This window comes from Pseudomonas sp. SMV71, from assembly GCF_052042015.1.
Taxonomy (GTDB): domain Bacteria; phylum Pseudomonadota; class Gammaproteobacteria; order Pseudomonadales; family Pseudomonadaceae; genus Aquipseudomonas.
On record NZ_JBKGGU010000014.1, the window covers coordinates 1 to 114,013 of the forward strand.

103 protein-coding genes, 2 tRNA genes and 1 pseudogene (1 of these 106 cut by a window edge) are annotated in these 114,013 nt (G+C 62.3%); 56 read left to right on the forward strand and 50 right to left on the reverse strand.

All coding sequences use genetic code 11. From position 1 onward, the window contains the following. Positions 1-379 precede the first annotated feature (379 nt). From ACLEJQ_RS15755 to ACLEJQ_RS15780, 6 genes are all read left to right on the forward strand, one after another. Positions 380-988, forward strand: coding sequence for a YqiA/YcfP family alpha/beta fold hydrolase (locus ACLEJQ_RS15755; protein WP_440796473.1), 609 nt, complete (start codon positions 380-382; stop codon positions 986-988). A gap of 42 nt (positions 989-1,030) precedes the next feature. Then, positions 1,031-2,935: a DNA topoisomerase IV subunit B gene (gene parE, locus ACLEJQ_RS15760; RefSeq protein ID WP_440796474.1), complete on the forward strand. Its 1,905-nt coding sequence runs from the start codon at positions 1,031-1,033 to the stop codon at positions 2,933-2,935. After that, entirely contained in the window at positions 2,935-3,921 is a 987-nt protein-coding gene (locus ACLEJQ_RS15765) for an esterase-like activity of phytase family protein (RefSeq protein ID WP_440796475.1), read from the forward strand. Before parE ends, ACLEJQ_RS15765 begins: the two co-directional genes overlap by 1 nt. Then, complete coding sequence (locus tag ACLEJQ_RS15770; protein ID WP_440796476.1) at positions 3,918-4,439, forward strand: retropepsin-like aspartic protease family protein; 522 nt, start codon at positions 3,918-3,920, stop codon at positions 4,437-4,439. The genes ACLEJQ_RS15765 and ACLEJQ_RS15770 overlap by 4 nt, the downstream gene beginning before the upstream one ends. A gap of 10 nt (positions 4,440-4,449) precedes the next feature. Continuing rightward, positions 4,450-6,714 (forward strand): DNA topoisomerase IV subunit A, encoded by a 2,265-nt coding sequence (gene parC / locus ACLEJQ_RS15775; RefSeq protein WP_440796477.1) that lies wholly within the window; start codon positions 4,450-4,452, stop codon positions 6,712-6,714. Positions 6,715-6,892: 178 nt separating this feature from the next. After that, positions 6,893-7,603, forward strand: coding sequence for a PqiC family protein (locus tag ACLEJQ_RS15780; RefSeq protein WP_440796478.1), 711 nt, complete (start codon positions 6,893-6,895; stop codon positions 7,601-7,603). Between the two features lie 234 nt (positions 7,604-7,837). Here ACLEJQ_RS15780 and ACLEJQ_RS15785 read toward each other — a convergent pair whose 3' ends face one another. Then, the gene (locus ACLEJQ_RS15785; RefSeq protein WP_440796479.1) at positions 7,838-9,355 is read right to left on the reverse strand and encodes an AhpA/YtjB family protein; all 1,518 of its coding nucleotides are present in this window, start codon (positions 9,353-9,355) and stop codon (positions 7,838-7,840) included. 133 nt (positions 9,356-9,488) lie between these two features. Here ACLEJQ_RS15785 and serB point away from each other — a divergent pair, with 133 nt between their 5' ends. Continuing rightward, the gene (gene serB, locus ACLEJQ_RS15790) at positions 9,489-10,703 is read left to right on the forward strand and encodes a phosphoserine phosphatase SerB (RefSeq protein WP_440796480.1); all 1,215 of its coding nucleotides are present in this window, start codon (positions 9,489-9,491) and stop codon (positions 10,701-10,703) included. Between the two features lie 173 nt (positions 10,704-10,876). Here the strand turns inward: serB and ACLEJQ_RS15795 are convergent, their stop codons facing one another. The 4 genes from ACLEJQ_RS15795 to ACLEJQ_RS15810 all read right to left on the reverse strand — a co-directional run bounded on the left by ACLEJQ_RS15795 (position 10,877) and on the right by ACLEJQ_RS15810 (position 16,115). Next, positions 10,877-12,631: a molecular chaperone gene (locus ACLEJQ_RS15795; protein WP_440796481.1), complete on the reverse strand. Its 1,755-nt coding sequence runs from the start codon at positions 12,629-12,631 to the stop codon at positions 10,877-10,879. Positions 12,632-12,838: 207 nt separating this feature from the next. Further along, a complete protein-coding gene (gene asd, locus ACLEJQ_RS15800) occupies positions 12,839-13,699 on the reverse strand; it encodes an archaetidylserine decarboxylase (RefSeq protein ID WP_440796482.1) in 861 nt (286 codons plus the stop codon). 19 nt (positions 13,700-13,718) lie between these two features. Then, entirely contained in the window at positions 13,719-14,534 is an 816-nt protein-coding gene (locus ACLEJQ_RS15805) for a rhodanese-like domain-containing protein (protein ID WP_440796483.1), read from the reverse strand. A 42-nt stretch (positions 14,535-14,576) separates the two neighbouring features. Next, a complete protein-coding gene (locus ACLEJQ_RS15810) occupies positions 14,577-16,115 on the reverse strand; it encodes an HDOD domain-containing protein (RefSeq protein ID WP_440796484.1) in 1,539 nt (512 codons plus the stop codon). Positions 16,116-16,280: 165 nt separating this feature from the next. Here ACLEJQ_RS15810 and motA point away from each other — a divergent pair, with 165 nt between their 5' ends. Both motA and motB read left to right on the forward strand, forming a co-directional pair. Next, positions 16,281-17,132, forward strand: coding sequence for a flagellar motor stator protein MotA (gene motA / locus ACLEJQ_RS15815; RefSeq protein WP_440796485.1), 852 nt, complete (start codon positions 16,281-16,283; stop codon positions 17,130-17,132). Between the two features lie 3 nt (positions 17,133-17,135). Beyond that, positions 17,136-18,170 (forward strand): flagellar motor protein MotB, encoded by a 1,035-nt coding sequence (gene motB, locus ACLEJQ_RS15820; protein WP_440796486.1) that lies wholly within the window; start codon positions 17,136-17,138, stop codon positions 18,168-18,170. A gap of 160 nt (positions 18,171-18,330) precedes the next feature. Here motB and rsgA read toward each other — a convergent pair whose 3' ends face one another. Then, a complete protein-coding gene (gene rsgA, locus ACLEJQ_RS15825) occupies positions 18,331-19,362 on the reverse strand; it encodes a small ribosomal subunit biogenesis GTPase RsgA (protein ID WP_440796487.1) in 1,032 nt (343 codons plus the stop codon). 109 nt (positions 19,363-19,471) lie between these two features. On the opposite strand from rsgA, the gene orn reads away from it, so the two are divergent. Further along, entirely contained in the window at positions 19,472-20,014 is a 543-nt protein-coding gene (orn, locus tag ACLEJQ_RS15830) for an oligoribonuclease (protein WP_440796488.1), read from the forward strand. A gap of 270 nt (positions 20,015-20,284) precedes the next feature. Then, positions 20,285-20,899: a trimeric intracellular cation channel family protein gene (locus tag ACLEJQ_RS15835; RefSeq protein WP_245143859.1), complete on the forward strand. Its 615-nt coding sequence runs from the start codon at positions 20,285-20,287 to the stop codon at positions 20,897-20,899. Here ACLEJQ_RS15835 and queG read toward each other — a convergent pair. Then, positions 20,881-21,960: a tRNA epoxyqueuosine(34) reductase QueG gene (gene queG, locus ACLEJQ_RS15840; RefSeq protein ID WP_440796489.1), complete on the reverse strand. Its 1,080-nt coding sequence runs from the start codon at positions 21,958-21,960 to the stop codon at positions 20,881-20,883. The genes ACLEJQ_RS15835 and queG overlap by 19 nt on opposite strands. 63 nt (positions 21,961-22,023) lie before the next feature. Between queG and ACLEJQ_RS15845 the strand changes: the two genes are divergently transcribed. The 13 genes and pseudogenes from ACLEJQ_RS15845 to ACLEJQ_RS15905 all read left to right on the forward strand — a co-directional run bounded on the left by ACLEJQ_RS15845 (position 22,024) and on the right by ACLEJQ_RS15905 (position 37,166). Continuing rightward, a complete protein-coding gene (locus ACLEJQ_RS15845) occupies positions 22,024-23,523 on the forward strand; it encodes an NAD(P)H-hydrate dehydratase (protein WP_440796490.1) in 1,500 nt (499 codons plus the stop codon). Next, entirely contained in the window at positions 23,511-23,978 is a 468-nt protein-coding gene (gene tsaE / locus ACLEJQ_RS15850) for a tRNA (adenosine(37)-N6)-threonylcarbamoyltransferase complex ATPase subunit type 1 TsaE (RefSeq protein ID WP_440796491.1), read from the forward strand. The genes ACLEJQ_RS15845 and tsaE overlap by 13 nt, the downstream gene beginning before the upstream one ends. Positions 23,979-23,981: 3 nt before the next feature. Further along, positions 23,982-25,412 (forward strand): N-acetylmuramoyl-L-alanine amidase, encoded by a 1,431-nt coding sequence (locus ACLEJQ_RS15855; protein ID WP_440796492.1) that lies wholly within the window; start codon positions 23,982-23,984, stop codon positions 25,410-25,412. Beyond that, positions 25,409-27,322 carry a DNA mismatch repair endonuclease MutL gene (gene mutL / locus ACLEJQ_RS15860; protein WP_440796493.1) on the forward strand — a complete coding sequence of 638 codons (1,914 nt, stop codon included), beginning with the start codon at positions 25,409-25,411 and terminating at the stop codon, positions 27,320-27,322. The genes ACLEJQ_RS15855 and mutL overlap by 4 nt, the downstream gene beginning before the upstream one ends. Next, on the forward strand, positions 27,322-28,293 hold the full coding sequence (gene miaA / locus ACLEJQ_RS15865; protein WP_440796494.1) for a tRNA (adenosine(37)-N6)-dimethylallyltransferase MiaA: 972 nt from the start codon (positions 27,322-27,324) through the stop codon (positions 28,291-28,293). Before mutL ends, miaA begins: the two co-directional genes overlap by 1 nt. A 91-nt stretch (positions 28,294-28,384) precedes the next feature. Beyond that, the gene (gene hfq, locus ACLEJQ_RS15870) at positions 28,385-28,645 is read left to right on the forward strand and encodes an RNA chaperone Hfq (RefSeq protein ID WP_003186419.1); all 261 of its coding nucleotides are present in this window, start codon (positions 28,385-28,387) and stop codon (positions 28,643-28,645) included. Between the two features lie 12 nt (positions 28,646-28,657). After that, entirely contained in the window at positions 28,658-29,959 is a 1,302-nt protein-coding gene (gene hflX / locus ACLEJQ_RS15875; RefSeq protein ID WP_440796495.1) for a ribosome rescue GTPase HflX, read from the forward strand. An 85-nt stretch (positions 29,960-30,044) separates the two neighbouring features. Next, on the forward strand, positions 30,045-31,217 hold the full coding sequence (hflK, locus tag ACLEJQ_RS15880; protein ID WP_440796496.1) for an FtsH protease activity modulator HflK: 1,173 nt from the start codon (positions 30,045-30,047) through the stop codon (positions 31,215-31,217). Then, positions 31,217-32,086 carry a protease modulator HflC gene (hflC, locus tag ACLEJQ_RS15885; protein ID WP_440796497.1) on the forward strand — a complete coding sequence of 290 codons (870 nt, stop codon included), beginning with the start codon at positions 31,217-31,219 and terminating at the stop codon, positions 32,084-32,086. The genes hflK and hflC overlap by 1 nt, the downstream gene beginning before the upstream one ends. A 460-nt stretch (positions 32,087-32,546) precedes the next feature. After that, positions 32,547-33,734: an ATP phosphoribosyltransferase regulatory subunit gene (locus ACLEJQ_RS15890; protein WP_440796498.1), complete on the forward strand. Its 1,188-nt coding sequence runs from the start codon at positions 32,547-32,549 to the stop codon at positions 33,732-33,734. A gap of 54 nt (positions 33,735-33,788) precedes the next feature. Continuing rightward, the gene (locus ACLEJQ_RS15895; RefSeq protein ID WP_440796499.1) at positions 33,789-35,081 is read left to right on the forward strand and encodes an adenylosuccinate synthase; all 1,293 of its coding nucleotides are present in this window, start codon (positions 33,789-33,791) and stop codon (positions 35,079-35,081) included. 1,125 nt (positions 35,082-36,206) lie between these two features. Beyond that, positions 36,207-36,260, forward strand: a pseudogene (locus ACLEJQ_RS15900) (hypothetical protein); the annotation flags it as partial. 201 nt (positions 36,261-36,461) lie between these two features. Next, positions 36,462-37,166, forward strand: a complete 705-nt coding sequence (locus ACLEJQ_RS15905; RefSeq protein WP_440796624.1) for a methyl-accepting chemotaxis protein — start codon at positions 36,462-36,464, stop codon at positions 37,164-37,166. A 103-nt stretch (positions 37,167-37,269) separates the two neighbouring features. Here the strand turns inward: ACLEJQ_RS15905 and ACLEJQ_RS15910 are convergent, their stop codons facing one another. The 4 genes from ACLEJQ_RS15910 to ACLEJQ_RS15925 all read right to left on the reverse strand — a co-directional run bounded on the left by ACLEJQ_RS15910 (position 37,270) and on the right by ACLEJQ_RS15925 (position 40,481). Beyond that, positions 37,270-38,835, reverse strand: a complete 1,566-nt coding sequence (locus ACLEJQ_RS15910; protein ID WP_440796500.1) for an ABC transporter permease — start codon at positions 38,833-38,835, stop codon at positions 37,270-37,272. After that, entirely contained in the window at positions 38,835-39,845 is a 1,011-nt protein-coding gene (locus ACLEJQ_RS15915) for an extracellular solute-binding protein (protein WP_440796501.1), read from the reverse strand. Before ACLEJQ_RS15915 ends, ACLEJQ_RS15910 begins: the two co-directional genes overlap by 1 nt. 285 nt (positions 39,846-40,130) lie before the next feature. Then, a tRNA-Leu gene (locus ACLEJQ_RS15920) sits at positions 40,131-40,217 on the reverse strand. 177 nt (positions 40,218-40,394) lie between these two features. After that, positions 40,395-40,481 (reverse strand) — tRNA-Leu (locus ACLEJQ_RS15925). 227 nt (positions 40,482-40,708) lie between these two features. On the opposite strand from ACLEJQ_RS15925, the gene rnr reads away from it, so the two are divergent. The 15 genes from rnr (at position 40,709) to ACLEJQ_RS16000 (ending at position 60,321) form a co-directional block, all read left to right on the forward strand. Then, positions 40,709-43,324 carry a ribonuclease R gene (gene rnr / locus ACLEJQ_RS15930; RefSeq protein ID WP_440796502.1) on the forward strand — a complete coding sequence of 872 codons (2,616 nt, stop codon included), beginning with the start codon at positions 40,709-40,711 and terminating at the stop codon, positions 43,322-43,324. Next, complete coding sequence (rlmB, locus tag ACLEJQ_RS15935) at positions 43,321-44,088, forward strand: 23S rRNA (guanosine(2251)-2'-O)-methyltransferase RlmB (protein WP_440796503.1); 768 nt, start codon at positions 43,321-43,323, stop codon at positions 44,086-44,088. Before rnr ends, rlmB begins: the two co-directional genes overlap by 4 nt. Positions 44,089-44,392: 304 nt before the next feature. After that, positions 44,393-44,821 carry a 30S ribosomal protein S6 gene (gene rpsF / locus ACLEJQ_RS15940; RefSeq protein ID WP_144928417.1) on the forward strand — a complete coding sequence of 143 codons (429 nt, stop codon included), beginning with the start codon at positions 44,393-44,395 and terminating at the stop codon, positions 44,819-44,821. A gap of 28 nt (positions 44,822-44,849) precedes the next feature. Then, entirely contained in the window at positions 44,850-45,080 is a 231-nt protein-coding gene (gene rpsR / locus ACLEJQ_RS15945; protein ID WP_002551829.1) for a 30S ribosomal protein S18, read from the forward strand. A 36-nt stretch (positions 45,081-45,116) separates the two neighbouring features. Continuing rightward, positions 45,117-46,007: a hypothetical protein gene (locus ACLEJQ_RS15950; protein ID WP_440796504.1), complete on the forward strand. Its 891-nt coding sequence runs from the start codon at positions 45,117-45,119 to the stop codon at positions 46,005-46,007. An 18-nt stretch (positions 46,008-46,025) separates the two neighbouring features. Next, complete coding sequence (gene rplI, locus ACLEJQ_RS15955) at positions 46,026-46,472, forward strand: 50S ribosomal protein L9 (protein WP_003186385.1); 447 nt, start codon at positions 46,026-46,028, stop codon at positions 46,470-46,472. A 121-nt stretch (positions 46,473-46,593) separates the two neighbouring features. After that, the gene (gene dnaB / locus ACLEJQ_RS15960; protein ID WP_440796505.1) at positions 46,594-47,991 is read left to right on the forward strand and encodes a replicative DNA helicase; all 1,398 of its coding nucleotides are present in this window, start codon (positions 46,594-46,596) and stop codon (positions 47,989-47,991) included. 209 nt (positions 47,992-48,200) lie between these two features. Continuing rightward, positions 48,201-50,498: a YgiQ family radical SAM protein gene (locus ACLEJQ_RS15965; protein ID WP_440796506.1), complete on the forward strand. Its 2,298-nt coding sequence runs from the start codon at positions 48,201-48,203 to the stop codon at positions 50,496-50,498. Positions 50,499-50,802: 304 nt separating this feature from the next. After that, positions 50,803-51,723 carry an NAD synthetase gene (locus tag ACLEJQ_RS15970; protein WP_440796507.1) on the forward strand — a complete coding sequence of 307 codons (921 nt, stop codon included), beginning with the start codon at positions 50,803-50,805 and terminating at the stop codon, positions 51,721-51,723. Beyond that, positions 51,720-52,181, forward strand: coding sequence for a hypothetical protein (locus tag ACLEJQ_RS15975; RefSeq protein ID WP_440796508.1), 462 nt, complete (start codon positions 51,720-51,722; stop codon positions 52,179-52,181). The genes ACLEJQ_RS15970 and ACLEJQ_RS15975 overlap by 4 nt, the downstream gene beginning before the upstream one ends. 62 nt (positions 52,182-52,243) lie before the next feature. Next, the gene (locus ACLEJQ_RS15980) at positions 52,244-52,705 is read left to right on the forward strand and encodes a hypothetical protein (protein ID WP_440796509.1); all 462 of its coding nucleotides are present in this window, start codon (positions 52,244-52,246) and stop codon (positions 52,703-52,705) included. A 176-nt stretch (positions 52,706-52,881) separates the two neighbouring features. Continuing rightward, a complete protein-coding gene (locus ACLEJQ_RS15985; protein ID WP_440796510.1) occupies positions 52,882-56,175 on the forward strand; it encodes a DUF2126 domain-containing protein in 3,294 nt (1,097 codons plus the stop codon). Between the two features lie 225 nt (positions 56,176-56,400). Further along, positions 56,401-58,887 carry a circularly permuted type 2 ATP-grasp protein gene (locus tag ACLEJQ_RS15990; RefSeq protein ID WP_440796511.1) on the forward strand — a complete coding sequence of 829 codons (2,487 nt, stop codon included), beginning with the start codon at positions 56,401-56,403 and terminating at the stop codon, positions 58,885-58,887. Next, positions 58,887-59,777, forward strand: a complete 891-nt coding sequence (locus tag ACLEJQ_RS15995; RefSeq protein ID WP_440796512.1) for a transglutaminase family protein — start codon at positions 58,887-58,889, stop codon at positions 59,775-59,777. Before ACLEJQ_RS15990 ends, ACLEJQ_RS15995 begins: the two co-directional genes overlap by 1 nt. Before the next feature lie 166 nt (positions 59,778-59,943). Beyond that, positions 59,944-60,321 (forward strand): NUDIX hydrolase, encoded by a 378-nt coding sequence (locus tag ACLEJQ_RS16000; protein WP_440796513.1) that lies wholly within the window; start codon positions 59,944-59,946, stop codon positions 60,319-60,321. A 34-nt stretch (positions 60,322-60,355) separates the two neighbouring features. Here the strand turns inward: ACLEJQ_RS16000 and ACLEJQ_RS16005 are convergent, their stop codons facing one another. After that, complete coding sequence (locus ACLEJQ_RS16005) at positions 60,356-60,541, reverse strand: hypothetical protein (protein ID WP_440796514.1); 186 nt, start codon at positions 60,539-60,541, stop codon at positions 60,356-60,358. Between the two features lie 68 nt (positions 60,542-60,609). Continuing rightward, a complete protein-coding gene (locus tag ACLEJQ_RS16010) occupies positions 60,610-61,197 on the reverse strand; it encodes a TIGR00730 family Rossman fold protein (RefSeq protein WP_440796515.1) in 588 nt (195 codons plus the stop codon). A gap of 342 nt (positions 61,198-61,539) precedes the next feature. Between ACLEJQ_RS16010 and azu the strand changes: the two genes are divergently transcribed. Continuing rightward, positions 61,540-61,986, forward strand: a complete 447-nt coding sequence (azu, locus tag ACLEJQ_RS16015; protein WP_440796516.1) for an azurin — start codon at positions 61,540-61,542, stop codon at positions 61,984-61,986. A gap of 223 nt (positions 61,987-62,209) precedes the next feature. Here azu and nadE read toward each other — a convergent pair whose 3' ends face one another. The 3 genes from nadE to ACLEJQ_RS16030 form a co-directional block, all read right to left on the reverse strand. Beyond that, entirely contained in the window at positions 62,210-63,037 is an 828-nt protein-coding gene (gene nadE / locus ACLEJQ_RS16020; protein WP_440796517.1) for an ammonia-dependent NAD(+) synthetase, read from the reverse strand. Between the two features lie 3 nt (positions 63,038-63,040). Beyond that, positions 63,041-64,267: a nicotinate phosphoribosyltransferase gene (gene pncB, locus ACLEJQ_RS16025; RefSeq protein WP_440796518.1), complete on the reverse strand. Its 1,227-nt coding sequence runs from the start codon at positions 64,265-64,267 to the stop codon at positions 63,041-63,043. 251 nt (positions 64,268-64,518) lie between these two features. Further along, on the reverse strand, positions 64,519-65,427 hold the full coding sequence (locus ACLEJQ_RS16030) for a LysR family transcriptional regulator (RefSeq protein WP_440796519.1): 909 nt from the start codon (positions 65,425-65,427) through the stop codon (positions 64,519-64,521). A 175-nt stretch (positions 65,428-65,602) separates the two neighbouring features. Between ACLEJQ_RS16030 and amaB the strand changes: the two genes are divergently transcribed. From amaB to ACLEJQ_RS16070, 8 genes are all read left to right on the forward strand, one after another. Then, entirely contained in the window at positions 65,603-67,093 is a 1,491-nt protein-coding gene (gene amaB, locus ACLEJQ_RS16035; protein WP_440796520.1) for an L-piperidine-6-carboxylate dehydrogenase, read from the forward strand. 92 nt (positions 67,094-67,185) lie between these two features. Beyond that, positions 67,186-68,469 carry an L-pipecolate oxidase gene (gene amaA / locus ACLEJQ_RS16040; RefSeq protein WP_440796521.1) on the forward strand — a complete coding sequence of 428 codons (1,284 nt, stop codon included), beginning with the start codon at positions 67,186-67,188 and terminating at the stop codon, positions 68,467-68,469. A gap of 368 nt (positions 68,470-68,837) precedes the next feature. Further along, entirely contained in the window at positions 68,838-69,974 is a 1,137-nt protein-coding gene (locus ACLEJQ_RS16045; protein ID WP_440796522.1) for an ABC transporter substrate-binding protein, read from the forward strand. A gap of 182 nt (positions 69,975-70,156) precedes the next feature. Further along, positions 70,157-71,071 carry an ABC transporter permease subunit gene (locus ACLEJQ_RS16050; protein ID WP_440796523.1) on the forward strand — a complete coding sequence of 305 codons (915 nt, stop codon included), beginning with the start codon at positions 70,157-70,159 and terminating at the stop codon, positions 71,069-71,071. Between the two features lie 2 nt (positions 71,072-71,073). Continuing rightward, entirely contained in the window at positions 71,074-72,354 is a 1,281-nt protein-coding gene (gene livM / locus ACLEJQ_RS16055; protein WP_440796524.1) for a high-affinity branched-chain amino acid ABC transporter permease LivM, read from the forward strand. Then, positions 72,351-73,223: an ABC transporter ATP-binding protein gene (locus ACLEJQ_RS16060; protein ID WP_440796525.1), complete on the forward strand. Its 873-nt coding sequence runs from the start codon at positions 72,351-72,353 to the stop codon at positions 73,221-73,223. Before livM ends, ACLEJQ_RS16060 begins: the two co-directional genes overlap by 4 nt. Continuing rightward, entirely contained in the window at positions 73,220-73,936 is a 717-nt protein-coding gene (locus tag ACLEJQ_RS16065; protein ID WP_440796526.1) for an ABC transporter ATP-binding protein, read from the forward strand. Before ACLEJQ_RS16060 ends, ACLEJQ_RS16065 begins: the two co-directional genes overlap by 4 nt. An 831-nt stretch (positions 73,937-74,767) precedes the next feature. Continuing rightward, positions 74,768-75,532 (forward strand): SDR family oxidoreductase, encoded by a 765-nt coding sequence (locus ACLEJQ_RS16070; protein ID WP_440796527.1) that lies wholly within the window; start codon positions 74,768-74,770, stop codon positions 75,530-75,532. 133 nt (positions 75,533-75,665) lie between these two features. Here ACLEJQ_RS16070 and ACLEJQ_RS16075 read toward each other — a convergent pair whose 3' ends face one another. The 7 genes from ACLEJQ_RS16075 to ACLEJQ_RS16105 all read right to left on the reverse strand — a co-directional run bounded on the left by ACLEJQ_RS16075 (position 75,666) and on the right by ACLEJQ_RS16105 (position 81,010). Then, the gene (locus ACLEJQ_RS16075; RefSeq protein WP_440796528.1) at positions 75,666-76,799 is read right to left on the reverse strand and encodes an AGE family epimerase/isomerase; all 1,134 of its coding nucleotides are present in this window, start codon (positions 76,797-76,799) and stop codon (positions 75,666-75,668) included. Between the two features lie 272 nt (positions 76,800-77,071). Then, a complete protein-coding gene (locus tag ACLEJQ_RS16080) occupies positions 77,072-77,644 on the reverse strand; it encodes a HupE/UreJ family protein (protein WP_440796529.1) in 573 nt (190 codons plus the stop codon). A gap of 43 nt (positions 77,645-77,687) precedes the next feature. After that, on the reverse strand, positions 77,688-78,302 hold the full coding sequence (gene ureG / locus ACLEJQ_RS16085; protein ID WP_440796530.1) for an urease accessory protein UreG: 615 nt from the start codon (positions 78,300-78,302) through the stop codon (positions 77,688-77,690). Between the two features lie 10 nt (positions 78,303-78,312). After that, entirely contained in the window at positions 78,313-78,987 is a 675-nt protein-coding gene (locus ACLEJQ_RS16090; RefSeq protein WP_440796531.1) for an urease accessory protein UreF, read from the reverse strand. Next, positions 78,984-79,484 carry an urease accessory protein UreE gene (ureE, locus tag ACLEJQ_RS16095; protein ID WP_440796532.1) on the reverse strand — a complete coding sequence of 167 codons (501 nt, stop codon included), beginning with the start codon at positions 79,482-79,484 and terminating at the stop codon, positions 78,984-78,986. The genes ACLEJQ_RS16090 and ureE overlap by 4 nt, the downstream gene beginning before the upstream one ends. 273 nt (positions 79,485-79,757) lie before the next feature. Further along, entirely contained in the window at positions 79,758-80,390 is a 633-nt protein-coding gene (locus tag ACLEJQ_RS16100; RefSeq protein ID WP_440796625.1) for a TetR family transcriptional regulator, read from the reverse strand. 152 nt (positions 80,391-80,542) lie between these two features. Further along, on the reverse strand, positions 80,543-81,010 hold the full coding sequence (locus ACLEJQ_RS16105; RefSeq protein WP_440796533.1) for a hypothetical protein: 468 nt from the start codon (positions 81,008-81,010) through the stop codon (positions 80,543-80,545). A gap of 387 nt (positions 81,011-81,397) precedes the next feature. Between ACLEJQ_RS16105 and ACLEJQ_RS16110 the strand changes: the two genes are divergently transcribed. Then, on the forward strand, positions 81,398-83,473 hold the full coding sequence (locus tag ACLEJQ_RS16110) for an AsmA family protein (protein WP_440796534.1): 2,076 nt from the start codon (positions 81,398-81,400) through the stop codon (positions 83,471-83,473). 123 nt (positions 83,474-83,596) lie between these two features. Here the strand turns inward: ACLEJQ_RS16110 and ACLEJQ_RS16115 are convergent, their stop codons facing one another. Together ACLEJQ_RS16115 and ACLEJQ_RS16120 are read right to left on the reverse strand one after the other, a co-directional pair. Next, positions 83,597-84,127, reverse strand: coding sequence for a ferritin-like domain-containing protein (locus ACLEJQ_RS16115; RefSeq protein WP_440796535.1), 531 nt, complete (start codon positions 84,125-84,127; stop codon positions 83,597-83,599). 128 nt (positions 84,128-84,255) lie between these two features. Next, positions 84,256-85,149, reverse strand: a complete 894-nt coding sequence (locus ACLEJQ_RS16120; protein ID WP_440796536.1) for a LysR substrate-binding domain-containing protein — start codon at positions 85,147-85,149, stop codon at positions 84,256-84,258. Positions 85,150-85,281: 132 nt separating this feature from the next. On the opposite strand from ACLEJQ_RS16120, the gene ACLEJQ_RS16125 reads away from it, so the two are divergent. From ACLEJQ_RS16125 to ACLEJQ_RS16145, 5 genes are all read left to right on the forward strand, one after another. Further along, on the forward strand, positions 85,282-85,920 hold the full coding sequence (locus tag ACLEJQ_RS16125; protein ID WP_440796537.1) for an FMN-dependent NADH-azoreductase: 639 nt from the start codon (positions 85,282-85,284) through the stop codon (positions 85,918-85,920). Continuing rightward, positions 85,920-86,225: a DMT family transporter gene (locus ACLEJQ_RS16130; protein WP_440796538.1), complete on the forward strand. Its 306-nt coding sequence runs from the start codon at positions 85,920-85,922 to the stop codon at positions 86,223-86,225. Before ACLEJQ_RS16125 ends, ACLEJQ_RS16130 begins: the two co-directional genes overlap by 1 nt. A gap of 68 nt (positions 86,226-86,293) precedes the next feature. Beyond that, positions 86,294-87,184 (forward strand): alpha/beta fold hydrolase, encoded by an 891-nt coding sequence (locus ACLEJQ_RS16135; RefSeq protein ID WP_440796539.1) that lies wholly within the window; start codon positions 86,294-86,296, stop codon positions 87,182-87,184. Between the two features lie 208 nt (positions 87,185-87,392). After that, a complete protein-coding gene (locus ACLEJQ_RS16140; RefSeq protein ID WP_440796540.1) occupies positions 87,393-87,689 on the forward strand; it encodes a PsiF family protein in 297 nt (98 codons plus the stop codon). Positions 87,690-87,909: 220 nt separating this feature from the next. Further along, positions 87,910-88,923, forward strand: a complete 1,014-nt coding sequence (locus tag ACLEJQ_RS16145; RefSeq protein WP_440796541.1) for an AI-2E family transporter — start codon at positions 87,910-87,912, stop codon at positions 88,921-88,923. 131 nt (positions 88,924-89,054) lie between these two features. Here ACLEJQ_RS16145 and ACLEJQ_RS16150 read toward each other — a convergent pair whose 3' ends face one another. After that, the gene (locus ACLEJQ_RS16150) at positions 89,055-90,320 is read right to left on the reverse strand and encodes an Hsp70 family protein (RefSeq protein ID WP_440796542.1); all 1,266 of its coding nucleotides are present in this window, start codon (positions 90,318-90,320) and stop codon (positions 89,055-89,057) included. A 294-nt stretch (positions 90,321-90,614) separates the two neighbouring features. Here ACLEJQ_RS16150 and ACLEJQ_RS16155 point away from each other — a divergent pair, with 294 nt between their 5' ends. Both ACLEJQ_RS16155 and ACLEJQ_RS16160 read left to right on the forward strand, forming a co-directional pair. After that, positions 90,615-91,553 (forward strand): DnaJ C-terminal domain-containing protein, encoded by a 939-nt coding sequence (locus ACLEJQ_RS16155; protein WP_440796543.1) that lies wholly within the window; start codon positions 90,615-90,617, stop codon positions 91,551-91,553. Positions 91,554-91,601: 48 nt separating this feature from the next. Further along, complete coding sequence (locus ACLEJQ_RS16160; RefSeq protein WP_245138702.1) at positions 91,602-91,901, forward strand: chaperone modulator CbpM; 300 nt, start codon at positions 91,602-91,604, stop codon at positions 91,899-91,901. A 144-nt stretch (positions 91,902-92,045) separates the two neighbouring features. On the opposite strand, the gene ureC is transcribed toward ACLEJQ_RS16160, so the two are convergent. The 24 genes from ureC to cbiE form a co-directional block, all read right to left on the reverse strand. Next, positions 92,046-93,746, reverse strand: coding sequence for an urease subunit alpha (ureC, locus tag ACLEJQ_RS16165; protein ID WP_440796544.1), 1,701 nt, complete (start codon positions 93,744-93,746; stop codon positions 92,046-92,048). 124 nt (positions 93,747-93,870) lie between these two features. Further along, on the reverse strand, positions 93,871-94,176 hold the full coding sequence (locus ACLEJQ_RS16170) for an urease subunit beta (protein WP_440796545.1): 306 nt from the start codon (positions 94,174-94,176) through the stop codon (positions 93,871-93,873). Further along, positions 94,173-94,706, reverse strand: coding sequence for a GNAT family N-acetyltransferase (locus ACLEJQ_RS16175; RefSeq protein WP_440796546.1), 534 nt, complete (start codon positions 94,704-94,706; stop codon positions 94,173-94,175). Before ACLEJQ_RS16175 ends, ACLEJQ_RS16170 begins: the two co-directional genes overlap by 4 nt. Before the next feature lie 6 nt (positions 94,707-94,712). Next, complete coding sequence (locus tag ACLEJQ_RS16180) at positions 94,713-95,246, reverse strand: N-acetyltransferase family protein (protein ID WP_440796547.1); 534 nt, start codon at positions 95,244-95,246, stop codon at positions 94,713-94,715. A gap of 9 nt (positions 95,247-95,255) precedes the next feature. Beyond that, positions 95,256-95,558, reverse strand: coding sequence for an urease subunit gamma (ureA, locus tag ACLEJQ_RS16185; RefSeq protein WP_047227360.1), 303 nt, complete (start codon positions 95,556-95,558; stop codon positions 95,256-95,258). 153 nt (positions 95,559-95,711) lie between these two features. Continuing rightward, a complete protein-coding gene (locus ACLEJQ_RS16190; protein ID WP_440796548.1) occupies positions 95,712-96,563 on the reverse strand; it encodes an urease accessory protein UreD in 852 nt (283 codons plus the stop codon). A 30-nt stretch (positions 96,564-96,593) separates the two neighbouring features. Next, positions 96,594-97,292 carry an urea ABC transporter ATP-binding subunit UrtE gene (gene urtE, locus ACLEJQ_RS16195; RefSeq protein WP_440796549.1) on the reverse strand — a complete coding sequence of 233 codons (699 nt, stop codon included), beginning with the start codon at positions 97,290-97,292 and terminating at the stop codon, positions 96,594-96,596. A 115-nt stretch (positions 97,293-97,407) separates the two neighbouring features. Beyond that, positions 97,408-98,268 carry an urea ABC transporter ATP-binding protein UrtD gene (urtD, locus tag ACLEJQ_RS16200; protein ID WP_440796550.1) on the reverse strand — a complete coding sequence of 287 codons (861 nt, stop codon included), beginning with the start codon at positions 98,266-98,268 and terminating at the stop codon, positions 97,408-97,410. Further along, the gene (urtC, locus tag ACLEJQ_RS16205; protein WP_440796551.1) at positions 98,265-99,344 is read right to left on the reverse strand and encodes an urea ABC transporter permease subunit UrtC; all 1,080 of its coding nucleotides are present in this window, start codon (positions 99,342-99,344) and stop codon (positions 98,265-98,267) included. The genes urtD and urtC overlap by 4 nt, the downstream gene beginning before the upstream one ends. Continuing rightward, positions 99,344-100,846 (reverse strand): urea ABC transporter permease subunit UrtB, encoded by a 1,503-nt coding sequence (urtB, locus tag ACLEJQ_RS16210; protein ID WP_440796552.1) that lies wholly within the window; start codon positions 100,844-100,846, stop codon positions 99,344-99,346. The genes urtC and urtB overlap by 1 nt, the downstream gene beginning before the upstream one ends. Before the next feature lie 162 nt (positions 100,847-101,008). Continuing rightward, positions 101,009-102,274 carry an urea ABC transporter substrate-binding protein gene (urtA, locus tag ACLEJQ_RS16215; RefSeq protein WP_440796553.1) on the reverse strand — a complete coding sequence of 422 codons (1,266 nt, stop codon included), beginning with the start codon at positions 102,272-102,274 and terminating at the stop codon, positions 101,009-101,011. Positions 102,275-102,657: 383 nt separating this feature from the next. Beyond that, positions 102,658-103,668 (reverse strand): FecCD family ABC transporter permease, encoded by a 1,011-nt coding sequence (locus ACLEJQ_RS16220; RefSeq protein ID WP_440796554.1) that lies wholly within the window; start codon positions 103,666-103,668, stop codon positions 102,658-102,660. After that, entirely contained in the window at positions 103,665-104,612 is a 948-nt protein-coding gene (locus ACLEJQ_RS16225; RefSeq protein WP_440796555.1) for an ABC transporter substrate-binding protein, read from the reverse strand. The genes ACLEJQ_RS16220 and ACLEJQ_RS16225 overlap by 4 nt, the downstream gene beginning before the upstream one ends. Continuing rightward, on the reverse strand, positions 104,609-105,397 hold the full coding sequence (locus tag ACLEJQ_RS16230) for an ABC transporter ATP-binding protein (RefSeq protein ID WP_440796556.1): 789 nt from the start codon (positions 105,395-105,397) through the stop codon (positions 104,609-104,611). Before ACLEJQ_RS16230 ends, ACLEJQ_RS16225 begins: the two co-directional genes overlap by 4 nt. A 200-nt stretch (positions 105,398-105,597) precedes the next feature. Further along, positions 105,598-106,977, reverse strand: coding sequence for a PepSY-associated TM helix domain-containing protein (locus ACLEJQ_RS16235; RefSeq protein ID WP_440796557.1), 1,380 nt, complete (start codon positions 106,975-106,977; stop codon positions 105,598-105,600). Positions 106,978-107,159: 182 nt separating this feature from the next. After that, on the reverse strand, positions 107,160-109,286 hold the full coding sequence (locus ACLEJQ_RS16240) for a TonB-dependent copper receptor (protein ID WP_440796558.1): 2,127 nt from the start codon (positions 109,284-109,286) through the stop codon (positions 107,160-107,162). An 84-nt stretch (positions 109,287-109,370) separates the two neighbouring features. Beyond that, complete coding sequence (locus ACLEJQ_RS16245) at positions 109,371-109,775, reverse strand: DUF2946 domain-containing protein (protein ID WP_440796559.1); 405 nt, start codon at positions 109,773-109,775, stop codon at positions 109,371-109,373. 57 nt (positions 109,776-109,832) lie between these two features. Beyond that, the gene (locus tag ACLEJQ_RS16250; RefSeq protein WP_440796560.1) at positions 109,833-110,312 is read right to left on the reverse strand and encodes a copper chaperone PCu(A)C; all 480 of its coding nucleotides are present in this window, start codon (positions 110,310-110,312) and stop codon (positions 109,833-109,835) included. A gap of 45 nt (positions 110,313-110,357) precedes the next feature. Then, complete coding sequence (locus ACLEJQ_RS16255) at positions 110,358-110,756, reverse strand: DUF2946 domain-containing protein (protein WP_440796561.1); 399 nt, start codon at positions 110,754-110,756, stop codon at positions 110,358-110,360. A gap of 162 nt (positions 110,757-110,918) precedes the next feature. Beyond that, positions 110,919-111,242, reverse strand: a complete 324-nt coding sequence (locus ACLEJQ_RS16260; protein WP_440796562.1) for a helix-turn-helix domain-containing transcriptional regulator — start codon at positions 111,240-111,242, stop codon at positions 110,919-110,921. A 4-nt stretch (positions 111,243-111,246) separates the two neighbouring features. Continuing rightward, positions 111,247-111,582, reverse strand: coding sequence for a type II toxin-antitoxin system RelE/ParE family toxin (locus tag ACLEJQ_RS16265; protein WP_440796563.1), 336 nt, complete (start codon positions 111,580-111,582; stop codon positions 111,247-111,249). A gap of 56 nt (positions 111,583-111,638) precedes the next feature. Then, positions 111,639-112,364, reverse strand: a complete 726-nt coding sequence (locus tag ACLEJQ_RS16270) for a cobalt-precorrin-6A reductase (RefSeq protein ID WP_440796564.1) — start codon at positions 112,362-112,364, stop codon at positions 111,639-111,641. After that, the gene (locus ACLEJQ_RS16275) at positions 112,361-113,458 is read right to left on the reverse strand and encodes a cobalt-precorrin-5B (C(1))-methyltransferase (protein WP_440796565.1); all 1,098 of its coding nucleotides are present in this window, start codon (positions 113,456-113,458) and stop codon (positions 112,361-112,363) included. Before ACLEJQ_RS16275 ends, ACLEJQ_RS16270 begins: the two co-directional genes overlap by 4 nt. After that, positions 113,451-114,013, reverse strand: partial view of a precorrin-6y C5,15-methyltransferase (decarboxylating) subunit CbiE gene (gene cbiE / locus ACLEJQ_RS16280; RefSeq protein WP_440796566.1) — the final stretch only. 649 nt of this gene lie beyond the right edge of the window; the window shows 563 of its 1,212 coding nt (coding positions 650-1,212); its start codon lies beyond the right edge, outside the window; the stop codon is at positions 113,451-113,453. Before cbiE ends, ACLEJQ_RS16275 begins: the two co-directional genes overlap by 8 nt.

The following is a 114,013-nucleotide window of genomic DNA, read 5'->3' on the forward strand; positions in this document are numbered from 1 at the left end:
GGAGTGAGGGAACACCGAGCGTAAGCGAGGTGCCCAGTGGTGGGGCGAGGCGCTTTTGGTTACTTTTGGCGCCCTTTCAAAAGTGACCCGCTGTAAAAGCGGAACCATAAGCCGCCGTTACCGCAGCAATGGATATGCACCCGGAAATCCAAGTCGACTGCCAGGCCGCCATCGCGAGCAGGCTCGCTCCCACAATAGATCGGAGTGCAACCGCAAAAACAGGTCGGCTGTCAGGCCGTCTCGCGAGCAAGCTTTGCTCCCACAGTCCAATCCCCCCAGGTATAACGAGCGCACAGCAGGGAAAGACCAGCCAAATCCCCCCAAACCGCCACAAACTCCCTGTAAACTCCGGCCTTTGCCCCCGACACAGGAAGTTGGCATGTCCGCCTCGATCCTTTACATCCACGGCTTCAACAGCGCCCCCGCCTCGACCAAGGCCCGCCAGCTCATCGCCGTGATGACCCGCCTGGGCCTGGCCGACCGACTGCAAGTGCCGGCCCTGCACCACCACCCCCGCGAAGCCATGGCCCAGCTGGAACAAGCGATTACACAACTGGGTTGCCCGCTGCTGGTCGGCAGCTCGCTCGGCGGCTACTATGCCACTCACCTGGCCGAGCGCCACGGCCTCAAGGCGTTGCTGATCAATCCGGCCGTCAGCCCCCATCGTATGTTCGATGGCTACCTGGGCCCCCAGAAGAATCTGTACACCGACGAAACCTGGGACCTGACCCTCGACCACGTCACAACCCTGGCCGAATTGGAAGTGCCGGCGCCCCAGGATCCGCAGCGGTTTCAGGTATGGTTGCAAACCGGTGACGAAACGCTGGATTATCGCCACGCCCAGCAGTATTACCGCGCCTGTGCCTTGCGCATCCAGGCTGGCGGCGACCACAGTTATCAGGGGTTTGCCCAGCAACTGCCAGCGCTGTTGAGCTTTGCCGGCATAGGCGCCGATTTGTATCAGGCGATCGATTTCACCTCGCTGTGAGCCATCGCCCTTTTTTCATTTGAACACTGACGACGAGACCCCATGGCCACTCCCAGCGCTAGCTCTTATAACGCAGACGCCATCGAAGTCCTCTCGGGCCTCGACCCGGTGCGCAAGCGCCCCGGCATGTATACCGACACCAGTCGGCCGAACCACCTCGCCCAGGAAGTCATCGACAACAGTGTCGACGAAGCCTTGGCCGGGCATGCCAAGTCGGTGCAGGTCATCCTGCACGCCGACCATTCGCTGGAAGTCAGCGATGACGGGCGCGGCATGCCGGTGGACATCCACCCCGAAGAGGGCGTGTCGGGCGTCGAGCTGATCCTGACCAAACTCCACGCGGGCGGTAAGTTTTCCAACAAGAACTACCAGTTCTCCGGCGGTCTGCACGGGGTGGGTATTTCCGTGGTCAACGCCTTGTCGACCCAGGTCCGGGTGCGGGTCAAGCGCGACGGCAACGAGTACCAGATGACCTTCGCCGATGGCTTCAAGGCTACCGAGCTGGAAGTGGTGGGTACCGTTGGCAAGCGCAATACCGGGACCAGCGTGTATTTCGCCCCGGATCCGAAATATTTCGATTCGCCGAAGTTTTCTGTCACTCGCCTCAAGCACGTTCTCAAGGCCAAGGCCGTGTTGTGTCCGGGGCTGCTGGTCAGCTTCGAAGACAAGGCCACCGGCGAGAAAGTCGAATGGCACTACGAAGATGGCCTGCGCTCGTATCTGGTGGACGCGGTCAGCGGCTTCGAACGCCTGCCCAACGAACCATTCTGCGGCAGCCTGGCCGGTAACAAGGAAGCCGTGGACTGGGCGCTGTTGTGGCTGCCCGAGGGCGGCGAAAGCGTCCAGGAAAGCTACGTCAACCTGATCCCCACGGCCCAGGGCGGCACTCACGTCAACGGCTTGCGCCAAGGCTTGCTCGATGCAATGCGTGAGTTCTGTGAGTTCCGCAACCTGCTGCCCCGCGGTGTGAAGCTGGCGCCGGAAGACGTCTGGGAACGCATCGCCTTTGTGTTGTCGATGAAGATGCAGGAACCGCAATTCTCCGGCCAGACCAAGGAGCGACTGTCGTCCCGCGAGGCGGCGGCGTTTGTTTCCGGGGTGGTCAAGGACGCCTTCAGCCTGTGGCTCAACGCCAATCCGGAAACCGGCCTGGCCCTGGCGGAGCTGGCGATCAGCAACGCCGGTCGCCGGCTCAAGGCCAGCAAGAAGGTTGAACGTAAACGCATCACCCAGGGCCCGGCATTGCCAGGCAAGCTCGCCGATTGCGCCGGGCAGGATCCGATGCGCTCCGAGCTGTTCCTGGTGGAAGGTGACTCCGCCGGCGGTTCGGCCAAGCAAGCGCGGGACAAAGAGTTCCAGGCGATCCTGCCGCTACGGGGCAAGATCCTCAACACCTGGGAAGTGGACGGCAGCGAAGTGCTGGCCAGCCAGGAAGTTCACAACATCGCCGTCGCCATCGGTGTCGATCCGGGCGCCGAGGACATGAGCCAGCTGCGTTACGGCAAGATCTGCATCCTGGCCGACGCCGACTCCGATGGCCTGCACATTGCAACGTTGCTGTGTGCCTTGTTCGTCCAGCATTTCCGTCCGCTGGTGGACGCCGGTCACGTGTACGTCGCGATGCCGCCGCTGTACCGCATCGACCTGGGCAAGGAGATCTACTACGCCCTGGACGAGGCCGAGCGCGACGGCATCCTTGACCGCCTGGTGGCCGAGAAGAAGCGCGGCAAGCCGCAGGTCACCCGATTCAAGGGCCTGGGCGAGATGAACCCGCCGCAGTTGCGTGAAACCACTATGGATCCGAACACTCGCCGCCTGGTGCAATTGACCCTGGAAGATTTCGAGGCGACCTCGGAAATGATGGACATGCTGCTGGCGAAGAAGCGTGCGGGCGATCGCAAATCCTGGCTCGAATCCAAAGGCGACCTGGCCGAGGTGCTGGCCTGATGCGCAATGGGTTCGCCCTGGTTGTGTTGTTGTGGGCGGGGTTTGCGGTGGCGGGGCCGGCGCCGGAACTGAAGTTGCTGTCCGAGCACGCCGTCGAGGGCATGCGCGGCGGCAACCTGTCCGGGTTGGCGAGGTGCGGCAACGAGTTGTGGACGGTGTCCGATCGCGATGATGATCGTATCTATCGTCTGGACACGTCCGATGCAAAGGTCTGGCAGGCCCAGGCGCTGATCATCGACGTGCCGCAGGTGCCTGACAACGGCTTGCCTTGGGGCCTGCGTTCACGGACCTGGGCGGCATCGTTCCTGCGCGGTGGGTCACTGGATTTCGAAGGCATCAGTTGCGACAGCGCCGGCAATCGCTATGTGGTCAGCGAGGCCTATGCAGCGGTGTTGCAAGTGCCGCCGACAGGCGAGGCGTCCTGGCTGAAAGTTGCCCCGGCACTGATTCGCCAGGCCCGGGCCAGCGGAATGCTGCTGCATTTCAATGCGCTGTTCGAAGGCTTGGCGGTAAACCCGGCTGGCGACCAACTCTGGCTGGCCGCCGAACGTGAACGTCGCGGCTTGCTGCTGATCAAGCGTCAGCAAACGGTGTGGGATTGCGACGGCAATTGCGTGCTGTTGAGCGAAGCGGGGCTGGAGATGCAGCCGGCGCAGTTCCCCAAGGCCAGACCGGTTTCTCGGGATTTCGCCGATATTTCGCTGTTCGACGGCAAGCTGTTTACCCTGGAGCGCAACGCCTTCCAGGTCTGCCGGCGTGACCCGCAAAGTGCCAAGGTGGAGCGTTGCTGGTCGTTTGCTGCCGAGGCGTTGCAGGAGAATCGCCGCTATAGGCAGAACTTCGGCCTGGCCGAAGCGTTGGTGGTGGATGCCGAGGGCGCCTGGATCGGCCTGGACAACAACGACGGGCGACGGGCCGACGGCGAAGAGCGACCGATTGTCTGGCGCTTTGCCGCGCCGGACGGCGGCTGGAGCGCTTCGCCGTGAGTCAGCAGCCACCGGGCAAGCGCGCCGGTCGTGTGCTGATGATCCTGGCCTGGTGTGCAGCGCTGTTCTTGGCTACGCGTTTTTTTGCACAGTTGGAGCAGCGCCAGCAGAACCCCAACACCCAGGTGTATTCGCAACGGGGTGAGGGATTTATAGAGGTGAAGTTGGTTGGCAATACCCAGGGGCATTTTGTTGCCAGCGGCCAGATCAACGGCGAGCCGGTGGATTTCATGCTCGACACCGGCGCCACCGACGTGGCGATTCCGGTGGAATTGGCCGAGCGCCTCGGGCTGGAAAAAGGTTCCGGCGTGACGTTGAGCACGGCCAACGGCTTGAGCGAGGGCTATCGCACCCGCATCGACCGGCTGCAACTGGGCGACATCGTCTTGCGTGATGTCCGGGCCCTGGTGGCGCCAGGCCTGGGTGGCACGCAGGTGCTGCTGGGCATGAGCGCCCTGAACAAACTTGAATTTACCCAGCGCGACGGCACCATGCTGCTGCGCCAGACAACGAACTGATGAGGCCCGCATGAGCGACATTCTTGCAGACAGCTTAGATGGCGTAGAGCGCCGATCGCTGGCTGACTTCACCGAAAATGCCTACCTCAACTACTCCATGTACGTGATCATGGACCGCGCCTTGCCGCACATCGGCGACGGCTTGAAGCCGGTCCAGCGACGGATCGTGTACGCCATGAGCGAACTGGGGCTGGACGCCGACTCCAAACACAAGAAGTCGGCGCGTACCGTCGGTGACGTGCTCGGCAAGTTCCACCCCCACGGCGATTCGGCCTGCTACGAAGCCATGGTGCTGATGGCGCAACCGTTCAGCTATCGCTACACGTTGGTAGACGGACAGGGCAACTGGGGTGCGCCGGACGATCCCAAGTCCTTCGCGGCCATGCGTTACACCGAGGCGCGGCTGTCGCGTTACTCCGAGGTGTTGCTCAGCGAACTGGGCCAGGGCACCGCGGATTGGGGGCCGAACTTTGACGGTACTCTCGACGAGCCCCTGGTGTTGCCGGCGCGTTTGCCGAATATCCTGCTCAACGGCACCACTGGCATCGCCGTGGGCATGGCCACCGACGTGCCGCCCCACAACCTGCGGGAAGTGGCGACCGCCTGCGTGCGCCTGCTGGATGAGCCAAAGGCCACGGTGGAGCAGCTCTGCGAGCACATCCAGGGCCCGGATTATCCGACCGAAGCGGAAATCATCACACCGCGCGCCGAGCTGCTGAAAATCTACGAGAACGGTCGCGGTTCGGTGCGCATGCGCGCGGTGTACCACGTCGAGGACGGCGACATCATTGTCACTGCGCTGCCGCATCAGGTCTCCGGCGCCAAGGTGTTGGAACAGATTGCCGCGATGATGCAGGCAAAACCGTCGAAAGCCCCGCAAGTGGCGGACTTGCGCGACGAGTCCGACCATGAAAACCCATGCCGTATCGTGATCATTCCGGTCAACAGCCGGGTCGACCATGAAGCCTTGATGCAGCACCTGTTCGCCAGCACTGATCTGGAGTCCAGCTACCGGGTCAACATCAACATCATTGGCCTGGACGGCAAGCCACAGCTGAAAAACCTGCGGGCACTGCTGGTGGAATGGCTGGAGTTCCGGGTCAAGACCGTACGCCGGCGTCTGCAATTCCGCCTGGACAAGGTCGAGCGCCGCCTGCACCTGTTGGACGGCTTGCTGATCGCCTACCTGAACCTGGACGAGGTGATCCACATCATCCGTACCGAGGATCACCCTAAGGCCAGGCTGATCGAGCGGTTTGCCCTGAGTGAGATCCAGGCCGACTACATCCTCGATACCCGCTTGCGCCAGTTGGCGCGGCTGGAAGAGATGAAGTTGCGGGCGGAACAGGATGAATTGCTCAAGGAGCAGGCCAAGTTGCTCGCACTGCTGGGCAGTGAAGCCAAGCTCAAGAAGCTGGTGCGCACCGAGTTGCTCAAGGATGCCGAAACCTACGGCGACGACCGTCGCTCGCCGATCGTCGAGCGCGCCGAAGCCAAGGCCTTGAGTGAACACGACCTGCTGCCGAATGAGAAAGTGACCGTTGTACTGTCGGAAAAAGGCTGGGTGCGCTCCGCCAAGGGGCACGATATTGACGCGGCCGGGCTTTCCTACAAGGCCGGGGACAGTTTCAAGGCATTGGCGCCGGGGCGCTCGAACCAGTTTGCGGTGTTCATTGACTCAACGGGGCGCAGCTATTCGGTGGCGGCCCATACCCTGCCGTCGGCTCGCGGCCAGGGTGAGCCGCTGACCGGTCGATTAACGCCGCCGCCGGGTGCAACTTTTGAATGCGTGCTGATGCCTGATGATGACGGGCTGTACGTTATTGCGTCGGACGCAGGTTACGGCTTCGTGGTCAAGGGTGAGGATCTGCAAGCCAAGAACAAGGCGGGCAAGGCATTGTTGAGCCTGCCGAACAACGCCAAGGTGATTGCGCCGCGCCCGGTTCACGACCGCGAGAACAACTGGCTGGCTTCGGTGACGACCGAGGGCAGGCTGCTGGTGTTCAAAATCAGCGACCTGCCGCAACTGGGCAAAGGCAAGGGTAACAAGATCATCGGTATTTCCGGCGAACGGGTGGCGAGCCGTGAGGAATTTGTCACGGATATTGCAGTATTACCGGAAGGCGCCACGCTTGTTCTACAGGCTGGAAAGCGGACGCTGTCGTTGAAAGCAGACGATCTTGAGCATTACAAAGGTGAACGCGGTCGGCGGGGCAACAAGCTTCCGAGGGGTTTTCAGCGGGTCGATGCGCTGCTCGTCGAAAACCTGAATTAAGCGTCCTAGAGGGTCCGGTCTGCAATTAAATGGTGCAGACCGACGCTTTCGCGCTGGAGTCGGGACGCATATTCACGGATGATAGGCCCTTTCAAGCGCCGGCGTGGCCGAGCGTTCTTTTTTATGACCAAGTATTTTTCACTGTGGTATGCCTTGTGGCCGCCACTTGGACGGGACGATGACTGCTCTGCGCCTTCCTATTTTGTGGCTCGCCGGCCTGCTTGGCCTGGCGGGTTGCGCCGTCAACCAGCCGGTGTCGCTGTACCAACTCGACAGCGGCAACCCGGCCCAGCCTGCGCAAAGCACAGGCATGGCGGTCCTGCTGGGGCCGGTGTTGATTGCCGATTACCTGCAACGCGAAACCTTGTTGCAACGCCAACCGGACGGCAGTTTGCAGGCTGCTACGGATGGCCGTTGGGCCGGTAGCCTATCCTCGGACATCGATCAGCTGCTGTTGCGTCAGGTCGCCGGACATCTGGACAGCCAGCGTGTCGTCCTGGCGCCAGCCACCCAGGGCTTCACGCCGGACGTCCAGGTGCTGCTGTCGATTACCCGCCTGGATTCGGGCAAATCCCAGCCGGCGGTGCTCGACGCCCAATGGCGCTTGATCGACCGTCGCGGCAAGGTGCGGGAGAACCGCATCGTGCATTTGCAAGAGCAACATGCCGGCACTACCGCCGCGCAGGTTCAGGCCCAGGGTATGTTGGTGCAGCGCCTGGCCGAGCAGCTCTCCACGGCGCTCAAGCCTCTGGCCAACCAGCCGCCGATCGTCGAAGCCCCGACCCGCAAATCCGCGCCGGCCCAGGCCAAGCCTACCGAACAGGAAAAGTCGCCGAAAATCCCGATGGCCTTGCCGATTCGTACGGATATGGAAGTGTTCAGGTTCTGATGGTTGGACAGGATGAAAGCAAAGCCCGCGTTGATGCGGGCTTTGTTGTTTCTGACGAGTGGATTTTGCGGCGTTTGCGCTGGCCTAATCGCGAGCAGGCTCGCTCCCACAAGGTTTCAGCGAGCCATCGCCCCCTGTGGGAGCGAGCCTGCTCGCGATTGACGGTGGCACAGACAACAAAAAGCCCGCAGACAATCACTCATCTGCGGGCTTCGTCGTATCAGCTACTGAACTTCAGGCCTGGCGCTCATGCATCCGCGCCAACTGCCGCTCCAGCATCGATGGATACGGCTCCATCAAGCGCTCCACGCAGCAGGCGCCTTCGGGGCTGGCGATAGGGCGGATGCGGGCGCGCTGGCGGATCAGTGCGTCGTCGTTGATCTTGCGCTCCACCAGCAGCAGGTTGCGGCTGTGTTGCGACAGGGCCAGAGCGTCCTGGGCGGTTTCGGTCAGCAGCAGGTCGATCTGGCTCAGGCCGAACAACCCGTCGCCCAAGGTCAGGCCCAATTGCAGTTGCAGGGTGATGCCGCTGTCGGCGACTTCGATCTGCAACTGGTGCCCCAGGGCGCGCAGCAGCTCACCGCAGCAGATGGCGTTGGTCAGGTAGTCATCGCCGCTGTCCTCGGTGTGGAACAGCATCAGCGTGCTGCCATCATTGAGGGTGTGCAGTTCGCCCTGATAAAGCGATGCGGCCTGGTCAAGGCAGTCGCGATAGCGCTCCAGCAGCTCCTTCAGGCGTGCCTGGGGCAGGCGGCGCAATTGATCCTGAGCACCCAGTTGCACCGCCAGCACGGCGCTGTGCTGGGGTTGGTTCGAGACCGAGGGGCGGGCAAGCGGTTTCGGCTCGCCGGCCACCGACTCGTCACGCAGGTCGGCGAAGGCGTCGTCGTCTTCATCATCCTCGGCGGTCCGCACCACGTGCCGCGGGGCGGGCCTGGCAGCTGGCATCGGCGGGCTTTCATCGAAGCCCGGATCACGCAGGTTGCGCACCTCAAAGCCTGGCTCGGCGTCGTCCTCGTCAACGAAGTCGAGTTCTTCCGGTTCCGGCACAGGCGCAGGTTCCGGCGCGAAACTGGCGTGCAGTTGCCGGGCCAGGTCGCCGATTTCGTCCTGGCGCTGGGTGGCCGGGGTGTGTTCGTCAATGTCCCGCAGCCACACGCGCAGTTGCAGCAATGGCGTGGAGATGTGCCGGCCCAGGCGCAGGCTCAAGGCCAGAGCGAGTGCCAGAAGAATCGCGCTGAGGATGCCCATGCTTTGCAGGCTGATGGTCATCGGTTGCTGGAACTGGTCCATGTCCAGGCTGATGCGCAGTTGCCCGGCGGTCACGTCCTGGAAGGTGATCTTGCTCTGGTACATGCCCCCGGACTCGCCCAGCAAGCCCGGCTTGGGACGCTGGCCGGCCTCGGCGAGGATGCGGTTGTCGACGCTGTAGATGGCGGCGTGGGCCACCAGCTTGTTCTTGGTCAGGTTATTGAGCAGCACGTTGAGGCTGAGGATGTCGTTGGACACCAGCAGCTCGGTGGCGGACGTGGCGGTCTGGGTGGTCAGGCTTTCACCCAGGGCATCGGCCTGCTCGTGCATGGCCTGCTTGAACTGCAGCCCCATCACGCAGGCATAGATGACCAGGGCCAGGGCGACCAGGATCACGTTATGGCTGGCGATGCGCAATGCGATCGGTACGCGCCGGTGGCGCAGTGCACGAAAGATCAGCAGGAAGAAATTATCGGTTTTGACTGGCGTGGGCCGGTTCACTGAGCTCGGCTCTTTGTCCGTGAAATTGACGCGCAGTATAGCGACAGCCCCATGACCGGCAAAGCACTGGCGGTGCCCGATGGTCACTGAATGTGGGTAGAATGCGCTTTTTTTCCACCTGCGGGGGTGCGCCTTGCGCGAAATCGTCCTGATAAACATCACTGGCAGCGACCGTCCTGGCCTGACTGCGGCCATTACCGGCGTCCTGGCCCAAGGTGGTGTGACTATTCTCGACATCGGTCAGGCGGTGATCCATGACACGCTGTCGTTCGGCATCCTGGTTGAGATCCCGGACGCCGAGCAGAGCAAATCGGTGCTCAAGGACATCCTGTTCACCGCCTACAAACTTGACCAGCAGGTGCGTTTCACCCCGGTTTCCGAGGCCGATTATCAGCATTGGGTGGACGGGCAGGGCAAGCAGCGCCACATCGTGACCCTCCTGACCCGCAAGGTAACCGCCGAGCAGTTGCAGCGCGTCAGCTCGATCACCGCTCAATACGGGCTGAACATCGACCATATCGACCGTCTCTCCGGGCGCATGCCCCTGGATACCCCGGCCGACAAGGGCAAGGGCTGCATCGAGTTTTCCGTGCGCGGCGAACCGGCCGATCCCCAGGCATTGCGCGCCGAATTCCTCAGCGTGGCCCAGGAACTGAACGTCGATATCGCCTTCCAGGAGGACTCGCTGTTCCGGCGTAACCGCCGCCTGGCGGTCTTCGACATGGATTCGACGCTGATCGAAGCCGAAGTCATCGATGAACTGGCGAAAGCGGCCGGGGTGGGTGACAAGGTCTCGGCCATTACCGAACGGGCGATGGCCGGCGAGCTGGATTTCCGCGCCAGCTTCAAGGAGCGCCTGGCGCTGCTGCAAGGCCTGGACGTCAGTGTGCTGGATTCCATCGGTGCCTCCCTGCGCCTGACCGAAGGCGCCGAAACGCTGTTCGCCGAACTCAAGCGCCTGGGCTACAAGACAGCGATCCTGTCCGGTGGCTTCACCTACTTCGCCAAGCAACTGCAAGCCAAACTCGGCATCGACTACGTGTTCGCCAACGAACTGGAAGTGGTGGACGGCAAGGTCACTGGCGTGGCCGTCGAGCCGATCGTCGATGCCCAGCGCAAGGCTGACCTATTGCGGGAGCTGGCTGAAAAGGAAGGCCTGCGACTGGAGCAGACCATCGCCGTGGGCGATGGCGCCAACGACTTGCCGATGCTGGCCATCGCCGGCCTGGGCGTGGCGTTCCGTGCCAAGCCGCTGGTCAAGCAGTCGGCCAGGCAGGCGATTTCCACCCTGGGGCTGGATGGGGTGCTGTACCTGCTGGGCCTGCGGGATCGGGACGGGCAGCTCTGAGCCAATACGCCGATCCGAGTGAGCGCTTTTGTGGCGAGGGAGTTTGCTCCCGCTGGCCTGCGCAGCAGGCCCGATGTGGTCAACCTGACACACGGGATGTCAGGTTTTCAGGGCCGCTTCGCGCCCTTGCGGGAGCAAGCTCCCCTCGCCACAGAGGATTGCGTGTTGGTTGTCTAGAGCGACTTCCACAGCGAATCGAAATCCCCCTCAGCTTCGGTTCCATCCCCGGCGGTGACCGAGTCCTCCTGGTGATAGGAAAACTGGTTGAAGCTGTGGGTGCTGGTCAGCCGTCGGTCCAGACCGGCCCGGCGTTCCTGGCCGTTGGTATTGATCAGGATCCGCTGGCCCTCCTGGAACGGCAGGCGCGGGGCGATCATGGTGGGGGGCAGGTCGATAGCGCTGATCTCCGGCAATAGCAGCCCGCGCAAGTATTGACCTTGCTCTTGCTTGTCCCGCACCAGTTGCAGTCCGCAGGGTTGTGCGTGGGGGGCGACCAGCTCAATGCCCATCTGCATGGTGCCGTTGCGCACCTGGCGGATCCACCGCACCACGGCCACGCTCCAGGCTTGGTCACTGGCATCGCGGATACCGATCACTTCTCCGGCTTGCAGCTGTTCCGGCACTTCCTTCGGCCAGGCAAGGCAGTAGCCGCCGGGGCTGTGGTTGACGATCGGCAGGTCGTAGGTCGGGAAGTGATGCTGTTTGTCGGAGTTGCTGCCGTCGTCATCGGCCGGGTTGACCGGGTACTCGATTTCTTCGTAGGGCAGCATGTCGCCATCGCCGCTGGGGGCGGCATCGAAGGCCTTCTTCCAGGTGTCGCTGCTTTTGGTCGGTGATGCCTCGAAGCGCGCCTTGCCAGTGGCAGGAGTCTTCAGGATATCGCTGAACGAGCGTTCGCCGCCGAGGAAGTAATGCAACGCGCTCATGCCCACGCACAGCGTCAACGTGCCACTGCCCTCGGTGCGCTGGAAGCTGCGCTCGGCAGCCTCGCCCCAGGCCGCTTGCAGATGGCGCAAGGTGTCGGCGCTCATGCCGCCAGGCACGGGCAGGTCAGAAGGTTTATCCAGGTGAGCTGCAATCGCGCTGACCAGGCGCTGTGGATCAAAACCCTGCAAGGTCGGCTGTTGTTCGGCCCTGAATTTGGAGCGATAGCGTGGTCCGACGTCCAGCTCCGGCGCGACGGCGAACAGACCGGTGGCGGTTGCGGCGGGGTCCAGTTTGACGTAGTGACTCCAGGGTTCCAGCACTTCGGCCAGCCGTGCGATCTGGCTCTGGCGCAGTTGATTGCTGCGTGACGCCCCCAGCAGCAAAGCGACGACGTAGGTCTGTTCGGCGTTCAACTGATGGACCTGGCTCGCCAGTTCATCGCTCACGCTCAGGTGCTGCAAGCGGTGCAGGCAGGCGATCCGGTACAGCTGGTGCAAATCCAGCCATAAGCCTTCAGGTACGGGGCTGTAGATCTGGCTGGCCCGCACCAGCAGGCTGTCGAGGGCATGCAAGGCCCGTTGCAGTGCGGTGCTCAGCAGGCGCGCCCGGTCCTTGGTGTATTTCGCCGCGATGCGCGCCGCGATCTGCTTGTAACCCATCGCCAGGTGGGTTTGCAGGGCCTGGCAGAGGTTGACGATCTTGCGCGAGCGGTCGTCCAGCACGACGGCCTGTTGGAGGAAGTGCCGCTCCAGATGCCTACAGACGTAATACACCTCGGGCCGCAGCAGCTCGAGCAATTGCAGGCGATTGTCGCTGGGGGTGAGAAACTGGTTGAGTTCGCCAAGGGCCTGGTACAACAGACGAGCCGTTTCGCCGATGTTGGCCTTGGGCAGGTTGGCGATCCAGCGTTTGAGGTCACGTGGCGTGCCATCGCAGAAGGACAGGCGTGACTGCGTCGGGGTCGAGACGCGCAACAACTGGAGAGGGCTGGTCTCATTCATGCCGTGGACGGACTCCGGCCAGAAAAATGAAAAGGATCTTCTCAACTCTAGCAGCTGTGGCTGAAAAGAAGTGCCCTATCTATTTCTGGACGGCTATAGCCACTGTGGGAGCGAGCTTGCTCGCGATGACGGTTTGTCTGCCAACATATTTGTCGACTGACGCGCCGCTATCGCGAGCAAGCTCGCTCCCACAGGGTGTTCAGTGCCTTAAATGGTTGGAAGCGCCAACCCCTGGCCCATCCGCACCGGCGAGCCGGCCACCAGTTCCTCGGCCCATTTCACCTGACCCGGCCCGAACAGCACGATGGCGGTAGAACCCAGCTTGAAGCGCCCGAGTTCGGCGCCTTTTTCCAGGTGGATCGGTGCACGGGCGGCTTCGTCGTAGCGGAAGGTTTTCAGCTCACGCTTGGGTGGCGTGACCAGCCCGGCCCAGACGGTTTCGATGGACGCCACGATCATCGCGCCCACCAGCACTACGGCCATCGGCCCACGCTCGGTGTCAAAGATGCAGGCTACGCGTTCATTACGGGCGAACAGCTCCGGAACGTTTTCCGCGGTGGTCTGGTTGACCGAGAAGATCCGGCCAGGGATGTAGACCATTTCCCGTAGGGTGCCGGCCAGCGGCATGTGGACACGGTGGTAGTCCTTGGGCGACAAGTAGATGGTGGCGAAATCGCCACCCATGAACGGTGCGGCGTTGGCCGTGTCACCGCCCAGCAGTTCCAGCACGCTGAAGCTGTGGCCCTTGGCCTGGAATACCCGGCCATGCTCGATTGGGCCGAGTTGGCTGACCGCACCATCGGCAGGGCTGAGGATCGCGCCCGGGGTCTGATCCAGCGGGCGGGCGCCGTCTTTCAAAGCGCGGGTGAAGAAGGCATTGAAGTGCTCGTAGGCAGTCAGGTCTTCCACCAGGGCCTGGGACATGTCCACTTGATAGCGCTTGGCGAACCACGCAGTGAACGCATTCTTGAACCAGCGCACGCGGCATTCGGCGATGCAGCCGGCCAGCCGCGACAGCAAGTGGTGAGGCAGCAGGTACTGAGAGAGGATGAACAAACGGTTTTTCATTAACTGTCCTTAAGCACTTTCAAAGCTCGATGGGGGTGTCGGGGTGGTTGCCCCATTCGCCCCAGGAACCGGCATAGCCTTTGACCCGCGGATAACCGAGCGCCTTGGCCACCAGATAGGTGAAGCCAGAGCGGTGGTGGGTCTGGCAGTGGGTGATGATTTCTTTGTCCGGCGTGATGCCCAATTGTTCGAGTATCTGCGGCATGTCCCGGCGAATGCGCAGGTTGCGCGCCTGATCCATGCCGGCGGTCCATTCGAAGTTGATGGCGCCGGGGATATGTCCGCCCCTGGCAGCGACGACTTTTTCGCCGGAAAACTCCAGCGGGCCGCGAGCGTCCCAGATCGCCAGGTCGGCAGCACCGAGGCGGCTTTGCAGGTACTCGCGCGTTGCGGTGGGGGCTTCATGCAGGGTCAGGCTCACCGGGCCTGCGACGGGCGCCGGGACTTCGATCGAAACCGGCAGGCCTTCGTCCAGCCAAGACAGCAGGCCGCCGTCGAGGTAGTGGTAACGGGTGTGGCCAATCACGTCCAGCAGCCAGATGAAGCGCCCGGCCCAACCGCCGCCTTCGTCGTCATAGAGCACGTAGACTGCCTCGGGGTTGTGCCCGAGTTCGCCGAACAGGGCCTCGAGATCGGCTTTGGCCGGCAACAGGCCCGGCGCCGGCGGCTGGCCCAGTTGCGTGCGCTTGGGGTCGACGAACCGTGCGCCAGGGATATGTCCGGTGCTGTAGCGGGCGGCGCTGGTCAGGTCCACCAGGATCAGCTCGCGGGCGTCGAGGCGCGCAAGCAGCTCGCTCGGTTCGATCACCAGCGGCAAGCCAGAGAAGTCAGGCATGTGAGGTCTCCAGGGGCGCAAAGGGAAAGGATTGTAGCAAGTTCAGCGACCGCGGTTGGTAAAGGTGTGCAGGGCCCGTTCGATGCACTGCACGGTTTTACCAAAGGCCTGCAAGGTCACGTCCGAGAACGGTCCGCCGCCCTGGTCCGCCACCACCAGCATGATCACTCGCCCGTTGCAGGTCAGCGAACGCAGGATCAGATGCTCGCCCTTGAATTGGCTGCGCAGGCCCGGCGGCAACAGCGCAGAAAACTGCGCGTTGTTGTCCGGGTTCAGGCGGACCTGAGCCTGCTGGGCCAGCAACCGCTGCAAGACCTTGCTTTGGCTGATGGAAAAACTCATGGCCGCGGCTTCGGCAGGCAGGCCGGCGGTCTGGTGTACGCGCACGCTGGTCTGGCTGCGATCGGCCATCAGGATCATCACCCGGCGCATGCCGCAGGCCACCAAAACATCCCGTGCCGAGGTGGTCAGGTGCATGGCATTGCGGAAGGGGCTTGGCTCCACCAGCAGCGCCGAGCATTGCTTGCGCCACTGACCCAGGCTTTCGGCGCTGGGCGCAGCGGCCGGCAACAAACCGGGGTGGACGCGGCGCAGCCCCCATGGCCAGATCAGCGCCACAGCCGGGTGCCAGAGGTCCGGCATGGCGTGCTGCCGGGCACTGACGGCGGCTTGCTGATGCAGTTGCTGCTGCAACTCATCCATCGGCATCTGCAGATACAGGCTGGTGAGGTACTGCCAGCGCGAACTGTGGGGGCAATCCCAGGCCTGGTGGGCTGAAAGGGCCAGACCGTTTGCCAGCAACACGGTGTTGGCCGGCTGATTGAGCCAGCGTCGCAAGGTCGGGTCGTCGTCCAGGCGATTCTGCTGGCGCAACGGGTGCTCACTGTCGCGGGCGATCCGCAGCACTTTCACCAGTTCGCGACGCTCGGTGAGCATCAGGCGATAGCCCTGTGCCACCCAGATCGGCAGGCGCCAGGTCTCCACCAGCGCCAGGCAGATGTGCAACAGGCCGACACCGAACAGTTCACGCTCTACTTTAGCGGCGGATTGGCCTTTATGGACCACGCGCAATTCCCATTCCCCCAGCAGGCGAGGGTGAGTCAGGGCCAGGGCCCAGAGCGGCGACAGAAACAGCAGGCTGCCCCAGTGGATGTCTTGCCACAGCCGGGCCAGGCGGCTGGCAAAAAAACCGTTGGCCTGTTGCGTGGCATGCTGGCTGATCAATTGCATCTGGCGCAGGGCATTCGGGATTTGCTGCTCCGGCAATGAGGGCAGGCGCGCAAGCAATTCTTCGGTGCGCTTGAGGCCGAGGCGGTTGATCGCTACTTCTAGGTTTTCCGCAGGTTCGGCGAGGCTGCCATGGGTGTGCTGGTTGGCTTCACGGATCACGCTCAGGGCCAGGGCGGGGCTGTCCTGCATCAGCTCGGCGATGTCGCGCAGGGAACGGCGACTGTCGCCAAGCGCCTTGCGGACCAGGTCGTGGCTGGCCTGGGGAACCGGTAGATGCACGCCCTCAAGCAATTGTACCCAGCCTTGCAGCGTGGTTGGTCGTGGCGTTGGAACCTTGGTTTCGTGAGTCATGGCTGGACGCGCTCATCCCCGAAGTATCGACGCCCGGAACGGGGCAAATTGGCTTTTCGCCAGAACTGGCTATAGTCTGGCGCAGTTTTGCCGATAAGTAGAAGAAGAGATTTTTCAGCTTCCGAATATGACCTTGAACCCGACTTAAGTAAGTACTTTCTATCTATGGCTAAAATTATCGGCATCATTGTCGTGTTCGCGAGCGTGCTCGGCGGATACGTGCTCTCCCATGGCAAGATTGCCGCCCTGATCCAACCTTTCGAGGTGATGATCATTGGTGGCGCGGCTTTTGGCGCCTTCCTGCAGGCCAACCCTGGCTATATGACCATGCATGTGATCAAGAAGTCCTTGACCATGTTCGGTTCGCGCTTCACCCATACCTTCTATCTCGAGGTCCTGGGCCTGGTGTACGAGATCCTCAACAAAAGCCGCCGCGAAGGCATGATGGCGATCGAGGGCGATATCGAAGACGCGGCCGCCAGCCCGATCTTCGCCAAGTATCCAGCCGTGCTCAAGGACGCCCGCATGACGGCGTTCGTGTGTGACTACCTGCGAATCATGTCGTCGGGCAACATGGCTCCCCACGAGCTCGAAGGCCTGTTCGACATGGAACTGTACAACCTCAAGGAGGACCTGGAGCACCCATCCCACGCCGTTACCGGTATCGCGGACGGCATGCCCGGCTTTGGTATCGTCGCGGCGGTACTGGGTATCGTGGTGACCATGGCGTCCCTGGGCGACGGCGACCAGGCGTCCATCGGCTTGCACGTAGGCGCGGCGCTGGTTGGTACCTTCTTCGGTATTCTGGCGGCGTATGGCTTCTTCGGCCCCCTGGCCACTTCCCTGGCCCATGACGCCAAGGAAGAATTGAACGTCTATGAGGCCATCAAGGCCTCTCTGGTGGCTTCGGCCTCGGGTATGCCGCCATCGCTGGCGGTGGAATTCGGTCGCAAGGTCCTGTACCCGGCGCATCGTCCAAGCTTCGCCGAGCTGGAACAAGCGGTCCGCGGTCGCTAAGTCATGGAAAATAACCAGCCGATCATCATCAAGCGGGTCAAGCGCATAGCCGCTGGACACCACGGGGGCGCCTGGAAAATCGCCTTCGCCGACTTCGCGACGGCGATGATGGCGTTTTTCCTGGTGCTGTGGCTGCTGTCCACGGCCACCCCGGAGCAGAAAATCGCCATCGCCGGTTACTTCAAGGATCCGATCGGGTTCTCCGAAAGCGGCACACCGTACATCATCGACCTGGGTGGCTCGCCGACCCTGGCGCCGGACAACACCCTCAACCCGGAGGTCAAGTCCCAGCCCCAGCCCGACAAGGTGACGGTGGATACCGAGCAGGTTGAAGGCATGGCCGAGCAGATCGAGCGCGAGCGTCTGGAACTGCTCTTGCAGGAATTGCAGAACAAGGTCGAAGAAAACCCGCAACTGCAGAAATTCAAGGATCAGATCCTGTTCGAAATTACGCCGAACGGCTTGCGCATCCAGATCATGGACGCCGAGAACCGGCCGATGTTCGATTCCGGCAGCGCTCGCCTGAAGCCGTACTTCGAGGACATCCTGCTGGCCATGGCCGACACCATCAAGGCGGTGCCGAACAAGATCAGCATCAGCGGTCATACCGATGCCAAGCCTTATGTCGGCAAGGGTGACTACGGTAACTGGGAGTTGTCCGCCAACCGCGCCAACGCGGCACGTCGGGCCCTGGTGGCCGGCAGTTATCCGGACGAGCAGGTGGCACGGGTGGTCGGTTATGCCTCCTCGGCGCTGTTCGATCGCAAGGATCCGTTCAATCCCGTCAACCGGCGTATCGACATCGTGGTACTGACCAAGAAGGCCCAGCAGGCCATCGAAGGTTCGCAAACCGATGACCCGGCGCCAGATCCGGCCCAGGGCGCTCCTGGCGCGGCACCGGCGGCCAATCCTGGCGCTGCGGCGGATCCGAACGCGCTGCCGGCGGACCAGCAACCCGTGCCGGCCCATGAGCTGCGCGAGCGGCTGAATCTGTTCGACGCCCCTGCGACGAAACCGGCGGAACCGCCAGCGCAGTAAGGCCCAATAAAAAAGCCGCGATTATTCGCGGCTTTTTTATTGGGTGCTGCTTCTGTGGCGAGGGAGCTTGCTCCCGCTGGGTTGCGTAGCAGCCCCTTGAGTGAGCGCTGCGCGCTCCAGCGGGAGCAAGCTCCCTCGCCACGAAAACTTCCCTTTCAGGTCAATAGGTGCTTTGCGGCAAGCTGGCGATGATCGAGCGGTAGCTGTTCATCCGTTGCTGCTGCACGCGTCCGTCTTCCAGGGCCTTGAGCAGGGCGCAGCCGGGTTCGCGGTCGTGCTTGCAGTCGCGGAAGCGGCAGGTGCCGATCAGGTCGTTGAACTCGATGAACCCGGCTTCGACATCCGCCCGGCTGACGTGGCCCAGACCGAATTCGCGGATGCCCGGGGAGTCGATCAACTCACCGCCGCGGGGGAAGTGGAACAAGCGTGCGGTAGTGGTGGTGTGAGTGCCCTGGCCGGAAAGCTCGGACAGCGGCCCGACGCGGGTCTCGACGTCTGGCAGCAGACTGTTGACCAGCGACGACTTGCCGACGCCGGACTGGCCGACGAATACGCTGATGCGCCCGTCCAGCTGCTGTTGCAGTTGCTCCATGCCGTTCCCATGGTGGGCCGAGACTTCCAGCACCGGGTAACCCAACTGCCGATAGACCGACAACAGGGCGTTGAGCGCAGGCGCGTTGTGTTCGTCGATCAGGTCGAATTTGTTGAGTAGCAGCAGCGGGCGGATGCCGGCGTGTTCGGCAGCCACCAGGTAGCGGTCGATCAGGTTGGCATGGGGCTCGGGGAGCGGCGCGAACACAATCACGATCATGTCGACGTTGGCGGCCACCGGCTTGAGCTGGCCGCGGCTGTCCGGACGGCACAGCTCGGTGTGGCGCGGCAATTGCGCCACGATCACACCGATACCCTGGTTGCCGGGCCGCCAGACAACCTGGTCGCCGGTGACCAGCGCCGGCAGGTTGGCGCGCAGGTGGCAGCGGAATACCTGGCCGGCCAGTTCGCCTTCGCGGGCCTCGACTTCGACCTGCACGCCGAAGTGAGCGATCACCAGGCCCGTCTGTTCAGGGCCCAGGTCGCCACCTTCCAGGGCTTCGACGGCACTGGACTCGCGTTTGGCGGCACGGGCGGCGCGCTCGCCCTGAATCTTTTCGATGCGCCAGTTTTGACGACGATTGAGTTGGCGTTTGGCCATGGGTGTTCCGTATGAAGAATGCAGCGAATAGAGTAAAACGGCCGCGAGTTTAGCACGCCGAGGGGCCTGCCTAGGCTAAACTGCGCAGCTACTCCGAGGAGCCTTTTATATGCAAAACCCGCAGAACCTGATCTGGATAGACCTGGAAATGACCGGTCTGAACCCGGATACCGACGTCATCATCGAAATGGCCACCATCGTCACCGACAGTGACCTCAACACTCTGGCCGAAGGCCCGGTGATCGCGATCCATCACAGCGATGAGGTCCTGGCCGGCATGGATGAATGGAACACCCGCCAGCACGGCGGTTCGGGCCTGACCCAGCGGGTACGCGAAAGCAAGATCAGCATGGCCGAGGCCGAGGCCCAGACCATTGCGTTCCTGGAACAGTGGGTGCCCAAGGGCAAATCGCCGATCTGCGGCAACAGCATCTGCCAGGACCGTCGCTTCCTGTATACCCACATGAAAACCCTGGAAAGCTACTTCCACTACCGCAATCTGGACGTCTCCACCCTCAAGGAACTGGCCGCACGCTGGGCGCCCGAGGTGCGTGACAGCTTCAAGAAGGGCGGCAGCCACCTGGCGCTGGACGACATTCGCGAGTCCATCGCCGAGTTGCAGCATTACCGCAAGCACTTCATCAAGTTCTGACCGGCACCCCAACGACCGGCGAGATTGCCTTTGTGGCGAGGGAGCATGCTCGCGCTGGCCTGCGAAGCAGGCCCCAGCAGTGCTTCAGGTAGACCGCATTGTCCGGTTTGCGACTGCTGCGCCCGAGGCGTCGGACCGGCCGAGCGGGAGCAAGCTCCCTCGCCACGGGGATCTGTTTGGACCAAGGACAGCAGATAGAGGCCGTTGTCTTGCCCCCTTTTGGTGCCTGCTCGAAATGGCTAGACTGCGCGCCTTCCTGCTAGGACCGCCATCATGCTGTTGATGCTCTATCTGATCGCCATCACCGCCGAAGCCATGACTGGCGCGCTGTCCGCCGGGCGGCGCGGCATGGACTGGTTCGGCGTGGTGCTGATCGCCTGCGTCACGGCGCTGGGTGGGGGTTCGGTGCGCGATGTATTGCTCGGACATTACCCGCTGACCTGGGTCAAGCACCCGGAGTACCTGGTATTGACCACGGCGGCGGCGATGCTGACGGTGTTCCTGGCGCGCTGGATGCGTCATCTGCGCTCGCTGTTTCTGGTGCTCGATGCCGTGGGCCTTGTGGCGTTTACCCTGATCGGCTGCATGACTGCCCTGGAAATGGGCCATGGCATGCTGGTGGCGTCGGTCAGCGGTGTGATCACCGGGGTGTTTGGCGGGATCCTGCGCGACATTTTCTGCAACGATATTCCATTGATTTTCCGTCGCGAACTGTACGCCAGCGTCTCTTTTGCCGCTGCTTGGTGTTATCTGCTGTGCGTCTATCTTCAGTTGCCCAGCGAACAGGCGATCCTCATTACCCTGTTCGGTGGCTTCCTGCTGCGGCTGCTGGCGATCCGCTTTCACTGGGAAATGCCGAAGTTTGTCTATAACGACGAGGTCTGACGCTCGGCGTGCTGACGTAGCGCCCATTCCACGTGTTCACGCACCAGTTCCGAGGGGTGGTCGCGCCGCGCCTGGAGCGCCTGGATCACCGGGATGGTTGACGGCGCATTGCCCAACCCCACCGCCAGGTTCCGCAGCCAGCGCTCGTAACCGGCGCGACGCAGCGGCGAACCTTCGGTGCTGCTGAGGAATTTCTCCTCGTCCCACAGAAACAGCTCGGCCAGCCCGGCGTTGTCCAGATTGTGCCGCGGCTTGAAATCGCTCTCTCCCGAGGGGCGGGCGAAGCGGTTCCACGGGCAGACGATCTGGCAGTCATCGCAACCGAATACCCGGTTGCCGATCAGCGGTCGCAACTCCTCGGGGATGGCGTTCTTCAGTTCGATGGTCAGGTAGGAAATGCAGCGGCGGGCATCCAGTACGTAGGGACCGACGAAGGCGTTCGTAGGACAGATGTCCAGGCAGGCGGTGCATTTTCCGCAATGCTCGCTGGCTTGGGGTGGATCCGTCGGCAGCGGCAGGTCGACGAACAGCTCGCTCAGGAAGAAATAGCTGCCGGCCTTGCGGTTCAGCACCAGGGTGTTTTTGCCGATCCAGCCCAACCCGGCCTGTTCGGCGATGGCCTTCTCCAGCACCGGTGCGCTGTCGACGAAGGCGCGATAACCGAAAGGGCCGATGACTGCCTGGATTTTTTCTGCCAGTTGTTGCACGCGTTTACGGATCAATTTGTGGTAATCGCGGCCCAACGCATAGCGCGAGACGTAGGCTTTTTCCGGTTGGCCGAGCATTTGCGCCATGTGCGTGTCGCCCGGCAGGTAGTCCATGCGCAGGGACACCACCCGTAGCGTGCCCGGCACCAGCTCCTCGGGGTGCGAACGCTTGCTGCCATGGGCGCCCATGTAGTCCATCTCGCCGTGGTAGCCGGCCTCCAGCCAGCGTTGCAGATGTTGCTCATGCTCGGCCAGGTCCAGGCCACTGATGCCGACCTGCTGGAAGCCCAGCTCTCGGCCCCAGTCCTTGATGGATTGGGCGAGGGCGGGGAGGTCTGTGGGAATGGCAGGCATGAGGCGAGAGAAACCGGAGCTGAGATGCGTATAATTCTGCCAGACATCGGAGCCCGAAGACGCATGCCGCACACTAAAGATGATTTTCCCGACGCGCTGTACAGCGCCGCGCAGGTCCGGGCCCTCGATGCGCAGCTGATCGCGGCGGGTACGGCCGGCTTTGAATTGATGCAACGCGCCGCCCGCGCCGCTTGGCGGGCAATCGTTCGGCGCTGGCCGGATGCCGACGAGCTGACGGTGCTGGCCGGGCATGGCAATAACGCTGGCGACGGTTACCTGGTGGCGACCCTGGCTCGGCGTGCTGGCTGGTCGGTGCGGGTGCTGACGGTGGGTGAGCCGCGGCGATTGCAGGGCGATGCGGCCAATGCCCATGCCGAGGCGGTCGCGGTGGGCGTGCAGGTGGAGCCGTGGACGGATGAGTCGCCCATGCGCGGCGTGTTGCTGGACGCCTTGCTCGGCACCGGCTTGAGCGGCGAGGTCCGCGAACCGTATATCCGCGCCATCGACACGATCAATGTCAGCGGCCTGCCGGTCGCGGCGGTGGATATCCCTTCGGGTTTATGCGCCGATACCGGTCGGGTGCTCGGCACGGCGGTCTCGGCTGACCTGACGGTGACTTTCATCGGCCTGAAACTGGGGCTGTTCACCGGCGAGGCGGCGGATCGGGTCGGCGAGTTGGTCTTCAACGACCTGCACGCCGATCCTGACCTGATCGAAGCGGCGCCGGCCTGTGCTCGATTGCTCTTGCCGCGCAATCTGCCGCGTCTGGCGCCGCGTCCTGCCACGTCCCACAAAGGCAAGTTCGGCCATGTGTTGTTGATCGGTGGTGACCGGGGCTTCGGCGGCGCGATCCAGATGAGTGCCGAAAGCGCCCTGCGTTGTGGTGCCGGGATGATTTCCATGGCGACCCGCAGCGAGCACGTACCGGCCGCCCTGACCCGGTTACCGGAAGTGATGGTACAGGGCACCCACTCGGCGAATCAGTTGATGGGGTTGCTGCAGCAGGCCAGCGTTCTGGTGGTCGGGCCGGGGCTGGGCCAGGCAGCCTGGGGGCGCAGTCTATTGTCGGCGGCAGCCGATGCGCCACTGCCTCAGGTATGGGACGCCGATGCGCTGAACCTGCTCGGCAGCGGTGCGGTCAGTCTGCCTGAGCGATGTGTCATCACCCCGCACCCGGGCGAGGCGGCGCGGCTGCTGGAGATATCCACGGCCCAGGTGCAGGCCGATCGCCCGGCGGCGGCCCATGCCTTGAGCCAGAAATACGCCGCCACGGTGATTCTCAAGGGCGCCGGCAGCCTGATTGCCAGCCCGGATGGTCGCCTGGCGGTTTGCAGCCAGGGCCATCCGGCCATGGCCACCGCTGGTCTTGGCGATGTGCTGGCCGGTGTGGTCGGCGCTTTGCTGGCTCAAGGCATGGAACATTTCGAGGCCGCGTGCCTGGCGGTCTGGTTGCACGCCAACGCCGGCACCCAGGTCGGACGGGCAGGCCGGGGGCTGGCGGCTACCGATCTGATCCCGGCCATTCGTCAGTTGTTGGAGGAGCATTCACCTTGTCTGAAGTAACCCTGTATGTGGCGGATGAACACGCCATGACGGAACTCGGCGCCCGCATCGCGCGCACCACCGCAGGCCATGGCCTGATTTTCCTGGAAGGCGACCTCGGCGCGGGGAAGACCACCCTGTCCCGGGGCATCATTCGTGGTCTCGGACACGTCGGTTCAGTCAAGAGCCCGACCTTTACCCTGGTCGAGCCCTACGAGATCGGCGACATTCGCGCCTTCCACTTCGACCTGTACCGACTGGTGGACCCCGAAGAGCTGGAATTTCTCGGTATCCGCGATTATTTCGAAGATGACGCGCTGTGCCTGATCGAATGGCCCCAGAAGGGTGCAGGCTTTTTGCCAAAGCCGGACCTGACCATTACCATTGGCGCGCATAACGGCGGGCGTTCGCTGAAACTGACGCCGCAAGGCTCGCGTGGCGAGTCGTGGTGTGCCGCTTTGGCATTGGAAAACTAATTGATGATGGGGTTTGGTATGCGCTTTCGCGCGGTGGTTGCTGTCGTAGGACTGTTGCTTACGGCACTGGCCGTCGATGCTGTGGCTGAGACGAAGGTCAGCAGCGTTCGCCTCTGGCGGGCGCCGGACAACACGCGCCTGGTGTTCGACCTGACGGGCCCGGTGCAACACAGCGTATTCACCCTGACCGCCCCGGATCGCCTGGTGATCGACATCAATGGTGCGTCCCTTGGCGCGCCGTTGAACGTGGCGACCGCCAACACGCCGATCACCGCGATGCGCTCGGCCCAGCGCACGCCGACCGACCTGCGGGTGGTCATCGACCTGAAAAAGGCCGTGACCCCGAAAAGTTTCACCCTGGCCCCGAATGCCCAGTATGGCAACCGGTTGGTGGTGGATCTGTTCGACAACCCGGCTGATGCCGCGCCGCCACCTCCACCGCCGACCAATGTCGCCACGGTGCCGGCGGTACCGGTCACACCGGCCGAACCTGCGATCAAGCTGCCACCGGCCCCAGCCGGCAAGCGTGACATTATCGTGGTGATAGACGCCGGCCACGGTGGCGAAGATCCGGGGGCGTCGGGTTCGCGTGGGCAGCGTGAAAAAGACGTGGTGCTGTCCATCGCCCGTGAGCTGCAACGCCAGGTCAACGGCATGAAGGGCTTCCGCGCCGAGCTGACCCGTACCGGCGACTACTTCATTCCGTTGCGCGGCCGTACCGAAATCGCCCGCAAGAAAGGCGCCGACCTGTTCGTCTCCATTCACGCCGACGCCGCGCCTTCGGCGGCGGCGTTCGGTGCTTCGGTGTTTGCCCTGTCCGACCGTGGCGCCACCTCCGAGACCGCCCGTTGGCTGGCCGACAGCGAAAACCGTTCCGACCTGATCGGTGGGGCCGGCAACGTCAGCCTCGATGACAAGGACCGGATGCTCGCCGGTGTGTTGCTCGACCTGTCGATGACCGCCTCGCTGACCTCCAGCCTCAACGTCGGCCAGAAAGTCCTGAGCAACATCGGTCGCGTCACGCCGTTGCACAAGCAGCGCGTCGAGCAGGCCGGGTTCATGGTGCTGAAGTCGCCGGACATCCCATCGATCCTGGTGGAAACCGGCTTCATCTCCAACGCCAACGAGGCGTCCAAGTTGTCGTCCGCCAATCACCAGCAGGCATTGGCGCGCTCCATCAGCAGCGGCGTGCGGCAGTTCTTCCAGCAAAACCCGCCGCCCGGCACCTACATTGCCTGGTTGCGTGATTCCGGCAAGATCGCCCAAGGCCCGCGGGACCATCGCGTCAGCCCGGGCGAAACCCTGGCGATGATTGCCGTGCGCTACCAGGTGTCGCCTGCCACCTTGCGCAGCGCCAACAATCTCAAGAGCGACGAGCTCAAGATCGGCCAGACCCTGACGATTCCGGGCAACGAAGTGGCGTCCAAAGAATGAGCGATGAAGTGATCGGCAGCAACGCCCGCATTGAGCTGCTCAGCCCCCGGCTGGCGAACCAGATCGCCGCTGGCGAGGTGGTGGAGCGTCCGGCGTCGGTCATCAAGGAGCTGCTGGAAAACAGCCTCGATTCCGGGGCCAGGCGCATCGATGTGGATGTCGAGCAGGGTGGCGTCAAGCTGTTGCGGGTGCGTGATGACGGTGGCGGGATTTCCGCCGATGACTTGCCGCTGGCCCTGGCGCGCCACGCCACTAGCAAGATCCGCGACCTGGAAGACCTCGAGCGGGTCATGAGCCTGGGGTTCCGGGGCGAGGCGCTGGCGTCCATCAGTTCGGTGTCACGCCTGACCCTGACGTCCCGTACCCGTGACGCCGAGCAAGCCTGGCAGGTCGAGACCGAAGGCCGGGACATGGCCTCTCGCGTCCAGCCGGCGGCCCATCCGGTGGGCACCTCGGTGGAAGTGCGCGATCTGTTTTTCAATACCCCGGCCCGGCGCAAGTTTCTCAAGGCCGAGAAAACCGAATTCGATCACCTGCAAGAAGTCATCAAGCGCCTGGCCCTGGCGCGTTTTGACGTGGCGTTCCATTTGCGCCACAACGGCAAGACCATCCTCAGCCTGCACGAGGCCCGTGACGATGCGGCCCGTGCCCGGCGCGTGGGCGCGGTGTGCGGCGCGGGATTCCTTGAGCAGGCCTTGCCTATTGAGGTGGAGCGCAATGGTCTGCATCTGTGGGGTTGGGTCGGTCTGCCGACGTTCTCCCGCAGCCAGGCGGACTTGCAGTATTTCTACGTGAACGGCCGCGCCGTACGCGACAAGCTGGTGGCCCACGCGGTGCGCCAGGCTTATCGCGATGTGCTGTTCAATGGTCGGCATCCGACCTTTGTGTTGTTTTTCGAAGTCGACCCTTCCGTGGTCGACGTCAACGTGCACCCGACCAAGCACGAAGTACGGTTCCGCGACGGGCGCATGGTCCACGATTTCCTCTACGGCACTTTGCACCGGGCCTTGGGCGATGTACGGCCGGAAGATCAACTGGCGGCGCCGGCTGCGGTGGCCGGCATGGTCCGGCCGACCGGGCTGGAAGCCGGCGAGTTCGGGCCCCAGGGCGAAATGCGCCTGGCATCCAATACGTTGTTGGAGCAGCCCCAGGCCCAGCCGAGCTACAGCACGCCAGGCAGTGGTGCGGGCAGCGGCTATCAGTACCCATACACCCCGCGGCCGCAAGCGAACGTGCCGGTCGCCGAGGCACAGGCGGCCTATCGCGAATTCTTCAAACCGTTGCCGGAAAGCGCAGCGCCTGCGTTGCCCGACGGGCAGGGCGACATCCCGCCGTTGGGTTACGCCCTGGCGCAACTCAAAGGCATCTACATCCTTTCGGAAAACGCCCAGGGCCTGGTGCTGGTGGACATGCATGCCGCTCACGAGCGGATCATGTACGAGCGGTTGAAAATCGCCATGGCCAGTGAAGGCCTGAGCGGCCAGCCGCTGCTGGTACCCGAATCCCTGGCGGTGAGTCAGCGCGAGGCCGATTGCGCCGAAGAGCACGTGAGCTGGTTCCAGCGCCTGGGCTTCGAGCTGCAACGCCTGGGCCCGGAAACCCTGGCGATCCGCCAGATCCCGGCATTGTTGAAACAGGCCGAGGCCAATCGCTTGGTCAGCGACGTGCTGGCGGACCTGATGGAATACGGCACCAGCGACCGGATCCAGGCGCACCTGAACGAACTGCTCGGCACCATGGCCTGCCACGGCGCGATCCGCGCCAACCGGCGCCTGGCCCTGCCGGAAATGAACGGCCTGCTGCGGGACATGGAAAACACCGAGCGCAGTGGTCAATGCAACCATGGCCGGCCGACCTGGACCCAATTGGGCCTGGACGACCTGGACAAACTGTTCTTGCGCGGTCGTTGATGAGCCAGCTGCCTCCGGCGATATTCCTGATGGGCCCGACTGCCGCGGGCAAGACCGACCTGGCCATCGAACTGACCAAAGTCCTGCCCTGCGAGCTGATCAGCGTCGACTCGGCCCTGGTTTACCGGGGCATGGACATCGGCACCGCCAAGCCATCAAAAGCCCTGCTGGCTGAATTTCCCCACCGCCTGATCGACATTCTCGACCCGGCCGAGGCCTATTCGGCGGCGGATTTTCGTCGCGACGCGCTCCAGGCGATGGCCGAGATCACCGCGCGGGGCAAGATCCCGCTGTTGGTGGGCGGCACCATGCTGTACTACAAGGCCTTGGTCGATGGGCTGGCGGACATGCCGGCGGCCGATCCCCAGGTGCGCGCGCAGATCGAGGAAGAAGCCGGGCGTCTTGGCTGGCAGGCGTTGCACGAGCAATTGGCGCTGATCGACCCGGAATCGGCGGGGCGGATTCACCCCAACGACCCGCAGCGGCTCAGCCGGGCCCTGGAGGTTTATCGGGTCAGCGGCCAGAGCATGACAGCCCTGCGCCAGCGACAATCTGCGCAAAGTACTGAAGCAGCCGCTTCGGGACTGCAACAATTGCCCTATACTGTCGCGAATCTGGCCATCGCTCCGGCGAACCGGCAAGTGCTGCACCGGCGAATTGAACAAAGATTCACATTAATGTTGGAACAGGGATTCATCGACGAGGTCGTAGCCCTGCGTGAGAGAAGTGACCTGCATGCCGGGTTGCCGTCTATACGTGCGGTGGGTTATCGACAAGTCTGGGATTACCTGGACGGCAAGCTGACGTCAGCCGAGATGCAGGAGCGGGGGATCATTGCCACGCGCCAATTGGCGAAACGCCAGTTCACCTGGCTGCGCAGCTGGACTGACTTGCATTGGCTGGACAGTCTCGATTGCGACAATCTGCCACGCGCCTTGAAATACCTGGGGACCATCTCCATATTGAGCTGAGTCCTTGCAATTGCCGTCTATCCTTGGGGGTGTGACGGCCCTAGCCATCTGATTCCGATTTTTATTATTGATCCTTAAAGGAGTGCGGCACATGTCAAAAGGGCATTCGCTACAAGACCCTTACTTGAACACTTTACGTAAAGAGAAAGTTGGGGTGTCCATCTATCTGGTCAACGGGATCAAACTGCAAGGCACGATCGAGTCTTTCGACCAGTTCGTCATCCTTCTGAAAAACACCGTCAGCCAGATGGTCTACAAGCACGCTATCTCGACAGTAGTGCCGGTTCGTCCGATTCGTCTGCCTAGCGCAACCGAATCCGAAGGCGGCGATGCTGAGCCGGGTAACGCCTGATAGGAGTCTCCTTTGTTCTTTGAGCGCCACGGTGGTGGTGAACGGACAATTCTCGTTCACTTGGATGGACAGGACCCTGAGGCGCGCGAAGATCCGCAGGAGTTTCAGGAATTGGCACTTTCGGCCGGCGCCGAGACCGTCGCGTTTTTCAACGTGCCGCGTCATCGGCCAACGGCCAAGTTCCTGATCGGCAGTGGCAAGGTCGAAGAGTTGCGCGACCTGATCAAGGCCGAACAGGTCGATCTGGTGATTTTCAATCACATCCTCACGCCCAGCCAGGAGCGTAACCTCGAACGTGTCTTCGAGTGTCGCGTGATCGACCGTACCGGCTTGATCCTGGATATTTTCGCCCAACGCGCCCGCACCCATGAAGGCAAGCTCCAGGTCGAATTGGCCCAGCTTGAGCACATGAGTACGCGGCTGGTTCGCGGCTGGACTCACCTTGAGCGGCAAAAGGGCGGTATCGGCCTGCGCGGCCCGGGTGAAACCCAGCTGGAGACCGACCGGCGCCTGCTGCGGGTTCGCCTGCGCCAGATCAAGGGGCGCCTGGAGAAGGTCCGCAGTCAGCGCGAGCAGTCGCGACGCGGTCGCAAGCGCGCGGAAATCCCGACGGTTTCACTGGTGGGTTATACCAACGCCGGCAAATCGACCCTGTTCAATAACGTTACCCAGTCCGATGTCTACGCGGCCGACCAGCTGTTCGCCACGCTCGACCCGACCCTGCGCCGGCTCGACCTGGACGACCTGGGCCCGATCGTACTGGCTGACACCGTGGGCTTCATCCGCCACCTGCCGCACAAACTGGTCGAGGCTTTCCGGGCTACGCTCGAAGAGTCGAGCAATTCGGACCTGCTGCTGCACGTGATCGATGCCGCCGAACCGGACCGCATGCTGCAGATCGAGCAGGTGATGGTGGTGCTGGGCGAGATCGGGGCCCAGGACTTGCCGATCCTCGAGGTATACAACAAACTCGATTTGCTCGAAGGGGTAGAACCCCAGATCCAGCGCGATGCCGATGGCAAGCCGCAACGGGTCTGGTTGTCGGCCCGCGATGGTTCTGGCCTGGACCTGCTCAAGCAGGCGGTGGCCGAGTTGCTGGGCGACGATCTGTTTGTCGGCACCTTGAAACTGCCGCAGCGTTTCGCCCGGCTGCGCGCCCAGTTCTTTGAGTTGGGGGCGGTGCAGAAAGAAGAACACGACGATGAAGGCATCTGCCTGCTGGCGGTTCGCCTGCCCCGGTCGGAACTGAACCGACTGGTCAGTCGCGAAGGGCTGCAACCGATGGAATTCATCGAGCAACACACTTTGCAATAAAAGCCTGAGAAAGCTGTGTCAGGCATTCTGTAGCATTGGCCGGCGCGCCGTGGGTGCGTCTTTGCTTTATCAGATGGAGAGCGCTATGGCTTGGAATGAGCCGGGTGGCAACTCGAATAATCAGGATCCCTGGGGCGGCAAGCGTCGTAACAACGGCGACCGCAAGGGGCCGCCGGATCTCGACGAGGCCTTCCGCAAGCTGCAGGAAAGCCTGAACGGTTTGTTCGGTGGTGGTAAGAAACGCGGTGACGATGGCAGCGGTCGTCCGGGCAAGGGCGGCGGTTTCGGCCTGCTCGGCATCGGTCTCGTCGTGCTCGCGGCTGTCTGGCTGTACAGCGCCGTGTATGTCGTGGACGAGCAGGAGCAAGCCGTAGTGCTGCGCTTCGGCAAGTACTACGAGACGGTTGGCCCGGGCCTGAACATCTACTTCCCGCCAATCGATCAGAAGTACATGGAAAACGTCACGCGCGAGCGTGCCTACACCAAGCAGGGCCAGATGCTCACCGAAGACGAGAACATCGTCGAAGTGCCGCTGACCGTGCAGTACAAGATCACCAACCTGCAGGACTTCGTGCTGAACGTCGACCAGCCGGAAATCAGCCTGCAACACGCAACCGAAAGCGCCCTGCGCCATGTGGTGGGTTCCACCGCCATGGACCAGGTGCTGACCGAAGGCCGTGAATTGATGGCGAGCGAGATCAAGGAGCGCCTGCAACGGTTCCTCGACACCTATCGCACCGGCATCACCGTGACCCAGGTCAACGTGCAGAGCGCCGCGGCGCCACGTGAAGTCCAGGAAGCGTTCGACGACGTGATCCGTGCCCGTGAAGACGAGCAACGTTCGCGCAACCAGGCCGAAACCTACGCCAACGGCGTCGTGCCGGAAGCCCGTGGCCAGGCCCAGCGCATCATCGAAGATGCCAACGGTTACCGCGACGAAGTGGTCTCGCGCGCCAAGGGTGAAGCCGATCGCTTCACCAAGCTGGTGGCCGAGTACCGCAAGGCCCCTGAAGTGACCCGTCAGCGCTTGTACCTGGATACCATGCAGGAGGTCTTCAGCAATACCAGCAAGGTCCTCGTGACCGGCAACAAGAACGGCCAGAGCAACCTGCTGTACCTGCCGCTGGACAAGATGGTCGAGGGCAGTCGCAACAGCAATCCCGCGCCGGCCACCACGTCGAGCGCCAGCAATGAAGCCAATGCACGTGCGGCGGCGGACCTGCAGCAACAGCCAGCACGTACCAGGGAGAGTCGCTGATGAGCAATAAATCGCTGATCGCCCTTATTGTCGGCGTCGTCGTGGCGATCGCTGCCTGGAACTGCTTCTACATCGTGTCTCAGACCGAGCGCGCGGTGTTGCTGCAATTCGGTCGCGTGGTCCAGGCGGATGTCCAGCCGGGGCTGCACGTGAAGGTGCCGTACGTCAACAAGGTGCGCAAGTTCGACGCCCGCCTGATGACGCTGGATGCGCCGACGCAACGCTTCCTGACGCTGGAAAAGAAAGCCGTGATGGTGGATGCCTATGCCAAGTGGCGGGTGAAAGATGCCGAGCGCTTCTACACCGCGACCTCCGGCCTCAAGCAGATCGCTGACGAACGTCTGTCCCGTCGCCTGGAGTCGGGCCTGCGTGACCAGTTCGGTAAGCGCACACTGCACGAAGTGGTGTCCGGCGAGCGTGATGCGCTCATGGCTGACATCACCCGTTCGCTGAACGCGATGGCCGAAAAAGAGCTGGGCATCGAAGTCGTCGACGTCCGGGTCAAGGCCATCGACCTGCCGAAGGAAGTGAACCGCAGCGTGTTCGAGCGCATGAGCACCGAGCGTGAGCGTGAAGCCCGCGAGCACCGCGCCAAGGGTAACGAGCTGGCCGAAGGCATCCGTGCCGACGCCGATCGCCAACGCCGCGTGCTGTTGGCCGAAGCCTATCGCGAATCGGAAGAGGTCCGGGGTGATGGTGACGCCCAGGCCGCTGCGATCTACGCCAAGGCCTATGGCCAGGATCAGGATTTCTACGCGTTCTACCGTAGCCTGCAGGCCTATCGTGAAAGCTTTGCGAACAAATCCGACGTCATGGTCCTGGACCCAAGCAGCGATTTCTTCCGGTACCTGGAGAAGTCCAAGCCTTGATGCGCCGTTGACCTGAGCACTCCGCCCGGCGGCTAAAACGTCGGGTGGGGTGATCCTTCGGGAAAACGTGTGTATGATGCGGCAGCCGGGAAATTCCCGGCTTTTTTGCGTCTGCACGTTCGATTGTGGTTTCACGTTGCAGGCGCCGGGTTGAACGACTCGACAGGTTTTTCGAGGAAAGTGCCGGGCGAGGCGGCAATGCGGTTCATTCCAGGCGTTGATGAAGGACCTGTGACGAGGGAGCTTGCTCCCGCTGGGCTGCGTAGCAGCCCCTAGGTGAGCGCTTCGCACTCAAGCGGGAGCAAGCTCCCTCGCTACAGAATTCAATGACCTTGACTGAGCGGCACGGCGCCATTCGTCACGTCGCCCTTGCGCGTGTTTTGTGCGCGGGCCGGGCATTTTCTGCTTCACTCAAGGCTTGCCCGAGGGCTGGCCGCCCGGACCATAGGGGAATGGCGTAATGGCAACGGTAGACCGCTGGCTGCTGCCAGATGGCATCGAAGAAGTACTGCCACCGGAAGCTGCGCGCATCGAAGTAGCGCGTCGGCAGGTGTTGGATCTGTTCCAGAGCTGGGGTTACGAGTTCGTCGTGACGCCGCATATCGAGTACCTGGAATCCCTGCTGACCGGCGCAGGCCAGGACCTGGATCTGCGCACCTTCAAGGTAATCGACCCGCAGTCGGGCCGGCAAATGGGCTTTCGGGCCGACATCACGCCGCAAGTGGCGCGCATTGATGCCCACACCCTGCGTCGCGAGGGCCCGAGCCGCTTGTGCTACGCCGGCAGTGTGCTGCACGCTCAACCGCGCGCCTTGTCATCGTCCCGCAGCCCGATCCAGTTGGGCGCCGAGCTGTATGGTGACGCCAGCCCCGTCAGCGACGTAGAAGTCATCAGCCTGATGTTGGCCATGCTGCAACTGGCCGACGTGCCGGATGTTCATATGGACCTGGGGCATGTCGGCATCTATCGCGGCCTGGCCCGTGCGGCCGGTCTGTCCGGTGAAGTGGAACAACAGCTGTTCGACGCCCTGCAACGCAAGGCCATCGACGAAGTCATCAGCCTGACCGAAGGCCTGCCGGCCGATCTGTCGGACATGCTGCGGGCGCTGGTGGATCTGTGTGGCGGCCGTGAAGTGCTGGTCGCCGCCCGTGAACGCCTGGCCCAGGCGCCGGCACCGGTGTTGGCGGCCCTAGACGATCTGCTGGCGATCGCCGAGCGTCTGTCGGTGCGCTTCCCCGAGCTGCCGTTGTATTTCGACCTGGGCGAGTTGCGTGGTTATCACTACCACACCGGCGTCGTGTTCGCGGTGTTCGTACCGGGCGTGGGCCAGTCCATTGCCCAGGGCGGTCGTTACGATGACATCGGCGCCGACTTCGGGCGTGCCCGTCCGGCGACCGGCTTTTCTACCGATTTGAAAACCCTGGTGACCCTGGGGCGTGCTGAGGTCGAGCTACCGTCTGGCGGTATCTGGATGCCTGACAGCACGGATGCGGCACTCTGGCAGGCGGTCTGCCAGTTGCGCAGTGAGGGTCAGCGTGTCGTCCAGGCTTTGCCCGGGCAACCTTTGGCCGCCGCCCGTGAAGCGGACTGCGACCGGCAATTGATTCAGCAGAACGGGCTTTGGCAAGTATTGCCGCTGGCTTCTTGAGTTTTCCCGCCGGCCGCGGCCGGCACCAAGTTTGCGCGAATGAGGACAAGTGTTATGGGTAAGAATGTCGTAGTCCTGGGCACCCAGTGGGGTGATGAGGGCAAAGGCAAGATCGTTGATCTGCTGACCGAACATGCTGCCGCCGTAGTGCGCTACCAGGGTGGCCACAACGCAGGTCACACCCTGGTGATCGATGGTGAAAAGACCGTTCTGCACCTGATTCCGTCGGGCGTGCTGCGCGAAGGCGTGCAATGCCTGATCGGCAACGGTGTGGTGGTGGCCCCCGACGCGTTGCTGCGGGAAATCATCAAGCTGGAAGAGAAAGGCGTACCGGTGCGCGAGCGCCTGCGTATCAGCCCGTCCTGCCCGCTGATCCTGTCCTATCACGTTGCGTTGGACCAGGCTCGTGAAAAGGCCCGTGGCGAGCTGAAGATCGGCACCACCGGTCGCGGCATCGGCCCGGCCTATGAAGACAAGGTCGCCCGTCGCGGCCTGCGTATCGGTGACCTGTTCCACCGCGAGCGTTTCGCCGCCAAGCTGGGCGAGTTGCTGGACTACCACAACTTCGTACTGGTCAATTACTACAAAGAACCGGCCATCGACTTCCAGAAAACCCTGGACGAATGCATGGAATACGCCGAGCTGCTCAAGCCGATGATGCTCGACGTCACCGCCGAGCTGCACGAGCTGCGTCGCGCCGGCAAGGACATCATGTTCGAAGGCGCCCAGGGTTCGCTGCTGGACATCGACCACGGCACCTACCCGTACGTCACCAGCTCCAACACCACTGCCGGCGGCATCGCCACCGGTTCGGGCTTCGGGCCGATGTACGTGGACTACATCCTGGGCATCACCAAGGCGTACACCACTCGCGTCGGTTCGGGCCCGTTTCCGACCGAGCTGTTCGACGACATTGGCGCGTTTCTGGCCAAGCGTGGCCACGAGTTCGGTGCCACCACCGGCCGTGCCCGTCGTTGCGGCTGGTTCGATGCCGTCATCCTGCGTCGCGCCATCGACGTCAACAGCATCTCGGGCCTGTGCCTGACCAAGCTGGACGTACTGGACGGCCTGGAAACCATCAACATCTGCGTGGGCTACAAGAACCAGGACGGCGCTGTCATCGATGCACCGACCGACGCCGACAGCTACATCGGCCTGGAGCCAGTGTACGAGCAGATGCCAGGTTGGGCTGAATCGACCGTGGGCGCCAAGACCCTGGAAGAGCTGCCAGTGGCGGCTCGCAACTACATCAAGCGCGTCGAAGAGTTGGTCGGTGCGCCGATCGACATTATTTCGACGGGGCCGGATCGCAACGAAACCATCGTTCTGCGCCATCCGTTCGGCTGATAAGTCATTGATGTAAAAAACAAAGGACCCTCGTTTGGGTCCTTTGTCGTTTCTCCCTGCCGTTCGGCACGACACTTGCTATGGATGTCCATTACCGGCACCTTTTGACGAGTGCCATCAATATAATGGCGTTCGCTAGAGGGATTTCCCGTGTCGGCTGTTCTCTCACTGTTACAAAGCCGTTTGCTGCGGCCGGTGTTCGTTACCCTGGGTATCGCCCTTTTGGTGCAAGTGCTGGTGGCGGTTGCGCTGACCCGTAGCACAGTCACGGCCCTTGAGGCTGATCTCGGTTCGCGGCTGGGGGCTGACAGTCAGAAGCTTTCGGCCGAGCTGGAACAAGCCGGGCGCGAAGTCACCTCCAGCCTGGACAGTCTCTCCGCCAATACGCGTCAGCGTCTGAACGCCGGGCTTTCCACCCGCCTGAAAGACGAACAGGCGCAATTGCGTGGTGCCCTGGAAAAGGATCTGCGCGACTCCGCCAATGATATGGCGCAACTGCTGGCCTCCGTCGCCCCCCGCGCCATGTGGGACAGCGACGTTCCAACCCTGTCCGAGTTCGCCCGTCGCGCCCAGCGTAATCCCAACGTGTTGTTTGTCATCTACGACGACGCGGCCGGTGAGCACCTGACCCGGTACCTCAACCGGGAAAACCCGATCAACAAGGCTCTGTTGGAAAAGGGCAAGGGTGAGAGGGCGCTGGACAAGGTCTTGGATGCGGCAAAGAACGATCCGTCAGTGTATTACCTTGAAGCTTCGATCAACCCCAACGGCGTGGAGATCGGCAAGGTCTTGATGGGCGTGTCCACGGCGTCCGTGGAAAACGACCTGAAGGCGCTGGATCAGCGCTTCGCGGCCTTGATTGCCAGCAGCGACCAGTTGGTCGGCGATAGCCTCAAGGGGGCCGCGGCCGACAGTGCCACCGCGATGCGCGGTCGCCTGCAATCGGCCCAGGCCACCGCCACGCAGATGCAAACCAACACCGCCAGCGCTGTGCAGGAAGCCGCCGGGACCTTGCGCTGGCGCATCGGCCTGGGCCTGGCACTGGTGGGCTTCGGCGTTCTGGTGCTGCTGGCCGTGGTGCTGGGGCGTCGGGTGGTCAATCGCTTGAAGCTGCTGATCGCGGCCATGAACGATCTGGCGGCGGGTGAGGGTGACCTGACCAAGCGCGTGCAGATCAACAGCAAGGACGAAATCGGCGATATGGCCTCAGCGGTCAATCGGTTTGTGGATAAGTTGCAGCCCATCGTGCGCGAGGCGGGCGACGTGGCCCAACGCACCGGGGTGGAAATCGGCGCGATGACCTTGCGTAATTCCGGCGCCGACGCGGCCGCCGGAATGCAGCGTGATGAAGTGGCCGAGAGTCTGCGTGCACTGTCGCAGATGGCCGATGAAGCGCAGTCGGAAAGCCAGGCGATGCAGGCGGCCTTGCAACAAGTGGTGGAGATTCGCCAGGCCACCGATGAAAACACGCGTACATCGGCCAAGGTCAGTGGTTTGATCGAGGCCTTGGCCGGACAGGTCGACACTGGGGCGAAAGTCATCGAGCGGCTGGCGCAACAGAGTGAACAGATTGAAGTGGTGCTGACGGTGATCCACGGCATCGCCGAGCAGACTAACTTGTTGGCCTTGAACGCGGCCATCGAGGCGGCGCGGGCCGGGGAAACCGGGCGCGGCTTTGCGGTGGTGGCAGACGAAGTGCGGGCGTTGGCAAGCAAGACTCAAAGCTCCACGGGCGATATCCAGGCGCATATCGTGGCGTTGCAGCAAGGCGCTCGCGAAGCGGTGGCAGCGATTGGCCAGGCCGGGCGCCAGGCCAGTGAAGGCTTGCTGGTGCTGCGTGACAGTGCGCGGTTGCAGCAGTCGGTGCAGGTGTCCGTCGAGCAGGTGCATGCGGCCATCGGCCTGGCGACCCAGGCGGCGGCCCATCAGGCCCAGGGCGCGCAAGCGGTGCGTGGGCGGGTGGAGACGATCCATGCCCAAGCCGAGAAAGCGGCCCAGGCGGTGGTCGAGACCACCGCCAGCGGCAAGATGCTGGACAGTCTGGCGGCGCAGTTGAAGGCGAGCCTGGGGCAGTTCAGGGCCTGATCGATGCCTGGGCCGGCCTTATTGCGAACAGGCTCGCTCCAACAGATGATCTCGAGCGTGGCATCGGGTCAATGTGGGAGCGAGCCTGCTCGCGATAGCCATTTCAGCGGCTCAGATACATCCGCGTCGTCAGCAAATAAACCGGTAACCCCGACACCACGATCAGCAGCGCCGCATAAGGCGCTGCCGCCGCGAACTCCACATTCGACGTATGGGCCCAGACCGCTGTCGCCAGCGTATTGAGCCCGGTGGGGCTCAGCAATAGCGTGGCGGTCAGTTCCTTCATGGCATCCAGGAATACCAAGGCGAACGCGGCGCCCAGTGCCGGAAAAATGATCGGCAAGGTTACCCGGCAAAAAGCACTGAACGACGACGCGCCCAGGGTGCGTGCCGCCTCCTCCAGTTGCGGTGCGGCTTTGTTCAAGGCGGTGCGCACCGGGGCCTGGGCCAGCGGCAGGAACAGCAGCGCATAGGCGATCAGCAGCAGACCCGAGGTCTGGTACAGCGCCGGCACATAGTGCAGCGCGAAATACACCAGGCTCAGGGCGATCACCAGCCCTGGCAGCGCGTGCAGCAGATAGGGCAGGCGTTCGGCCCACACTGCCAGGCGCCCCTTGTAGCGCACCACCAGCAGACCCACCGGCACGGCCAGTAACAGGCAGAGCGCGGCGCCGCCAAGTGACAGGGCCAGCGATGACAGCAATGCCTCGCCGATTTCCCCGAGCGGGAATGCGGCGGAAGTGCCGACCGCCAGCCAGTACACCAGCATCCCCAGCGGAATCCCGCTGCCAATGATCGTCAGGACCAGGCAATACGCCTGGCCGATAAACGCCCAGGACCCCAATTGCACCTGTTCGGCCTGGCGTGCCGCGCCTTGGCCGGTGCGCACATGACGGCCTTTGCCGCGCATCCGCAGTTCCAGCCAGAGCAGCGTCAAGCACAGCGCGAGCAAGACCGCCGACAGCATGGCGGCGTTGGCGTTGCTGAATTCCAGCTCGAACTGCTGGTAGATGGCGGTGGTGAAGGTTTGCAGGCCGATAATCGACAGTGCGCCGAACTCCACCAGCATGTGCAACGCAATCAGCAACGATCCGGCCAGCAACGAGGGCCAGAGCAGCGGCAGGGTGACACGAAAGAACACGCCCCAGCGGTTTTGCCCCAGGGTACGGGCAGATTCTTCGAGGGACGGGTCCAGGTTGCGCAAAGTGGCTGCCACGGGAAGAAAGATCAGTGGGTACTTCGACAGGCTCATCACCAGGATCGCCCCGCCCAGGCCTTCGAACTGCGCGCTGAGGGAAACCCAGGTGAAACTGCTGACAAACGCCGGTACCGCGAACGGCAGGCAGAGGAGCACACCCCATAACCGGCGTCCGGGTAGATTGCTGCGTTCGAGCAACCAGGCCAGGGACAGCCCGATGACGCCGCAGGCCAGCGTGACGCCGAGCATCAGTGCCAGGGTATTGCGCAGCAATCCGAACACGTACGGTCGCCACAGCAGATGCAGCGCCTCGACCCAGCCCGCTTGCCAGGCCTTCGTTGCCACGTACAGCAGTGGCAGCGCGCTCAACAGCACCAGCAGCGCCACCGGCAATAGCAGGCCGATGGGAGGACGCTTGCGTCGGGGTATATGACCCCCTGTCATGGACGAAGCGTTCAGCGATGGCGTCATCAGTTCAGGCCGACTTCGCGTTCCAGCTCCAGCGCTTCTTCGGCGTTGCCCAGGTCGGCCGGGGTAACCTTCGGCGGCTCCAGCTCACTGAATGGCTTGAGTCCGCGATCCGACACCATGCCCTTGTGCAGTGGATACTCGGCGGACATCTGGGTGATCACCCGCTGGCCTTCTTCACTCGCCATATAGGCAAGCAATTGCTGGGCTTGCTCGGGGTGTTTGCTGGATTTCAAGGCCGCGGCGCTGGACACGGTCACCAGCCCACCGGCATCGCCGCCGGTGAAATAATGCAGTTTGGAAGCCAGCTGGCCTTTTTCTCGCTGCAAGGCGAACCAGTAATAATTGTTCACCAGCACGGTTGCCACTTCGCCGTTTTCCACGGCCTTGAGGGCGACCATGTTGTTGCTGTAGACCTTGCCAAAGGCGCGCAGCCCGGTGAGCCATTCTTCGGCGGCTTCCATGCCGTGCAGCTTGATAATGGCGACGGCTTGTTCCTGGAACGCGCCGCTGGTCGGTACGAAGCCGACCTTGCCTTGCCATTGCGGCTGGGCAAAATCGAGGACGGTTTTGGGCAGGTCTTTTTCATCGACCAGTTTCGGGTTGTAGGCCACTACACGCACGCGGGCGGTGACGCCCATCCAGGTGCCATTGCCGGCGACGTAGTCCTTGGGCAGCACATTCAGGGTGGCGTCGTCGATCTTCGCCAGCAGGCCTTGCTCACCGAGTTTGTTCAGGGGCGGCGATTCTTCGGTGTAGATCACATCGGCGGGTGAGCGCTCGCCTTCTTCGACCACCTGGCTGGCCAGTTGATTGCTGCTGCCTTTGCGCACATTGACGTGGATGCCGGTCTTGGCCTCGAAAGCCTTGGCCAGCGCTTCTCCGACTTCCTTGTGCTGGCCGTTGTAGAGAGTCAGTTCCACCTTGTCGGTGGCGTGGGTGAGGGGTGTTGCGAGGGCCAGGCCGAGCAGGGTGCAGTTGAGCGCGCGGCGCAGGGTGGTTCTGGACATCATTCGCAGGTTCCTCACTGTCGTGTAGCAAAAACTTGTAACAATGATAAACGATATTGTTTCTCATGTACGTCTGGATGTACCCAGCGGGCAGCGCGGTACCTGTGGCGAGGGAGCTCGCTCCCGCTGGGCTACGAAGTAGCCCCAAGGCACGCGGACATAGCGCGTCAATCCGTCCAGCGGGAGCAAGCGCCAAGTCGCAGACACTGGTAAGCAAACCCCAAAAACGCAAAAACCCGCTTTCGCGGGTTTCTGTGAGGTTCAAGGCCATGACCTTGAAGCTTGAATTGGTGCCCAGAAGAAGACTCGAACTTCCACGACCTTGCGGTCACCAGCACCTGAAGCTGGCGTGTCTACCAATTTCACCATCTGGGCAGCATCTTCAGCGTTGCCGCTGTCGATGGGGCGCACTATACGGAGCGCATTTTGATATGTAAACCCCTGTTTTTGTTTTAGTAATTACCAAAACGAAATTGCCTGGGGCTGGAATGCAAAAACCCGCTTTCGCGGGTTTTTGTGAAGCTGACAAGTCGGTGACCTGTTGCTTGAAATTGGTGCCCAGAAGAAGACTCGAACTTCCACGACCTTGCGGTCACCAGCACCTGAAGCTGGCGTGTCTACCAATTTCACCATCTGGGCAGTATCGGCAACGCGTGTACGTCGTCGATGGCGCGCACTATACGGAGCGTGTTTTTAACTGTAAACCCCTCTCTGCAAAAAAACCTGGAAATTTCGCCAGCGGCGCGATCACAGGCTCCAAAGGGCGGTCGAAGCACTTCAGAAAGAGGATTCAAGTGCCTGAAATTTCCCGTTTCATTAAGCCTATGCCAAACTAACCCGCATATAGACAAGGTGAAAACTCTCTAATGGCCGATTGGCAGTCCCTCGATCCCGAGGCCGCTCGTGAAGCGGAAAAATATGAAAACCCTATTCCCAGCCGCGAACTGATCCTGGCGCATCTCGCCGATCGGGGTTCGCCTGCTAGCCGCGAGCAATTGGTCGAAGAGTTCGGTCTGACCACCGAAGACCAGCTCGAAGCCCTGCGCCGCCGTCTGCGCGCCATGGAACGTGACGCCCAGCTGATCTACACCCGCCGCGGCACTTATGCGCCGGTGGATAAGCTTGACCTGATCCTCGGTCGCATCGCTGGTCATCGGGACGGCTTCGGCTTCCTGATCCCGGACGACGGCAGCGACGACCTGTTCATGAGCCCGGCGCAGATGCGCCTGGTGTTCGACGGCGACCGGGCCCTGGCCCGCGTGTCCGGCCTGGACCGTCGCGGTCGTCGTGAAGGCGTGATCGTCGAAGTGGTGTCTCGTGCCCACGAAAGCATCGTTGGCCGTTATTTCGAAGAAGGCGGCATCGGCTTCGTCGTCGCGGACAATCCGAAGATCCAGCAGGAAGTGTTGGTCACCCCGGGCCGCAACGCCAACGCCAAGATTGGTCAGTTCGTCGAAGTGAAAATCACGCACTGGCCAACCCCGCGCTTCCAGCCGCAAGGCGACGTGGTGGAAGTGGTCGGCAACTACATGGCGCCGGGCATGGAAATCGACGTTGCCCTGCGCACCTATGACATCCCGCACGTGTGGCCTGAAGCAGTCCTCAAGGAGGCTGCCAAGCTCAAGCCGGAAGTCGAGGAGAAGGACAAAGAGAAGCGCATCGACCTGCGTCACCTGCCGTTTGTCACCATCGACGGCGAAGACGCCCGTGACTTCGACGACGCGGTCTACTGCGAAGCCCGGCCCGGCAAGCTGCGCCTGTTCTCCGGCGGCTGGAAGCTGTACGTGGCGATCGCCGACGTCTCCAGCTACGTGAAGCTCGGTTCGGCGCTGGACGCCGAGGCCCAGGTGCGCGGCAACTCGGTGTATTTCCCCGAGCGCGTCGTGCCGATGCTGCCTGAAGAGCTGTCCAACGGCCTGTGCTCGCTCAACCCCCATGTCGATCGCCTGGCCATGGTCTGCGAGATGAACATCTCCAAATCCGGCGAAATGACCGACTACTGCTTCTACGAAGCGGTGATCCATTCCCACGCCCGCCTGACCTACAACAAGGTCAGCGCGATGCTTGAGGCGCCGAAACTGGCTGAATCGCGCAAGCTGCGCGGTGAGTACAGCGAGGTGTTGCCGGATCTCAAGCAACTCTATGCGTTGTACAAGGTATTGTTGGGTGCCCGTCATGCCCGTGGCGCGATTGATTTCGAGACCCAGGAAACCCGGATCATCTTCGGCTCCGAGCGCAAGATCGCCGAAATTCGTCCGACCGTGCGCAACGACGCGCACAAATTGATCGAGGAATGCATGCTGGCGGCCAACGTGGCCACCGCCGAATTCCTGAAAAAGCACGAAATCCCTGCGTTGTACCGGGTTCACGACGGTCCGCCGCCGGAGCGTCTGGAGAAATTGCGGGCCTTCCTCGGTGAGCTGGGCCTGTCCTTGCATAAAGGCAAGGAAGGTCCGACACCCAAGGACTACCAGGCTCTGCTGGCCAGCATCAAGGACCGTCCGGACTTCCACCTGATCCAGACCGTCATGCTGCGCTCGTTGAGCCAGGCGGTGTACAGCGCGGACAACCAGGGCCACTTCGGCCTGAACTACGAGGCCTATACCCACTTCACTTCGCCGATCCGCCGCTACCCCGATCTGCTTACGCACCGGGCGATCCGCAGCGTGATCCATTCGAAGATGAACACCCCGCACGTCAAGCGTGCCGGTGCGATGACCATTCCGAAGGCGCGTATCTATCCGTACGACGAAGCGGCGCTGGAGCAGCTTGGCGAACAGTGCTCGATGAGCGAGCGGCGCGCCGACGAAGCGACTCGCGACGTGGTGAACTGGCTCAAGTGCGAATACATGAAGGATCGCGTGGGTGAGTCGTTCCCCGGCGTGATCACGGCCGTGACCGGCTTCGGCCTGTTCGTCGAACTGACCGATATCTATGTCGAAGGCCTGGTGCATGTCACCGCGCTGCCAGCCGATTACTACCACTTCGACCCTGTGCATCACCGTCTGGCGGGCGAGCGCACCGGTCGTAGCTTCCGTCTGGGCGACACCGTCGAAGTGCGGGTAATGCGCGTCGACCTGGACGAGCGCAAGATCGACTTCGAGATGGCGGAAAAAACCATCAGCGCACCGATTGGCCGCAAGAAGCGCGGCGCTGAAACCTCCGCCCCTGCGGCCAAGACTGCCGCCGAGCCCGCTTCGTCCAAGTCCGGGCGTCGCGGTTCGGCCAAGGAAAAGGCTGTCGAAGCCTATCGCCCGAGCGATGCCGCGGCGAAAAACGCCGAAGTACGCAAAAGCCGTGAAATGAAGCAGGCGTTGCTGGCTGAGGCCAAGGCCGGCGGCAAGGCGGCGTCCGGCAAGGCCGGGCGGTCGGCTCCGGACAAGGCGGCCAGCAAGCCGAGCAAACACCGTAAAGGCCCGCCGAAAGCGGGCTCGGCCCCGGCCAAAAGTGGCGGGGCGCGTAAACCCAAGGCCAAGTCATGAGTCAGTTGGAGAAAATCTACGGTGTGCACGCCGTGGAAGCGTTGTTGCGTCATCACCCCAAGCGGGTCAAGCAGATCTGGTTGGCCGAAGGTCGCAGCGAGCCACGGGTCCAGACCCTGGTCGAACTGGCCAATGAAAACCGCGTGGCCGTCGGCCAGGCCGAACGGCGCGAGATGGATGCCTGGGTCGAAGGTGTCCACCAGGGCGTTGTTGCTGAAGTCAGCCCGAGCCAGGTCTGGGGCGAGGCGATGCTCGACGAGTTGCTCGACCGCACCGAAGGCGCGCCCTTGCTGCTGGTGCTGGACGGTGTGACCGATCCCCACAACCTCGGCGCCTGCCTGCGTTCGGCGGACGCCGCCGGGGCATTGGCGGTGATCGTGCCCAAGGACAAGTCGGCGACCTTGACGCCGGTGGTGCGCAAAGTCGCCTGCGGTGCGGCGGAAGTCATTCCCCTGGTGGCCGTGACCAACCTGGCGCGTACCCTGGAAAAACTCCAGCAGCGCGGCTTGTGGATTGTCGGCACGGCAGGCGAGGCCGAGGTCAGTATCTATGACCAGGACCTCACCGGCCCGACCATCCTGATCATGGGCGCCGAAGGCAAAGGCATGCGTCGCCTGACTCGTGAACATTGCGACTATTTGGTCAAATTGCCGATGGCCGGCAGCGTCAGCAGCCTCAACGTCTCGGTAGCGACCGGGGTGTGCCTGTTCGAGGCGATGCGCCAGCGTGGGGCGAAGGCGGCTACGGCCGCCAAAAAGCCCTGATCCAGTTGCAGTCCCTGTGGGAGCGAGCCTGCTCGCGATAGCGGAGTGTGAGTTTGCATTTGTGCTGACTGATCCACCGCTATCGCGAGCAGGCTCGCTCCCACAGTGGTTTCGTGTGTGGGCGCGATTGTGACTGTTCAAATAATCACCAATTGCCTTGCGCCGCCTTCGACCCTTCTCTACAATTGCGCCCCTTGCTGTGATGGCAGGCACTTATGTGTCTAGCGTCCTCAAGTCCATAAGTGTCATTCACTCCTTGTCTGACCGTTTTTAAGCGGCAGGCTACAACCCGTAAGGAGCATTCATGCGTCATTACGAAATCATCTTTTTGGTCCACCCGGATCAAAGCGAGCAAGTCGGCGGCATGGTTGAGCGTTACACCAAGCTGATCGAAGAAGACGGCGGCAAAATCCACCGTCTGGAAGACTGGGGCCGTCGTCAACTGGCCTATGCAATCAACAATGTTCACAAGGCTCACTACGTGATGCTGAACGTTGAGTGCACCGGCAAGGCCCTGGCCGAGCTGGAAGACAACTTCCGCTACAACGATGCAGTGATCCGTAACCTGGTCATCCGTCGCGAAGAAGCCATCACCGGCCAATCCGAGATGCTCAAGGCTGAAGAAAACCGCAGTGAGCGCCGTGAGCGTCGCGACCGTCCTGAGCACTCTGACAGCGCCGATGGCGATGACAGCGATAGCGACAGCGACAACAGCGATAACGCTGACGAGTAATCCACGGACCTTTTAAGGAGCCAATCACATGGCACGTTTCTTCCGTCGTCGTAAATTCTGCCGCTTCACCGCTGAAGACGTGAAAGAGATCGACTACAAAGATCTCAACACCCTGAAAGCCTACGTATCCGAGACCGGCAAAATCGTTCCAAGCCGCATCACCGGTACCAAAGCTCGTTATCAGCGTCAGCTGGCCACCGCTATCAAGCGCGCCCGCTTCCTGGCCCTGCTGGCCTACACCGACAGCCACGGCCGCTGAGACCGGGCAGTCGACGAGTAGTAAGGGATCGAATGCATGCGCGCCTTGGCTGACTTCATCATGCGGGGACGTGTGCAGGCCACGCTGGTCGTGGCCGGATCCGCGGCATTGCCGCTGTTGTTCTGGTTGAGTGCCGCCGCCGGGAGCCTGGTGCTTCTGCGGCGCGGTTCGGACGCCTTGAGCGTCCTGGGTATCGGGGTGGTGTCAGCGTTGGTGAGCTGGTACTTCCTGAAGGACCCGACGACACTCCTGGTGTTGCTCGGGGCTGGCGGCCTGGCGTTGATTCTGCGCGCCGGGCATACCTGGAATCGCGTGCTGCTTTGCAGCGTGGCCGTGGGGTTGTTGTGTGCGGTGAGCCTGGGGACTGTATTCAGTTCCATCATCGAATCACTGGCGCAGACGTTCGAGAACGTCCTGCCGCTGGCGATGGGTGGGGTCTACGAGACACTCTCGGCAGACGAAAAGGCGTTTTTCACCCGCATGGCCGCACCGCTGACGATCATTTCGATAGCAGCTTCGTTGCAGATCTTTAGCGTGCTATGCCTGATTCTCGGGCGCTATTGGCAGGCTTCGTTGTACAACCCCGGTGGTTTCGGGCGTGAATTTCGCGCAATCCGATTCCCCAAGAGCGTGGCGCTGTCACTGCTGGCCGTCATGTTTGTGGCCCCGTTTTTCGGGCTGCATGCACTGATTCTGATGCCGTTGTGCAGTGTACCGCTGGTCTTCGCCGGCCTGGCCCTGGTTCACGGGCTGGTGGCGCAGAAACGACTGGCTGCTTTCTGGCTGGTGGGGATGTACGTGACGTTGTTGCCTTTCATGCACTTGCTCGGTCCGTTGCTCGTGGTCCTGGCCATCGTTGACAGCCTGATTGATTTTCGCGGTCGGATGGCGTCGAAAGACGCCGACAACGCGAACGGTGAAGGTTAAAAGTTAGAGGATTTTCACATGCAACTGATCCTTCTGGAAAAAATCGCCAACCTGGGCAACCTGGGCGACAAAGTAAACGTTAAGGCCGGCTACGGTCGTAACTACCTGCTGCCTTTCGGCAAAGCCACCGCTGCGACCGCTGCCAACCTGGCTGCGTTCGAAGAGCGTCGCGCTGAGCTGGAAAAAGCTGCCGCAGACCGTAAAGCCTCGGCTGAAAGCCGTGCTGCTCAACTGGCCGAGCTGGAAGTGACCATCACTGCCACTGCTGGCGACGAAGGCAAGCTGTTCGGTTCGATCGGTACCCACGACATCGCTGACGCACTGACCGCCTCCGGCGTTGAAGTCGCGAAAAGCGAAGTTCGTCTGCCGAACGGCACCATCCGCAACGTGGGTGAATTCGACGTCGCCGTGCACTTGCACGCCGAAGTTGAAGCCACTGTACGCGTTGTCGTGGTAGCAGCCTAAGCAACATCTGTCGGCTGGCACCCTTGGGTACTAGTCGGTAACATCGGGCACGATCCTGTCTACAGGTCGTGCCCTTTGTCTTTCTGCAATTGCTGTTTCCATCACCAGAATCCCCGTGGCCATGAACGAAATCACCGCTCCTGAGCAATATGATCTGCAAACCGCTGCCCTGAAGGTGCCGCCGCATTCCATCGAGGCCGAACAGGCCGTACTCGGTGGCCTGATGCTGGACAACAACGCCTGGGAGCGCGTGCTCGATCAAGTGTCCGACGGCGATTTCTACCGGCATGACCACCGCCTGATCTTCCGTGCGATCGCCAAATTGGCCGATCAGAACATGCCGATCGACGTCGTGACCCTGGCCGAGCAATTGGACAAGGAGGGACAGACGTCCCAGGTCGGCGGCCTTGGCTACCTGGGTGAGCTGGCGAAAAATACGCCGTCCGTCGCCAACATCAAGGCCTATGCGCAAATCGTTCGGCAACGTGCGACTTTGCGTCAGCTGATCGGCATCAGTAACGAGATCGCCGACAGTGCATTCAACCCCGAAGGCCGCACTGCCGAAGAGATCCTCGACGAAGCCGAACGGCAGATCTTCCAGATCGCCGAGGCCCGGCCGAAGACCGGCGGCCCGGTCGGCGTCAATGAGCTGCTGACCAAGGCCATCGACCGGATCGATACGCTGTTCAACACTTCCGACGCGATCACGGGCTTGTCCACTGGCTATACCGACCTCGACGAGAAAACCAGCGGGCTGCAACCGGCCGACCTGATCATTGTCGCTGGCCGTCCGTCGATGGGTAAGACCACCTTTGCAATGAACCTGGTGGAAAACGCCGTACTGCGCAGCGACAAGGCCGTCCTGGTCTACTCTCTGGAGATGCCAGGTGAATCGCTGATCATGCGTATGCTTTCTTCCCTGGGGCGCATCGACCAGACCAAGGTCCGTTCAGGCCAACTGGAAGACGACGATTGGCCACGCCTGACCTCGGCGGTCAACCTGCTCAACGACCGCAAGCTGTTCATCGACGATACGGCCGGCATCAGCCCGTCGGAAATGCGCGCCCGCACCCGGCGCCTGGTACGTGAGCACGGTGAGATCGGTTTGATCATGATCGACTACCTGCAACTGATGCAGATCCCCGGCTCCAGCGGCGACAACCGGACCAACGAGATTTCCGAGATCTCCCGTTCCCTCAAGGCCCTGGCGAAGGAGTTCAACTGCCCGGTGGTGGCGCTTTCCCAGCTGAACCGCTCCCTGGAACAGCGCCCCAACAAGCGCCCAGTGAACTCCGACTTGCGGGAATCGGGTGCGATCGAGCAGGACGCCGACGTCATCATGTTCGTGTACCGCGACGAGGTGTATCACCCGGAGACGGAACACAAAGGCATTGCCGAAATCATCATCGGCAAGCAGCGGAACGGGCCGATCGGCTTTATCCGCCTGGCGTTCATCGGTAAGTACACGCGCTTTGAGAACCTGGCGCCGGGTAGCTATAACTTCGACGATGATGAATAACCTGCCACCGCCCCTGTGGCGAGGGAGCTTGCTCCCGCTGGGCTGCGCATCAGCCCCCAACAAGGCAAAAATTTTCCTGACAAATAGCATCAATTGATTGTGCGGCTGCTACGCAGCCGAGCGGGAGCAAGCTCCCTCGCCACAAATTGGTTATTTTTTGTGCTATATTCCGCGCCCGCGATTTTCCATCTTCTATACCGGTCATCGACATGCAAGCAGCCAAGCCGTTATTTGACTATCCCAAGTACTGGGCCGAATGTTTCGGCCCGGCGCCGTTCCTGCCCATGAGCAGGGAGGAGATGGATCAGCTCGGCTGGGATTCGTGCGACATCATCATCGTCACCGGTGACGCGTACGTCGACCATCCGTCGTTCGGCATGGCGATCATTGGCCGTCTGCTGGAAGCCCAGGGCTTCCGCGTCGGGATCATTGCCCAGCCGAACTGGCAGTCCAAGGACGACTTCATGAAGCTCGGCGAGCCCAACCTGTTCTTCGGTGTCGCGGCCGGCAACATGGACTCGATGATCAACCGCTACACCGCCGACAAGAAAATCCGCTCCGACGACGCCTACACGCCGGGCGGCCTGGCGGGCAAGCGGCCGGACCGAGCGAGCCTGGTCTACAGCCAGCGCTGCAAGGAAGCCTACAAGCATGTGCCGATCGTGCTGGGCGGCATCGAGGCGTCCCTGCGGCGCATCGCCCACTACGACTACTGGCAGGACCGGGTGCGCAACTCGATCCTGATCGATGCCTGCGCCGACATCCTGCTCTACGGCAACGCCGAACGGGCGATTGTCGAAGTCGCCCAGCGTCTGTCCTACGGGCACAAGATCGAAGACATCACCGATGTGCGTGGCACTGCGTTCATCCGCCGCGACACGCCGAAAGACTGGTACGAAGTCGATTCCACGCGCATCGACCGCCCGGGCAAGATCGACAAGATCATCAACCCGTACGTGAACACCCAGGACACTGCGGCCTGCGCCATCGAGCAGGAGAAGGGGCCGGTTGAGGACCCCGGCGAAGCCAAGGTCGTGCAGATCCTGGCCAGCCCGAAAATGACCCGTGACAAAACCGTGATCCGCCTGCCATCGGTGGAAAAAGTACGCAACGACCCCGTGCTCTACGCCCACGCCAACCGCGTGCTGCATCTGGAAACCAACCCGGGCAATGCCCGGGCGCTGGTGCAGAAGCACGGCGAGGTCGATGTCTGGTTCAACCCGCCGCCCATTCCTATGACCACCGAGGAAATGGACTACGTGTTCGGCATGCCTTACGCGCGTGTTCCGCATCCGGCGTACGGCAAGGAAAAGATCCCGGCCTACGAGATGATCCGTTTCTCGGTGAACATCATGCGCGGCTGCTTTGGCGGTTGCACCTTTTGTTCGATCACCGAGCACGAAGGCCGGATCATCCAGAACCGTTCCGAAGAGTCGATCATTCGCGAGATCGAAGAGATCCGTGACAAGGTCCCGGGCTTTACCGGGGTTATTTCCGACCTTGGCGGCCCGACCGCGAACATGTACCGCATCGCCTGCAAGAGCCCGGAAATCGAATCCGCGTGCCGCAAGCCGTCCTGCGTGTTCCCTGGCATCTGCCCGAACCTGAACACCGATCATTCTTCCTTGATCCAGCTGTACCGCAGCGCCCGGGCCTTGCCTGGGGTGAAGAAGATCCTGATCGCCTCCGGCCTGCGTTATGACCTGGCGGTCGAGTCGCCGGAATACGTCAAGGAGCTGGTGACCCATCACGTCGGCGGCTACCTGAAGATCGCGCCTGAGCATACCGAGGAAGGGCCGCTCAACCAGATGATGAAACCGGGGATCGGTACCTACGACCGGTTCAAGCGCATGTTCGAGAAGTTCAGCAAGGAAGCCGGGAAAGAGCAGTACCTAATCCCATACTTCATCGCTGCCCACCCAGGCACCACCGACGAAGACATGATGAACCTGGCGCTGTGGCTCAAGGGCAACGGCTTCCGTGCCGACCAGGTGCAGGCGTTCTACCCGTCGCCGATGGCCAGCGCCACCGCGATGTACCACTCGGGCAAGAACCCGCTGCGCAAGGTCACCTACAAAAGCGACGGCGTGACCATCGTCAAGAGTGAAGAACAGCGCCGTCTGCACAAGGCCTTCCTGCGCTATCACGACCCCAAGGGTTGGCCGATGTTGCGGGAGGCGCTGACCCGCATGGGCCGCGCCGACCTGATCGGGCCGGGCAAGCACCAGTTGATCCCGCTGCACCAGCCGGCGGCTGACAGCTACCAGAGCGCTCGTCGCAAGAACTCGACGCCGGCCGGCAGCCACAAAGTGGGCAAGGGCACCAAGATCCTGACCCAGCACACCGGCCTGCCACCGCGTGGCAGCGACGGCGCCAACCCCTGGGACAAGCGCGAGCAAGCCAAGGCCGCGGCCTTCGCCCGCAACCAACAGGCCGCCAAGGAGCGCAAGGATGCCGCCAAGGGCAAAGGCCCGAAGCCTGCGCGCAAGCCTGTGGTACCGCGCTGATCCTTGAGCGATAACGCAAAACGCCAGCCTGAGTGCTGGCGTTTTGCTTTCTAGCGACGCTGCTGGCCGTTTGTTATCGTGGCGCCCGCCAATGAAAGCGGGCGCACTCCTGTGACGAGGGAGCTTGCTCCCGCTGAGACGGTCCGACGCCTCGGGCGAAGCGCCCCCCCCAATACACACCGAAATGACCTGACACACTGAGGTGTATGGTTTTGGGGCTGTTTCACACCCCAGCGGGAGCAAGCTCCCTCGCCACAGGTTCAGTGTTGGTAAAGACATTTCTCGACTGCCAAGGACGATAGACATGAGCACCCCACTGCCGGGTATCGGCATGGACAACACCTTCTCCCAATTCATGGCCCGCCAACGCATCGAAAGCCAGATCAACCTGCCGCGCTTGTTCGCCGCCATTGATGCCGACCCCGGGATTGTTGGGGCGGGCGTGGTGTACATCGACGCCGAATTCAACGTGGTGACCCTGCGCGAGTTCAAGCCGATCTGCAGCATCGCGCCCAAGCGGATCATTTTGCGTGAGGCGCAGAAGTACATTGCGCCGGCTCAGTTTGCCCAGCAGGTGCAAGACAACCCTCGGGAGTCGCGATTGGTCGCAGAGGCGATCAATACCAGCTTGTCCTGTGCGGGAGCCGTTATCGGTTGGGTCGTGGTGCTTAGCGGTTCCGTTGCAATCCCCTTTTCAGCTGGAACCAGTAGCGTGATCGCTGCCTTGGGCTATACCGCTGCCGTCGCCAGCACCGTCCAATGTCTTGCGAGCGGCTATCGCGCTCGCAATGAAATCAGTAATCCAGCCCGAAATGATCAACTCGACAGCGAAGAGTGGTACCAATACACGATGATTGCTCTGGACGCCGCGTCCTTGGTAGGGGTAGGTGCGTCTTCGCTGACGACCCTCAAGCTGGTCAGACTGAATAAGGCTACAACAGGTAAAAGTGTGCGAGAGGTGCTTAGGGGGTTAAATCGACAAGAACGGGCCAAACTGACCAAGGAGTTGTTGAGTATCAATGACCCTCGCTTGACCTCAAAACTCCTGAAGTTGAAGCAGTTGTCCGGTGAGCTACCCAAACGCTTCACATCAACTCAGCTCAAGCATGCAACGGTCACGCAGATACGGGACGCCTTGGGGGCCGTGATCGGCTTCACCGGAAGCGCAGTTTCTGGAAATGTCCGGACGATTGCCGTAGGCCTGTATGAGGAAATAGACCAGTGAAGGATCAACCCAGTATTCGCGGCTTTTTATTCAGGTATTTCCCCGTCTTCATAGGGGGAATACTGGCGTCGGTCTTTGCCTTGGTGTTCGCTGTTCCGCTGTTCTTTGACAGCTATTTCCGGGACCTTTCCTTGGCCGATGACGCGAAATGGTCGTTTCTGAGCGGAGTTGCCCTTACCCTTGTCATAGTGCATTGCAATTTCATGATTGCGCGCGGACGCCCGCGCTGGGTGTTGCTGTTGTCGATGGTGCTGGGCCTTTGTTTTTTATGTGTACTGCCCACAATTGAATATCGACCCAACAGGCTGATTTACAGTTTGAGTCTGCTTTTTCCGCTGCTCGCCCTCTTGCTGCTCAACAGCAAGCGCCACCGTGAAATGCGCCGCAAGCTGGTGGAAATCCGTCGCCAGCGCGAACTCATTATCCAAGCTATCAAGAGCCCACGGTCCCGCCGATGAGTCGTTATACAGGCAACGGCCATGAAGACCGTCGCCGTCGGCCTGTACGAGGAGTTCACGGAATGATTGGCGGCGGATCGCTGAAGGGCTTCCTTGCCCGTTATTTTCCGGTGTTCATGGGCACCATCCTACTGGCCTGCTTTTCAGGATCAACGTTGCTGGTGCTGGCTGGAACGACTTACTGGCGTGCCTTGGAACCCTCCGTCAGGACCGACTATGTCGGGCTCGGGACCTTGGCTCTAGTATTGGTCCTGGTAGTGGGCAACCTCTTGATTGCTCGCGGACGTGCCTGGGCCGTCGGGTGTGTAGCGGGTTACTTTCTGGCCTGTCTGGGTGCGGTTATTCCGATGTTTGCCTACCGGCCGCATCAAGGCGTTTATTTGTCCGCGATGCTGCTGCCGCTGTTGGGATTACTACTGCTCAACAGCAAACGCCACCGTGAAATGCGCCGCAAACTGGTGGAAATCCGCCGCCAACGTGGACTCGTCATCCAAGCGGCCAAGACCTCGCGTTCCCGTCGCTGAGTCGATTCGCTACCGTCTCCCGCCACATTTATGTGCGCCCCTTTGCACGCGAAAGCGAGCAACGTCCGGTTTTAGTGCTCTACTGCCTTGAGTAGACAAAGAAAGTGTCCGGCCTGCCTGCATGGCATAAGTCTTGCGCCGCTTTCGATAACGCCCAGGCTCGCAGGAGGCACGCCGTGTCGATCCATGTTGCTTTGCATCACGTCACGCACTACCGCTATGACCGCGCTGTCGAACTCGGCCCGCAGATCGTTCGCCTGCGCCCGGCGCCCCATAGCCGTACGCGGATTCTCTCCTATGCGTTGAAAGTTTCCCCTGAGCAGCACTTCATCAACTGGCAGCAGGACCCCCAGGGCAATTACCTCGCACGCCTGGTCTTTCCTGAGAAAACCGCAGAACTGCGGATCGAGGTCGACCTGCTGGCGGAAATGGCGGTGTTCAATCCGTTCGATTTTTTCCTCGAGCCTTATGCCGAGCAGATTCCCTTCACCTACGCGGCCGATGAAAAGCATGAGCTGATGCCCTATCTGGAAAAGCTGCCGCTGACGCCCAGGTTCCAGACGTATCTGGACAGCATCGACCGCACGCCGCAGCCAGCGGTGGACTTCCTGGTGGCGCTGAACCAGCGCCTGAGTGAAGACATCAACTACCTGATCCGCATGGAGCCGGGCGTGCAGACCCCGGAGCACACCCTGGAGCATGCCTGCGGTTCCTGCCGCGACTCGGCCTGGTTGCTGGTGCAGCTGTTGCGCCACCTCGGGCTGGCCGCACGTTTTGTTTCCGGTTATCTGATCCAGTTGACCGCCGACGTGAAAAGCCTCGATGGGCCGTCTGGAACCGACGTGGACTTCACCGACTTGCATGCCTGGTGCGAAGTCTACCTGCCGGGTGCTGGCTGGATCGGCCTGGATGCGACGTCCGGATTGTTCGCCGGTGAAGGGCATATCCCGTTGGCCTGTAGTCCCGATCCGACATCGGCGGCGCCGATCAGTGGCCTGGTGGAGCCTTGCGAGTGCGAGTTCAGCCACGAGATGTCCGTCGAGCGGGTCTGGGAAGCGCCACGGGTGACCAAGCCGTACACCGAAGAGCAATGGCGGGCGATCCAGGCGCTGGGACGACAGATCGATGCCGATCTGCTGGAGGGTGACGTGCGCCTGACCATGGGCGGTGAGCCGACCTTCGTTTCCATCGATGATCCGGACGGCGCCGAATGGAACACCGCAGCACTCGGGCCGGACAAGCGGCGGCTTTCCGCCGAGCTGTTCCTGCGCCTGCGCACTCACTACGCGCCCCAGGGCCTGGTGCATTTCGGCCAGGGCAAGTGGTACCCAGGCGAGCAATTGCCGCGCTGGTCGCTCAATTGTTATTGGCGGCGCGACGGCGTGCCGATCTGGCACAACCCGGCGCTGATTGCCGATGAGCAGCAGGACTACGGCGCTGATGGCGAACTGGCCGGTCGCTTTCTGAGCAGCGTCGCCGAACGCTTGAAGATTGCGACACGCTTCGTGTTCCCCGCCTACGAAGACAATTTCTATTACCTATGGCGCGAAGGTGCATTGCCTTCGAATGTCACGGCCCAGGACCCGCGTCTTGACGATCCACTGGAGCGGGCACGCCTGCGCAAGGTCTTCAGCCAGGGCCTGGACAAAGTGATCGGCCAGGTGCTGCCACTGGCCCGCACCGCCAAGGGCGATCGGTGGCAGAGCGGTCGTTGGTACCTGCGGGACGACCACTGCCGGCTGGTGCCAGGGGATTCGCCCCTGGGCTATCGCTTGCCACTGGCCTCGCAACCCTGGGTGACGGCGGCCGAATATCCGTTCATCCATCCCACCGATCCGAACCAAGCGTTGCCCGAGCTGCCCGATACCGAGTGGCTGGCCCGTCATGGTGACGCGGTCATCGAGGAGAGCCGGGTTCCGCAGATCGATCAATCCGCCGACTGGCTGACCCGCACCGCCTTTTGTGCCGAGGCCCGCGAAGGTCGGCTGTACCTGTTCATGCCGCCGCTTGCGCGGGTCGAGGATTATCTGGAACTGGTCAATGCCATCGAGGCGACCGCCGAAGAGCTGCATTGCCCCGTGCTGCTGGAAGGCTATGAGCCGCCGAGCGACCCGCGCTTGAGTAACTTTCGTATCACCCCAGACCCCGGTGTGATCGAGGTCAACGTGCAACCTTCGGCGACCTGGGATGAGCTGGTCGAGCGCACCGAGTTCCTCTATGAGCAGGCGCGACTGACCCGGCTGACCACCGAGAAATTCATGATCGATGGCCGGCACACTGGCACCGGTGGCGGCAACCATTTCGTGCTGGGTGGCGCGACACCGGCTGACTCACCGTTCCTGCGGCGTCCCGACCTGCTGCGCAGCCTGATCAGCTACTGGCACAACCACCCGTCGTTGTCCTACCTGTTTTCCGGATTGTTCATCGGTCCGACCTCCCAGGCGCCACGGGTGGATGAAGCGCGTAATGACGCGTTGTATGAACTGGAAATCGCTTTCGCGCAAATGCCACAACCCGGCGAAGCATGTCCGCCCTGGCTGGTCGACCGCCTGTTGCGCAACCTGTTGATCGACGTGACCGGCAACACCCATCGCGCCGAATTCTGCATCGACAAACTTTATTCACCGGACGGCGCCACCGGGCGCCTGGGTCTTTTGGAGCTGCGCGCTTTCGAGATGCCGCCCCACGCCCGCATGAGCCTGACTCAGCAACTGCTGTTGCGGGCGCTGGTGGCGCGGTTCTGGCGTGAACCCTACGCGCCGGCGAAGCTGGCGCGCTGGGGCACCGAGCTGCATGACCGTTTCCTGCTGCCGCACTTTATCGAGCAGGATTTTGCCGATGTCATCCACGAGCTGAACGCCGCCGGCTATCCGTTGCGGGCCGAATGGTTCGCCGCGCACCTGGAGTTTCGTTTTCCCAAGGTCGGCGACTATGCGGTCGCTGGCATCGAGCTGCAATTGCGCCAGGCCCTGGAGCCGTGGCATGTGCTGGGGGAAGAGGGCGCGGCGGGCGGCACGGTGCGCTATGTGGATTCCTCCCTGGAGCGTTTGCAGGTCAAGCTCAGCGGCCTGGCGCCGCAACGCTATGTGCTGACCTGCAATGGCGTGCCGGTGCCGCTGCGAGCCACCGGACGGGTAGGCGAATTCGTCGCGGGCGTGCGTTTCCGCGCCTGGCAACCGGTCAGTTGCCTGCAACCGACCATCCCGATGCACGCACCGTTGGTCATCGATCTGCTCGACACCTGGATGCAACGTTCCGTGGGCGGCTGCCAGTATCACGTGGCCCATCCGGGCGGGCGCAACTACGAGAGTCTGCCGGTCAATGCCAACGAAGCCGAGAGCCGGCGAATGGCGCGCTTTTTCCGGCTTGGGCACACGCCAGGGAAAGTGCTGATCCCGCACTTGGAACCGGATGACGAGTTTCCTCTCACGCTCGATCTGCGGCGTTTCCACGGAGCCCCGAACATATAAACGCACAACCTCTGTGGCGAGGGAGCTTGCTCCCGCTGGGCTGCGAAGCGGCCCCTTTTGTGTGCGTTGCGCACTGGTGCGCCAGCCCGGTCAAGCGGGAGCAGGCTCCCTCGCCACAATGGTTCCAGGCTGAAATCTATTGCCAGGCCCAAGGCAAAACACATCTATCCGCGCGTCATCTGCTTGCGCTAGTCTGATCTTTCATTGCCGTTCGCCGAGCTTTCCATGCCTGAGCTGCTTGACCGCTACCCGCTGACAACGGGCACTTATCACGAACTACTGGACGACAGTGGTGCGGTGCGTGCGCACTGGCGGCCATTGTTCGACCAGTTGCAACGCAGCACGCCAGCCCAGTTACTCCAGCGCCAGGCGTTGCTGGCGCGGCAGATCCAGGAAAACGGTGTCACCTACAATGTCTACGCCGATCCGAAAGGCGCCGACCGGCCGTGGGAGCTGGACCTGCTGCCCCATGTGATCGACGCTCAGGAGTGGAAGCACCTGTCGGCCGGAATTGCTCAGCGCGGGCGGCTGCTCAATGCAGTGCTGGCTGATCTGTATGGGCCGCAGCGGCTGATCCATGAAGGGCTGCTGCCAGCGGAACTGATATTCGGGCACAACAACTTCCTCTGGCCGTGCCAGGGCATCGCGCCGCCAGACGGGACGTTCCTGCACCTGTATGCGGTGGATCTGGCGCGCACCCCCGATGGTCGCTGGTGGGTGACGGCGGACCGGACCCAGGCACCTTCAGGAGCCGGGTATGCGCTGGAAAACCGCATGATTGTGTCCCGTGCCTTCCCCGACCTGTATCGCGACCTGAACGTGCAACACCTGTCCGGCTTCTTCCGCACCTTGCAGCAAACCCTGGCGCGCCAGGCGCCCAGCGATGGCGAGCCGCCGCTGGTGGTGCTGCTGACGCCGGGACGGTTCAACGAAAGTTATTTCGAGCATCTCTACCTGGCGCGCCAGTTGGGCTATCCGCTGGTGGAAGGTGGTGACCTGACGGTTCGGGACGCCACGGTCTACCTCAAGACCCTCAGCGGATTGCGTCGGGTCCACGCGATCATGCGTCGGCTCGACGATGACTTCTGCGATCCGCTGGAACTGCGCACCGATTCCGCCCTCGGCGTGCCTGGGTTGCTGGAGGCGGTACGCCAGGGCCGGGTGCTGGTGGCCAATGCCCTGGGCAGCGGCGTATTGGAGTCACCGGGTCTGTTGGGCTTTTTGCCAAAGATCAATGAGTTCCTGTTTGGCGAGGAACTGCTCCTGCCCTCCATTGCCACTTGGTGGTGCGGTGAGCCGCCGGTGCTGGCCCAGGCCTTGGAGAAGCTGCCTCAGCTGTTGATCAAGCCGGCGTTTGCGTCCCAGAGCTTCAAGCCGGTATTGGGTCGTGACTTGAGCGAAGAACAGCGTGCAAAACTGGCGACGCGCATGCAGGCGCGGCCCTATGCCTATGTCGCCCAGGAGCTGGCGCAGGTATCCCAGGCACCGGTCTGGCAGGCCGAGGACGGCCATATCCTGCCTCGGGCCATCGGCATGCGGGTATATGCCGTTTCCGGGAAAGACGGTTATCGGGTGCTCTCGGGCGGCCTGACCCGTGTGGCCGCCAACGCCGACGCCGAAGTGGTGTCGATGCAGCGCGGCGGCGCCAGCAAGGACACTTGGGTGCTTGGGGAGCAGGCTCCAGAAAGCGAACAGTGGACCGCCCAGCGGACCATCGGCGTGCACGACCTGGTCCGGCGTGATCCGTACTTGCCGTCGCGAGTGGTGGAGAACCTGTTCTGGTTCGGTCGCTACAGTGAACGCTGCGACGACAGTGCGCGGCTGCTGCGCATCATGCTGGCGCGCTATGTCGATGGCGATGACCCGCAAGCTCTGCAATCGGCGGTGTCGCTGGGCGAGCGCCTGATGCTGTTGCCGGAGGAGGGCGAGTTACCCGAACGCCTGCTGGCGGCGTTGCTGGGCGAAAACTGGTCGTTCAGCCTGCGCTCCAACCTGCAACGTTTGCAGTGGGCGGCCTCGCAGGTCCGTGGCAAGCTGTCCCGGGAGAACTGGCAGGCGCTGGTGGAGTTGCAGCGCGAAGCCCTGGAACTGGAAACCGGCGATCCGGATTTTGGCGAACTGCTGGATTTCCTCAACCGGTTGGTGATGTCCCTGGCGGCGCTGTCCGGCTTCGCCCTGGACGACATGACCCGCGATGAAGGCTGGCGCTTCTTGATGATGGGCCGGCGTCTTGAGCGCCTGCAATTTCTCAGCAGCAGCCTGGCGGCCTTCCTGCGCAGCGAGGCGGTGTTCGACCAGGCGGGGTTGGAGTGGTTGCTGGAACTGGGCAACAGCAGTATCACCTACCGTTCGCGCTACCTGGCGGTGGCCCAATTGATCCCGGTGCTCGACCTGTTGCTGCTGGACGAACAGAACCCCCATGCGGTGCTTTTCCAGTTGAAGTTGGTGGCGCGCACGCTCAAACGCTTGAACGATGATTTCGGCGCACCCAGGGACAGCGCATTGCCGGAATTGGTAGCGCGTCTGTCACGCTTTGATTTGCGCTGCCTGGAGAACCCGTTGTTCGGCGAAGCCAGCCTGCGGGCGGCGCTCGATGGGTTGGCGGATCTGTTGCAGGAGGTGGCCGACGTCAGCGGCCAGGTCTCCGATCGCCTGGCCTTGCGCCATTTCGCCCACGTCGATGACGTCAGCCAGCGCACGGTGTCCGTCTGATGAACGCTCGCTACCAGATCCTCCACGACACGCATTATCACTACGACAGCCCGGTGTCCCTGGCCCAGCAACTGGCCCACCTGTGGCCGCGTGCCTGTGACTGGCAACGTTGCACCGAGCAGCAGTTGTCGATCAGTCCGGAGCCGACGACCCGTCGCGATGAGCTGGACGTGTTCGGCAATCCGTTGACCCGCCTGGCCTTCGAGCGGCCCCATGATGAGTTGTTGGTCAACGCCCGCCTGAGCGTCGAGGTGCTGGCGCGCCCGGCACTGGATTTCAATGAGTCGCCGGCTTGGGAGTCGACCCGTGACGCACTGACCTACAGCGGTCGGCCCCTCACTGCTTCGCTGCTGGACGCTTGCCGTTATCGTTTCGAATCACCCTATGTGCACCTCAAGCGCAGCTTCGTCGAGTTTTCCGAAAGCTGCTTTATACCGGGGCGCCCGCTGATGCTTGGCGTCCGCGCATTGATGGCGAAAATTTTCCAGGAGTTCACCTTCGACGCCGAGGCAACCCAGGTGGCGACGCCGCTGGTGGAGGTGCTGGCGCGACGGCGCGGCGTATGCCAGGACTTTGCCCACCTGATGCTGGCCTGCCTGCGCTCCCGTGGACTGGCGGCACGTTACGTCAGTGGCTACCTGCTGACCCAGCCACCGCCCGGTCAACCACGGTTGATCGGTGCCGATGCGTCCCATGCCTGGGTCTCGGTGTATTGCCCGGTGCTGGGTTGGGTGGATTTCGACCCGACCAACAACGTGCAACCTGCCCTGGAGCACATCACCCTGGCCTGGGGCCGGGACTTCTCCGATGTATCGCCGTTGCGCGGGGTGATCCTGGGGGGCGGCAGCCATGATCCTGAGGTGCGGGTGACGGTGATGCCGGTGGAGTGAAAAAACGGCTGTGAACTGCAGACACTTGTGGCGAGCAAGCCTGCTCCCGCCGGGACGGTCCGACGCCTCGGGCGGAGCGGCCCCAGATACTGGGGCGGTTGCTGCGCAACCGAGCGGGAGCAAGCGCCCTCGCCACGCGTTATTCATCAATCGTGAGGCTTGTGCGATGTTCCCGGTTTCCATCAAAGGCGTGCTGCAATCCCCCGAAGGCCTGATCGTGTTGATGCTCAACGAGCGGGATGAATGGGAACTGCCCGGCGGGCGGATCGAAGTGGGCGAAACGGCACCGCAATGCCTGGCGCGGGAAATCGCCGAGGAGCTGGCGCTCGAGGTCAGCGTCGGGGAGCCGTTGGATTCTTACCTGTTCGAGGTGATTGCCGGGCGGCATGTGTTCATTTCGACTTACCGCTGCCAGTTACTGGGCGGTTTCGTGCCGACGATCAGCCATGAGCACAAGCAGATCGGTCTGTTCGAGCCGAATCGCTTGCCGGAAAATCTGCCAATCGGTTATCGCGCGTCGATCATCAAGGCGTTGGGTCTATGAGAACCGGCAGTCGGGCTGCCGGCCCACCACAGGCTCAGGCGTCTGGTGCCTGGTCTTTGGGTGTATCGACGTCGTCTTGCGCCGTTTCTTCGCCTTCGATACCCGGGTTCAGTGCGGCTTCTTCAGCCAACGCTTTCTTGCGCTGCAGCTTTTCCTCTTTCTTCTGCTCCTTGGCCAAGTCTCGCTGACGTTTGGCGAAGGAATAATTAGGTTTGGCCATGGGCGATCCTTTTAGGGCGAAGGGGAGGTTGAGCGGCAGCTATTCTGCCCTGTATCGGGGATGAGGGGTTAACCGGGTTTACCTTGCGCCCACTTGGGTGGTTGCGAAGGTTGCCATTCGTCCAGCGCATCGAGCAGATCCTGCGGTGATTCGCTCACTTGCAGCATGTCGCGATGCGGTGCGCGAACGAACCCTTCTTCGACAATGTGATCGAGAAAACCGGTGAGTTTGCTGTAGAACCCGTTCACTTCCAGCAGGCCCAGCGGCTTGGCGTGGTAACCGAGCTGGCCCCAGGTCCAGACTTCGAACAACTCTTCCAGCGTACCGAGGCCGCCGGGCAGGGCGATGAAGGCATCGCTGAGTTCGGCCATGCGGGCCTTGCGGGCGTGCATGCCGTCCACGACTTCCAGGCGGGTCAGACCGCTGTGGCCGATTTCCTTGTCCTTCAGGCTTTGCGGGATGATGCCGATGACTTCGCCACCGGCTGCCAGGGCCGCGTCGGCCACGATGCCCATAAGGCCCACGGCCCCACCGCCATAAACCAACGTCAGCTTACGCTGCGCCAGCGCCCGGCCCAGGGCCTGAGCGGCTTCACGATAAGCAGGGTTGGCGCCGGTACTGGCGCCGCAAAATACACAGACAGACGCAATGGTCATGCTTTACTCCGAGATCCTTGACCGGCCCAGAGTAAAGCCTGGCCGCTGTGGTGTGCAAAGGGCTCAGTCCTCGCGCAGGGGTTTTTCGTAGGTGCCACTGGCGCCACAGGCGTAGGCGGCGAGCAAGCTGCATAACAGGTTGTTGAGGTTCATGACCGGTACTCCAGGGGTTGATGGAGCCGATCATAAAGGGCCGTCGTTCGCCTGGCCGGTTGATTGTGTCCATCAGGCTGATAGCCTTAAGTTGTATACAATTTTTGATTCAGGTCATAGGAACTTGTCTGAAATTAGGGCAGTCTTCCCCTTTGAAGGAATTTTTAACCCATGCCTTGGAGATTCATGATGTTTGCCAAACTTGTAGCGGTATCCCTGTTGACCCTGGCCAGCAGCCAGCTGATGGCAGCGGAGTGCAAGACCACCATCGACTCGACCGACCAGATGTCCTTCAGCACCAAGGCCATCGAAATCGACAAGAGCTGCAAGACTTTCACCGTCGAATTGACCCACTCCGGCAGCCTGCCGAAAAACGTCATGGGCCATAACTGGGTACTGAGCAAAGAGGCTGACATGCAGCCGATTGCGACCGATGGCCTGGCTGCCGGGATCGATAAGAATTACCTGAAAGACGACGACGCTCGTGTGATCGCCCACACCAAGGTCATTGGTGCCAAGGAGACAGACTCGGTCACCTTCGACGTGTCGAAGCTCGATGCGGCAGAAAAATATGGTTTCTTCTGCTCGTTCCCCGGCCACATCTCGATGATGAAAGGCACTGTGACCCTGAAGTGATTGCTGGGGCTTGCCCGCGAAGGCAGCGTCTCAGGTCATGCAGTTTTGCCTGGTCTACTGCTTCGCGAGCAGGCTCGTTCCCACATGGAAGCTGTGGCGTTCACAGAGCTTGTGTTCACCGCCGATCCCTTGTGGGAGCGAGCCTGCTCGCGATAGCGCCGGGTCAGTCAAGGCCGAAGCTGGCTGACACACCGCCATCGCGAGCAGGAGAGGCATCTGACCGTTACGGCGCGTACGGCATCACCCGCTTGTGCTCGGTCTTGCGGTAGGTATCGCAAATGATCCTGGCCGCTTCTTCTCGAATCGGCTGTCCATGCAGGAAGGCATCGATCTCGCCATAGGTCACGCCGTGGGCGGCTTCGTCGGGTTTGCCGGGGGACAGGTCTTCGAGGTCGGCGGTGGGGACTTTCTCCACCAGCGATTCCGGAGCGCCAAAGTCTCGGGCAATAGCGCGTACCTGGTTCTTCACCAGGCCACTCAAGGGCGCCAGGTCACAGGCGCCGTCCCCGAACTTGGTAAAAAAGCCCATCACGGCTTCGGCCGCATGGTCGGTTCCGATCACCAGGCCCTGCTCGGCGCCGGCGATGGTGTACTGCGCCACCATGCGCATCCGCGCCTTGGTATTGCCCAATACGAAATCCCGTGCGCCCGGCGCCTTGCCTTCGAACGCCAGGACTTCCTTGGCCAGCGCCTTGACCGCCGGCCCGATGTTCACGGTGTGGCGCTCATCCGGCTCGATGAAGTCCACACAGGCCTGGGCCTCGTGTTCATCGAACTGGGTTTCGTAGGGCAGGCGCACGGCGATGAACTTGTAGGCCGGGTTACCGGTTTTCTCTCGCAACTCGCGCGCGGCGCGCTGGGCCAGCAGGCCGGCGGTCAATGAATCGACCCCGCCGCTGATGCCCAGGACGAGCGTCTTGAGCCCGGAATTGACCAGGCAGTCCTGGATGAAGCTCACCCGGCGAGCAATTTCGGCCTTCAGGGCTGCATCGTCGGCGAACGGTGGCTGGACCTTGAGCTGTTCAGCAATCTCACGCTGTACGGCTTGCATGATTCACTCCTTGCTTGATGTGTCAGAAAGGGCGGCAGGTACTTGGAAAACGTGTCGCATGTAGGCGACGAAATTCGGATCCTTGCAGTGGGTCTTGCCGGACTCGTCTGAAATCTTGGCCACGGGTTGCCCGTCACAACTGATCATTTTAAGCACGATGCTCATGGGCTCTACGCCCGGGATGTCGCAGGTCAGGTTGGTGCCAATACCGAAGCTGACATTGATGCGACCACGCAAGGCGCGGAAAATCTCCAGGCATTTGGGTAATGTCAGACTGTCGGAGAACACCAGGGTCTTGCTCATCGGGTCGATGCCGAGCTTGTGGTAGTGGGCGATGGCCTTTTCGGCCCAGAGCACCGGGTCGCCGGAGTCATGGCGCAGGCCGTCGAACAGCTTGGCGAAAAACAGATCGAAGTCGCTCAGGAAGGCGTCCATGGTGATGCAGTCGGTCAGTGCGATGCCCAGCAGGCCGCGGTATTCGCGCACCCAGCAATCGAGGGCGGCGATCTGGCTGTCGATCAGCCGCGGCCCCAGTTGCTGGTGGGCCATGATCCATTCATGGGCCATGGTGCCCAGGGGTTTCATGTCCAGCTCGCGAGACAAGTGCACGTTACTGGTGCCGACAAAGCGCCCCGGGAAGTCATGCTTGAGCACGTTCACCACTTCTTCCTGGACGCGGTAGGAAAACCGACGCCGGGTACCGAAGTCGGCGACTTGCAGTTCGGCCAATTCATCAGCGCTGGCGTTGGCACTCAGCCAGTCGAACTTGCGATACAACTGCTCCCGCGCCTGCTCCAGGACGACCTCGCGGTAGCGATAGCGATTGCGCACTTCACTGACGATGGCCAGCAGCGGGACCTCGAACAGGATGACATGCAGCCATGGCCCGCGCAGGCGGATGAACAACTCGCCGTTGTCGATGCCGGTGTGGACATAGCGCAGGTTGAAGCGAAACAGCCCCAGAAAGCGCAGGAAGTCCGGCTTGAGGAAGCTGATGCGCTCCAGGAAACTCAATTGATCGGCACTCAGGCTCAATTCGGCCAGGCGCTCGATCTGGAAGCGGATCTCCGCCAGGTACGGGCGCAGGTCTTCGCTGTTGCGGCAACGGAATTCCCATTCGACTTCGACGTTGGGGTAGTTGTGCAGCACCGCCTGCATCATCGTCAGTTTGTAGAAGTCGGTGTCGAGCAGGTTCTGCACGATGCGATCGGCAAATACACTCTCGCTCATGGCGGGAATCTCCAGGCAGTTCGCTGCGCTGGGCAGCGTCGGACAGCGGTTATGGATGAAGTGGCTAGTGGCGCATAACCGGGATGGATATTGCCAGTGATTTATCGTCACCACATCTTCTGTGGCGAGGGAGCTTGCTCCCGCTCGGCTGCGAAGCAGCCGCAAAATGGGTATCCAGGATGTCGCTGGAGGGGCGCTTCGCACCCCAGCGGGAGCAAGCTCCCTCGCCACAGGGATTGTGTGGGCTGTGATTAACGTGGCAGATCCGGATTGTTGATCTGCTCCAACATCCACTCCACAAACAGCCTCACCTTGGGCACTTCCGCCGAGTGCTCCGGATAGGCCAGGTAATAGGCGCTGGTGCTGGGCATCGCATGTTGCCAGGGGATCACCAGTTTGCCGTCGGCCAATTCTTCTTCCACCAGGAACCGCGGCAGCAAGGCCACGCCACAGCCAACCTGGGCGGCGCGGATGCACATGTAGAAGGTTTCGAAGCGCGGCCCATGGTAGCTGTGTTCGGTGTGGTAGCCCTGGCTGTCGAACCAGTCGTGCCAGGCCTGGGGGCGCGAGGCGTTTTGCAGCAATACCAGGTCCGCCAGTTGCGTCGGGTCGCTGAACGGTTGCTCGGGCAGGCTGCCCGGTGCGCAGACCGGCACCAATTCTTCGCCGAAGAGCTTGAGAGACTCGCTGCCGGGTCGTGAACCCTGGCCGAAATAGAACGCCAGGTCACTGCGTCCTTGCAGCAGGTCGTCGGCCTCCTGTTCGCTGCACAGGTCCAGGTGAATGCTTGGGTGCCGCAGGCGCCAGCCTTTGAGTCGCGGCACCAGCCAACGTGCGCCGAAGGTCGGCGGTGTGGAGACTCGCAGGACTTCGGTGTCCCCGCCGTAGGAACGCAGGTAATGCGTGGACATTTCCACCTGCGTGAGGATTTTTCGCACTTCGCCCAGGTACAGATCCCCGGCCGGGGTCAGCTGCAGGCGCCGGCGCACGCGGCGGAACAGCAAGTGCTGGAGCAATTCCTCCAGTTGTGCCACCTGCTTGCTGACCGCGCTCTGGGTCAGGTTCAGCTCCTCGGCGGCACGGGTGAAACTCAGGTGGCGGGTCACCGCTTCAAAGCATTGCAGCGCCGTGATCGAGGGCAAGTAGCGTTTATTGAGCATGATGAGGCCTTATTTCGTGTCGCTCTGCTTATTCTGGGGGCAGCATGAATAAACGGAATGATATCTCGCTTAAAGATCGTTTGTTGGCAACTCTGCGGACGGCTACAACTACAGGTCTGATCAGCCGTTTTCGTCCGGCTGCCAATCCTTTGTCTTTCGCTTGAGGAAATTTTCCATGGTTGCTGCATTGCTTGATCGTCTGGGCGTCTCGCCAGCCCTGTACCAGAACGGCACACAACCGGTGCATTCGCCTATCGATGGCAGTCGCATTGGTGCGGTGAACTGGGAAGGTGCCGCCGAAGTCGAGCAGCAGGTCAGCCGCGCCGAGCACGCCTTCGATCTGTGGCGCCAGGTACCGGCGCCGCGCCGTGGCGAGCTGGTGCGTCAGTTCGGCGACCTGCTGCGCGAATACAAGGCCGACCTCGGCGAGCTGGTGTCGTGGGAAGCCGGCAAGATCACCCAGGAAGGCTTGGGTGAAGTGCAGGAGATGATCGACATCTGCGACTTCGCCGTCGGCCTGTCCCGCCAGTTGTACGGCCTGACCATCGCTTCCGAGCGTCCGGGCCACCACATGCGTGAGTCCTGGCATCCGCTGGGCGTGGTCGGCGTGATCAGTGCCTTCAACTTCCCGGTGGCGGTGTGGGCCTGGAACACTACGCTGGCACTGGTCTGCGGCAACTCGGTGATCTGGAAACCGTCGGAAAAAACGCCGCTGACCGCCCTGGCGTGCCAGGCCCTGTTCGAGCGCGTACTGAAGAATTTCAGCGATGCCCCGCCGTACCTGAGCCAGGTGATCATTGGCGGCCGCGATGCCGGCGAAGCGCTGGTGGACGATCCGCGCGTGGCGTTGATCAGCGCCACCGGCAGTACCCGCATGGGCCGCGAGGTGGCGCCGAAGGTCGCGGCACGTTTCGCCCGCAGCATCCTGGAACTGGGCGGCAACAACGCCATGATCCTGGCGCCCAGCGCCGACCTGGACATGGCCGTACGTGCCATCCTGTTCAGCGCCGTCGGCACTGCCGGCCAGCGCTGCACCACCCTGCGTCGGTTGATCGCCCACGAGTCGGTCAAGGAAGAGATCGTCACCCGCCTCAAGGCCGCCTATTCGAAAGTGCGCATCGGCCATCCGCTGGAAGGTAACCTGGTGGGCCCGCTGATCGACAAGCAAAGCTTCCAGAACATGCAGGATGCACTGGAGCAAGCCTTGAGCGAAGGCGGGCGGGTGTTCGGCGGCAAGCGTCAGCTCGAAGACCAGTTCCCGAACGCCTATTACGTGTCGCCGGCCATCGTCGAGATGCCGGAACAGAGCGACGTCGTGCGCCACGAGACCTTCGCCCCGATCCTCTATGTGGTCGGCTACAAGGACTTTGCCGAGGCCCTGCACCTGAACAATGCCGTGCCCCAGGGCCTGTCTTCCTGCATTTTCACCAATGACGTGCGTGAGGCCGAGCAATTCATGTCGGCGGTGGGCAGCGACTGCGGTATCGCCAACGTCAACATCGGCCCGAGCGGCGCGGAAATCGGCGGTGCGTTCGGTGGCGAGAAGGAAACCGGCGGCGGTCGCGAATCCGGCTCCGATGCATGGCGCGGCTACATGCGTCGCCAGACCAATACCGTGAACTATTCGCTGGAACTGCCTTTGGCGCAGGGGATTACCTTTGATTAAGCAGCTTCAAGCCACAAGCTCCAAGCTGCAAGCGATCCCTGCTTGCAGCTTGAGGCTTGAAGCTCGCAGCTGCTCCTGACCAGGAGCTGGCAATGCCGTTACGCGAAGAATGTCTGTGGGAAAAACTGACGCCGCAAAGACCTGAGAACACGCCGCTCACCGGTGAAGTCACGGTGGACGTCTGCGTGATCGGCGCCGGTTTCACCGGGTTGTCGGCGGCGGTGCATTTGCTGGAGCAAGGCAAGCGTGTCGCGGTGCTGGAAGCGCATCGGGCCGGGCAGGGTGGGTCGGGGCGTAACGTCGGGTTGGTGAACGCCGGCTTGTGGATCCCGCCGGATGACATCGAGGCCGGGTTCGGCGAAAAGGTGGGCAGTCAGCTCAACCGTATGCTGGGCGCGGCGCCGGCGCTGGTGTTCAGCCTCATCGACAAATACAACATCGATTGCCAACTGCGCCGCGAAGGCACCTTGCACATGGCGCACAACGCCCGAGGCGAGGCGGACCTGCGCAGTCGCGAACAACAATGGATGCGCCGTGGCGCCCCGGTGGAGCTGTTGACGGGCCAGGCCTGTATCGAGGCCACCGGTACGAGCCAGATCGCCGCCGCGTTACTCGACCGCCGCGCCGGGACTCTCAATCCCATGGCCTATACCAGCGGGTTGGCGAAGGCGGCCAAGGATCTTGGCGGCCAGTTGTTCGATCATTCCGCCGTCACGCGCCTGGAGCGCCAGGGCCCGCGCTGGTCGGTACAGACCGCCCGGGGTTCGGTGTCGGCCGAGCAGGTGGTGATTGCCTCCAATGCCTATACCGAGGGTGATTGGACCGAGCTGCGGCGTAACTTCTTCCCCGGCTATTACTACCAGGTTGCCTCGGTCCCGCTGACCGACGAGGCTGCCCGGCGCATTCTGCCGGGTGGGCAGGGCTCGTGGGACACCCGGCAGGTGCTGAGCAGCATCCGCCGGGACCAGGACGGGCGGTTGCTGCTGGGCAGCCTGGGCAATGGCAACCGCAAGCCGACCTGGTTCCTCAAGGCCTGGGCCGACCGGGTCCAGCGGCACTATTTTCCCTACCTCAAGTCGGTGGAATGGGAATGCACCTGGACCGGCTGTATCGCCTTCACGCCTGATCACTTGATGCGCTTGTTCGAACCAGCCCCCGGACTGGTGGCAGTGACCGGTTATAACGGACGGGGCGTGACTACCGGTACGGTGGTGGGCAAGGCCTTCGCCGATTACCTGTGCCACGGCGACGCCACGGCGCTGCCGATCCCGTTCGCGCCCATGCAGCCACTGGCCGGGGTTGGATTGCGTAGCTGCCTGTACGAAGCGGGCTTCTCGCTGTACCACGCGGGCCAGTGCCTGCGCATCGTTATTTGAGTGTTGAAAAGTGTTGCAGGAGGCGGCCTTTTCCAGCATAGCGTCTAGCCTGTTATGGTGCGCGTTGTAGCAATCGCGCCCCGACAGTGTGCAGTTCGGTGACGCAGGTTGTTACAGCGTGGTTGCACGCAGTTTCCTGTCACGGTTGCAATGATGGCTCATGGAGGGTTCTACCCAGCTAAATTTAAGGTTGCACCTCGTGCGGTTTAGACGGTTGCACGCCCTGTGAAAAAGGGCCCGAAACAGTCGAAATAACAATAAAGCACCGACTTTTTTAAGAATAAAAAACCGATGGCACGGCCCTTGCTCTGAGCTTTTCAGTGAATGAAGTCGCAGTGCCAACTAAAAAAAACTTGGAGCACCACCTCATGTCCCAGACGTTTTACAAGAAAGGCTTCCTGGCCCTCGCAGTGGCAACTGCGCTGGGTGTTTCTGCGTTTGCTCAAGCTGATGTGAAATTGGGTGTAGCGGGGCCGATGACCGGTGCCAACGCTGCATTTGGCGAGCAGTACATGAAGGGTGCCCAGGCGGCAGCCGATGTCATCAACAAGGCAGGTGGCGTCAACGGGGAGAAAATCGTGCTGGTCGCCGGCGACGATGCCTGCGAACCCAAGCAGGCCGTGGCCGTGGCCAACCGTCTGGTTGACCAGGACAAAGTCATCGGCGTGGTCGGGCACTTCTGCTCGTCCAACACCATTCCCGCTTCAGAGGTCTACGATGAAGCCGGCGTCATCGCCATCACGCCGGGCTCGACCAACCCACAGGTCACCGAGCGCGGCCTGAGCGCGATGTTCCGCATGTGCGGTCGTGACGACCAGCAAGGCATCGTGGCGGGCGACTACATCGTCGACGTGCTCAAGGGCAAGAAGGTCGTTGTGCTGCACGACAAGGACACCTACGGCCAGGGTCTGGCGGATGCCACCAAGGCACAGCTTGAGAAGCGTGGCGTGAAGGCGGTGCTGTATGAAGGCCTGACCCGCGGCGAGAAAGACTTCAGCGCCGTGGTCACCAAGATCCGTGCCGCTGGCGCCGACGTGGTGTACTTCGGTGGCCTGCACCCGGAAGCTGGCCCACTGGTTCGCCAACTGCGTGAACAAGGCCTCAAGGACGTTAAGTTCATGTCCGATGACGGCATCGTCACCGATGAACTGGTCACCACCGCCGGCGGCGCGCAATACGTCGATGGCGTGTACATGACCTTCGGTGCCGACCCACGCCTGCTGCCGGACAGTAAGGCTGTGGTCGATGCCTTCCGTGCCCAGGGCGTCGAGCCTGAAGGTTACACCTTGTACGCCTATGCCTCGGTCCAGGCACTGGCGGCCGGTTTCAACGGCGCCAAGTCCAACAAAGGCGAGGACGCGGCCAAATGGCTAAAGGCCAATCCGGTCCAGACCGTGATGGGCAAGAAGGAGTGGGATTCCAAGGGTGACTTGAAAGTCTCCGACTACGTGGTTTACCAGTGGGACAAGGACGGCAAATACCATCAGCTGGAAAAGCAGAAGTAATTCGAAGGGATGACCAGCCTGTGGCGAGGAGGCCGACTCCTTCGCCACAGAGACTGCGCTCAGCCTTCCCTCGCCGGCGAACGCCGGCAGGCCCGTCTGTTTTTTCTCTACGAGCCGCACAGCCCCGGACCCGTCTTCATGGCATCGAGGTTGTGCCGTCTCTTACTGCGTGAGATCGCGTTATGGATGGTATTTTCCTGCAGCAACTGATCAACGGCCTGACCCTCGGGTCGGTCTATGGTCTGATCGCCATCGGCTACACAATGGTCTACGGCATCATCGGCATGATCAACTTTGCCCACGGCGAGGTTTACATGATTTCCGCTTACCTGGCGGCAATCAGTCTGGCTCTGCTGGCTTACTTCGGTATCGAATCCTTCCCGCTGATGATCCTTGGCACGCTGGTGTTCACGGTCGTGGTCACCGGAGTGTATGGCTGGGTCATCGAACGCGTCGCCTACAAACCCCTGCGCAACTCCACCCGACTGGCACCGCTGATCAGCGCCATCGGCATCTCGCTGATCCTGCAGAACTATGCACAGATCAGCCAGGGTGCCCGCCAGCAAGGTGTGCCGACCCTGCTCGAAGGCGCCATGCGCGTCGACATCGGCAGTGGTTTCGTCCAACTGACCTACACCAAGATCTTCATTCTGGTCGCTGCATTCGCCGGCATGGCCCTGCTGACCTACATCATCAAGTACACCAAGCTGGGGCGCATGTGCCGTGCCACCCAGCAAGACCGCAAGATGGCCTCCATCCTGGGGATCAACACCGACCGGGTGATTTCCTACGTGTTCGTCATCGGTGCAGCCATGGCGGCCCTGGCCGGTGTGCTGATCACCATGAACTACGGCACGTTCGACTTCTATGCCGGCTTCATCATCGGCATCAAGGCGTTCACCGCGGCGGTACTCGGCGGCATCGGTTCCCTGCCCGGGGCGATGCTGGGCGGGATCATCCTCGGGATCTCCGAGTCGCTGTTCTCCGGTCTGATCAACTCTGACTACAAAGACGTGTTCAGTTTCTCGCTGCTGGTGCTGATTCTGATTTTCCGTCCCCAAGGCCTGTTGGGTCGCCCACTCGTGGCGAAGGTATAAGTATGTCTGCTGCCAATAAACCGCTTGATATCAAACAGAGCGTCATCGATGCGATCCTGGCCGGGCTGATCTCGCTGATCGTGTTCGGGCCGATTGTCGGCGTGGTGCTCGACGGCTACAGCTTCAACCTGCAACCGGCCCGCGTCGGCTGGCTGGTGGCGATCGTGATGATCGGGCGCTTTGCCTTGAGCCTGTTTCTGCAAACGCCCAAGGGCCTCAAGGTGCTCCAGGGTTTCGAAAGTACCGGCTCCGGCGTGCATGTACTTCCACCGGACTACAAGTCGCGCCTGCGCTGGATCATCCCGGCGCTGATCGTGATCGCCATCGTCTTCCCCTTCTTCGCCAACAAATACGTGCTCACCGTGGTTATTCTCGGGCTGATCTACGTGCTGCTGGGCCTGGGCCTGAACATCGTGGTCGGCCTGGCGGGGTTGTTGGACCTGGGGTACGTGGCGTTCTATGCCATCGGTGCCTACGGTCTGGCGCTGGGTTACCAATACCTGGGACTGGGGTTCTGGACGGTGCTGCCATTGGCTGCCATTACCGCCGCGATGGCGGGATGCATACTCGGCTTCCCGGTGCTGCGAATGCACGGTGACTATCTCGCAATCGTGACCCTCGGGTTTGGCGAAATCATCCGGCTAGTGCTCAACAACTGGCTGTCTTTCACCGGCGGGCCGAACGGCATGCCAGTGCCATCGCCGACCTTTTTCGGTCTGGAATTCGGTCGCAGGGCAAAGGATGGCGGGGTGCCGTTCCATGAGTTCTTCGGCATCGACTACAACCCCAACCTGAAATTCCTGTTCATCTATATCGTGCTGTTCATCGTGGTGCTGCTGGTGTTGTACATCAAGCATCGCCTGACCCGCATGCCAGTCGGGCGTGCATGGGAAGCCCTGCGTGAAGACGAGATCGCGTGCCGCTCCATGGGGCTGAACCATGTGCTGGTCAAGCTCTCGGCGTTCACCATCGGTGCCTCCACCGCTGGCCTGGCCGGGGTGTTCTTCGCCAGTTACCAGGGCTTCGTCAACCCATCGTCGTTCACCTTCTTCGAGTCGGCGCTGATCCTGGCGATCGTGGTCCTGGGCGGCATGGGCTCGACGGTGGGCGTGGTGATCGCGGCATTCGTGCTTACCGTGGCACCGGAGCTGCTGCGCAGCTTCTCCGAATACCGGGTGCTGTTGTTCGGCGTGTTGATGGTGCTGATGATGATCTGGCGACCTCGTGGCCTGATCCGGATCAGTCGCACCGGGGTGACGCCGCGTAAAGGAGTAGCGCCATGAGCGAAGTCGTACTCAGCGTTGAAAACCTGATGATGCAGTTCGGTGGGATCAAGGCCCTCAGTGACGTCAGCCTGCAGGTCAAGCGCAACTCGATCTTCGCCCTGATCGGTCCCAACGGTGCGGGCAAGACCACGGTCTTCAACTGCCTGACCGGGTTCTACAAGGCGACCGGCGGGAAGATCGAGCTCAACGTGCGTGGTGAGCGGACCAATGTGATCCAGCTGTTGGGCGAGGCGTTTCGCCCGACGGATTTCGTATCGCCGAAATCCTTTGCCAGCCGGCTGTACTACAAGATGTTCGGCGGTACTCACCTGGTGAACCGCGCCGGCCTGGCGCGTACCTTTCAGAACATCCGCCTGTTCAAGGAAATGTCGGTGCTGGAAAACCTCTTGGTGGCCCAGCACATGTGGGTCAACCGCAGCCTGGTGGCCGGCATCCTCAACACCAAGGGCTACCGCAAGGCTGAAAGCGACGCCCTGGACCATGCCTTCTACTGGCTTGAAGTGGTGGACCTGGTGGACTGCGCCAACCGCCTGGCGGGGGAGCTTTCCTACGGCCAGCAACGGCGCCTGGAAATCGCCCGGGCCATGTGCACCCGTCCACAGATCATCTGCCTGGACGAGCCGGCCGCAGGCCTGAACCCTCAGGAAACCGAAGCGCTGAGCGCGATGATCCGGCTGCTGCGCGACGAGCATGATCTGACCGTGGTACTGATCGAACACGACATGGGCATGGTAATGAGTATTTCCGACCACATCGTGGTGCTGGACCACGGCAACGTCATCGCCGAGGGCGGTCCGGAGGCGATTCGCAACGATCCGAAGGTGATCGCGGCCTACCTGGGCGCCGATGAAGAGGAACTGGTATGAGTACGCCTATCCTCGAACTCAAGGAACTGGACGTGTTCTACGGGCCGATCCAGGCCCTGAAGAAAGTCTCGCTGCACATTGGCGAAGGCGAGACCGTGAGCCTGATCGGCTCCAACGGTGCCGGCAAGTCCACGTTGCTGATGTCGATCTTCGGCCAGCCGCGTGCGGCGGGCGGGCAGATCATTTACCAGGGCGTCGACATCACCCATAAATCCTCCCACTACATTGCCTCCAACGGTATCGCCCAGTCGCCGGAAGGCCGGCGTGTGTTTCCCGACATGACAGTCGAGGAAAACCTGCTGATGGGCACCATTCCCATTGGTGACAAGTACGCCGGCGAGGATATGCAGCGCATGTTCGAGCTGTTCCCAAGGCTCAAGGAGCGTCGTAACCAGCGCGCCATGACCATGTCCGGCGGCGAGCAGCAAATGCTTGCCATTGCCCGGGCGTTGATGAGCCGGCCGAAGTTGTTGCTGCTCGACGAACCGAGCCTGGGGCTGGCGCCCATCGTGGTGAAACAGATCTTCGCCACCCTCCGTGAACTGGCGTCTACCGGGATGACCATCTTCCTGGTGGAGCAGAACGCCAACCACGCCCTCAGGTTGTCGGACCGGGCCTACGTGATGGTCAACGGTGAAATCCGTTTGACCGGCACCGGCAAGGAGTTGCTGGCCAACGAAGAGGTGCGCAACGCGTATCTGGGTGGGCATTGACGCAGGCTTGCAATGAAGAAACCCGGCGAGTGATCACCGGGTTTTTTTTCTTCAAACACCGGTGACCCCTTGTGGAAGCGAGCCTGCTCGCGATGGCGGTGGCTCAGTCACCGAAATTTCGGCTGACGATCCGCTATCGCGAGCAGGCTCGCTCCCACAGGCTCATGCGCCAACAGCAATTGTGGACAACAATCCTGAATCCTTGCCAAACCGCGACATAAAGTCGCCGCAAATAGTTGTTTTGTCTGCGTTTTGACTTGTCCCCGTTTGCTGTGGAACTGGCTGTGGGTAACGTGGGTGTATCTGGTTGCAGGCCGTGTAATACGTGGCTTGTAGAGGTGTGGTCGTTTTTTGATCAGGCGTTTTTGCCCAAGCGACAACGAGGATTGTCAACCATTTTATAAGCCTTGCAACAAGGGACTATGGGAGTGGACAGGCCTGTGGATAACTCTGTGATTAAACTCTGGAAAGACCTCCCGGAGGGCCGTAGTTACTGGCTTGGAGCCATCTCGCTTTCTCGTTTGGCTTATAGCAGATAACCGGGTCTGCACAACCTGACTTGCAGGGTCAAGGGAAAAAATTTTCCAGATACCTCGCAAACCCTTATGCACAGCGGCTTGCAGCGTCTGCACTTGCCCCCGATTACTGTGGACGTGCCTGTGGATAAGATGCGGGCAACTGGCTGTAAGCCGCGGAAAATCGGGCTTGGCGCGAATTGGCTGTTTTATGAGCAGTCATGCAAGCCTGGCAAGCCTTGCCCCCGATGGGCATGGCCGGGCATGCTGTGGGCCGATTTCCATTCACGGCGAAAGCCCAAGCAAGGAGAACACGATGTCCAACACCCTGTTTATCACCGGCGCGACGTCCGGTTTTGGTGAAGCCTGCGCCCGTCGTTTCGCCGAGGCCGGTTGGAAGCTGGTGCTGACCGGTCGTCGTGAAGAACGCCTCAATGCGCTGTGTGCCGAGTTGTCGAAGCAGACCGAAGTCCATGGACTGGTGCTGGACGTGCGTGACCGCAAGGCCATGGAAGAAGCCATCGCCAACTTGCCACCGTCATTCACCAAATTGCGCGGATTGATCAACAACGCCGGCTTGGCCTTGGGCGTTGACCCGGCGCCCAAGTGCGATCTCGATGACTGGGACACCATGGTCGACACCAACGTGAAGGGCCTGATCTACAGCACCCGTCTGTTGCTGCCGCGCCTGATCGCCCATGGGCGTGGCGCGAGCATCATCAACCTGGGTTCAATTGCCGGCAACTACCCGTACCCTGGCAGCCACGTCTATGGCGCGAGCAAAGCGTTCGTCAAACAGTTTTCCCTGAACCTGCGTTGCGACCTGCAAGGCACGGGTGTGCGGGTGAGCAACATCGAGCCGGGCCTGTGCGAGAGCGAATTCTCCCTGGTGCGCTTCGGCGGCGACCAGGAGCGCTACAACGCGACCTACGCCGGCGCCGAGCCGATCCAACCGCAGGACATCGCCGATACTATTTTCTGGGTGCTCAATGCCCCGGCGCACATCAACATCAACAGTCTGGAACTGATGCCGGTGAGCCAGACCTGGGCCGGGTTTGCGATTGAGCGTAACAAGGCCTGACCGCTGAGTTGGTTGGGGCTGTCTACGGAAACCTGTGGCGAGGGAGCTTGCTCCCGCTGGGGCGCGCAGCGACCCCAAAAGCTTGCGACTGCTTCGCAGCCGAGCGGGAGCAAGCTCCCTTGCCACAAAAGCATTACGCCAGGCAGTCGGCCAACCCGAGATAGCAGGTCATGAGGTGATAGGGCGTGGTGGACGGCATGTCCCGCCGGCTGACGATGCCATCGGCATCCAGGCATTCGTTCCAGCCCTTGGCATGCAGGAAGTGTTGCTGCAGGGCCTGTAGCTGCGGCAGCAAAGCCTGCTGACCGTGCGCACGCAAGGTCAGTGCGCGCAGGTATTCGGCCTGGGCCCAGATGCGCTGGGTCGCGTCCCGCGGGACGGCATGCGGCTCCAGGCTCAGCATCGCGCATACCGCGCCGGACTTTCGGTCTACGCCACGCTGCTCGGTATATTCGAAGCTTCGCTCAAGGGCCATGCGCAGCTTGCCGTCGCGCAACAAGGGCGACGATGCGAGTAAGTAGTACCACTCGAACTGGTGCCCGGGCTCGAACCAGTTATCCACAGCCTTGAGCGGTTTTTCCATCATCACGCCCAGTTGCGGGTCGGTGAAACACTTGAACATCGCCTCGCACAGGCTCAGCAATGCCTGGCGTACGTTGGCGTCTTCGCGAACCGAAAGGACGGCAAGGAGCGCTTCGGCCAGGTGCATCAATGGGTTTTGCAGCGGGCCGGATTCGACAGTCGACCAATCGCGCTTGAGGCTGGCTTCGTAGAGACCGTCACCCGTGGCGAAGCGTCGGGCGATGACTTCCAGCGCGGCGTTGAGCACCGACTCCACCAGCGGTTCGCGAACCTTGCCCCAGTAATGGGCGCAGGCGAACAGGATAAAGGCGTGGGTGTAGAGGTCCTTGCCGGTGTCCAGCGGCGCGCCCTGCGGGTCGATGCTGTAGAACCAGCCGCCATGTTCGGCATCGTGGAAGTGCCGTTGCAACGAACGAAACAGCGCAGCCGCACGTTCTTCGGCCTGCGGCACCTCGCCGATCAGGCTGGCGAACACATACAACTGCCGTGCGCAGGCCATGGCGCGGTAACGTTGCGGCGGCAGGGGGGCGTGGTCGGCATCCAGGGATTCATAGGGCAATGCCAGTTCGCCGTTCCAGCCCGGGCCTTGCCACATCGGCACGATCACCTCGTGAAAATGCCGGCGCACCGCTGCGAACAGCGTGATCAATTCAGGCGAAGGAGCGGGGCGGGAGGCATCAGGCATGGGCGGCGTTCGTCACGGCTGGAGGGGCGATTGCGCGACATGGTAGCAGAGTGGTTGGCTTCAGAGAGAGGGTGCCGGCAAGGCCGCCATCGCGAGCAGCTCGCTCCCACAAAGGGGGCGGTGTACACCGATCAATTGTGGGGTGTGACTTGAGAGGTGCGGTGCCTGGCAGGCCGCCTTCGCGAGCAAACCCGCTCCCAGATTCGGGCGGTGTACGCCGTCCCTGTGGGAGCGAGCCTGCTCGCGATGAGGCCCGGACAAACGCTATGGAATCAACCTGCGAGCAACCAGACCCCAGCCCCCGCTGAAGCCGCTCCGGCCAGCCGTACTAGCGGCGCCGCTGCCCGTGGCAATACACGCACCACCGCGAAACCGACGCCATGCAGCGCCGCCGTGGCTGCGACAAACCCTGCGGCGTAGGCCCAAGGGCTCGACATGTCTGGCAATTCCAGACCGTGAGCGACGCCATGGAACAGCGCGAATACGGCCGTGGCGCCGATCGCCAGGCTCAACGGCGGACGCACCGCCAGTGCCACCGCCAGGCCCAGGGCCAGTACCGATGCGGCGATTCCACTTTCCATAACCGGCAGCTCCAGGCCTGCGAAACCCAGCAAGCCGCCGATCAGCATCGTGCCAACGAAGGTGCACGGCAGCGCCCAACGCGCCGCGCCTTGTTGCTGCGCGGCCCACAAGCCGACCGCCAGCATCGCCAGCAGATGATCCAGTCCGCCGATGGGGTGCCCGAGACCAGCCATCAGGCCATTGTCGCCATGACCCGGATGGGCGAAGGCCAGGGTCGGGGTCAGCAAAAGCGCGAAGGCGCCGAGGATGCGTTTGAGGGTCATGGAGAGGCTTCCTTGTAATCGGTTTGTAAATTGGAATGAGTCGTCATGCGCCGGTCAGCAGGCCCTGGCGTTCGATGAAGGCGATGATCTCGTCCAGGCCCTGGCCGGTTTTCTGGTTACTGAACACGAACGGCTTGCCGTTGCGCATCCGCCGGGTATCGCCGTCCATCATGTCCAGGGACGCGCCCACCAGTGGCGCCAGGTCGATCTTGTTGATCACCAGCAGGTCGGACTTGCAGATGCCCGGTCCGCCCTTGCGCGGCAGCTTGTCGCCGGCCGAGACGTCGATCACGTAGATCGTCAGGTCCGACAACTCCGGGCTGAAGGTCGCCGAGAGATTGTCACCACCGGACTCCACCAGAATCAGGTCCAGGCCGGGAAAGCGCCGGTTCAACTGGTCCACCGCCTCGAGGTTGATCGAGGCGTCCTCGCGGATGGCGGTGTGCGGACAGCCGCCGGTTTCAACGCCAATGATCCGCTCCGGCGCCAGGGCTTCGTTGCGCACCAGGAAATCGGCGTCTTCGCGGGTGTAGATGTCGTTGGTGACCACCGCCAGGTTGTAGCGATCACGCAGGGCCAGGCACAGGGCCAGAGTCAGGGCGGTCTTGCCTGAACCTACCGGGCCGCCGATGCCGACGCGCAGAGGTTGTGTATTCACGGTGTGTCTCCTAGGAACGGAACAGACGGCTGTACTGGCGCTCATGGGCCATGCACGCCAGGGACAGGCCAAACGCGGCGCTGCCGTAGTGATCGGGCTCGATATTCGAGGCGTGGTGCTGGGCCTGTTGCAGCAGCGGCAGCAGTTCGCTGGTCAGGCGCTGGGCGGCCTGCTGGCCCAGCGGCAGGGTTTTCATCAGCACCGCGAGTTGGTTTTCCAGCCAGCTCCACAGCCAGGCGGTGAGGGCATCCTGGGGCGTGATACCCCAGGCACGGGCGGCCAGGGCCCAGCACAAGGCCAGGTGCGGTTCGCTGGTGTGTTCGAAGAAGCGCCGTGCGGCGGCGTCGAGTTCCGGCAAACCGTTGAGCAGTTGTTGCAGCGAGTAGCCCATCTGCCGGCTCTCCTGGTACAGCTCGCGGGTTTCCCGGCTGGCGCGGTGTGCCTGGCAGTGTTGCGCCAGGGCGTGCCAGTCATCGGCGGCCGCTGCGGTGCAGTGCGCCAGCAGCAAGGGCGCCTCGAAGCGTGCCAGGTTCAGCAGCAATTGATCGCTGATCCAGCGCCGGGCGTCGTCGCAGCTCTTGACCTGGCCGTTGTCCACCGCCATTTCCAGGCCTTGGGAATAGCTGTAGCCGCCAATCGGCAGTTGCGGGCTGGCCAGACGCAGGAGCGCCCAGGCCGGGTTCATGTGCGCACGCCGAACTGATGCAGGCGCGGTGCGTAGTTGAAGTCGTCGTCGCCATGCCGGGAGTGATGATGGCCGCCGCCGTAGGCGCCGTGTTCCGGCTGGAACGGGGCTTCGATGGCTTCGGCGACGGCGCCCAATTGTTCGAGCATCGCCTTGAGCACGTAGTCGTCCAGCAGGCGCAACCAGCCATCGCCCACTTGCAGGGCAACATGGCGATTGCCCAAGTGGTAGGCGGCGCGGGTCAGTTCGAAGGCGTTGGCGCAGGTGACGTGCAGCAATTGTTCGGGGCGGGCACAGACCCGCACGATGCGACCGTCCTCGGCTTGCAGGCATTCGCCGTCGTACAGCGGCGACTGGCCGCGCTCCAGGAACAAGCCCACGTCTTCGCCCTCGGCACTGAAACAGCGCAGGCGGCTCTTGCTGCGGGCGTCGAAAGTCAGGTGCAGCTCGGCATCCCAGCGGGGTTGAGGGTCGATTCTGCGGTGAATCACCAGCATCGGCGTGCTTCCAGCAATGAACGGTGCTGTGTTTAGAGCAAGGGGCTTGCCAATTGATTGGGCTGTAGGAAACGGCAGGGGAAATTGGGAGGTGGGTGGGTGTGGGTGGATCTTTTTGGTGCGACGGCTAATGAGGCGCACCATTTTGCAGCTGGAGAAAAACCCTGTGGGAGCGAGCCTGCTCGCGATAGCGGTGGATCAGCGAGCAGTGATGTGACTGACGCACCGCTATCGCGAGCAGGCTCGCTCCCACAGGGAGAATTTTTTCAATGATTATTCGACGCTCCCCAACCCCTGCCAATGCTTGAGGCCGATGAAGATGAACCGCAGTTGCTGGGTGATCTTCGCCTGGGGCGTGAGATGTTCAGGCAGGGCTTTGGCGGGTGGGTCGATGATGTCGGGCAGGGTGGCGAACACGCTCTTGACGATGAGATCGGCCATCACGCTCAACCCGGCGAAGTCCAGATGCTGCAGCTTGGGCATCAAGGACAGGTCAGCGGCCAGGTCCGAGCTGATGTCTTCGCGCAGTCGAGCGATGGCCTGGCGCACCGGCAGGGAGCCGCCGTACTGTTCGCGAGCCAGGAACAGGAACTGTGACCGGTTGGCCTGCACGACATCGAGGAATATCCGCACCGATGCGTCGATGATGCCACCCATGACGAACTCGTTGTGGCGCACCAGGCGGATGGTTTCGCGGAAGGTCTGGCCGACCTCGCAGACCAGGGCCAGGCCCAGTTGGTCCATGTCATCGAAGTGCCGGTAGAATCCGGTGGGCACGATGCCCGCTGTCTTGGCGACTTCCCGCAGGCTCAGGCTACCGAACCCCCGTCCGCACTCCATCAGATGACGGGCAGCGTCCATCAGGGCAATTCGGGTCTGTTGTTTCTGTTCGGCGCGGGGCAGCATCGCAGGACTGACTTCCGAGTCATGGGAGCGACGCACTCTAGCAAATCGGCTTTGCCGACGTCGAACGGTAGAAAGGGGCGTGGGAAACAAGCGCTTTGAAAAATCAAAAGCCCGATTGCAGGAATCGGGCTTTTTTCTGGGCCAGCATGGGCTCAGCTCGCTGTACGGTTGCGTTCGATCACACGGTCACCGCCGCCTTCGGCGAGGGCTTCACCCAGTGGAGTGCGGTCGGAACCGTCGGCTGCAAGGCTTTCACCCAGTGGGGTACGGTCGGAACCGTCGGCTGCAAGGCTTTCACCCAGTGGGGTACGATCGGAACCGTCGGCTGCGAGGCTTTCATCCAGTGGAGTGCGGTCGGAACCGTCGGCTGCGAGGCTTTCACCCAATGGGGTGCGGTCGGAACCGTCGGCTGCCAGGCTCTGGCCTTGTGGGGTGCGGTCGCCACCGTCCTGGACCAGGCCTTTTTCTTCCAGGCGATCCCGGCCACCTTCTGCGACGGTCTGGCTGTAGACCGAATGGCTATCTTTAACCTGTGGCGTGGCTTGTTCGGAAGCCGGCAGTGCGAAAGCAGTGGAAGCCAGCAGTGAAAGGGACAGACTCATCAGTAATTGGCGTTTCATGATCATTGCTCCTTGGGAGGGCGATAAAGTGGGTACGGAGGCAATGCTACTCTCGATAAGTCGATATAAAAGTTCATAAACGCAATGGTAATAATCAACCGAATTGATTGTTCCGCAGAGAGGCTCTAGATCGGGCCTTTCAGCGGGATGGTTTTGCACGTAAGTGGGTATTTTGTACTCACTCGTGCCTCACAAACGTGCGGGAGCGGTAACAGATAGCTGGCGGATTGGTCAGGATTGGCCGGTCTTCTGATGCCGTTCATCGGCCCTGGTGTTAAACCAGTTGGCCGTTTCGCCAGTCCAATCCATCACGAACGGGCCGAGCACAGGTTCGTCTTTCCAAGCGTCGCGGTCTGGACGCCCTATTTGTCATCAGGAGCCTTGTGCATGACGCGCACTTCAAAAATCCTCGCCTGGAGCCTTGCCAGTCTTTTCGTCTTGCTGGCCGTGCTGGTGCTGGTCATCGCGTTCTTCGATTGGAACCGGATCAAGCCCACGCTCAACGCCAAGGTTTCCGAGGAGTTGCACCGCCCGTTCGCCATTAACGGCAACCTGGCGGTGGTCTGGCAGCGCGAGCCGGAGGAGGGCGGCTGGCGAGCCTGGCTGCCGTGGCCCCATGTCGTGGCCGAGGACTTGAGCCTGGGCAACCCTGACTGGTCGAAAACCCCGCAGATGGCCACGCTCAAGCGTGTCGAATTGCGCATTTCGCCGTTGGCGCTGCTGGCCCGCCGGGTGTCGATCCCGCGCATTGACCTGAGCGAGCCCAATGCCAATCTGCAACGGCTTGCCGACGGCCGCGCCAACTGGACCTTCCAGTTCGACCCGAAAGACCCCGACGCCGAGCCCTCCAGTTGGGTAGTGGACATTGGCGCGATCGGCTTTGACAAAGGCCACGTCACACTGGACGACCAGACCCTCAAGACCCGGCTCGACCTGATGATCGACCCGTTGGGCAAACCCATTGCGTTCAGCGAGATCGTTGGCGACAAGGCGGCCAAAAAGGTCCAGGAGCAGGGCGCGGCGGCCCAGGACTATGCATTCGCCTTCAAGGTCAACGGGCAATATCACGGGCAGGACCTGAGCGGCTCGGGCAAGGTCGGCGGTTTGCTGGCCTTGCAGGATGCGGCCCGGCCTTTTCCATTGCAGGCCCAGGCGAAGATTGCCGACACGCGCATTGAACTGGCCGGTACCCTGACCGATCCGATGAACCTCGGCGCCCTGGACCTGCGCTTGAAACTGGCCGGCAACAGCCTGGCGCACCTGTACCCGCTCACCGGTGTGACCCTGCCGGATTCTCCGCCCTATGCCACCGATGGCCGGCTGATCGCCAAGCTCCACGAGCCGACTGGCGCGCTGTTTCGCTATGAAGGGTTCAACGGCAAGATCGGTGACAGCGACATCCATGGCGACCTGGCCTATGCCGCCAGCCAGCCCCGGCCGAAACTCAGCGGCGCGCTGGTCTCCAATCAACTGTTGTTCAGTGACCTGGCGCCGTTGATCGGTGCGGACTCCAGCACTGAGCAAAAGGCCCGTGGCGCTGCGAGCAAGCAGCCGAGCGACAAGGTCCTGCCGGTGGAAGAGTTTCGCACCGAGCGCTGGAGCGCGATGGACGCCGATGTGGAATTCACCGGTAAACGCATCGTCCATAGCGAGCAGTTGCCCTTCACCGATCTCTACACTCATCTGGTACTCCACGACGGCCAGTTGAGCCTCGAACCCCTGCGCTTTGGCGTGGCCGGTGGCAAGCTCGATGCGCAGGTTCGCCTCAACGGGCACACCCAGCCTCTTGAAGGCCAGGCCAGGCTGACCGCACGGGGCTTCAAGCTCAAGCAGCTGTTCCCGGGTTTCGAACCGATGAAGACCAGCTTCGGCGAATTGAACGGCGATGCCGACATCAGCGGGCGCGGCAATTCGGTCGCGGCGTTGCTCGGCACCTCCAACGGCACCCTGAAGATGCTCATCAACGACGGCGCCATCAGTCGCGAGCTGATGGAGCTGGCGGGGCTGAACGTCGGGAACTATGTGGTGGGGAAAATCTTTGGCGACAAGGAAGTGAAGATCAATTGCGCGGCGGCGGATTTCGATATCAAGACCGGCCTGGCGACCAGCCGCCTGTTCGTGTTCGACACTGAGAACGCGATCATCTACATCGACGGCACCGCGAACATGGCGACCGAACAATTGGACCTGACCGTGACGCCCGAGTCCAAGGGCTGGCGCCTGATTTCCCTGCGCTCGCCGCTGTACGTGCGGGGCACGTTCGCCAAGCCCGCTGCCGGCGTCAAGGCGGTGCCGCTGATGTTGCGCGGCGCCGGGATGGTCGCCCTGGGGGTGATCGCCGCGCCGGCGGCGGGATTGCTGGCGCTGGTTGCACCCAGCGGTGGTGAGCCGAACCAGTGCGCGCCGTTGCTGGAGCAAATGAAGGCGGGCAAGGCGCCGGTGACGGTGAAGCCGACGCGTTGATCAATCATTAAGTTGCAGTGAAGCAGCCGGCCCTATCGCGAGCAGGCTCGCTCCCACATCGAACGGGTTTCTTCAGGAAGAACACGATCACCTGTGGGAGCGAGCCTGCTCGCGATGGCGATATCACAGGTCAGCGAGGATATCGGCCATGTCATCGGCATGCTCTTCTTCCTGAGCCAGGATGTCTTCGAAGATGCGCCGGGTGGTCGGGTCTTTTTCGCCGATGTACTGGATGATTTCCCGGTAGCTGTCGATGGCGATCCGTTCGGCCACCAGGTCTTCGTAGACCATCTCCTTGAGCGTATTGCCCGCCACGTATTGCGCATGGGAATGCCGGGTCAACAGGTCGGGGTTGAATTCCGGCTCGCCGCCCAGTTGCACGATGCGCTCGGCCAGTTTGTCGGCATGTTCGGCTTCCTGGGTCGCGTGTTCGAGGAATTCCCCGGCCGCCACGCCGGCCTTCAGGCCGGTTGCCATGAAATAGTGGCGCTTGTAGCGCAGCACGCACACCAGTTCGGTGGCCAGTGCTTCGTTGAGCAGGCGGATGATTTCCTGTCGGTCGGCACCGTAGCCCTCGGTCACCGCGCCGTTCTGCACATTCTGCCGGGCGCGTTCGCGCAAGGTGGTTACGTCGGTCAAGTGCATGTCGTTCATCTCGTTCTCCTGGAGGCTGATCCGGTTGAGGTGTCGCGCTCTGCAGGCGCGATCGCTCTGAATCTGAGTGACTCGCGCCTGGAAAAGTTTTACCGGATCTTTCAGCAGACTCTTCCTCTGGCCTCCAATCAAACCGCAGACAGGCGTGCCTCCTCCTCAAGCCATTGGAAGAATGCGCGCACCGGCGCATGGCGTTCGCGCCCCGGTACGCACAGGGCGCTATAACCGGCGCCCTTGACCTGAATCTCGGGCCGATAAGCCACCAGCAAGCCGCTGGCCACGCTCGCAGAAACTAGAATGTTGCTCGCCAGCACCAGGCCCTGTCCGGCAATCGCCGCCTGCAAGGCGTAATGCTCCTCGTCGTACTCGCGCACGCAAGGTTGCCGGGTGAGCCAATCTTCCCCGGCCCGGGCGCACCAGGCGTCCCAGCCGTGGGCATAAAGCTTGGAGTTGTGCCAGCGCACGCTGATCAATGTGGGGGGCTGCCGCGCTGCCAGGGACACCTGGTCGGGCGAGCCGTAGACGCCAAAATGTTCGTCGAACAGGCACAGGCCATAAAGGTTCGGGTAACTGTCCAGGCTATAGCGCAGCACCAGGTCGACGCTGGCATCCTGATGCAGGTCGATCACCTCGCAGTGGGTGTCCAGGCGCACATTGATGTTCGGGTGACGTGCGTAAAACCGTCCCAGGCGCGGCACCAGCCACAGCGCGGCAAACGCCGCCGTAGTGGAGAGTGTCAGGTGCGTGTTGCTGCGTTGCGGGCGCAGGGTCTCGACGCTTTGCGCCACGTCCAGCAAGGCCCCATGCAGGCTATGAAACAACCGCTGGCCGCCGTCGGTGAGACGTACCTGACGTGGCAAGCGTTCGAACAGTTGCACGCCCAGCCAGGTTTCCAGGGCGCGGATCTGATGGGAAACCGCCGTGGGCGTCACCGATAACTCTTCGGCGGCTGCCTTGAAACTGAGCAGGCGCGCGGCGGATTCGAAGGCACGCAAGGCGTTGAGAGGCAGGGCAGAGAACATCGACGGGCGCTCGGTTATGGGTGAGAAAAGCTCATCCAGCTTGATTAGCGTTCGTTTGTCGGGAAATGCAATCGACCGTCAATCTGATGGCTCCAGGCAGTTCTGAGTGTAGCTGAACAACAGGAGCTTCAGATGAGCAATATTCTTGTGGTACATGGCAGCCCCCGTGGCGAACGTTCCCATTCGCGGCGTCTGGCCGAGGCGTTTCTCTCGGCCTGGCAGGCGGTGCATCCCGATGCTGTGCCGACCCGTCGCGAAGTGGGGCGCACACTGGTTCCTCCCGTCAACGAAGCCTTCATCGCTGCCGCGTTCTACCCCGAGCCCCAGGCCCGGCCGCTGACCATGCAGGCGGACCTGGCCCTGAGCGACGCCCTGGTCGCGGAGCTGCAGGCCCACGACCGGCTGGTGATTTCCGCGCCCATGCATAACTTCAGCGTGCCCAGCGGTGTGAAGGCCTGGATCGACCAGATCGTGCGGATCGGCCTGACCTTCAATCACAGCCTGGACAATGGTGTATCGCACTACGAGCCGTTGCTGCTGGGCAAGAAGGCCTTGATCGTGACCAGCCGTGGCGACTTCGGCTTTGGCCCCGGTGGCCCATTGGAGGGCATGAACCACGCGGACACGCTGTTGCGTACGGTCTTGGGTTTCATCGGCATCACCGACGTGACGGTGGTGGCCGCCGAAGGCGAGGAGTCGGCCGAGCGCAGCTTTGCGTTGTCTTGCGCCGAGGCCGAACAGCGCTTGCTGGCCCTGGCCCGGAGCTTCTGATGGCCTGGGTCCTGCTGCTGGTCGCCGCCGGGTTCGAGGTCACCTTTGCCATGGGGATGAAATACGCCGAGGGATTCACCCGGTTCTGGCCCTCGCTGGTCACGGTGCTGGCCGCCGTGGGCGGGATCGGCTGCCTGACCCTGTCGATGCGCGAACTGCCAGTGAGCGTGGCCTACCCGATCTGGACCGCCATCGGTTCATTGGGCACGGTGTTCCTGGGGGTTGCGCTGCTCGGTGAGAGCCTGACGCTGATGAAAGTCGTTTCGGTGGGGCTGATAGTGGCGGGCGTGGCCGGGCTGAAGTGACGCGGGTGTCATAGACTGGTCATCAACGATGTCGATGCTGACCACCTCTTGATCACAAGGATGTTGCCATGTCGCAACGCTGCGCCACTCGCTACCCCCTGGTACTGGTTCCGGGCATGCTCGGGTTCATTCGCCTGGTGCTGTATCCGTACTGGTATGGGATCGCCGCGGCATTGCGCCAGGAAGGTGCGGTGGTGGTGGAGGTGAAAGTTTCGCCGCTGCATTCATCCGAGGTGCGTGGCGAACAGTTGTTGGCGAGGATCGAGGAGGTCCTGCGCCAGACTGGCGCGCAGAAGGTCAACCTGATCGGCCACAGCCAGGGCAGTCTCACTGCCCGCTACGCCGCCGCCATGCGCCCGGACCTGGTGGCCTCGGTCACTTCCGTGGCCGGTACCAATCACGGCTCCGAACTGGCCGACTACCTGCAAACCCACTACCCGGTCGACAGTGCCAAGGGTCGCCTGCTCAGTGCCGCCCTGCGCCTGGTCAATGCCCTGATGAGCCTGTTGGAGACCGGTTATCGCGGGCCCAGGTTGCCGGTGGATATCCAGGCCTCCCACGCCTCCCTCACCACGGCCGGGGTGGCACTGTTCAACCAGCGTTATCCGCAAGGACTGCCCCAGCACTGGGGCGGGCACGGACCGGAGGAGGTCAACGGCGTGCGCTATTACTCCTGGTCCGGGACCCTGCAGCCGGGCAAGACCGACAGGGGCCGCAACCTGTTCGACGGCACCCACCGCAGTTGCCGCCTGTTCGCCCGCACATTCGTGCGCGAGGCGGGGCAGTGCGACGGCATGGTCGGACGGTTCAGCTCGCACCTGGGCACGGTCATTGGCGATGACTATCCGCTGGATCATTTCGACATCGTCAATCAGTCGCTGGGGTTGGTGGGCAAGGGTGCCGAGCCGATCCGGTTGTTTGTCGAGCATGCAGAGCGATTGAAAGCGGCTGGGGTTTAGGCCATCGAGCAGCACCGTGTAATCGTTCATCGCAAGCAGGCTCGCTCCCGCAGGGTTTCGCGGGCGGGTGCGCAAATGGCTACCTTTTGGGAGCTAGCCTGCTCGCGATGACGGCATTCGGGCAGATCGACCTGAGGAAGGTGTAACAGGCTTTGTCTACACTGCAACACATCGCCGTACCCTCCGGGCGGCCTTCAGGAGAAATTCCATGAAAATGCTGCGTGTCCCGTTGTTGCTGATCGGTTTGCTGGCATGCTCCCAGGGCTTCGCCGCGACGGCGCAACAGACCAAGATGACCACCTGCAACGCCGACGCCAGCGCCAAGGCGCTCAAGGGCGATGAGCGCAAAGCGTTCATGAGCGAATGCCTCAAGACCAAGCCGCCAGAGGTGCGAGGCGGCACGCCGCAGGAGCGCATGAAGAACTGCAATGCCGTTGCCACCACCAAGGCGCTCAAGGGTGATGAGCGCAAGGCGTTCATGAGTGATTGCCTGAAGAACAAGTGACGTTTTGCGTCAGTGCGGGCCTCATCGCGAGCAAGCTCGCTCCCACATTGGATTGGCGTGGCTCGGTCCATTGTGGGAGCGAGCTTGCTCGCGATGGGCCTGCACAGACGCTGCAAAAACCTCTGAACTGCGCCAGAGATCGGCCGATACAATCCCTAGTGCTGCTCGCTGAAGGCTGGCAGACTGCCAATCCTTTCACGCCGTTCGTTCTTGAGGCTGTATGCCAACGTTTTCTCAGCGTCATGTGTTGTTGGTGATCAGTTGGGTGATCATTTTCGGTGGGTTGTTGCTGGTGCTGCCGCTGCGCCTGCTGCCGAGCCTGTTGGCCGGGTTGCTGGTGTTCGAGCTGGTCAACATGCTCACGCCCCAGTTGCAGCGTTTGATCGAAGGCCGACGGGCCCGTTGGCTGGCGGTGGCGCTACTGGGAACGCTGGTGGTCAGTGTGCTGACGCTGATTTTCGCCGGCGCCATCAGTTTCCTGTTGCATGAAGCGGAGAACCCCGGCGCGTCCCTGGACAAGTTCATGGGTGTGGTCGACCGAGCCCGTGGACAACTGCCGCCGTTCATCGACGCCTACCTGCCGGCCAGCGCCGCCGAGTTCCGGGTGGCCATCGGCGCCTGGATGAGCAAGCACCTGAGCGAGCTGCAACTGGTGGGCAAGGATGCGGCCCATATGTTCGTGACGCTGCTGATCGGCATGGTCCTGGGGGCCATCGTCGCCCTGCAGCGCATCCCCGACCTGACCAAGCGCAAACCCCTGGCCGCCGCGCTGTTCGATCGCCTGAACCTGCTGGTCAAGGCGTTTCGCAATATCGTCTTCGCGCAGATCAAGATTTCCCTGCTCAACACCTTCTTCACCGGGATTTTCCTGGCGGTGGTGCTGCCGCTGTTCGGCATCAAGTTGCCGCTGACCAAGACCCTGATCGTAATGACCTTCCTGCTGGGCTTGCTGCCGGTCATCGGCAACCTGCTCTCCAACACCTTGATCACCATCGTCGGCCTGTCGCTGTCGATCTGGGTGGCGGTGGCGGCGCTGGGTTACCTGATCGTGATCCACAAGCTGGAATATTTCCTCAATGCGCGGATCGTTGGCGGGCAAATCAGCGCCAAGTCCTGGGAACTGCTCATGGCGATGCTGGTGTTCGAGGCGGCGTTCGGGTTGCCTGGGGTAGTGGCGGGGCCGATCTACTATGCGTATCTCAAGAGTGAGTTGAAGCAGATCGGGATGGTCTAGGACAGCGGTTGCCGGTTGCCGGTTGCCGGTTGCCGGTTGCGAGCTGCAAGCTTCAAGCTTCAAGTAAAAGCTATCGGCGATAACCCGACTGCTCTTCCTTGAAGCTTGCAGCTCAAAGCTCGAAGCTGCTTTTATCCATAGCGCTTCATCGCCTCGATCGCCAACCCGCTGCCGATGCTGCCGAAGATGTTGCCTTCCACATGCCGTGCCTGGGGCAGCATGGCCGAGACGCTGTTGCGCAGCGCCGGGATGCCGCTGGAACCACCGGTGAAGAACACCGTGTCGACCTGATCGACGCCGACGTTGGCATCGCCCAGCAATTGCGTGACGCTGGTGCGCACTCGCTCCAGCAGACCATCAATGGCCGACTCGAACAGGGCCCGGCTCAGGTCCACGCTCAGGCCCGGTTCGATCCGGTCCAGGGCCACGTGGCGCTGGTCGGTGTGGGTCAGCTGGATCTTGGTTTCTTCCACTTCCATCGCCAACCAATGCCCGGCGCGTTGTTCGATCAGCTTGAACAGCCGGTCGATGCCGCCGGTGTCTTCAATGTCGTAGCGCATGCTGCTCAGGGCCAGGGTGGATTTCTGTGAGTACACACCGTTGATGGTGTGCCAGGTCGCCAGGTTCATGTGGTGGCTGGTGGGCATGTAGGCGCCGCTCTTCATGCGGCTGCCGTAGCCGAACAGCGGCATCAGGCCGGCCAGCGACAATTGCTTGTCGAAGTCGGTGCCGCCGATGTGCACGCCACCGGTGGCGAGGATGTCGGCGTGGCGGTTGTCGTGCATGCGGCGCTCGGGTGACAGGCGCACCAGGGAGAAGTCCGAGGTACCGCCGCCGATGTCGACGATCAACACCAGCTCTTCTTTGGTGATGGTCGATTCATAATCGAACGCCGCCGCGATGGGTTCGTACTGGAACGAGACTTCCTGGAAGCCGATGGCGCGGGCCACATCCGCCAGGGTGTTTTCCGCTTCCTGGTCGGCCGCCTCATCATCGTCGACGAAATACACCGGACGACCCAGCACCACCTCTTCGAACTCCCGACCGGCGGTGGCTTCGGCGCGTTTTTTCAGCTGGCCGATGAACAATCCCAGCAGATCCTTGAACGGCATCGCCGTGCCCAACACGCTGGTGTCGTGCTTGATCAGCTTGGAACCCAGCAGGCTCTTGAGCGAGCGCATCAACCGGCCTTCGTAGCCTTCCAGGTATTCGTGCAGGGCCAGGCGGCCGTATACCGGGCGACGCTCCTCTAGATTGAAAAAGACCACCGAGGGCAGGGTGATCTTGTCGTCCTCCAGCGCGATCAGCGTTTCCATACCGGGGCGCAGCCAGCCGACGGTGGAGTTGGACGTGCCGAAGTCGATGCCGCAGGCACGGGCTGGGGATGCGTTTTTCATGTCTTTCAGCTTCCGGGTGAAAAAACGGCCGCGCAGTGTATGCCAGTGCGGCGCGGATTCGAAGGCCGGCGATCTGCTAATTCTGGAACATCGGCCTTGAAAGACGCGGTTTTGTCCCCAAACTTGCTGGCATGGGTCTGGCAGCACAGGGCGGTTACAAGAACCGCCACCTTCTGCCGATAAACTTCTGACGTACCGCCCGGTCCCAATCTTGAGGTCGGTCAACCCGCTGTCCGGTCATCCGGGCATGCTGTGCGTGGCGGTGCGACATCGATAACGGATGGTGATGCTTAGATGGATTTCAAAGACTACTACAAGATCCTGGGTGTCGAGCCGACGGCCGACGATGCCACGATCAAGGCCGCCTATCGAAAACTGGCGCGCAAATATCACCCGGACGTGAGCAAGGAAAAAGACGCCGAGACCCGGTTCAAGGACGTCTCCGAAGCCTATGAAGCGCTCAAGAGCGCCGACAAACGCGCCGAATACGATGACCTGCGCCGCTACGGCCAGCACGGCCAACCATTCCAGGGCCCGCCGGGCTGGCAGAGCCGCGGTGGTTTTGGCGGTCAGGACACCGGCGACTTTTCGGATTTCTTCAGTTCGATTTTCGGTAATCGCGGGCCGGGTTTCGGCGGCGGACATTCAGGTCGCAGCGCCGGCCGTCGAGGACAAGACGTGGAATTGGAATTACCGATCTTCCTGGAAGAAACCCTCGCGAGCGAGTCGAAAAAAGTCAGCTACCAGGTGCCGCAGTACAACGCGGCGGGCCAGCACGTGAGCAACACCAGTAAAAGCCTGAACGTGAAGATCCCGCTGGGCGTGACCGACGGCGAGCGCATCCGCCTCAAGGGCCAGGGCGCGCCGGGGATCGGTGGCGGCGCCAATGGCGACTTGTACCTGACTATCCGCTTCGCGCCGCACCCCAAGTTCGACGTCGAGGGTCAGGACCTGATCATCACCTTGCCCCTGGCCCCATGGGAGTTGGCGCTGGGCGCCGAAGTGGCGGTCCCGACCCTCACCGGCAAGATCAACCTCAAGGTTCCGGCCGGCAGCCAGAACGGTCAGCGCATGCGCGCCAAGGGCCACGGCTTGCGTAACAAGGCCGGTGAGCGCGGCTACCTGTTCGTCCAGCTCAAGGCTGTGATGCCCAAGGCCAGCGACGACACGATCAAGGGCCTGTGGGCGGAGCTGGCGAAGAAAGCCGCGTTCGACCCACGGGAGAATTTCTGATTGTTTGAGGGCTAGACTCGACAGTCAAGGCATTGGGAGAAGCAGACCATGAACAACCCGATCATTGAACTGAACTTGAGCGAATTCTGCGAAGCCGCCGCGTTGCAGGATGTCCATGTCATCGAAATCGTCGCCCATGGCATCCTCGAACCCCACGGCGCGGCGCCGAAGGATTGGCGTTTCACCGACTACGAACTGGTCCTGGCCCGCCGCGCCGCCAGGCTGCGCCGCGAGCTGGAGCTGGAATGGGAAGGCGTCGCCCTGGCGCTGGACCTGCTGGAGGAAGTGCAGCACCTGCGCAACGAAAACCGCATGCTCAAGCAGCGGTTGGGGCGGTTGGTGGAGTGAAGCATATATTCCTGAGCCAGATGTAAGCCTTGTGGCGAGGGAGCTTGCTCCCGCTGGGGCGCGAAGCGGCCCTGAAAAAATGGGCCTGCTGCGCAGTCCAGCGGGAGCAAGCTCCCTCGCCACAGGAAACGGGTCAGGCCATCGTCAAAACAGAAAATACCGCTGCGCCATCGGCAGCACTTCAGCCGGCTCACACCACAACAACACCCCATCGGCCTTGACCTGATAGGTCTGTGGGTCGACGTCGATGTTCGGCAGGTAGTCGTTGTGGATCAGGTCGGTCTTCTGCACGTCGCGGCAGCCTTTGACCACGGCGATTTTCTTTTTCAACCCGAGCTGCTCCGGCAGCCCCGCTGCGGCGGCGGCCTGGCTGATGAAGGTCAGGCTGGTGGCGTGGCGCGAGCCTGCGAAGCTGGCGAACATCGGCCGGTAATGCACTGGCTGCGGCGTCGGGATCGAGGCGTTGGCGTCGCCCATCAAACTGGCGGCAATGGCCCCTCCCTTGAGGATCAGGGTCGGCTTGACGCCGAAAAACGCCGGGCGCCACAGCACCAGGTCGGCCCACTTGCCGACTTCGATGGAGCCCACTTCATGGCTGATGCCATGGGTGATCGCCGGGTTGATGGTGTACTTGGCGATGTAGCGCTTGATCCGGAAGTTGTCGTTGCCTTCGCCATCGCCAGGCAACGCGCCGCGCTGTTTTTTCATCTTGTCGGCGGTCTGCCAGGTGCGGGTGATGACTTCGCCGACGCGGCCCATGGCCTGGCTGTCGGAGCTGATCATCGAAAACGCGCCGAGGTCATGGAGGATGTCTTCGGCGGCGATGGTCTCGCGGCGGATGCGGCTCTCGGCGAACGCCACGTCTTCGGCAATGCTCGGGTCCAGATGATGGCAGACCATCAACATGTCCAGGTGTTCGTCGATGGTGTTGCGGGTGAATGGCCGGGTCGGGTTGGTGGAGCTCGGCAGCACGTTGGCGAAGCCGCAGGCCTTGATGATGTCCGGTGCGTGACCGCCACCGGCGCCTTCGGTGTGGTAGGTGTGGATGGTGCGGCCCTTGAAGGCGGCCAGGGTGGTTTCGACGAAGCCTGATTCGTTGAGGGTGTCGGTGTGGATCGCCACCTGGACGTCGTACTGGTCGGCCACGCTCAGGCAGTTGTCGATGGAAGCTGGGGTGGTGCCCCAGTCTTCGTGCAGTTTCAGGCCGATGGCGCCGGCCTTGACCTGTTCGATCAACGGCTCCGGCAGACTGGCGTTGCCTTTGCCGGTCAGGCCGATGTTCATCGGGAAGGCATCGGCGGCCTGGAGCATGCGCGCCAGGTGCCAGGGGCCGGACGTGCAAGTGGTGGCGTTGGTCCCGGTGGCCGGCCCCGTGCCGCCGCCGATCATGGTGGTGACGCCGCTCATCAGCGCTTCTTCGATCTGCTGCGGGCAGATGAAGTGAATGTGGGTGTCGATGCCGCCAGCGGTGAGGATCATGCCTTCGCCGGCGATCACTTCGGTACTGGCGCCGATGGCGATGGTCACATCCGGCTGGATGTCCGGGTTACCGGCCTTGCCGATGGCGGCAATGCGTCCGTCCTTGAGGCCGACATCGGCCTTGACGATACCCCAGTGGTCGATGATCAACGCATTGGTGATCAAGGTGTCCACGACCTCGGCGGCCAGCAGTTGGCCCTGGCCCATGCCGTCGCGAATCACCTTGCCGCCGCCGAATTTCACTTCTTCGCCGTAGGTGGTGAAGTCTTTCTCCACTTCGATCCACAATTCGGTGTCGGCCAGGCGCACCTTGTCGCCGACGGTGGGGCCGAACATGTCGGCATATGCCTGACGACTTATTTTCATTTCATGGTTCCTCGGAACTGAGCTGCAAGCTTCAAGCTGCAAGCCTCAAGTAACAACAAAGCGAAGGGGAGCGCCGCAAACCGCTGTTTCTTGCAGCTTGCAGCTAGAGACTTGCAGATGAAGTCTACAAGTCGCCCATGATTCGTCCCGCGAACCCGTAAACTCGCCGCAACCCAGCCAGATCGACAAGCTCGACTTCCCGACTCTGGCCCGGCTCGAAGCGCACGGCGGTGCCGGCCGGGATGTTCAGGCGCATGCCGCGGCTGGCGGCGCGGTCGAAGGTCAGGGCGTCGTTGGTCTCGAAGAAGTGATAGTGCGAGCCGACCTGGATCGGCCGGTCGCCGCTGTTGGCAACGCTCAGCGTCAGGGTGCGGCGCCCGGCGTTGAGTTCGATTTCGCCGGGCTGGACCTGGTATTGGCCTGGGATCATTGCGGTTGCCCCAAAGTCTTGTAGTAGATGGCGGTCGGGGTGTAGGTCCCGTCCGGGCTCTGGCAGTAGTCCGGCAGTTCGCCGACACGGGTGTAGCCCAGGGCTTTGTAAAACGCTTCGGCTTCGGAGCCGGCCTGGGTGTCCAGATACAGCAGGCCGCGCTTGTGCTGGCGTGCGCCGAGTTCCAGGGCGTTCATCAGCTGCTGGCCCAGGCCGCGGCGGCGGGCATCGCCGCGTACCAGCAGCTTCTGCACTTCGGCCCGGTTCAGGCCGTTGGGTTTCTGGCACAGGGCAAGCTGGACGCTGGCCTGGACTTGCTCATCCTTGACCACCACCCACAGCAACAGACTGCCTTGGTTGAGGCTGGCCTGGACCTCGTCGAAATAGGCACGGGCCTGGGCCGCATCGAGGTCGGCCATGAAGCCGACACTGGCGCCGTGTCCCACGGCATCAAGCAACAGATCGATCAGGCCCTGGCGATAATGCGCAAAGCTCTCAGCGTGGACTCGACGCAACTGGGCAGCGTTCATCGCGGTTCACTCCTTGTTGGCAGCAGGCGCAGGTGCGCCGGGATTGAGGGTCAACTGCATGAACGTCAGGTCCAGCCAGCGACCGAACTTGGTGCCCACCTGGGGCATTTGCCCGGTGGTGACGAAACCGGCCCGCTCGTGCAGTCGAATCGAGGCCGCGTTGCCGCTTTCGATGGCGGCCACCATGATGTGTTTGCCACAGGTCCTGGCGCGTTCGATCAGCGCGCTCATCAATTGCGGGCCGAGACCATTGCCGCGCTGGTCATTGCGCACGTACACCGAATGCTCGACGGTGTGGCGGAAGCCGTCGAAGGGCCGCCAGTCGCCGAACGAAGCGTAGCCGAGGACGTTGTCGTCGGCATCGACTACCACCAATACCGGATAACCCTGGGCTTGCCGGGCGCTGAACCAGGCCTGGCGATTACCCAGGTCCACGGCCTGCTCGTTCCAGATCGCCGTGGTGTTCAGTACCGCGTCGTTGTAGATGTCGCGGATCGCTGGCAGGTCAGTGTGCCGGGCATCCCGAACGTGATAAGTCATGGCGCGGCCTCAAGCAATGGGTTGGTGAACGGTGACCAGTTTGGTGCCGTCGGGAAATGTCGCCTCCACCTGGATCTCCGGGATCATTTCCGGGATGCCTTCCATTACCTGTTCGCGGGTCAGCAACGTGGTGCCGTAGTGCATCAGCTCGGCCACGGTCTGGCCGTCCCTGGCGCCTTCGAGCAGGGCTGCGGAAATATAGGCCATGGCCTCGGGGTAGTTGAGTTTCAAGCCACGGGCCAGCCGCCGCTCGGCAACGAGGCCGGCGGTGAAGATCAGCAGCTTGTCTTTTTCGCGTGGAGTCAGGTCCATGGGCAGTCCGTAAAGGCAGTTAAATAAATTCGGGTTAACAACACACAGCCCCTGTGGGAGCGAGCCTGCTCGCGATAGCGGTGTGTCGGTCAACTGCTATGTTGAAGCTTCCATTGCTATCGCGAGCAAGCTCGCTCCCACAGAAAAGCCAAATCATGTGCTCCAGATTCTTGGGGGGACGGCCTCTCGACCGAGCAACGCTGGCCGCAGCAAACGCCACAACTCAACCAACCACCCCCGCGCCAGCAACGCCTCGCTCGCCAGGCACCGCGCCACGACCAGCCCAGGCAGTTGGGTCAGGTCACCGCGCACCGCATGGTCCAGGGATCGGCATTGCTCCAACAATTCGCTATCGATTTCACCCGTCACCAGCAACGTGGCGAACACCGGATCCCCGCCCAGCCCGATGGCCGAGTCCAGCAATCCGTCGTCGCCGACGATGCGCTGGCGTTCATGCCACAGCAACTGGCCGTCGCGGCGAATGTCCAGCCGCGACTGGAAATGCCCGAGGTCGAATCGCTCACCGCTGGCCGGTCGGCCCAGGGCGACTACGTCCCAATAGAACAAACGCCCATCGCCTTGCAGGTCGATGCGGGTGCTGAGTTCGGCCTGGGCCGCGCTGAAGACGATGGTTTCCTGAGGCAGCCATTCCAGGGTCGCGCCGGGGCTGACCTCCAGGGTCAGGTTCTGATACGCCGGGCCGCCGGCGCGATACCACTTGGCCGCGCCAGGGCTGGTCAGCTGTGCCCAGGCGCCAGGGCCGACACTGGCCGAAATATCCAGGCGGTCGCCTCCGGCAATTCCGCCCGGTGGGTGGACGATGATGTGCTGGCACACCTCGGGCCCTTCGGCGTACAAATGCTTTTGCACCCGCAACGGGCCTTTATGGCGGCGTTGGACCGGGCGGGTACAGTCGCCGAACCGGGCGTAGCCGAGCTCCAGCGCCGCGTGCCAGCTGGGGGTGAACAGCGCCGCGGGCGCCAACGCAAAGACAGGTAGGTTCATGGTTTCTGATAATTCTCGGGACGCTACAGACTAGATCGTAACCAGTGCGCGTACACCCTCGGCTTCCATATTTTCCCCGCGCCCCTGTTGCACGATCTCGCCTCGGGACATCACCAGGTACTGATCGGCCAGTTCGGCGGCGAAGTCGTAAAACTGCTCCACCAGCAGAATCGCCATGTCGCCCCGGGCCGCCAGTTTCTTGATGACGGCGCCGATCTCCTTGATCACCGACGGCTGGATGCCCTCGGTGGGTTCGTCGAGGATCAGCAGCCGCGGTCGGCTCGCCAGCGCCCGGCCAATCGCCAGTTGCTGTTGCTGGCCGCCGGACAAGTCACCGCCACGACGCTGTTTCATCTGCAACAGCACCGGGAACAGTTCATAGATGAACGTCGGTACTTCCTTGGCCTCGGAGCCTGGGAAACGCGACAGGCCCATCAGCAGGTTTTCTTCCACCGTCAGCCGACCGAAAATCTCGCGGCCCTGGGGCACATAGGCGATGCCGGCATGCACCCGTTGGTGCGGCTTGGACGTGGTGATCGGCTGGCCTTCCCAGTTCACCGCGCCTTCCTTGGCCGGCAAAAGGCCCATCAGGCACTTGAGCAGGGTAGTTTTGCCCACGCCGTTGCGCCCCAACAGGCACGTCACCTCGCCGACCTTCACATCGAACGACAGGCCCCGCAGGATGTGGCTACCGCCGTAGTATTGGTGAAGATGTTGGACCTGTAACATTTGAACTCCGTTCGTAGGGCTTCAAGCGGCAAGCTTCAAGCGGCAAGTAAGAGCGGGACGGTGCGAGACTTGCTTTAACTGGCCGCTTGAAGCTTGCGGCTCGAAGCTGGCCGATTCATCTTCCCAAATAAACTTCAACGACTCGTTCATCGGCCTGCACCTGCGCCAGCGACCCTTCGGCCAGCACGCTGCCCTGGTGCAGCACGGTGACGTGGTCGGCAATCGCGCCGACGAAGCCCATGTCGTGTTCCACCACCATCAGCGAATGCTTGCCCGCCAGGGACTTGAATAGCTCGGCGGTGAAGTCGGTCTCGGCGTCGGTCATGCCGGCCACCGGTTCGTCCAGCAATAACAGTTGCGGATCCTGGACCAACAGCATGCCGATCTCCAGGAACTGCTTCTGTCCGTGGGACAGCAACCCGGCGGGGCGATTGACCGAGGTGGTGAGGCGGATGGTCTCCAGCACTTCGCTGATGCGCTCATGCTGTTCGCCGCTCAGCCTGGCCCGCAGGCTGGCCCACACCGACTTGTCGGTCTTGAGCGCCAACTCCAGGTTTTCGAACACACTCAGGGCTTCGAACACCGTGGGTTTCTGGAACTTGCGACCGATGCCGGCCTGGGCAATCCGCACCTCGCTCATGCTGGTCAGGTCCAGGGTTTCGCCGAACCAGGCCTTGCCGTGGCTGGGGCGGGTTTTGCCGGTGATCACGTCCATCAACGTGGTCTTGCCCGCGCCGTTGGGGCCGATGATGCAGCGCAATTCGCCAACGCCGATGTACAGGTTCAGATCGTTCAGGGCCTTGAAACCGTCGAAGCTGACGCTGATGTCCTCCAGGGTCAGGATCGTGCCGTGGCGGGTGTTCAGGCCAATGCCTGCGGCCTGGCCGAGGCCGATGGCGTCGCGGCTGCTGCCCTGGTCTTTGTTGGGTTCCAGGATGGGTTCGAGCATGAAGTCGGCCGTGGGTGTGATTCTCATTGTTCGCCCCTTTTCTTCAGCAACCCGATCACGCCCTTGGGCAGGTACAAGGTCACGACGATGAACAGCGCACCGAGGAAGAACAACCAATATTCAGGAAACGCCACGGTGAACCAGCTCTTCATGCCATTGACCACGCCCGCGCCCAGCAGCGGTCCGATCAGGCTGCCACGTCCGCCGAGGGCCACCCACACGGCGGCCTCGATAGAGTTGGTCGGTGACATTTCGCTGGGGTTGATGATGCCCACCTGCGGCACGTACAACGCACCGGCCAGGCCGCACAGCACCGCGCTCAGTACCCAGACGAAGAGCTTGAAGCCACGGGGGTCGTAGCCGCAGAACATCAACCGGTTCTCGGCATCGCGCAGGGCGGTCAGCACCCGGCCGAACTTGCTGCGGGCCAGGCGCCAGCCGAGGAACAGGCTCACCACCAACAGCAGCACCGTAGCCAGGAACAACACGGCCCGGGTGCCCGGCTCGGTGATGCCGAAGCCCAGGATCGAACGGAAATTGGTGAAGCCGTTGTTGCCGCCAAACCCGGTCTCGTTGCGGAAGAACAGCAGCATGCCGGCGAAGGTCAGCGCCTGGGTCATGATCGAGAAATACACACCCTTGATCCGCGAGCGGAAGGCAAAGAAGCCGAACACCAGCGCCAGCAGACCGGGGGCCAGCACCACCAGGGCCAACGCCCAGAGGAAGCTGTCGGTGCCGGTCCAGTACCAGGGCAACTCGGTCCATGACAGGAAGGTCATGAAGGCCGGCAGGCCATCGCCGGCCGCCTGGCGCATCAGGTACATGCCCATGGCGTAGCCGCCCAGGGCGAAGAACAGGCCGTGGCCGAGGGAGAGCAGGCCGGCGTAACCCCAGACCAGATCCAGCGCCAGGGCAACGATGGCGTAACAAAGGATCTTGCCCACCAGCGTCAGGGTATAGGCCGAGACTTGTAGCGGGTTGTCCGCCGACAACAGCGACAGCAACGGCAGGCTCAGCAGCACGGCGAGCACCAACGCGCCGACCACAAGGGTGACTTTGGGACCGGCCTTTTGCGTGGCCGTGACGATCAGGGGCTGGTTCATCAGTCGATTACCCGTCCTTTGAGCGCGAAGAGGCCTTGCGGACGCTTCTGGATGAACAGAATGATCAACGCCAGGATCAGGATCTTGCCGAGCACGGCGCCGATCTGCGGTTCGAGGATCTTGTTGGCGATGCCCAGGCCGAAGGCCGCATAGACGCTACCGGCCAGTTGACCGACGCCGCCGAGCACCACCACCAGGAAGGAATCGATGATGTAGCTCTGGCCCAGGTCCGGGCCGACGTTGCCGATCTGGCTCAGGGCCACGCCGCCGAGCCCGGCGATTCCCGAACCCAGGCCGAAGGCGAGCATGTCGACGCGGCCTGTAGGCACGCCGCAGCAGGCCGCCATGTTGCGGTTCTGGGTCACGGCGCGCACGTTGAGACCCAGGCGCGTCTTGTTCAGCAACAGCCACGTCAGCACTACCACGAACAGCGCAAAGGCGATGATCACGATGCGGTTGTACGGCAGCACCAGGTTCGGCAATACCTGGATCCCGCCCGACAGCCAGGCCGGGTTGGCGACCTCGACGTTCTGCGCGCCGAACACCAGGCGCACCAGTTGGATCAGCATCAGGCTGATGCCCCAGGTGGCGAGCAGGGTCTCCAGCGGACGGCCATAGAGGTGGCGGATCACCGTGCGTTCCAGGGCCATGCCGATGGCGGCGGTGATGAAGAACGCCACCGGCAGGGCGATCAGCGGGTAGAACTCGATGGCATCGGGGGCGAAGCGCTGGAACAGGATCTGCACCACGTAGGTGGAATAGGCGCCGAGCATCAGCATTTCGCCGTGGGCCATGTTGATCACCCCCAGCAGGCCGAAAGTGATCGCCAGGCCGAGGGCGGCGAGCAGCAGGATCGAGCCCAGGGACATGCCGCTGAAGGCCTGGCCGAGCAGCTCGCCGACCAGCAACTTGCGCTTGACCTGGCTGAGGCTGGTTTCGGCGGCGGTGCGTACGTTGGCATCAGTTTCGACGCCGGGCTCGAGCAAGCCCTCGAGGCGAGTACGAGCCAGCGGGTCGCCGGTTTCTCCCAGCAGCCGGACGGCGGCCAGGCGCACGCCGGGGTTGCTATCCACCAGTTGCAGATTGGCCAGCGCCAGGCTCAGGGCGGCATGCACGTCTTCGTTCTGTTCACCGGCCAGTTGCCGGTCGAGAAACGCCAGTTGGGCCGGGCGTGCGCTTTTCTGCAACTGCCGGGCGGCGTCAAGGCGCACGCGTGCATCGGCGGCGAGCAGTTGGTGACTGGCGAGGGCGGTTTCGATCAGCCCCCGTAAGCGGTTGTTCAAGCGCAGGGTCTTGGGTTGGCCGTCGAGGGTCAACTGGCCTTGCTGCAAGGCGTCGATCAACTCGACGCGCCCAGGCTCGGGCTGCGCGGCCCAGGTTTCCAGAAGCCTGGCCTGCTGGGTCGGGTTGGCGGTGGCGAAGTCTTCGGCGTCGCCGGCGTGGGTGGCCACTGGTAACAGCAGCACCAGGGCGAGGATGAGGCGGTAGAGGGCAGTGGGCATAGAAAATCGCCTTACGCGGACAATGTGGGAGCGAGCTTGCTCGCGATAGCGGTGGTTCAGTGTGCAGTTATGCTGAATGTGCCGCCGTCATCGCGAGCAAGCTCGCTCCCACAAGGGAGTTGTGTTGGCTTAAGCACCGTGCTCAAGCCGACACCCATGGGCTCAGTTGCTCTTCACCGCATAGTCGGGCTTCTTGTCGTTGCCGGCGATGAACGGGCTCCATGGCTGGGCGCGGATCGGGCCTTCGGTCTGCCAGACCACGTTGAACTGACCGTCGTCCTGGATCTCGCCGATCATCACCGGCTTGTGCAGGTGGTGATTGGTCTTGTCCATGGTCAGGGTGTAGCCCGACGGTGCGGCGAAGGTCTGGCCGGCCAGGGCTTCGCGGACTTTGTCGACATCGGTGGACTTGGCTTTCTCCACCGCTTGGGCCCACATGTGGATCCCTACATAGGTGGCTTCCATCGGGTCGTTGGTCACCGCCTTGTCGGCGCCCGGCAGGTTCTTGGCCTTGGCGTAGGTTTTCCAGGCGTCGACGAATTTCTTGTTCGCCGGGTTATCCACCGACTCGAAGTAGTTCCACGCCGCCAGGTTGCCCACCAGCGGCTTGGTGTCGATGCCGCGCAGTTCTTCTTCGCCCACCGAGAACGCCACCACCGGAACGTCGGTGGCTTTCAGGCCCTGGTTCGCCAGCTCCTTATAGAACGGCACGTTGGAGTCGCCATTGACCGTGGAGATGACGGCGGTCTTGCCGCCGGCCGAGAACTTCTTGATGCTCGCCACGATGGTCTGGTAATCGCTGTGGCCGAACGGGGTGTAGACCTCTTCGATGTCCTTGTCCGCCACGCCTTTGGAATGCAGGAATGCGCGCAGGATCTTGTTGGTGGTGCGCGGGTAGACGTAGTCGGTGCCCAGCAGGAAGTAGCGCTTGGCACTGCCGCCTTCTTCGCTCATCAAATATTCCACCGCCGGGATCGCCTGCTGGTTCGGCGCTGCGCCGGTGTAGAACACGTTCGGCGACATCTCTTCGCCTTCGTACTGCACCGGGTAGAACAGCAGGCCGTTGAGTTCTTCGAATACCGGCAACACCGATTTACGCGACACCGAGGTCCAGCAGCCGAACACTACCGCGACCTTGTCCTGGGTCAGCAGCTGCCGGCCCTTTTCCGCGAACAGCGGCCAGTTCGACGCCGGGTCCACGACCACCGCTTCAAGCTTCTTGCCGTTCACACCACCCTTGGCGTTGATCTCGTCAATGGTCATCAGGGCCATGTCCTTGAGGGACGTCTCGGAAATCGCCATGGTGCCGGACAGCGAATGCAGGATACCGACCTTGATGGTCTCGGCGGCCTGGACGGTCCAGGCCATGCCCATCGCGGCAATGCTTGCCGAGAGTGTAAAAGCCTTGATCAAGCTACGACGCTTCATTGTGCGATCTCCGTGGACTTTATGAGTTTTCTTGGTTGGCAGATGCAGACGCTGAAGGAGGCTTTTGCAAGGGGTGTGCCCGGTTGGGGGGAGGCGCGGAAACAGGGAGTTGGCGGGGTTAAGAAAAACGCGGGCGCACCATGAGCGGTCGCATCATGAGGATTGGTGCGAGGAGATGCTCTACATTGGGGCGCGGGGTTGAAGCCTTGGCATGACTCTGCTTGTGAATACAGACCCGTGGCGAGGGAGCTTGCTCCCGCTGGGCTGCGAAGCAGCCCCCATTTGGCAAAGTCATCAGCGATTGCCCCAGAACTCAGAATCCGGGGGCGCTTCGCACCCCAGCGGGAGCTTGCTTCCTCGCCACGGTTGGCGTCAGCCTGCCTTTATCGGCGCCGCATGAGTCCGATGAAAAACAGCCCGCCGATAGCGGCTGTAGCGACACCAATCGGCAAATCTTCCGGGGCGATCAGGGTACGGGCGGCGACGTCCACCCAGACCAGGAACAGGCTGCCCAGCAGCACGCAGGCCGGCAGCAGCCGACGGTGCTCGGCGCCCACCAGGCGCCGGGCAATGTGCGGCACCATCAGTCCGACGAAGCCGATCGAGCCGCTGATGGACACCAGCACACCGGTCATCAGCGAGGCGATCAGAAAGATCCACAAGCGCACTCGCGCGGCGTTCAGGCCCAGGGTCACGGCGGTCTGCTCACCGGCCATCAACGCATTCAGCGGCCGGGCCATGCCTAGCAGCAACACCAGTCCGAGCAGTACGCTGACGGCCGGCACCGCCAGCAATTCCCAGCGCGCCAGGCCCAGGCCGCCGAGCATCCAGAACATCACCGCCGAGCTGGCGCGATGGTCACCGAGAAACAGCAGCAGATTGGCCGCCGCCATCATCACGAACGACACCGCCACCCCGCACAGCAACAGGCGATCACTTTCCAGGCGCCCCTGGCGACTGGCAATCGCCAACACCAGCAACATACTCAGCAGTGCACCGATGAACGCAGCGAGGGGCAGGGTCAGCAGGCCGACGATTTCGCCGACATGCAGCACCACGATGACCGCGCCCAGGGTTGCGCCGGACGTGACCCCCAGCAAGTGCGGGTCGGCCAGCGGATTGCGCGTGACCGCCTGCAGCACCGCGCCGATCAACGCCAGGCCCGCGCCCACCAAGGCGCCGAGCAGCAGGCGCGGCACGCGGATCAGCCAGACGATGTGCTCCTGGCCGGGCGTCCAGTAGACGTCGCCGATACCCAAAGCCTTGTTCAGCAGGATGTCCCAGACCACGGCCACCGGCACCCGCGCCGGGCCGAAGCCCAGGGACACCACGCACGACACCAGCAGCAACGCGCCGAGCAGCACCAGCAGCGCGCCATAGCGACGATCGTTCATGGACGGTAAAAACCCTTCGCCAGGGTTTGCACCGCCAGCACGTTATCGATCCCCGGCGTGGCCTGGACGTAGGGGATCACGATGAAGCGCCGGTGCTTGATCGCGTCCACCGATTGCAGGGCCGGGTTGTCCAGCAGGAAATGCTGCTTCTGCTCGGCACTGACTTCGCCGTAGTCGACGATCACGATGACCTCGGGATTGCGCTCCACGACGTTTTCCCAATTGACCCGGGTCCAGCTGGTTTCCACGTCGTCGAGAATGTTGCGACCGCCGGCGGCGTCGATCAGCGCTTGGGGCATGCCCAGACGGCCGGAGGTCATGGCCCGGTCTTCGCCGCTGTCGTAGAGGAACACCCGAGGTCGATCCGCTGGCAGCTGCTTACGGACCTCGGCCACTTGGGCCTGCATCGTTGCAATCAGGGCTTCGGCGCGATCCTGCACATCGAAGATCTTTCCCAGGTTGCGCAGGTCGTTGTAGGTGTCTTCCAGCGACGCCGCCGGACGTTTCATCACGAAGGCACAGGACTCGGTCAGTTCATACACGTTGATGCCCAGCGGTTGCAGGGTCTGCGGCGTCAGGTCGCCGCCTACGCGCATGCCATAGTCCCAACCGGCGAAGAAGAAATCCACGTTGGCATTGAGCAGGGTTTCCACCGACGGGTACTTGGCTGCCAGTTCCGGCAGGCCGTCGAGGATCTTCGCCATCTCGGGCGTCACCGATTTCCAGCCACTGATGCCGCTGTAGCCGACCATGCGCGGCTTGAGCCCCAGGGCGAGCATCATCTGGGTCATGTTGATGTCATGGCTGACCGCGTGCCGGGGTGCCTGGTTGAACTGCACCTGGCGGTTGCAGCTCTGGATCGTCAGCGGATAGTGGGTGGCCTCGGCCAGGGCCTGGGCGCTGCCCAGCAGCAGGGGCAGGAGCAGCAGAAAACGCAAAGTCATGGTTGGGTTATCCAGGTGATTCGGGGGTAGCCGGACAGCGGATGCTCGTCCACCAGCGCCTGCACGCCGAACACCTCGCGCAACAGCTCGGCGGTGAGGACATCACTCGGTGTGCCGCTGGCGACGATGCGCCCGTGTTCGATCACGTACAGCCGGTCGCAGAACGCGGCGGCCAGGTTCAGGTCGTGAAGGCTGGCGAGGGTACCGATGCCCAGGCCCTTAATCAGTTGCAGCAGTTGCAGTTGATAGTGCGGGTCGAGGTGATTGGTCGGCTCGTCGAGGATCAGCAGTCGTGGTTGCTGGGCCAGGGCGCGAGCCAGGATCACCCGCTGCTTCTCACCGCCCGACAGCGTGGCGAAGGCATGCGCGCCGAAGCCTTCAAGCCCGGCCGCCGCCAGTGCCTGGAGCACCAGGCGCCGGTCGTCATGGGTGTCGGTGTCGAACAGACCTTTGTGCGGCGTGCGGCCCATGGCGACCACTTCTTGCACCGTCAGGCCAAAGGCTTCGGGAAACTCCTGCAGCACCACGGCGATGCGTTGTGCGCACCAGCGTGACGACTGTTTCCACACATTGTGATGCTCGAATTTCACCTCGCCACGTTCCGGCCGGCTGAAGCGATAGGCGCAGCGCAACAGGCTGGTCTTGCCGCTGCCATTGGGCCCGATCAACCCGACGAACTCCCCGTCCGCCACCTGCAACGTGACGTCATGCAGCTGGAACTGGTGATGGCAATGCCCGTGGCCCAGGGGTGTCCAGGCGAGGTGGGAGAGGGTGAGCGAGGTCATGCGTGTACTCGAATGATGGATCGACACACAGTTCCCTCTGTGGGAGCGAGCCTGCTCGCGATAGCGATCTATCAGCTACATCACTGTTGGCTGATCCACCGCTATCGCGAGCAGGCTCGCTCCCACAAGGGGAAGGTGTTGAGTCTGATAGCGGGCGCGATTGTAGAGCCTTCGCGCCGCTTGCCGTTAACTCACTGTGTTCAACTTGAAGATGAAGCCACCTCAGGCTGGCGATTGATCCGGGTGACGAGCCGGTCCAACAGCCATACCACCACCAGCGACGCCCCTACCAGCGGGAACACCACCGCCAGGGCAAGCATGATGAATACGCCGCCCTTCCAGGTCGGCAGGTCATGACGCAGCGGCGGTACGCCGAACTTGCCCTGGGGTCGGCGCTTCCACCAGATCACCAGGCCACTGACGGCGCTGAGCAGGATCATCAGGCAGATCAGCAGTACGATGATCTGGTTCAGTGGCCCGAACATCTTGCCCTCGTGCAGCATCACACCGGTCTCGGTGGCGCGGGCCACCAAGCTGTAATGCTCCCAGCGCACATCCGCCAGGACTTTACCGGTGTACTGGTCCACATGCAGGGTCGCGTCGTTGCGCGGGTCGTCGGCGAACACGGCGATGGTGAACACACCGCCGGCGGTGGTCGGCAGAGTGATGCTATAGCCCGGTTCGACGTTGCGTTGCGTGGCGATGTCCTGCACCGCTTGCAGGCTGACGACCGGGGCCGCCGGGCCTTCATGGGCTCCACCGTGGGCCATGTGTTCGGCATGGTCGCCGGACATCGGCATCGGCGTGTTCTCCATGGCCCAGGGTACGGTCTGGCGGTGGGCGTTGTTGAGACTGCCGGCCTCGACGTCGGACTTGGGCACGTCATTCCACATCGCCGCCGGAAAGCGGTTCCACAGGTCGGCGTATTGCTTGCCCCAGAAGCCGGTCCAGGTCATGCCGCTGAGCAGCATCACCAGCAGGAATGCCGCGCCCCAGAAGCCGACCACCACGTGCAGGTCGCGCCACAGCAGGCGCCCGCGAGCGCGCCAGCGGGGCCACAGCACCCCGGCCGTCGATTGCCCGCGTGGCCACCACAGGTACAGCCCCGACACCACCAGCACCACGCCCCAGCCGGCGGCCATTTCCACCAGGCGGTCGCCAACCGTGCCGATCAGCAACTCGCCGTGAATCGCCCGCGCCATGGCTTGCAGATTGTTTTTCGCATCCTGCTCGCCCAGGACGTCGCCATGGTACGGGTCGATGAACACGTTCAGTTCCCGGCCCTTGTCGATCACCACGAACTGCGCGCTGCGCTCGGCGTTGACCGGTGGCAGGTACTGCTTGACCTTGCCTTGCGGGTAGGCCTGGCGAACCTGCTTGAGCAGGTCGTCCGCCGCCAGGCTGTGGTGCCCGGCGGGTACGTTCAGCAGGCTGCCGTACATCAGTGGATCGAGCTGCGGCTTGAACAGATAGATGATACCGGTCAGGGCCAGCATCACCATGAAGGGGGCGACGAACAGCCCGGCATAAAAATGCCAGCGCCAGGCGAGGTTGTAGAAATTCGGTTTCGGTTGGCTCATGAAAAAGCGCTCCGCAGGCAAATTGGGTTGTTATGTAGTGCGGTAAAACAAAGACCCTGTGGCGAGGGAGCTTGCTCCCGCTGGACTGCGCAGCAGTCCTGGTTTTTTCGGTCGCTACGCCCGCGGCGTCGGACCGATCGAGCGGGAGCAAGCTCCCTCGCCACAAGAGGTCGGTGTCAGGCCTAGAAACTCATATCCACCTTCGTCCAGAGCGTGCGCCCCGGTTCGTTGATGGCTTGCGGGTCGTTCGCCGGGAAACCGAACCCGGCGTTGCCGGCCAGGTTCAGGTGCTCGGCGTAGGCTTTGCCGAACAGGTTGTCGACGCCGCTGCTGACCTTCCAATGCGGGTTGATGCGATACGCGCCATTGAGGGAGAACACGCCGAAGCCCGCGCTTTTGCCGTAGTCCTTGCCCACCACGTTGCCCTTGTTTTCATCGACGCGATGCTGCGCCGCCACCACCCGCCACAGGGCTCCTGTGCTCCAGCGGTCTTCGCTGTAGGTCAGGCCCAGGCGGGCGTCCAGCGGTGGCATCTGCGCCAGGGCCGTGCCGTCGCTGCTGTTCTTGCCCCAGGCATAGGCCAGGGACGCATCGGCTTTCCAGCGCTCGGTCAGCTTGTAGGCCGCGCCCAGCTCGCCGCCCATGATCCGCGCATCGATGTTCTCGGCCCGCGAAGTGCTGCCCATCATGCCGGGGGTGTAGTCGAACAGGATGTAGTCGCGGACCTGGCCGATGTATCCCGATGCCCAGGCTTCGAGGGCATCGGTCTTGTATTGCAGGCCGAAGTCGAGCTGGGTGGTTTTCTCCGGCTTGATCGAGTCGAAGGCATTCAACGAACCGCTGGGGCCGGCGTTTGGCGAGAACAACTCCCAGTAATCCGGGAAGCGTTGCGCGTGGCCCAGCCCTGCGTACAACGTGGTCGGGCTGTCGGCCAGGTCATGTTCGTAGCGTACGAAGCCACTGGGCAGCGTGTCGGCGCGGGTGTCGTCGGCGGTGGGGTTGGGGCGGGCCGACATGCCGGAGCCGACAGTCTGCCGGTAGTCCTTGGCCGACGCTCGGTCGAGCCTGGCGCCGGTGATCAGCCGGTCGCGGTCGGCTGCGTACCAGGTCAGTTCGCTGAACATGCCGTAGTTGTGGAAATCGGCGTCCTTGGTCCGGGGCAGGTCCTTGTAGGTGTCGATGCCCATGCTGCTGCGCTGGCGATGCTCGTTGGTCTGGGCGTCCAGGCCGCTGATCAACTGCACATCAGCCCAGCGCCAGGTGGCCTTGATGCGGGCGCCGAGGGTCCGGCGGTCGACGTTGGACGCCATCGGCCCGGCCATCATCCCGGTGCCGGACGGCGTGCGCAGCGTGTAGTTGTCCATCACGTGGTCGGCGTAGTTGTAGTAGACCTGGGCCTCGATCTTGTCCAACACCTCGCCGAGGTTCGAGCGCTCGAAACGCAGCCCGAGGCTTTCGCGCTTGAACTGCGCGCCGTCCATGCCGCGTCCGGCGTATCGCGCCTCACCGTCGCCCTTGCCGGCGGTCAGCTCCAGCAAGGTATCGGCATCCGGCGTCCAGCCGAGCGTGACGTCGCCGTTCCACTTCTCGTAGCGCGACGGCACCGTATCGTTATTGCCGTCACGGTAGTCGTCGGAATGCGCGGTGTTGCCGATCACCCGCACATAACCCAGCGGTCCACCGGCGGCGGCATCCACCACCTTGTCGAAGCGGCCGTTGGAACCGGCCGGCACGCTGGCGTTGACCCGCGTGCCGAGTTCGCCGAACTGCTCCGGTTCGCGGTCGAACAGGATGGTCCCAGCCGATGAGCCAGGGCCCCAGAGTACGGTTTGCGGGCCCTTGATGACGGTGAGCTTGTCGTAGGTCTCCGGCGAGATGTAGGACGTCGGCGCGTCCATCCGCCCTGGGCAGGCGCCCAGCAACATGCTGCCGTTGGTGAGGATATTCAGCCGCGAGCCGAACATGCCCCGCAGCACCGGGTCGCCGTTGGTGCCGCCGTTACGCACCAGGGCAAAGCCGGGAATGGTCTTGAGGTAGTCACCGCCATCACTGGCCGGGACCGGCTGGCGTGGGTCCTTGGGGTTGGTGACGACCGTCAGCGGAGAACTGGGGGCGATGGCGGTAATGACCGTCGGGCTCAGTTCCTCGACCTGGGTCTCATGATGCTCGTGCTCGTCGGCAAGCACATGGGGTGACAGCAGCAGGCCGCACAGCGCGGCGACCGTATGGCGAAAACGAACCCGTGGCTCGTTCGGGGGGCAGCGAACCTGGGCAGTGCCCAAAGCGATGCCAGCAGAAATCCTGGACATGATGATTCCATCGAACAGACGTAAACGACACGGTCGGGCAGCCTGGGGCTGTCTTGTGCGACCGGGTAAGGTAAGTGCCGGGGCTTACGCGTCGAGGGGCGGGGCGCGGGTGCGTGCACCCGGGAAGAATGAGGCGCGGGCATGGCCCAGCCGGGGAGAAGGGGCGGTAAAGCTATTGGTTTGCGGTGTGTCGAAAACGGCGAAGGTCTGGCCGCCAGGCAAGGCCGGGCAGTTGAACAGCAGGCTGCAATAGCCGCATTTTTCCCACAGCGCATGGTGCTCGCTCTGGGGCCGGCAGTGTTTGGCTGTCGGTGCTTTATGGTCGCCATGGGCACTTGCCGACATGTCCATATCCATGTCCATTGGCATGGACATGTTCATGACCGGCGACATGCGCTGATCCATCGGCATCGACTGAGAAATCAGTGGACCGATGAAGATCATCAGCATCGCGAACAGGCTGATCCAGCTGCCGCGCGCCAGGCTCATGGATGGGCGGCGGGGCGTGGACAGTCTGGTGCGGGGAGATTGCACGGGCGGCTACGTCTACTGGGCGTGCACGTGCGTCTTGGTGCCGTCGGGGGCTTTTTTCTGCACCGCTACATCCACGACAACGTCCCCGGCTTTCTGGAAATGCAACGTCATGGGAAAGCGTTTGCCATCGCTCAGCAGGCTGCGGTCCTTCAGGTCCAGCAGCATCACGTGATAGGCCATTGGCGCGAAGGTCACGGTCGCGCCCGCGGCGATATCCACCACCGGCACCGGTTGCATCTTCATCAGGTCGTCTTGCTTTACATGCTCATGAAGCTCGGCTTTGCCGGCAATCGGCGAGTCGACGCCGAGCAGCCGGTCGGCGTTGGAGCCGGCATTATGGATCACGAAGTACGCGGCCACGGTCGGCGCGTTCGGCGGCAGTTCCTGGGACCACGGGTGGGCGATCTCAAGCTCGCCCGCTTTGTACTGGTGGGCCTGGGCGAAGCCGACAGGCAGCAGCAGGGCGGCCAGCAGGATGAGTCTGTTCAACATGGCAATTCTCCGAAACGATTCAAGGCGCAGGTTTTGCGGGAAGAATCAGGCCGGAGGCGAGGCGCGGGGGTTGAGACTGGGCCATTGCTGGCGGGGCGTGGGGTTGTCGAACGATGGCGGGGCGGCGCCTTGGTGGGCCAGTCGTGCGTCCAGATACAGCTGTGGCATGTGACCGGCCAGCGCCATCAGCGCGGCTGAACCGGCGCAGCACCAGCAATGTTGCATGTTGGAATGATCGTCTTGCTGCGGTGCGCTCTGTTCGAGCTTGCCGAGGGAAATCGCCACGCTCTTCGTGCCACCCGAAGAACAGAAACTGCCCCACAGCAACTGCTCCGACGGAGCCTCTGCCCTAGCGACAGCGCTGCCGGAAAGCGGCATGGCGAGCATGTTGAACAGCACTGCGAAGCAGGCGATCCAGGCAAATGCAAGCCGTTGTCGGGACATGGGCGAATCCGCTCGATTGGGCGATCAGGTGGCGGTATTTAGCCTGATCGGGGGGTAGAAGTAAAAAAGCCACGTGCGGTGTAGGGTCGCAGGGCTTGGATTAACAGTAGCAATAGATTGTCGGGTGCGTATTGGTGCGGTGACGGAGCCAGTGTGCATTTCTCAATGCGCCGGAATAGCGTGAACCTGCATATCCACTTTCAAGGTCGTGCGGATAACCGCAAATATCGCTGCCAGATTATCCATGCTTGGATTGCCCTTGGCTGAGAGCATTCGATGCAAGCTCTTGCTCGGCTTGGAGGTTTCCTTCGCCAGCTCTTCGAAACCAACAGTGGCATTGACGAGATCACGGAGAATCATTCGCGCCATTTCCGGCTCTCCATTTAAAAATAGAGTAGCGGCCTCATCCAGCAAGATTTGCGCAAACTCAGGGTCGCGCTTGGCGCGTTCGGCAATCGTATGTTTATAGCTTCGAGTGAGAGCCATTGGGTTACCTCATGTTCTTTTCTGCCCGCTTCCGTGCTCGGAATTCGGCAATTAGAGTTTTTGCTTGCTTGATGTCTTTTTTCTGGGTGGACTTGTCACCGCCACCAAACAAAATGATCAGACGTTTACCTTCCTGGACCAAGTACACGCGATAGCCTGGTCCCCAATTAATGCGGTACTCGCCCAAACCGTCGAACCATTTGATGTTTGAGGTATTGCCCATCTCTAACCGCATCAGGGCGCTAGACACTTTATATGCCGCCAGGGCATCCAGATTGGAATACCAGCGTTGGAAGGGGCTTGTGTCGTTGTCTTGGATATATTCTTCGAGTGAGATCACGTTCAGCCTTGAAGGTAACAAATAGGTTACTGTTCATGCAAGGCCGAGATATTGGCTCATGAGCCTGAAGGTGCCAACGCCTCAAGTGTTTCTTCAAAAGTCCAAAACTCCCGATCAACAGCCGGCAACACCGGCCGCTTCAATATCAGCACCGGCACCCCAAGCTCCCGGGCCACTTCCAGCTTTGGCTCGGTGGCGCTGCTGCCGCTGTTCTTGCTGACCAGCACATCGATCTGGCGCCGCTGGAACAGCTCGCGTTCGTCTTCGAGGCGGAACGGTCCGCGGGCGCCGATGACTTCGCAGCGTTCGTTGCCGGGGTAAACCTCCAGGGCGCGCAGGGTCCAGAATTGATCGAGGGGAATTTCATCCAGATGTTGCAGCGGTTCGCGGCCAAGGGTGAACAGGGGGCGGCGGAAGGGTTTCAGGGCCTGGGTCAGTTCGGTCCAGTCGGCAACTTCGCGCCAGTCATCGCCGGCTTGGGGCTGCCACGCCGGACGGCGCAGGGCCCAGCACGCGATGGCGCAGGCACGGGCTGCCTCGGCGGCGTTGTGGCTGATTTGTGCGGCGTAGGGGTGGGTCGCGTCGAGCAGCAGGTCGATGCCTTGCTCGCGGATGAATTGTGCCAGCCCTTCAGCCCCGCCATAGCCGCCCACGCGGACCTGGCAGGTCAGGTCCGTCGGGACGCGACCGATGCCCGCCAGGCTGTAGATGTGTTGCGGCCCGAGCGTGCGGGCGATGGCCAGCGCTTCGGTGACGCCGCCCAGCAGCAGGATACGGTTCATTTCAGTGATCCAGCGTGGCCGACGATCCCGCCCTGGCGGTCGATGGCGAAGACTTCGACCTGGACCTGCGGCGGCACGACGCTGCGGGCGAAGGCCAGGGCGTGCTCGCACACCGCGTCACCGAGGGCGATGCCGGCGGCGCTGGCTAATGCCAGGGCTTGCTGGCTGGTGTTGGCGTCACGGATCTGCTGTTGCAGGGGCGCGTCGGCGCCGATTGCGGCTGCCCATTGCGCCAGTTGCGGCAGGTCGATGCTGGAGTGACGGCTGTGCAGGTCCATGTGGCCGGCGGCGAGTTTGCTGATCTTGCCGAAGCCGCCACACAGGCTGAGTTTGTCCACCGGGACCTTGCGCAAATGCTTGAGCACGGCCCCGACAAAGTCGCCCATTTCAATCAGGGCGATTTCCGGCAGGTTGTAGACCCGGCGCATGGTGTCTTCGCTGGCATTGCCGGTGCACGCAGCGATGTGCAGGTAACCGTTGGTTTTCGCCACATCGATGCCCTGGTGGATGGACGCGATGTAGGCCGCGCAGGAAAACGGCCGGACGATGCCACTGGTGCCCAGGATCGACAGACCTCCGAGGATGCCCAGGCGCGGGTTCATGGTTTTCAGCGCCAGCGCCTCGCCGTCCTCGACGTTGACCGTGACCTCGAAGCCGCCGGCATAGCCCGTATCAGCGGCGAGCCGGCCGAGGTGATCGGTGATCATTCTGCGCGGGACCGGGTTGATCGCCGGTTCACCGACATTCAACACCAGCCCTGGCCGCGTTACGGTGCCCACGCCGCGCCCGGCGACAAAACGTACCCCGGTTTCGGCGATCAATCGCACCTGGGAAAACAGCAGGGCTCCGTGGGTCACGTCCGGGTCATCGCCGGCGTCCTTGATCGTCCCGGCTTCGGCGCCCTGCTCGGTGCGTCGACAGAACTCCAGGCGCATCTGCACCTGCTTGCCTTTAGGCAGCACGATTTCCACGGCATCGGCGTCGATGCCGCACAGTAATAGCCGGGCCGCCGCCAGGCTGGTGGCCGTGGCGCAGCTGCCGGTGGTCAGGCCGCTGCGCAGGGGCGCGGGCTGTTCGGCGGTTTCGTCACGCATCGGCAGGCTTCGTCAGGTCCAGCAGGGTGATCGGCAGGGCCTGGCGCCAGGTATCGAAATCGCCCAATGGCTGGGCCTGGGCGATGTGGATCCGGGTCAGTTCGCCGCCGTGGCGTTCGCGCCAGTTCATGAGGGTCATCTCGCTTTGCAGGGTCACGGCGTTCGCCACGAGCCGGCCACCGGGCTTGAGGCGGGCCCAGCAGCTATCGAGCACGCCTTCGCGGGTGACGCCGCCACCGATGAACACGGCGTCCGGCGGCTCCAGGTCGTCCAGTGCCTGTGGAGCCTTGCCGCGGATCAGTTGCAGGCCGGGCACGCCGAGGCTGTCGCGGTTGCGCTCGATCAAGGCTTGGCGGCTTTCATCGGCTTCAATCGCCAGGGCTCGGCAGCTGGGGTGGGTGCGCATCCATTCAATGCCGATAGAGCCGCTGCCGGCGCCGACGTCCCATAGCAGCTCGCCGGGGGTCGGCGCGAGACGGGCCAGGGTGATGGCCCGTACGTCGCGCTTGGTCAACTGGCCGTCATGCTCGAACGCGCTGTCCGGCAACCCGGCCA

Excerpts from the sequence above, each read along its gene's own strand:
- motB (WP_440796486.1), top strand. The coding sequence starts at position 17,136 with ATGGAAAATAACCAGCCGATCATCATCAAGCGGGTCAAGCGCATAGCC.
- ACLEJQ_RS16100 (WP_440796625.1), bottom strand. The coding sequence starts at position 80,390 with ATGCTGCCCCGCGCCGAACAGAAACAACAGACCCGAATTGCCCTGATG.
- hfq (WP_003186419.1), top strand. The coding sequence starts at position 28,385 with ATGTCAAAAGGGCATTCGCTACAAGACCCTTACTTGAACACTTTACGT.
- ACLEJQ_RS16260 (WP_440796562.1), bottom strand. The coding sequence starts at position 111,242 with ATGGCTCTCACTCGAAGCTATAAACATACGATTGCCGAACGCGCCAAG.
- ACLEJQ_RS16050 (WP_440796523.1), top strand. The coding sequence starts at position 70,157 with ATGGATGGTATTTTCCTGCAGCAACTGATCAACGGCCTGACCCTCGGG.
- queG (WP_440796489.1), bottom strand. The coding sequence starts at position 21,960 with ATGCCTGCCATTCCCACAGACCTCCCCGCCCTCGCCCAATCCATCAAG.
- ACLEJQ_RS16155 (WP_440796543.1), top strand. The coding sequence starts at position 90,615 with ATGGATTTCAAAGACTACTACAAGATCCTGGGTGTCGAGCCGACGGCC.
- rpsF (WP_144928417.1), top strand. The coding sequence starts at position 44,393 with ATGCGTCATTACGAAATCATCTTTTTGGTCCACCCGGATCAAAGCGAG.
- ACLEJQ_RS16120 (WP_440796536.1), bottom strand. The coding sequence starts at position 85,149 with ATGTTCTCTGCCCTGCCTCTCAACGCCTTGCGTGCCTTCGAATCCGCC.
- ACLEJQ_RS16160 (WP_245138702.1), top strand. The coding sequence starts at position 91,602 with ATGAACAACCCGATCATTGAACTGAACTTGAGCGAATTCTGCGAAGCC.
- miaA (WP_440796494.1), top strand. The coding sequence starts at position 27,322 with ATGAGCCAGCTGCCTCCGGCGATATTCCTGATGGGCCCGACTGCCGCG.
- parC (WP_440796477.1), top strand. The coding sequence starts at position 4,450 with ATGAGCGACATTCTTGCAGACAGCTTAGATGGCGTAGAGCGCCGATCG.
- parE (WP_440796474.1), top strand. The coding sequence starts at position 1,031 with ATGGCCACTCCCAGCGCTAGCTCTTATAACGCAGACGCCATCGAAGTC.
- ACLEJQ_RS15965 (WP_440796506.1), top strand. The coding sequence starts at position 48,201 with ATGCAAGCAGCCAAGCCGTTATTTGACTATCCCAAGTACTGGGCCGAA.
- ACLEJQ_RS16245 (WP_440796559.1), bottom strand. The coding sequence starts at position 109,775 with ATGAGCCTGGCGCGCGGCAGCTGGATCAGCCTGTTCGCGATGCTGATG.
- ACLEJQ_RS16275 (WP_440796565.1), bottom strand. The coding sequence starts at position 113,458 with ATGCGTGACGAAACCGCCGAACAGCCCGCGCCCCTGCGCAGCGGCCTG.
- ACLEJQ_RS16065 (WP_440796526.1), top strand. The coding sequence starts at position 73,220 with ATGAGTACGCCTATCCTCGAACTCAAGGAACTGGACGTGTTCTACGGG.
- ACLEJQ_RS15765 (WP_440796475.1), top strand. The coding sequence starts at position 2,935 with ATGCGCAATGGGTTCGCCCTGGTTGTGTTGTTGTGGGCGGGGTTTGCG.
- ACLEJQ_RS16140 (WP_440796540.1), top strand. The coding sequence starts at position 87,393 with ATGAAAATGCTGCGTGTCCCGTTGTTGCTGATCGGTTTGCTGGCATGC.
- asd (WP_440796482.1), bottom strand. The coding sequence starts at position 13,699 with ATGAAAAACCGTTTGTTCATCCTCTCTCAGTACCTGCTGCCTCACCAC.
- orn (WP_440796488.1), top strand. The coding sequence starts at position 19,472 with ATGCAAAACCCGCAGAACCTGATCTGGATAGACCTGGAAATGACCGGT.
- ACLEJQ_RS16230 (WP_440796556.1), bottom strand. The coding sequence starts at position 105,397 with ATGACCTCGCTCACCCTCTCCCACCTCGCCTGGACACCCCTGGGCCAC.
- ACLEJQ_RS16170 (WP_440796545.1), bottom strand. The coding sequence starts at position 94,176 with ATGATCCCAGGCCAATACCAGGTCCAGCCCGGCGAAATCGAACTCAAC.
- ACLEJQ_RS16250 (WP_440796560.1), bottom strand. The coding sequence starts at position 110,312 with ATGTTGAACAGACTCATCCTGCTGGCCGCCCTGCTGCTGCCTGTCGGC.
- ACLEJQ_RS16045 (WP_440796522.1), top strand. The coding sequence starts at position 68,838 with ATGTCCCAGACGTTTTACAAGAAAGGCTTCCTGGCCCTCGCAGTGGCA.
- ACLEJQ_RS15950 (WP_440796504.1), top strand. The coding sequence starts at position 45,117 with ATGCGCGCCTTGGCTGACTTCATCATGCGGGGACGTGTGCAGGCCACG.
- ACLEJQ_RS16270 (WP_440796564.1), bottom strand. The coding sequence starts at position 112,364 with ATGAACCGTATCCTGCTGCTGGGCGGCGTCACCGAAGCGCTGGCCATC.
- ACLEJQ_RS16010 (WP_440796515.1), bottom strand. The coding sequence starts at position 61,197 with ATGACCATTGCGTCTGTCTGTGTATTTTGCGGCGCCAGTACCGGCGCC.
- hflK (WP_440796496.1), top strand. The coding sequence starts at position 30,045 with ATGGCTTGGAATGAGCCGGGTGGCAACTCGAATAATCAGGATCCCTGG.
- ACLEJQ_RS15905 (WP_440796624.1), top strand. The coding sequence starts at position 36,462 with ATGGCCGATGAAGCGCAGTCGGAAAGCCAGGCGATGCAGGCGGCCTTG.
- ACLEJQ_RS15795 (WP_440796481.1), bottom strand. The coding sequence starts at position 12,631 with ATGAATGAGACCAGCCCTCTCCAGTTGTTGCGCGTCTCGACCCCGACG.
- rpsR (WP_002551829.1), top strand. The coding sequence starts at position 44,850 with ATGGCACGTTTCTTCCGTCGTCGTAAATTCTGCCGCTTCACCGCTGAA.
- dnaB (WP_440796505.1), top strand. The coding sequence starts at position 46,594 with ATGAACGAAATCACCGCTCCTGAGCAATATGATCTGCAAACCGCTGCC.
- ACLEJQ_RS16175 (WP_440796546.1), bottom strand. The coding sequence starts at position 94,706 with ATGAACGCTGCCCAGTTGCGTCGAGTCCACGCTGAGAGCTTTGCGCAT.
- rplI (WP_003186385.1), top strand. The coding sequence starts at position 46,026 with ATGCAACTGATCCTTCTGGAAAAAATCGCCAACCTGGGCAACCTGGGC.
- ureE (WP_440796532.1), bottom strand. The coding sequence starts at position 79,484 with ATGCTGGTGATTCACCGCAGAATCGACCCTCAACCCCGCTGGGATGCC.
- ureA (WP_047227360.1), bottom strand. The coding sequence starts at position 95,558 with ATGGACCTGACTCCACGCGAAAAAGACAAGCTGCTGATCTTCACCGCC.
- ACLEJQ_RS16180 (WP_440796547.1), bottom strand. The coding sequence starts at position 95,246 with ATGACTTATCACGTTCGGGATGCCCGGCACACTGACCTGCCAGCGATC.
- ACLEJQ_RS16115 (WP_440796535.1), bottom strand. The coding sequence starts at position 84,127 with ATGAACGACATGCACTTGACCGACGTAACCACCTTGCGCGAACGCGCC.
- ACLEJQ_RS15855 (WP_440796492.1), top strand. The coding sequence starts at position 23,982 with ATGATGGGGTTTGGTATGCGCTTTCGCGCGGTGGTTGCTGTCGTAGGA.
- ACLEJQ_RS15910 (WP_440796500.1), bottom strand. The coding sequence starts at position 38,835 with ATGACGCCATCGCTGAACGCTTCGTCCATGACAGGGGGTCATATACCC.
- ACLEJQ_RS15805 (WP_440796483.1), bottom strand. The coding sequence starts at position 14,534 with ATGCCTGACTTCTCTGGCTTGCCGCTGGTGATCGAACCGAGCGAGCTG.
- ACLEJQ_RS16220 (WP_440796554.1), bottom strand. The coding sequence starts at position 103,668 with ATGAACGATCGTCGCTATGGCGCGCTGCTGGTGCTGCTCGGCGCGTTG.
- rnr (WP_440796502.1), top strand. The coding sequence starts at position 40,709 with ATGGCCGATTGGCAGTCCCTCGATCCCGAGGCCGCTCGTGAAGCGGAA.
- ACLEJQ_RS15895 (WP_440796499.1), top strand. The coding sequence starts at position 33,789 with ATGGGTAAGAATGTCGTAGTCCTGGGCACCCAGTGGGGTGATGAGGGC.
- amaB (WP_440796520.1), top strand. The coding sequence starts at position 65,603 with ATGGTTGCTGCATTGCTTGATCGTCTGGGCGTCTCGCCAGCCCTGTAC.
- amaA (WP_440796521.1), top strand. The coding sequence starts at position 67,186 with ATGCCGTTACGCGAAGAATGTCTGTGGGAAAAACTGACGCCGCAAAGA.
- ACLEJQ_RS16060 (WP_440796525.1), top strand. The coding sequence starts at position 72,351 with ATGAGCGAAGTCGTACTCAGCGTTGAAAACCTGATGATGCAGTTCGGT.
- ACLEJQ_RS16145 (WP_440796541.1), top strand. The coding sequence starts at position 87,910 with ATGCCAACGTTTTCTCAGCGTCATGTGTTGTTGGTGATCAGTTGGGTG.
- ACLEJQ_RS16005 (WP_440796514.1), bottom strand. The coding sequence starts at position 60,541 with ATGGCCAAACCTAATTATTCCTTCGCCAAACGTCAGCGAGACTTGGCC.
- ACLEJQ_RS15755 (WP_440796473.1), top strand. The coding sequence starts at position 380 with ATGTCCGCCTCGATCCTTTACATCCACGGCTTCAACAGCGCCCCCGCC.
- urtD (WP_440796550.1), bottom strand. The coding sequence starts at position 98,268 with ATGAGAATCACACCCACGGCCGACTTCATGCTCGAACCCATCCTGGAA.
- ACLEJQ_RS16075 (WP_440796528.1), bottom strand. The coding sequence starts at position 76,799 with ATGCCTGATGCCTCCCGCCCCGCTCCTTCGCCTGAATTGATCACGCTG.
- nadE (WP_440796517.1), bottom strand. The coding sequence starts at position 63,037 with ATGCAAGCCGTACAGCGTGAGATTGCTGAACAGCTCAAGGTCCAGCCA.
- motA (WP_440796485.1), top strand. The coding sequence starts at position 16,281 with ATGGCTAAAATTATCGGCATCATTGTCGTGTTCGCGAGCGTGCTCGGC.
- urtC (WP_440796551.1), bottom strand. The coding sequence starts at position 99,344 with ATGAACCAGCCCCTGATCGTCACGGCCACGCAAAAGGCCGGTCCCAAA.
- ACLEJQ_RS16125 (WP_440796537.1), top strand. The coding sequence starts at position 85,282 with ATGAGCAATATTCTTGTGGTACATGGCAGCCCCCGTGGCGAACGTTCC.
- ACLEJQ_RS16130 (WP_440796538.1), top strand. The coding sequence starts at position 85,920 with ATGGCCTGGGTCCTGCTGCTGGTCGCCGCCGGGTTCGAGGTCACCTTT.
- ACLEJQ_RS16080 (WP_440796529.1), bottom strand. The coding sequence starts at position 77,644 with ATGACCCTCAAACGCATCCTCGGCGCCTTCGCGCTTTTGCTGACCCCG.
- ACLEJQ_RS16030 (WP_440796519.1), bottom strand. The coding sequence starts at position 65,427 with ATGCTCAATAAACGCTACTTGCCCTCGATCACGGCGCTGCAATGCTTT.
- rsgA (WP_440796487.1), bottom strand. The coding sequence starts at position 19,362 with ATGGCCAAACGCCAACTCAATCGTCGTCAAAACTGGCGCATCGAAAAG.
- ACLEJQ_RS16070 (WP_440796527.1), top strand. The coding sequence starts at position 74,768 with ATGTCCAACACCCTGTTTATCACCGGCGCGACGTCCGGTTTTGGTGAA.
- urtB (WP_440796552.1), bottom strand. The coding sequence starts at position 100,846 with ATGCCCACTGCCCTCTACCGCCTCATCCTCGCCCTGGTGCTGCTGTTA.
- pncB (WP_440796518.1), bottom strand. The coding sequence starts at position 64,267 with ATGAGCGAGAGTGTATTTGCCGATCGCATCGTGCAGAACCTGCTCGAC.
- ACLEJQ_RS15810 (WP_440796484.1), bottom strand. The coding sequence starts at position 16,115 with ATGACTCACGAAACCAAGGTTCCAACGCCACGACCAACCACGCTGCAA.
- urtA (WP_440796553.1), bottom strand. The coding sequence starts at position 102,274 with ATGAAGCGTCGTAGCTTGATCAAGGCTTTTACACTCTCGGCAAGCATT.
- ACLEJQ_RS16235 (WP_440796557.1), bottom strand. The coding sequence starts at position 106,977 with ATGAGCCAACCGAAACCGAATTTCTACAACCTCGCCTGGCGCTGGCAT.
- mutL (WP_440796493.1), top strand. The coding sequence starts at position 25,409 with ATGAGCGATGAAGTGATCGGCAGCAACGCCCGCATTGAGCTGCTCAGC.
- ACLEJQ_RS15915 (WP_440796501.1), bottom strand. The coding sequence starts at position 39,845 with ATGATGTCCAGAACCACCCTGCGCCGCGCGCTCAACTGCACCCTGCTC.
- ACLEJQ_RS16000 (WP_440796513.1), top strand. The coding sequence starts at position 59,944 with ATGTTCCCGGTTTCCATCAAAGGCGTGCTGCAATCCCCCGAAGGCCTG.
- ACLEJQ_RS16135 (WP_440796539.1), top strand. The coding sequence starts at position 86,294 with ATGTCGCAACGCTGCGCCACTCGCTACCCCCTGGTACTGGTTCCGGGC.
- ACLEJQ_RS15995 (WP_440796512.1), top strand. The coding sequence starts at position 58,887 with ATGAACGCTCGCTACCAGATCCTCCACGACACGCATTATCACTACGAC.
- ACLEJQ_RS15780 (WP_440796478.1), top strand. The coding sequence starts at position 6,893 with ATGACTGCTCTGCGCCTTCCTATTTTGTGGCTCGCCGGCCTGCTTGGC.
- ACLEJQ_RS16255 (WP_440796561.1), bottom strand. The coding sequence starts at position 110,756 with ATGTCCCGACAACGGCTTGCATTTGCCTGGATCGCCTGCTTCGCAGTG.
- rlmB (WP_440796503.1), top strand. The coding sequence starts at position 43,321 with ATGAGTCAGTTGGAGAAAATCTACGGTGTGCACGCCGTGGAAGCGTTG.
- ACLEJQ_RS16110 (WP_440796534.1), top strand. The coding sequence starts at position 81,398 with ATGACGCGCACTTCAAAAATCCTCGCCTGGAGCCTTGCCAGTCTTTTC.
- ACLEJQ_RS16150 (WP_440796542.1), bottom strand. The coding sequence starts at position 90,320 with ATGAAAAACGCATCCCCAGCCCGTGCCTGCGGCATCGACTTCGGCACG.
- ACLEJQ_RS15890 (WP_440796498.1), top strand. The coding sequence starts at position 32,547 with ATGGCAACGGTAGACCGCTGGCTGCTGCCAGATGGCATCGAAGAAGTA.
- ACLEJQ_RS15845 (WP_440796490.1), top strand. The coding sequence starts at position 22,024 with ATGCCGCACACTAAAGATGATTTTCCCGACGCGCTGTACAGCGCCGCG.
- ACLEJQ_RS15980 (WP_440796509.1), top strand. The coding sequence starts at position 52,244 with ATGATTGGCGGCGGATCGCTGAAGGGCTTCCTTGCCCGTTATTTTCCG.
- hflC (WP_440796497.1), top strand. The coding sequence starts at position 31,217 with ATGAGCAATAAATCGCTGATCGCCCTTATTGTCGGCGTCGTCGTGGCG.
- ACLEJQ_RS16240 (WP_440796558.1), bottom strand. The coding sequence starts at position 109,286 with ATGTCCAGGATTTCTGCTGGCATCGCTTTGGGCACTGCCCAGGTTCGC.
- azu (WP_440796516.1), top strand. The coding sequence starts at position 61,540 with ATGTTTGCCAAACTTGTAGCGGTATCCCTGTTGACCCTGGCCAGCAGC.
- ACLEJQ_RS16090 (WP_440796531.1), bottom strand. The coding sequence starts at position 78,987 with ATGAACCCGGCCTGGGCGCTCCTGCGTCTGGCCAGCCCGCAACTGCCG.
- ureC (WP_440796544.1), bottom strand. The coding sequence starts at position 93,746 with ATGAAAATAAGTCGTCAGGCATATGCCGACATGTTCGGCCCCACCGTC.
- urtE (WP_440796549.1), bottom strand. The coding sequence starts at position 97,292 with ATGTTACAGGTCCAACATCTTCACCAATACTACGGCGGTAGCCACATC.
- ACLEJQ_RS16190 (WP_440796548.1), bottom strand. The coding sequence starts at position 96,563 with ATGAACCTACCTGTCTTTGCGTTGGCGCCCGCGGCGCTGTTCACCCCC.
- ACLEJQ_RS16105 (WP_440796533.1), bottom strand. The coding sequence starts at position 81,010 with ATGAAACGCCAATTACTGATGAGTCTGTCCCTTTCACTGCTGGCTTCC.
- ACLEJQ_RS16225 (WP_440796555.1), bottom strand. The coding sequence starts at position 104,612 with ATGACTTTGCGTTTTCTGCTGCTCCTGCCCCTGCTGCTGGGCAGCGCC.
- livM (WP_440796524.1), top strand. The coding sequence starts at position 71,074 with ATGTCTGCTGCCAATAAACCGCTTGATATCAAACAGAGCGTCATCGAT.
- ACLEJQ_RS15990 (WP_440796511.1), top strand. The coding sequence starts at position 56,401 with ATGCCTGAGCTGCTTGACCGCTACCCGCTGACAACGGGCACTTATCAC.
- ACLEJQ_RS15970 (WP_440796507.1), top strand. The coding sequence starts at position 50,803 with ATGAGCACCCCACTGCCGGGTATCGGCATGGACAACACCTTCTCCCAA.